Here is a 115,343-nt window from a genome sequence, read left to right as displayed (position 1 = left end):
AGCAGTTTCCTTCTTTATTTTCCATTTGATCAAAAAATAGCGGAGTTCAGGTTTTTTTATCGCCTGGGCTGCCGTTATTATTTAAATTTTAGCAAGTAAAAGTTAACCCCTAATAATCGGCTTATATTTCACCCGCGAAATGGTAGCTTTGCCGCCAGAGGATGGCGACTGCCTTTACGCTTGATACGCTGCTTAATTGTGACTGAGGAGAGAGTGAACAGGACGTTTTTTGTAGAGGGGGCAGGCAGCTGTTTAAGGGGGATTTTATGCATTTGTAAAAAATAATTCGTGTTCCTGAGCGTTTATGATATAATGTTAAACGTTATTGTGCCAATTAATAAAAGTGAACAATGCAAGCTAAGCTTACTATGCGGTTTTACTGCCGCAACATAAAGCGGATGCCTACGAAGCGGTTTTGCTACCGCAAACTAGGCAAATGCTTACGTAGCGGTTTTGCTACCGCAAAACTAGGTAGATGCTTACGAAGCGGTTTTGCTACCGCAAAACTTTAAGGAGTGAAAAATTCATGTTCAAATTGAGCGAGATTAAAGAATTGATCAAGCTGGTCGATCAAACCTCCGTTCATGAGCTGGAAATCGAAAACGAAGGGACTCGCCTGCTAATTCGCAAGCCCGGGAAAACGGAAGTCGTCAATGTGCAAGCAGCCCCGCTAACGCATACATATTCACAGCAGCCTGTTCCCGTTTACACACAGGCACCTGCTACTCAGCCAGCTTCGCAGTCTACAGCGTCTGAAACACCTGCAGCGCATGCTGCAAGTGAGAATTTGCACCAAATTACGTCCCCAATGGTTGGTACTTTTTACAGCTCGCCAAGCCCTGATGCTGCGGTATTCGTAAAACCAGGCGATCGCATATCCGAGAAAAGCGTCGTTTGCATTTTGGAAGCAATGAAGCTGATGAACGAGCTGGAAGCGGAAGTACGCGGTGAAATCGTCGAAGTACTTGTAACGAATGGCCAATTGGTGGAATACGGGCAGCCGCTATTTCTGGTTAAGCCGGAATAACAGCATTGCTCCTTCTGGGAGAACTAGCCATTTGAAAGGAGTAACAATGTGAATTTCCAAAAAATTCTTATTGCCAACCGCGGCGAAATCGCCGTGCGTATTATTCGCGCTTGCCGCGAACTAGGCATTACAAGCGTAGCCGTTTATTCGGAGGCGGATCGCGATTCGCTGCATGTGCGCCTAGCAGATGAAGCTTATTGCATCGGACCTACTTTGTCGAGGGACAGCTATTTGAATTTAACGAACCTGATGAGCGTAGCTACCATTACGGAATGTGATGCGATTCACCCAGGCTATGGTTTCCTTGCTGAAAATGCGAATTTCGCGGAAATCTGCGAATCCTGCAACATTACGTTTATCGGTCCTTCACCTGAAGCGATTAGCAGAATGGGCGACAAGGCGGTAGCCAAGCAAACGATGCAGCAGGCGAACGTTCCGGTTATTCCAGGCTCTGAGGGCTTGATTGAGACAATGGAAGAAGCGGTTGTAGTCGCACGTCAAATTGGCTATCCCGTTATCATTAAGGCAACTGCAGGCGGAGGCGGCAAAGGTATCCGTATTGCTGACAGCGAGGAAATGCTCGTTTCGCAAATTACGACGGCGCAGCAGGAAGCACAGAAAAATTTCGGCAATGCAGGCGTCTATTTAGAAAAATATTTGACAGGCATGAAGCATGTCGAAGTTCAAATTATGGCGGACAAGCATGGCAACGCTGTACATCTTTTTGAACGCGATTGCTCGGTTCAGCGACGTCGCCAGAAATTGGTAGAAGAGGCGCCGTGTCCAGTTCTGTCTCCCGAGCTTCGTGAAGCGATGGGACAAGCGGCTGTTCGCGCAGCGCTTTCCGTTCAATATTCAGGCGCAGGAACGCTTGAATTTTTGCTCGGGCCGGACGGCCAGTTTTATTTTATGGAAATGAATACTCGTATTCAGGTTGAGCATCCCGTTACAGAAATGATAACGAATGTCGATCTGATTAAAGAGATGATTTCCGTAGCGGAAGGCAATCCTCTTTCCTTTAAGCAAGAAGATCTTGCGATTAATGGCTGGTCGATCGAATGCCGGATTAACGCAGAGGATCCGGAGCGTAATTTTATGCCGTCTCCTGGACATATTCCGTTCTATCTAGCTCCAGGCGGCACAGGCGTGCGGGTCGACAGCGCGGTTTATCCGGGTTATACGATTTCGCCGCATTACGATTCCATGATCGCCAAGCTGATCGTTTGGGGAAGAACGCGTGAGGAAGCGATTGCCCGCATGAAGCGAGCTTTGTCAGAATTCGCGATTGAAGGCATAAAAACGACGATTCCTTTCCATCAAAAACTGCTGGAGCATCCAAAGTTTATTGAAGGGAATTTTGATATCAAGTTCCTCGAGGAATATGATGTTTACCATCCAGAGCAGGCTGAAGCAAAAGCTGCGGACAATCTGTAATGGTTTGTCATATTTCATGGCGAATGATATAGTATAGAAATAAGATGCGGAAGCTTTACCCGTTCGATGCAGGGCGGGACGCGCAACTTTAGGGAGGTGTAAAGCTATCATGAGTACAACAGCAACGGAGTATGAGAAAACGGACATTGGCGTTATTCAGATCGCACCCGAGGTTATTGAAGTCATTGCTGGACTGGCTACAGTTGAGGTGCCTGGTGTAGCTGGCATGAGCGGCGGTTTCGCAGGCGGAATCGCAGAGATGCTTGGACGTAAAAATTTGTCTAAAGGCGTTAAAGTTGATGTTGGACAGCGTGAGGCGGCGATTGATGTATCCATTATTGTGGAATACGGCAACCGCATTCCAGAAATCGCTTCGGAAATTCAGCGCAATGTGAAACGTTCGATTGAAACGATGACAGGTCTGCATGTTATTGAAGTGAACGTACATATCCACGATGTTCATTTCAAAGCTGCTGAGAAGCCGGTAGAGGAAGACCAACTGCTGCGCGTCAAGTAATAACTGCATGGAAGAGAATTGACTATAACCCCCTCGTGATCGGCATGCCGCTCGGCGCAAGGGGGTTTTCATTCGGTCTGCCCGGAGGAGGCATTTGCATTGTTTAGAATTGTGGACAAGTTGCTATTGTTTATTTATAGCATCGTAATCGGTGCCGCTTCCATTATGATCGCATGTGTTGGCTTTAATTGGATTTCGAAGCGAGCGCTTTTAACGGCTTTAGACCGTCTTTTTGAGCAACAATCGCTTCAAATTTCCGTTATTATTGTTGGGATTGTCTTGTTTTTGCTCAGCTTGAGATTTTTTATTGTTTCCTTGCATCGCGGCTCTGCCGCTCCGCCTTCAATTGATCAACGGACAGATTTTGGCGACATTCGCATTTCCATTGAAACGATTGAAAATCTAGCCCTTAAAGCAGCTTCCAAACGCCGTGGGGTTAAAGATTTGCGTGCGCGCATTCGTACTTCCGACTCTGGCCTTGACATTGTGCTTCGCGTGTTTGTTGATGGAGAAAGCTCTATCCCAACACTCACGGAAGAGATTCAGCTTGCTGTCAAAAGCCATATTGAGGATATTACAGGCATACCGGTTTCGAATGTGACGGTATTCGTGGCGAATGTCATTCAGACAGGCATGTACAAGAGTCGCGTGGAATAGAGGTGGGCTAGCGGATGTGGAGGGAATTTTGGGTTCATTACGGAAAGCGGACAATTGGCGCAGCAGCAGGTCTTTTTTTCGGCTTCGTGTATTTGTTTGCTGGTTTTTGGGATATGCTGGTTTTTATGCTGCTTATTTCAGTCGGTTATTGGATAGGCAAAAAGAAAGATTTGCGGCAGGATCCGGTCGCTCCATGGCAGCAAGTTTGGAGCGTACTAATGGAAAGATTTCGCCCGTTTAGATAATCCTGTGGTCTCCTCCGTTCTCCGGAAGCCGGATTGCCGGTTGTTCGAGGCAGGGAGGAGATCATAGGTTTTTTTGAAATTATAAGACTTTATAAGTGATGTGCTTATATTTGGCTTTGCCGCCAAAGAACGGCTTCAGCCGTTTACGCTAGCAATAATAAATTTCAGTAAGCAGTGCAACTGCTGTGGAGGTCCCATGAAACGTAGATTAGCGAGAGAAATTGCAGTATCAAGTTTGTACCAAATGGAAATGAATGAAGTCACTGCTGATGAAGCGGTGGACATGCTTCTTGAAGAGGCGCATTCCGCTAATGAGATCGGCGCAGAGCCAGGAGATATTGGCAATGCGGATGATGATTTTGTAAGACAGCTCGTCATGGGCGTCGCGGAGCGGAAAGCGGCGATTGACGACATGCTGCAGGATCATTTGACCGGTTGGCAGGTTGACAGGCTGTCTCGGGTAGACCGTCAGGTTTTGCGTCTGGCATGCTTTGAGATGGTATTCAGCGACGATGTGCCGCCGAAAGCGGTTATCAATGAGGCAATTGAACTAGCGAAGCATTTCGGCACGGAAGAGTCTGGCAAGTTCGTAAATGGCGTGTTAGGCAAGCTGATTAGCGGACTTGATCAACTGAAAGCCGAGCCTGATCATACAAACTAGGAAACCGCCGGCGCGAAAGGCCGGTTGGCAAGAAGGGGAGCGACACATTATGAGCGCACATATCATTTTAGGCAAACAGATTTCGGATCTTATTCGTGAGGAAATTGGGGCAGATACGGCTTCGCTTAAAGAAAAGGGTGTTGTTCCGGGTCTTGCAGTTGTATTGGTTGGTGAAGATCCCGCTTCTAAAGTATACGTCGGTTCCAAGGAAAAGGCCTGCCAGCAGCTTGGATTATATTCCGAGGTTCACCGTTTGGCCGAATCGGCAACGGAAGAGGAAGTTTTGGCGCTGATCGCCAAGCTTAATGAGCAGGATAGCATTAATGGTATTTTGGTGCAGCTGCCGCTGCCTAAGCATATTAACGAGAAGGCTGTTATTGATGCGATTCGTGTGGAAAAGGACGTCGACGGTTTCCATCCTGAAAGTGTGGGTAATCTGGTAATAGGCGATGATAGCTTGCTGCCATGTACGCCGGCGGGCGTTATTGAACTAATTAAACGCAGTGGCGTTGATATTGCAGGCAAGCATGCAGTTGTCATAGGACGAAGCAATATTGTCGGCAAGCCTGTCGCAATGCTGCTGCTTAGAGAGCATGCTACGGTGACGATCTGCCATTCCAAAACAGCGAATATGGAAGAGATCGCCAAGCAGGCGGATATTCTTGTCGTAGCCATCGGCAAAGCGAAAGCGATTGACAGCAAATTCGTGAAGCCAGGCGCAGTCGTTATTGATGTGGGCATTAACCGTCTGGCTGATGGCAAGCTGGCGGGCGATGTGGATTACGAGGATTGCCTGGAAACTGCTGGTTATATTACGCCTGTGCCAGGCGGCGTCGGTCCAATGACGATTACGATGCTGATCCAGAACACCATTAAGGCAGCTAAGCGCGCAAACGGAATCGGAGAGTAAGGCGATGAAAGAACAGCCGCGGGTTTATTCGATAAAGGACATTAACCGATATATCCGGATGAAAATGGACTCGGACGCTGTGCTTGGCGATGTGTGGCTGCGCGGAGAGATTTCTAATTTTACGCATCATTCCAGCGGTCATATGTATTTTACACTTAAGGATAAAGACAGTCGGTTGAAATGCGTCATGTTTGCTTCGCATAACCAGCGGCTGCCTTTTATTCCTCGTGAAGGCGCTAAAGTGATGGCGCGCGGAAACATTTCTGTCTATGAGCGGGATGGCAACTATCAGTTTTATGTGGCCGCCATGCAGCCAGATGGTATTGGAAGCTTGTATCTCGCTTTCGAGCAGCTCAAGAGCAAGCTGGAGGAAGAAGGGCTGTTTGCCGCTGAGCGTAAGCGCCCGATTCCACGCTTTCCTAGAGCGATCGGACTGATTACTTCGCCGACAGGGGCAGCGGTTCGCGATATGATGATTACGCTGCAGCGCCGCTATCCCGCTGCGCGTATTTATGTTTATCCGGTGCTGGTGCAAGGAGCGCAAGCAGCACCTTCCATTTCACATGCGATAGAAGCAATGAATCGTTTTGGCGAAATCGACGTATTAATTGTAGGACGCGGCGGCGGCTCGCTTGAAGAGCTTTGGGCGTTTAATGAAGAGCAGGTAGCGCGCAGCATCGCTGCATCCGCTATTCCAATCATCAGCGCAGTCGGCCATGAGACCGATTACACGATTGCTGACTTCGTTGCAGATTTGCGGGCAGCGACGCCTACTGCAGCAGCTGAACTGGCTGTACCGCATGCAGCCGAGCTGGAGAAGCATTTAAGCAGGCAGCGCCAGCAGCTGGAGCAATCGCTGCGCCAGCTTATACGCAGCCGCAAGGAGCAGCTTGCACGTGTGCGCCGTTCGCCTTTTTTCCTTTATCCTCGCAAATATTTGCTGGAGCAGGCGCAGCGCCTTGATTTGCTGGAGGAACGCTTGCGCCAGCGAACACTTAAAGCAGCGCAGCGCGGGCGAAGCAGGCTGGAGCGATTGCATGCGACGCTTGCCGGGCATCATACGGGGCAGCGCGTGCATTTTGCCGCAAGCAGGCTTAAAGGAACTTCGAAACGGCTGGAACAGATCATCCAGCAAACGCTGCAAGAGAAGCAGCTTAGGCTCCATAGCTCCATACGCCAGCTTGATGCGCTTAGTCCGCTTAAGGTGATGGCAAGGGGATACGGATTAGTTTATGAAGAGTCGGAGCAGCGCTTGGTCAAGTCAGTAGCAGATGTGAAGGTAGGGGATACCGTACAGGTGAAACTAGCCGATGGGCAGATGACCTGTGAGGTATCGTCGTTGGAGGGAGAGGGCAGCAGTGGCAAAGAAAGAAGCAACCGAGCTTAGCTTTGAGCAGGCGATGGAGCAGCTTGACACGATTGTAGAAAAGCTTGAAAACGGTGATGTTCCGCTGGAGACGGCGATTGATCTATTTCAAGAGGGCATGCGTCTGTCAAAGCTGTGCAGCGGCAAGCTGGAGCAGGTGGAGCAGAAGATCGAGACGCTCATTGAAACAGAGCAGGGCTTTCAGAAAAAAACGTTTGCTCCACCGAGCGAAGACAAAGGAGAATAACGCTTGAGCGACACGGTTTTGATAAAAACTTATTTGGCGCAATGCGCCGCCATCGTAGAGCAGGCGCTAACCGATGTGCTGCCTGCGCAGTGGGAGGTTCCGGATAAGCTCCGTGAATCCATGATGTATTCCCTGGAAGCGGGTGGAAAACGCTTGCGGCCGGCTCTTGTGCTCGCTGTAGCTGAGGCTATTAGCGGTGATGAAGATACGGTGAGCAAAGCCTTGCCTGTAGCTTGCGCGATTGAATGCATACACACGTATTCCTTAATTCATGATGATTTGCCAGCGATGGATAATGATGATTATCGCCGCGGCAAACTGACGAACCATAAGGTTTACGGAGAGGCTATGGCGATTTTGGCTGGTGACGCGCTGCTGACCCATGCGTTTCATTTAATTCCTAAAGCGGCTAAAGCTGGCGGTGTCAGTGCGCAGGTTGCACTCGATATTGTGGAAGATTTGGCGATGCTTGCCGGAGCCAGAGGCATGGTCGGTGGGCAAGTAGCAGATATGCTGGGTGAGCAGGGCATCACGTCGCTTGCAGAGCTTGAATATATTCATTTGCACAAAACCGGCGATCTGGTTGTGTTCTCTGTTACAGCTGGCGCACGAATTGGCGGTGCAACGGAAGAGCAGATCAAACTGCTGGAGCAGTATGGCCGCAATATTGGGCTAGCTTTTCAAATTCAAGATGACATTCTAGATTTGATCGGTGATGAGAGCAAGCTTGGCAAGAAGACGAACAGCGATGTCGAACAACAAAAAGTAACATATCCTTTTCTGATGGGGCTTGAAGATAGCAAGGCTCAAGTAGAGCGTTTGACGCAGGACGCGAAGTCAGCGGTGCTGAGTGCGGGACTTGCAGCACCTGACAGACTGCTGCAAATCGCTGATTATCTGGTGCAGAGGGATCATTAATCCGCTCTAATGTCTTAAGCATTGGGAAAAAAATAAAGCCTATGTTATAATAGTTTAAATATTTTGACGTCTATTGAACAGTGATGTCTGCTGTTCGCGAAAGCGAGGAAGTACTGTGCTGCTTGAACATATAAACGGTCCTCAGGATTTAAAAGGGTTTTCCAAGAAAGAACTGGAGCTGCTTGCAGGTGAAGTGCGCCAGTTTCTCATTGAGAAGCTTTCCGTTACGGGTGGTCACCTTGCTTCCAATCTAGGAGTTGTGGAGCTGACGCTCGTTCTTCATTATTTATTTGACAGCCCAAAGGATAAATTTGTATTTGATGTAGGTCATCAATCTTATGTGCATAAAATTTTAACAGGGCGCATGGATCGCTTCGATTCACTGCGTCAATATAAAGGCATGTGCGGGTTTGTGAAACGCGACGAAAGCGTGCATGATGTTTGGGAAGCCGGACATAGCAGCACATCACTGTCTGCAGCAATTGGTATGGCGATGGCGCGAGACTTTAAAGGCGAGGACAATCGGGTTGTTGCCGTCATTGGCGACGGTGCTTTGACTGGCGGGATGGCCTTTGAGGCGCTTAATCATATCGGTCATGAGAAGAAAAAAATGATTGTGGTACTGAACGACAATGAGATGTCCATTGCGCCGAATGTCGGTGCGATGCATCAATATCTAGGGAAAATCCGTTCTGATCGCCATTATCAGAAGGCGAAGGAAGAACTGCAGCATTTCTTGAATAAAATTCCTGCTGTCGGCGGCAAGCTGGCCAAGACGGCGGAAAAGTTTAAAGACAGCCTGAAATATTTGCTTGTAACCGGCATACTTTTTGAGCAATTTGGTCTCACTTATTTGGGACCAGTTGACGGACATGATATGGAGCAGCTTTTGGATATTTTCCGCCAGGCAGATTCCGTGCCAGGACCTGTTCTTGTGCATGTGGTGACGGTTAAAGGTAAAGGCTACTCTCCAGCGGAAGCAGATTCACACAAATGGCATGGCATCTCTCCTTACAAGATCGAGTCGGGTCAGGTTGTCAAGGCCGTCGGCTCGCCAATGTATACGCAGGTATTTGGCGATGTGCTGATTGAGTTGGCCGAGAAGGATGAGCGCATTATTGCCGTTACGCCTGCTATGCCGGGCGGATCAGGGCTAATGGAATTCGCAGCTCGTTTTCCAGGGCGCATGATCGATGTTGGCATTGCTGAGCAGCATGCGGCGACGATGTCTGCGGCACTGGCAATTGAAGGAATGAAGCCGGTATTTGCCGTTTATTCTACGTTTCTGCAAAGAGCGTATGATCAGGTTGTGCATGATATTTGCCGCCAAAACTTGAATGTTATTTTTGCTATCGACCGTGCTGGCTTTGTTGGTCCCGATGGGGAAACCCATCATGGCGTGTACGATATTCCATTTTTGCGTCATGTGCCAAATCTCGTCATTATGATGCCAAAGGATGAAAATGAGCTGCGCCGGATGATGAAGACGGCGGTTGATTATAATGAGGGTCCGATTGCGGTCCGTTATCCGCGGATCAACGGTCTTGGCGTAACCATTGATGCTGAGCTGCTGCCGCTGCCAATCGGTTCATGGGAAATTGTGCGTGAAGGTGATTCGGCAGTTATTATTGCTATCGGACCTATGCTGCAAGTGGCGGAAGAAGCAGCTGATCTGCTGAAGCGTGATGGCATGAATGTCCGTATTGTAAATGCTCGCTTTATTAAGCCTATGGATGAGCAAATGCTGTTGTCTCTTGCTAATGAAGGTAAAAACATCATTGTGCTGGAAGAAGGAGCAGAACTTGGCGGTCTAGGCAGTGCGATTCTTGAATTTTACTCACTCCGTGGTATTTATGGCCTGCCAATCCGCATTGTCGGTATTCCAGACCAATTTATTGAACATGGTTCCATTAAAGAGCAGCGCGCTGAAGTGGGCCTGACGGGCGAACGGATAGCGGCTGAGCTCAAAAACATGCATCCTCGCAGTAAAATGCGCATTACTGGACAGCATTAGAAGGCTAGGTAACAGAATGACGACACCTAAAGAACGAATAGATGTGCTGCTCGTCGAGCGTGGTTTTTATGAAAGCAGGGAGAAGGCGAAGAAAGCGCTAATGGCAGGCCTTGTTCTGGTGGACAACGAACCGATCGATAAGAGCGGAATGAAAATTGCTCGCACGGCGGATATTAAAGTAAAAGGCGCTATTCATGCCTATGTGAGTCGTGGGGGCCTAAAGCTGGAGAAGGCCATTCGCGCCTTTGAGCTGGATCTCGCTGGACGTACGATGCTGGATATTGGAGCTTCGACTGGGGGTTTTACGGATTGCGCTTTGCAAAATGGAGCGGAATACGTTTATGCCATTGACGTGGGCTACAATCAGCTGGATTGGTCGCTGCGCCAAGATCCACGTGTGAACGTCATGGAGCGCGTTAACTTCCGTTATATAAAGCCTGAAGAGCTGCTAGGGCCTAAGCCTACATTTGCCACTATTGATGTTTCTTTTATCTCATTGAAGCTCATTTTGCCTGCGCTGGCTGGATTAATTGATCCAGGCTCAGGCGTGATGGCGTTAATCAAGCCGCAATTTGAGGCAGGGCGAGATAAAGTAGGGAAATCTGGCGTGATAAGGGACTCTAAGGTACATGCAGAGGTACTGCGCAATGTAACGCAGGCTGCTGCTGAGATGGGTTATACGCTGCGTGATCTATCCTTTTCACCTATTACAGGCGGAGAGGGCAATATTGAATTTTTAGCTTACTGGATTTGGGATAACCAGCCTAATCAGCAGGTTCCCGATGATGCGGCAATTATGGAGCTCGTCAAGCAGGCGAGCGGTACCTTTTCCGCTGAAAAACAGTAACAAGCTGCGAGGGGAATGCCTGCATCGCTAAGGCGATCAGGCGTTCCCCTATTTTTTACTTTACAGAGTTGGGTCTTTTTTGATACACTGGACTCAACCAAACATGCGTTCGCTTTATAAACATTGACAGGAATATGCCTCGTCCATCACGAACCAATACATATAAGGATGTTTTGGATGGAGGGTTGCATATGGACAAATACGGTGACTGGTTAATTATGCTAGTTGCCTCCGCCTTGTTAATCCTGTGGTTGTTTCGATTGTTTCATCGCTGGCTGCATGAGCCAGCCTCCTTTAACCGCTTGAAGCTTGGTAAAGGTGTTCCGCTTGATCCGAATGATGAGAACGTTCTGTTTCTTGAGCAGAGTGGATATCACGTCGTTTCAGGCAAGCACCGGATCCCCATTCAGATTGACTTGGATGGCCAAGAGCTGGACAGCCGCTTGTATATAGATTATATTGCAGAACTTGACGGAGAGTTATACATCGTGAAGACTGCAAGGGATCGTATGCCGATGGATTGGACGGGAAGCGGAATAAGGGACAGGCTGCTTGTGTACGCGCTGTTGCTGCCGAAATGCCAGGGTATCCTGTTTATTAATGTGAAGGAACGCTCCATTAGAAAAGTTGTTTTTCAGTTGTAGAATAGCATGTTTGGGAGGCGCTTTATTTATGAAGGGAATACGTCAATTTAAAATTAAGGAAATTATTACGAATCAGGTTGTGGAGACGCAGGAGGAGCTAGTTGAAGCACTGCGCAATACCGGATTGCAGGTAACGCAAGCTACAGTATCACGTGATATTAAGGAGCTTATGCTCATTAAGGTTCCAGCAGAGGATGGCAGATACAGATATTCGTTGCCGCAGGAGAAACAACGGATCAATCCGATTCATAAGCTCAAGCGGGCACTGCTCGATCACTTCGTAAACATCGATTTCACAGACAATTTGGTCGTAATGAAATGTTTGCCGGGCACAGCCAATACGATTTGCGCGCTGCTGGACAATATGGAGTGGCAGGAAGTAATGGGAACCATTTGCGGAGACGATACGATTTTGATTATTTGCCGCACGAAAGCTCAGAGCAATGAGGTCGTAGAGAGGTTGCTGGAGCTATTGAACTAACACACCAATTTTAGGAGGCATCAGTTTATGTTGCGAGAGCTGTCCATTCGAAATTTAGCTGTAGTTGAGCAGGTGACGGTTTCGTTCCACCATGGCTTTCATGTTTTGACGGGGGAGACGGGAGCGGGTAAATCCATCATTATTGACGCGCTTAGCTTAATTGTTGGAGGACGGGGCTCCGCAGATATGGTCAGGTATGGCTGTCAGAAGGCGGAAATGGATGCGATGTTTGATTTGCCGCGGATGCATCCTGTATGGCATGTGCTGGAGAGACTAGGAGTAGAGGCATTACATGACGAGATGCTTGTCATTCGTCGTGAGCTCACCTCCCAAGGCAAAAGCAGCAGCCGAGTGAATGGACAGCTGGTCACCATGACGATGCTTCGTGAAATTGGAGAATGCTTAGTTAATATTCATGGTCAGCATGAGCATCAATCTTTGCTGCGAACAGAGAGGCATCTGGAGTGGCTTGACATGTTCGCAGGTGACTTATTGATTGAGCGCAAGCAGACTTATAAAGCGGTATACAAAGAGCTGCAGCAGGCAAGAGCGGCGCTGCGAGAGCTTGAAGATTCAGCACGCCATAATGTGCAAATGCTGGACTTGTACCGTTTTCAAATCGAAGAAATTTCAAATGCCCAGCTCAAAGTTGGAGAAGATGAAAGCTTGGCTGAAGAGAAACGCAAGCTGCAATACGCCAGCAAACGGATGGATAATGTAACAGAAGCTTATTCTTTATTGTATGGCGATGCTGGCTTGGATGCTTTGAATAAAGCGATTATTAAGCTATCGGATATTCAGACGTATGATCCAAATATTGTCGGGCCGTTGCTTGAACAGCTCCAATCGGCTTATTATCAAGCTGAGGATGCCGCTTTTCAACTTAGAGATTACAGAGATACCATTGAATCAGATCCGGAGCAGCTTTCGACTATCGAGGATCGTCTAGACCTCATTCATGGTTTGAAACGTAAATATGGCGAGAGCATTGAGGATATTCTCGTTTATTATAAAAGTATCGTCGTGGAGCGCGACAAGATCGAAAACCGCGATGACTATTTAGAAAAGCTGCGTAATAGCGAAGCAACGCTGTTTAAGTCGGCACTTGAACTTGCTGAGGAGCTGTCGAAGCTGCGCAATCATGCTTCAACACGTTTGGCGGAGTCCATTGAGCGTGAGCTGCGTCAATTACAAATGCCTAATACGATTTTTTCTGTTCAAATGGACAGAATAAAGCAGCATGATCAAAAGGAATCAGCTGTAGTGCTTAATAGCAATGGCTGTGACGAAGCAGTGTTTATGCTGGCTCCCAACCCTGGAGAGCCGCTTAAACCATTGAATAAAATTGCTTCAGGCGGCGAGATGTCGCGGGTTATGCTTGCCCTGAAAGCGATATTTGCTGAGCATGATCAAATACCAGTACTCATATTTGACGAAGTGGATACCGGTGTAAGCGGACGCGCGGCACAATCGATTGCAGAGAAGCTTTCCCAACTATCGCGTCGCTGCCAAATTTTCTCTATTACGCATTTACCGCAAGTAGCTTGTATGGCCGATCACCATTATGAGATCCGCAAGCAAGTCGTTAATCAGCGTACAGCGACCTCCATTAAAGAAATTATGAGCAGTACCCGGATAGAGGAGCTGGCGCGCATGCTGGGTGGTGTCGAAGTCACCGAGAAAACGAGACATCATGCACAAGAAATGCTTGATTTGGCATTGCGACAGAAAGGAGCCTAATGGAGGGCATTCAGGGAAGTTTTTTGTGGTCATAAAACGGTCGGGGCAGGGTAAGTTAAAGGTACGCCAATGGCGATTAAACCTTTATCGTCATGCGATGGAATTACAGGGAGCGTGAAATCATTGAACTCCAGCAAGAGGAAGAGATGGTTCGGTCTGGTTCTCGTGATTTTGATTTGCATGGTAGGCTTCTCCACACCGTTTCAGCACTTAGCCTCAATCCCGAATGAACTGCGATTGTTCACAGGCCAATCGAAACGATTACAATATGGAGTTCCTGTTCATGCTCAAGTTACGGTGGACCCGCGTATGCTTCAAGTGAATGGCTCATCGACCCGGTCTTTATCAGTCAATTTGAACGAACCGCTATCCTTGCATTCGCAGCAAAGCGGCGAGACGAGGATGAAAGTGAAATTATTCGGTAAAATTCCTTTCAAGACGGTGAAAGTCAATGTTGTGCCTGATTTAAAGGTCATTCCTGGTGGTCAAACCATTGGGGTTAAGGTGAAGTCAGCGGGGATTTTAGTCGTCGGTCATCATCAAGTGACTAGTCAGAATGGCAGCAAACAGTCTCCAGGTGAGCTTGCAGGATTGCGTCTTGGCGATTTGATTGTCAAGATCGATGGGCAGAAGGTTACCGAAGTGAGGAAAGTAGCAGAGCTCGTTGGTCAGGCAGGCAACAACAAGAAAGCGCTTGATATTGTATATAAGCGTAGCGGGCAATTAAGCAAAACCGTTTTGAATCCATCTTATGATGCTGAGGATCGAACGTGGCGGCTAGGGCTTTATATACGCGACTCTGCTGCTGGTGTAGGCACACTGACGTTTTATGCTCCTGATCAGGGCGTTTACGGAGCACTTGGACATGTTATTACTGATATGGACACGCAAACAGCTATCGAAGTTGGCGATGGTCAAATTCTTCAATCCAGTGTAACGTCGATTAACAAAAGCCAAAATGGCGAACCGGGCGAAAAAAGGGCCCATTTTGTGAAGGAAAGTAAAGTGTTAGGCAATGTAGAACGAAACACGCCATTTGGTATTTTCGGAAAAATGAATGAAAACCCTACCCATAGCTATAACAGCAGTGCTTTGCCGGTTGCTTTTGCTGAGGAGGTAGCTGAAGGTCCTGCTCAAATTTATACCGTAGTAAACGGGCAAAAGGTTGAGAAATTTGATATTGAAATTTCTCATGTTATGAAGCAGAACAGTCCGGCAACTAAAGGAATGGTTATCAAAATAACGGACAAGCGTTTGCTTGATAAAACGGGCGGCATAGTACAAGGTATGTCAGGCAGCCCAATTATTCAAAATGGCAAGCTGGTTGGTGCGGTGACCCATGTTTTTGTAAATGATCCCACATCGGGTTATGGATGTTTCATTGAATGGATGCTTCAAGATGCAGGGGTGTTATTGAAATCTACATTACAGCAGGACAGTCAAACAGCAGCATAAAAACAACCGCCAGCGGCAGTGTGCTTATAAGCTGCAGGCGGTTGTTTTATTTTTGTGGAAGGCCTTCTTTTGTCGAAACTCAGCGAAACGAAGCGCTAAATGTAAATAAATAATCAGTATAACGGTATTGAGAAAAAAAATAAAGAAAAATAATTTTCGACAGAAGGAATTTATATCGACGTGTCGAAAATGTTACTCAAGACAACTAGGGGAAGGTTCAAGAGTGAAAATTGGATTATCATTTGAGGGAGGATAATATCTTGCAAAAAATTGATGTATTATTGGCAGATGACAACAGAGAATTTACAAATTTGTTATCGGAATACATATCCGATCAAAGTGATATGAATGTGAGCGGCGTAGCGTATAACGGTGAAGAAGTGCTGAGGCACTTAGAAGAATCCCGTAAAATGCCGGATGTACTCATTCTTGATATTATTATGCCTCATTTGGACGGACTTGGCGTTTTGGAGCGCTTGCGGGAAATGAACATTTCTCCAATGCCTAAAATCATTATGTTGACCGCTTTCGGTCAAGAAAATATCACACAAAAAGCAGTTCAATTGGGTGCTTCTTATTATATTCTCAAGCCTTTCGATATGGATATTTTGGCTAACCGGATTCGCCAGCTGTTTGGAAATTCTTCATACTCGGCATCTTCTTCTTACAATTCGAATTCATCAACAGTGAAATCGAATGTCGTGCCGCTTGCTAAAGGCAAAAACCTAGATGCCAATATTACAAGCATTATTCATGAAATCGGTGTGCCTGCTCATATTAAAGGCTACCAGTATTTACGCGAAGCGATCACAATGGTGTATAACAATATCGAAATTTTGGGTGCGATTACAAAAACGTTATATCCAGCAATCGCGGAAAAATTCAAAACGACACCATCCCGCGTCGAACGAGCGATTCGCCATGCTATCGAAGTCGCTTGGACGCGCGGCAACATCGACAGCATCAGTCACCTATTTGGCTACACGATCAATATCAGCAAGTCCAAGCCTACGAACTCGGAGTTTATCGCGATGGTGGCGGATAAGCTGCGGATTGAGCATAAGGTTAGCTGAACGTAGGCTGGGTAAGGGTTTGCGCCATTTGTACGGCCACTGATTCGGTGAATTTGTGAACAAATCTGCGCCATCGTTCCAACAAACATTTTCGTAACCATTGCGGTAAACTCGCACAGTTCCGAAAAGTCGACGTATCATAGATTACACGATAAAATGCAATATAGATACTGACGTTAACAGCGGTCACTTACGGGACTTATCCCGTAATGTGGCCGTTTTCTTTTCATATTTCGTTACATATATCTACGATACACGTATTAGCTAAAAAGAAAGTCGTAGGGGGTTTAAGCAATCAAAAAGTTAAATATCGCTCTTCTAGGGTTCACTATAATTACGATGTTATCAACAGGATGCTCAAGCGAAAAAGACGTTCCGGTAGAAGGGAGTACCAGTTCTACGCCGGGATCAGACATGTTTCCGTCTTCTAGTCTGTCAGCAGAGGCGCCTCCGGAGCCGTCACCAAGCGCGGGTCCATCCGCTGCTCCATTTGATTGGGCGACCGCTGAAGTGTCAGAGGGAAATGTCAAACAGGCGCTAAAGAGCAACGTAGGAGCTGCGTTTGCTATTCCGGTAGAGGCCGAGACTTTCCGTAAATTCGTGTCTAGTTTCGATGATCAAGGAGAATACCTAGCGATTACGGTTAATCCGGGAATATTTGCGGATGAAAAAGATTTTGTCAAGAAAGCAGGTGGATCGTTAGTCGCGTACTCTAAGATTCTGTTTGAGAATCCGGAAGTATACGAGATAACCGTAAACGTGCTCATCAACGATGTGGCTGGCGGAGAAAATGAGGGTGTGTCCATTTCGTGGAGAAGAGAAGAAGCGGAACGCATCAATTATGACATAGTGTTGGAGAGCATGTTCGGGGATTACACGATACCGTATAAACTAGCACGTAAGTATTCGGTTCAAAAAGCGTTATACGAAGGGTTAACGAATTTTGAACTTCCGCAATATAACAATTTATAGATCGCACCAAATAGTGAGCTCATTGCGAGGGTAGCAGATAAGCTGCGAATGGAGCATGCCGATACCGTTTATTATTGGATTTTAAAATTCCAATAACAAACGGTATTATATTTTTCAAAACCATCTTGCTAGTGGTCGTACAATTCAACCATTGTTATAATGACATTGCGGTCATTTAGGCCAATTGTGCCTGCGAGAGGTTGTGCTGTAATGGGGAAGCCAAACGATTTGATAGATCATATAAAGACAAAAGAGGATTTTATCCAATTTGTTTCTTTACTCAGAGACAATCTCGCTCATAAACCGGAAGAGTGGGAGAATAGAGCATTAGCCGATTATTTTGATGCAATTGAAAGCTGGATGCAGGATATGGATGGGTTTTATCAAAATCAAAACAAAGAAACACCGGCAGATGCATCCTGGCAGCTTTTCGCTTCCATTCTAATGGCTGCTAAATACTACGAATGAACCAAAGGAGGGTATTCATGACTTGGACGCTGGACAGCATATATAATCGTAACAAAGAAGCACCTTACACTTTTTATTTGCCTAGCCCTCAAATGTTAAAGCTGCTGCAGGTTGGGGAATTTGTGAAGTTGATCTTTTTGTCCGATGAGGAGCACGAGCAATTTATTGGCGAAAGAATGTGGGTTGAAATTGTGGAGCGAAATGAGGACAACTTCAAGGGCTTGCTCAGAAATATACCTTCTTATATAGCTGAACTAAGCTATGGGCAAGAAATTCAATTTACTTATGAGCATATATGCGATACGAAGCTAGAAGACCCAGAAGCGAGCAAATGGAATTATTATATGGATACCAAAATCGTAATGACCCGAGATGCTCTAGAAAAGAGAAGCTTCAATCTCATGTTGAAAGATGAACCGAATGAAGAGAATCATTTAGGATGGATCTTTTTTAGCGGCTATGAGCCTGAAGGATACAATGGAAATCTGGAAAATTACCAAGTTGTATCTCTTGGAGCGGCGCTTAATATTGACGATTCTTTTTTAGCATTTGTAGATGCCGAACCGTTTTCTGCCTATGAAAGAGATAGTAAATCGGGAAAGTTTAATAAACTAATTGATTATGATTGGGGTTGATTCACAAATTGAATAATTATTGTTACAGAGTTTAATAGCGGAAAAAAAGCTCATGCAGGTTCGAATAGAACGCAAGTTGCCCTGCAACAAACAAGTATTAGTAGAACCCTGCATGAGCTGCTCCCATCTAAGTGAAATTCAATTTGTTTAACTAGTAAAACCCCGACTCCGCGTGCTTGTCACTTTCAAAGTTGGATTTTTTCACTTAGCATGATGATCCATCTTTTTCATAAAATCGTCTAAGGCGAGATGGAAGCGTTCAAACGGTAGTGATAAAAATTGGATCCGTTTTCTAATACGGGCTTGTTTTCCAGTATCATCATGATAAAACATGAATTGATCTATATTTTTATCCAGCTTCTCTCTAAGTGTTAATATAAAACCGATAGCGATATGAGTTTGGGCCAGTTCCTGCAAATCAGCAGCAAGTGCCTCGCTTATGCTGCGCATGTTTGGAAGATTTAAAGATTTTTGAATGAAAAACGAATCTGGCGTGAAATCTACGCGGAAGTCCTGTCCAGGCACTTGCTCCCAAAAATCGTTCCATTGCTGCAAATATCCCGTCTCATAAAGGACGTATTTAATAAACCCACATAACCATGCGGTACAGCTTGTATTGCGACGCTGGCATCCAACCCGATCTGAAAGATGGCTGCAGCCGCTGCAGCAGGAACCGCTATTTGAAATGCAAACTTTGCAAATATGCTCTGATCCTATAGATTGCAGAGAGGCCATTCCAAGGTCAATGACCACTTGCTTGCTAATTTCATGCGGTTTTTCATCAAAGATTAGCGAATTTTCTCTTGATGGGTGGTCAATTGTAAATCGGGGCATTCGCATCCTTACCTTTCCTGTGAATCAATTTAAAATCAAATATTCAAAAGTATGAATATAAGGAGTATTATACCCGTTAAGAAATTAATGGACAAGCGTACGGATCGTTTTCAATCATTTCTTGATATGTGCTATGATATTCATATATTTAAAAGTTTAATAGTAAGGAGAAGTTTATGAATCAGCACATTCAACAGTTTAAAGCCGATTTTTATAAAGCATTGGCTCATCCCATGCGGATTCGCATTCTTGAAGTATTAAGTGAAGGGGAAAGGAACGTAAATGAGCTGCAAAGCATTTTAGGATCGGAAGGTTCAGCCGTATCGCAGCAGTTGGCTGTTTTGCGCAATAAAAACGTTGTCCACAGTGTGAAAGAAGGCACCTCCGTCATTTACTCCTTGCGTGATCCATTAATTAAGGACTTATTGTCAGTAACGAAACAGATTTTTGACAATCATCTCGTTGATGCCATTACCCTACTGGAAGATATTCGTAAAGAGCCATAATTGAAAAAACAAGGGAATCCGTGAGCAAGATTTAGGAAAACCTTGTTTTTTTGCTTTTTATAAGGACTTATTCGAAAACTCGACTGAATATTGTGTTTGACATAAAGGAAGCGTAGGAGTATCTTTTCCTTATATTCAAATAATCAAATATATGAAGAAAAGAAGGTTGTGGCGAATGAAGGGAAGAGAGAGATTTGATGGATATCAATTATCTGCGCTTCGCAAGGATATGGTTTCGGGCCTCATTGTCGGTATTATCGCCATTCCACTCGGAATGGCGTTTGCTATTGCTTCAGGCGTCAGGCCTGAATACGGCCTCTATACGACCATAATAGCGGGCATTCTTATCTCGACTTTCGGAGGTTCAAAATTTCAGATTGGTGGCCCTACGGGTGCTTTTATTCCTATTCTTTTCGCTATTGTACTGCAATATGGCTATGAAAATTTATTGCTTGCTGGTTTCCTGGCGGGAATTATGCTTGTTGTGATGGGTCTTTTTAAGCTGGGCTCGTTGATTACATTTATACCTCGGCCTGTTACAATTGGGTTTACCGCAGGAATTGCCGTCATCATCTTCAGTGGGCAAATCGCTAACTTTTTAGGTTTGAAAGGGATCGAAAGGCATGAAGATTTTTTGTCTAATATGAAAGAGATTGGGTTTCATGCTACGACTTTAAATAGCTACAGTCTGCTGACGGCTGGTATTTGTTTGGTGATTATTCTGCTGGCACCGAAATTTATGCCTAAGCTGCCTGGGGCTTTGTTGGGGCTCGTTGTATCGAGCGTCGTCGCAGCTTTATTTTTTAACGGAGAGGTGGCAACTATTGGTTCTGCTTATGGAACGATTCCGAGCACACTGCCTGAATTTCGCATACCCGACATGACTTGGGATCGGATAGTGAATTTGCTTAAGCCTGCTTTTATTATTGCCATGTTGGGTGGGATTGAATCGCTGCTGTCCGCTGTAGTAGCTGACGGTATGACTGGCAATCGCCACAACAGCAACCGCGAGCTTATTGGACAGGGGATCGCCAATATGATCACTCCGCTGTTTGGTGGAATACCGGCAACGGGAGCGATTGCACGCACAGCTGCTAATATTAAGAGTGGAGCAGCCTCGCCGATTTCCGGCATCATTCACAGCCTCGTCGTCCTGCTGGTGCTTATACTGTTTGCGCCTTATGCGTCTCATATCCCACTTGCCAGCATGGCTCCCATCTTAATGGTAGTTGCATGGAATATGAGTGAACGAAGCGCATTTATCCATGTTTTAAAGACGAAAACGAGTGATTCCCTTTTACTTGTCATCACTTTTATTCTTACGGTATTTACGAATCTAACAACGGCAGTAGAAGTGGGATTATTAATGGCACTGCTTTTATTTGTGAAACGGATGAGCCAATCCTTAACGGTCGAGAAGATGCTGCCAGATCCAAATCATAAACATGAAAAAGTCAGAGCAAATATGGTATACGAGGGACATGATTGTCCTCAGATTAGTATATATACGATTGACGGGCCTCTGTTTTTTGGAGCGATGAATAAGTTTGAACAGGTTATGAAAGATACGGCTAAACAGAGGTCTGAAATTTTGCTGCTGCGCCTTGGGAAGGTGCCTTTTATGGATACGACAGGAGCAGCTAATTTGACTACTTTAGTCAAGGGATTCCAGAAATCCGGGGGAATCGTGCTGCTGTCAGGAGCCCAACCACAGCCGCTGCAGATGCTGAAAAAAACAGGTTTATTTGAGCGCATGGGTACTCATCACTTTTTTGATCATACTGGTGAAGCAGTTGGCTATGCTTTGCTCCATCTGGATACAAATAAATGTTTGGGATGCAAGCATTTTGTATTCCGTGAATGCACGGCGCTATCCAATGGAGAAACGCAAAGCGTTACAAATCGAGGGGGAAATGATCCTATCCAAAAAAACGCTCCTTTATTGGTTACAGTGAACCAATAAAGGAGCGGAATGATTCATTAACTTCTTTGACTTATAGGCCAGTCTATTGTTATATCCGAATGTCAATGGATTGCGCTGCTGCCGCTGACTGTACGTTCGGTTTCTGAACAGAAGCCTCAGGCTCTCCCTCTGTCTGCCTGTTGTTTCGTTCTCTTACCTTGTCACTAGTTGCGACTTCACTTGTGAGTACTTTGCCGCGAGCGGCTTTCTCATCACTTTCTGAAGAGCTGTCATCCGTAGTGTTGATGTCATTGACAAGCTCGCCCATTTTTTGATCGACCGCATGAATTTGGCTGGTTGTTTTCGCCATCATTTCACGCTTCAGCTTGAAGACGGTTTGCTCGGCATTTTCCAGCATAGCGTATTTTCCAGCGTCGGTGTGCGGGTTGGATTCAATGACCATGCGGTCAAAACGAATGCCGCTTTCCATTGTGACGTTGGAGCCTTGCAATTTCTCTCGAACGCCGGCGAGCTTGCCGAGATGGTCATAGGTCATACTGTTTTTGACAGCATGGTCCATATTTTTCTCGGGATTGTCCGAAGTGCTTTTTTTAGGCTGGTCATCCTGAGAGGCGCCAATTTTGGTTTTATCCTGAATTTCTTCTGAACGAATCTGTGCAATTTGCGCGTCAATTTGGGAAATAGTGGCGGTTAATGCTTTTACGCGTTCCATTTTCAGCTTCGTGTCGAGCTTTTCATTCGTTTTGACGGATTGCATTTCTTCGTTTAATCTAGCTTTTTGCTTCATGAGCGCCTGAATTTCTTTTTCGCGTGGCGAAGCGGATGCGGTGCCTTCCCTCGATGCAGAAGTAGACGTTGAGCGTGTTGCTGATGAGGCAGATAATATAGCTGAAATGGCAAGCTCCCCCTTTTATTCATTATGATGATTGACTAATGGTTATATCGGAAATAATGGAAACAAAAATAATATACGTTTCAGCAAAAAGAAAAATGTTTATAGATTTTTACAATCCAGATGCTTGTTTTATTCGAGTTTACATATTGTGGAATGGAAGCTCCCGATACTCTGAAAAAAAGAAAAAGCCCCCACGAGCCACTTATAATGAAGTGTGGCATTTCGGCAGGAGCTTGATGCAAGGCAGCGATCATGCGAGCGAATAAGTGACTAAGCGGTTGGCTTTGGCGGCTTGGGACGCTTCGGACGGAAACGGGGAGCGACATAATTGCGCTTGCGGTCGCGGAAAAAAGTCCAGCCGCCGATAAAGCCGACACCAATGGCAAACAGCAGCAGGCCCAGCAGGAAGGGCAGCCATTCAAAGTTAGGCTGCATGTCATCATAGCCGAAGGAGACAAAGTAGTTGTAGACAGCATTTTTCATTTTTAAAAATCCGATACAGGCAAGTATGCCTGGAATGACAAGCAGCAAAATAGCAATCAGCCTTGCTGTAACTAGCTTCATAATTGAGTAACTCCTTAATGATAGTGAGATGGGCTTGTGCTAATATGATACCCTTTTCAGCGAAAAGTGTCTATTTCAGAAAAGTTTACGATGAAAACCGCTGCTAAAAAGGTTACAATAATAATGATGCAAACAAAAGACGCTCATAAATATAGCATACATATGAAATACAGGCGGAGGTTAAAATAGATGGCGGTAGAAGTAGATGTAGCTGTGCTGGGCGGCGGCCCAGGAGGATATACGGCGGCAATCCGCGCGGCCCAAATGGGGAAAAGCGTAGCGATTGTCGAAGCGGACAACCTTGGCGGAACATGCCTGCATAAAGGTTGTATTCCTAGCAAATCGCTGCTTAGAAGCGCGGAAGTATACGCCACTTTGCTGGAGTCAGATGCCTATGGCATTGCAGTAGCTGAAGGAGCGATCTCGCTGCAATTTGATAAAGTGCAGAGCCGCAAGGAACAGACGGTGGAACAGCTTCATAAAGGGCTGCAATATTTGATGAAAAAGCATAACATTCAAGTCATAAAAGGCAGAGGGCGCGTCATTGGGCCATCGATTTTCTCGCCTCGCAGCGGATCGCTCGCTGTCGAGCTCGCCGATGGAGAAATGGAGCAAGTCGTTTCCAAAAACCTGATTATTGCAACAGGCTCTAGACCTCGTTCTTTGCCTGGCTTAACGCCAGATGGCGAGTATATTCTCACAAGCGATGATGCGCTTGTTTTAGAGGAGCTTCCGGCATCGATTCTGATCGTAGGCGGCGGCGTAATCGGTGTGGAATGGGCATCGATGCTGCAGGACTTTGGCGTACAGGTGACGCTTGTTGAAGCGGGAGCGAGGCTGCTTCCTGGCGAGGATGCTGAGGTGTCGGCTGAGCTTACACGGCTGCTTAAGCGCCGCGGCGTTCGTATACTAACAAGTATGCAATTGAACACGGCTGAGCTAAGCGTGGGAGATGGTGAAGTTTCCATACCTGCTGCGACTGCGGATGGCGATGTGCTGCTAAGTGCAAGCAAGCTGCTGCTGGCCGTTGGCCGTCAAGCAAATGTGGAAGCAATTGGGCTTGAAAATACCGATATTCGCACGAAGGACGGTTTTATTCAAATCAATGAATTTGGCCAGACGAGTGAGCCGCATATTTATGCAATTGGCGATTGTATCGGCGGAGTTCAGCTTGCGCATGCAGCAGCACATGAAGGAATTGCGGCGGTGGAGCATATTGGCGGCCAGGGTCATACAGCGATAGAGCCGCATCTCATAACCCGCTGCGTATACTCGCGTCCGGAAATTGCCTCGTACGGATTGACGGAGGATGGCGCGAGAACGAAAGGCCATGACATTAAGACGAGTAAAGTCCCATTTCAAGCGATTGCTAAAGCGCTCGTACTTGGAGATGCGGACGGCTTCGTGAAAGTGATAGCCGACCGGGCGACCGGCGATATTTTGGGTGTTCATATGATAGGCCCGCATGCGACTGATCTTATTTCGGAAGCTGCGCTTGCTGGTTTCCTCAATGCAACGCCTTGGGAAGTCGGGCAATTGATTCATCCGCATCCGACGCTGTCCGAAGCGCTCGGTGAGGCTATGCTGGCGATAGACGGAAAGGCGACTGCGATGTAGCAGCTGCCCATGCTTGCTTAAAGCATGGGTTTTCTTTTTCCGCAAAAAGAGGTTATAATGGGTAATATCAAGTATTAGTACCTGGTTTTAATTTTGGTTAGGCGTAAACGGTAGCCCTCGTACTTAGGCGGCAAAAGCACGTTTCGCAGTGAATTATAAGCCGAGTATAAGCGCGTAGCTTAAACACTCTTGCATTTTTAAAGGAGGCCGAATTCTCATGGGGAAATCCGGTTCAATTGAGCAGCAATCCCGTCATGCCGCAGTTGGCTTGTCGGATGAGCAAGCTATCGAAATGTATGCCATGATGCAGCTGGCGCGCAAGTTTGATGAGCGCAATTTGCTGCTGCAGCGGGCAGGAAAAATCAACTTCCACGTATCGGGTGTGGGTCAAGAGGTCGCACAGGTTGCTGCGGCATTTGCTCTTGATCGCTCAGTCGATTATTACTTGCCTTATTATCGGGATTACGGTTTTGTGTTGTCCGTCGGTATGACGGTGAAAGAGCTGATGCTGTCCGTTTTTGCGAAAGCGGAAGATCCAAATAGCGGCGGCAGGCAGATGCCCGGGCATTTTGGCAGCAAAAGACTGCGTATTGTCACAGGCTCAAGTCCTGTAACGACCCAGGTTCCGCATGCAGTAGGCATTGCACTCGCTGCGAAGATGAAGAAGCAGAAGCTGGTAAGCTTCGTAACCTTTGGAGAAGGCTCAAGCAATCAGGGCGATTTTCATGAAGGCTGCAATTTTGCTGGCGTTCATAAGCTTCCGGTCATTTTTATGTGTGAAAATAATCAATATGCGATTTCTGTTCCCGTTCACAAGCAGCTTGCAGGCCGCGTTGCGGATCGGGCGCTTGGCTATGGCTTCACAGGCGTGCAAATTGACGGCAATGATGCGTTGGAAGTGTTCCGCACTGTAAAGGAAGCGCGAGAGCGCGCGATTGCTGGCGAGGGGCCAACGCTTATTGAGGCGATGGTTTATCGCTTGTCTCCGCATTCGACGTCGGATAATGATCTGGCTTATCGGACAAAGGAAGAAGTCGATGAGAACCGTGCGAAGGATGGACTTCCGAAATACAGGCAGTATTTGATGGACTGTGGACTCCTTACGGAGGAGAAGGATGCCGAACTGCTTGCCGGCATTAAGAAGCAAATCGACGAAGCGACTGAATACGGCGACAAGGCGGCATTCCCATCGCCGGAATCGGTGCTTGACCATGTGTATGCAGGAGATGCTTGGCAAGGAGGGGACATCTAGTGGCAGTTATCGAATATATTGAAGCGATCAGACTTGGCATGAAGGAAGAGCTTGAGCGTGATGAAGACGTGTTCGTGCTTGGCGAGGACGTTGGCGTCAAGGGCGGCGTTTTTACAACGACAAAAGGTTTGATTGACCAGTTCGGAGAGCAGCGCGTCATGGATACGCCCCTTGCGGAATCGGCTATTGCTGGTGTAGCTATTGGTGCGGCCATGTACGGAATGAGGCCCATTGCAGAAATGCAATATTCGGATTTCATGTTTCCGGCAACGAATCAAATTATTAGCGAAGCGGCTAAAATTCGTTACCGCTCCAACAATGACTGGAGCTGTCCGATTGTCATTCGCGCCCCAATTGGCGGCGGGGTATTTGGCGGGCTGTATCACTCCCAGTGTCCAGAGTCGGTGTTTTTCGGAACGCCTGGCTTGAAAATTGTAGCGCCGTATCGGGCATACGATGCCAAAGGGCTGCTTAAGGCCGCTGTGCGCGACCCGGACCCGGTTCTCTTTTTTGAAAACAAAAAATGCTACAAGCTGATTACGGGCGAAGTACCGGATGACGACTATATTGTGCCGATTGGCAAAGCGAACGTATTGCGTGAAGGCGACGATATTACAGTCATCAGCTACAGCATGCCGCTTCTGTTCGTTGAACAGGCAGCGCAGGAGCTAGCTCAAGAAGGCATCAGCACTCATATTCTAGATTTGCGTACGCTGCAGCCGCTTGATCAAGAGGCTATTTTGGAGTCCGTTCGCAAGACGGGCAAGGTTTTAATTATTCACGAGGATAACAAGACGGGCGGCGTAGGCGCCGAAGTATCGGCGATTATTGCAGAACAGCTGCTGTATGAGCTGGACGCTCCTATTATGCGTTTGTGCGGCCCGGACGTTCCGGCGATGCCTATTAATCCGCCTGGCGAGAAGTTTTTCCTGCTGAATAAAGAAAAAGTGAAAGAGGCTATGCGCAATTTGGCTTTGTATTAAAGCTTGCCCGAAGGAGACATTTCGCCGCAATGCGTTAATTTGGACGAAAGCCAGTCCACGTAGCACAAGCCTTTAGGGAGATGGATAATTGATGAAATCGGTGACGGAGATTGTTATTCCGCAGCTGGCGGAATCGCTCGTATCGGCAACAATCGATAAGTGGCTTAAGCAGCCTGGTGACCACATTGACATGTATGAGCCTATTTGTGAGCTTATTACGGACAAGGTAAGCGCGGAGCTGCCTTCGACGGTATCGGGTACGATGGTTAAAATTTTGGTTGGCAACGGGGAAACCGTTCCTGTTGGGACGCCTGTTTGCCTAATCGAAACGGAAGGCGCAGTAGAAACGCAGGCTGCTGGCGGGACCCCATCGGGTTATAGCGCAGCAGGGCAAGGCGCGGGATCATCCACAGCCTCGCAAAGCGGTGCACAGGAGGCGGAAGGAGATATGTCGATGCGCAATCGCTTCTCTCCAGCTGTTCAGAAGCTGGCAGCCGAGCATAATATTCGTTTGAGCGACGTTCCAGGTACTGGTCTGGGTGGGCGTATTACCCGTAAAGACGTACTCACCTTCGCCCAGTCGGGCGGAGCGGCAGGCAATTCCGCTAATAAAGGAAATCCGCAAGCCGGGCGAGAGCCGATTAATGAGCAGGTTCGTTCGTCTGGCTTGCATTTGACAGAAACACCGCGCTTGCCAACGATTCAGCAATATAATTCCCCAGTTTCCGGGGTGCCTGGGCGGGGTGAAGATTATATTGAGGTTACGCCGATTCGCGGCGCAATTGCACGTAATATGAAACAGAGCGTCACCGAAATTCCGCATGGCTGGATGATGATTGAGGTTGATGTCACGAATCTCGTCGTGCTTCGCAACAAGGTGAAGGATGAATTTATGAAGCGCGAGGGCATTAATTTGACTTATCTTGCTTTCGTGTTGAAAGCAGTCGTTAATGCGATCAAGGAGTTCCCAATTATGAACTCCATGTGGGCGGTCGATAAAATCATCGTGAAGCGCGACATTAACATTTCGCTTGCAGTAGGTACCGAGGAATCGGTTGCAACCCCCGTCATCAAAAACGCCGATCACAAAACGATCGCCGGTCTGGCGAAAGAAATCGACGACTTGGCTCGCCGTGGACGCGAAGGGCGCCTAACGCTTGCTGACATGCAGGGCGGTACGTTTACCGTCAACAATACGGGTTCCTTCGGCTCGATTATTACGCATCCGATTATTAACTACCCTCAAGCGGCCATTATGACGTTTGAATCGATCGTGAAGCGTCCGGTTGTCATTAATGACATGCTCGCCATTCGATCGATGGCAAACCTCTGTTTGTCGCTGGATCACCGTATTTTGGATGGTATTATTTGCGGCCGATTTATGCAGAAGGTAAAGGAAAACTTGGAGAGCTTCAACAACGATACGAAATTGTATTAGAAATGAGGGACGCCGCTATGACTGACTCTACTCATGTATCTAATGGGAAGAAACCGCTAGAAGCCCGTTATATTTCCATGCTTGGCTATGCGGAGGCGTGGGAGCTGCAAAAATCAATGGTGAAGCAAGTTGACCAGGAGGAGCGTCCAGAGACGCTTCTCCTTCTTCAACATCCGCCGACCTACACGCTTGGCTCAGACCGTCATCCCGAGCATTTGCTGCTCGGTGAGGCGGAGCTTGCGGAGCGGGGCATTTCTGTATTTGAAATTGACCGTGGTGGGGATATTACCTATCATGGGCCCGGGCAGCTTGTCGGCTATCCGCTGCTATATCTCGATGCGGTGGGTCTCGATCTGCATGCTTATTTGCGCAACGTCGAGCAGGTCATCATCAATTGGCTGAAGGATTATGGTATCGAATCAGGCAGAAAGCCCGAATACACCGGAGTGTGGGTAGGGGATGAGAAAATTGCGGCTATCGGTGTGAAGTTTAATCGGGCGCGGAGGCGCGGCGGTTTTGTGACGAGTCATGGATTTGCGCTGAATATAGAAGCGGGCATAGCGGAGAGTGGCTTTAGCGGCATCGTGCCGTGTGGCATTGAACAGTTCGGGGTCACCTCATTTAATACGCTGACGGGCCGCGAGCTGTCGGTAAGCGAAGCGGCGCAGCAGCTGCTGCCGCATTTCTGCGATGTATTTGGTTTTGCGCCGGATGCTGTTCTAATAAGAGAACAGCATCCCGATGCCGGCTACCAAGCTGGATAACAGCATGGCGGCAATAACAACGATGGCAACAATTCGAACATACTTGGAAGGATTCACAAGGCAGATCTCCTTTCTAAACATTTCTATAAGCCCTATTATAGTCGAAAATGACGAACGGAGGAAACGTTAATGATTAATGAGCAACGGTTAGTAGATGAATTTGTACAATTGGTGAAAATTGATAGTGAAACGAAGCATGAGCAGCTCATAAGTGTGGAGTTAAAAAAGAAATTCGGGGAGCTGGGACTTTCGCTGGAAGAGGATGATGCGGCAGCCAAAACAGGTCATGGCGCGAATAATCTATTTGCCTTTCTTGAGGCATCCGGTGTGGAAAACGCTCCGACTATCTTTTTCACCTCCCATATGGATACGGTAACGCCTGGTAAAGGCATTAAGCCTCAACTGGATGCCGATGGGTACATACGCAGCGATGGTACTACGATTCTTGGAGCGGATGACAAAGCGGGTCTTGCGGCCATGTTTGAAGCGATTCGCGTGCTTAAGGAGCAATCGATTCCTCATGGCCCTATTCAATTTGTAATTACAGTAGGCGAGGAATCGGGACTGCTCGGAGCTCGCGCACTGGATGCGTCCAAGCTGAAGGCGAAATTCGGCTACGCGCTCGATTCCAATGGCTCGGTAGGTGAAATTGCGGTTGCTGCGCCAACACAAGCGAGAGTAACGATTGAGTTTCACGGCAAGTCGGCTCATGCTGGCGTTAACCCGGAGGCGGGAATCAGTGCGATCCAAGTGGCGGGAAAAGCGATTTCAAGAATGCCGCTCGGCCGCATCGACAAGGAAACGACAGCGAATATTGGCTCTTTTGAAGGCGGCGGCGCTACGAATATCGTAGTGGACTATGTGAAGCTGAATGCGGAAGCACGCAGTATTGTTCAGCATAAGCTGGATGCCCAGCTCGGCGCTATGCGCGAGGCAGTAGAAAGTGCGGCAGCGGAGTTTGGCGCCAAGGGCGTTTTCAACAGCGAGGTCATTTACCCGTCGTATTCGTACGATGAGAGCGATGCTGTAGTGCAGCTTGCACAAACGGCGATTAAGGCGATTGGATTGACGCCAAAAACCTTCCACTCAGGCGGGGGCAGCGATGCTAATGTATTCAACGGACTCGGCGTACCGACGGTTAACTTGGCTGTTGGTTACGAGCATATCCATACAACGCAGGAGCAAATTAAAGTAGCCGATCTGGTCAAAACGACGGAATTGGTCGTTGAGATTATGAAGCAGGCTGCAAAAGCTTAATAGGCACTGTGACATAATAGAGAACAGCAGAGAAACCAAACAAGCGATAGGTCAGGAAAAGAGCATTTTCCCGGGCGTATCGCTTGTTTTCCATTTAGTTAAGAGGGCAAGCTTCTGGCTATTGGCGTTCTTTTAAAAAGCTTGCTAATGGCTCAGAAGCTCCACTCGCTGCCTTGCAGGACATCATGCGCAGTTGATGGCGAATCTCCCATGCTTTGCCGACAAGGCGAAGATGGCTGACGCTTGTATAGGTTTTCATCGTTACCTAAGCTCCTTCCCTATTGAAAATATTTGGATAAGGATAGGTATGCGGATATCGGACAAGTTATGCATGTTACCATATTCTTACACGCAAAGGGGAATATTCATTCATGAATCAGGAAATTAATCGCTGGAAAGAAGAAACAACCCACACCGAATCGATTTTTTCTGGCAAAATCATTTCGCTGCAGGTAGACACGGTCGCCTTGCCGGATGGCAGTACGGCGACAAGGGAAATCGTCAAGCATCCGGGCGCTGCGGCCGTTATCGCTCTATTAAATGGCAAGCTGCTCGTCGTGGAGCAGTACCGCAAGCCTCTTGAGAAATTCCAGATCGAGCTTCCGGCTGGCAAGCTGGATGCTGGTGAAGATCCACTTGAGGCGGCGAAGCGCGAGCTGGAGGAGGAGACAGGCTACAAAGCGGATACGCTGCAGCTTGTGAGCGCTTTTTATACGTCGCCGGGTTTTGCGGATGAGAAGCTGTATGTTTATTTCACGGATCAGATCGTTTCCGGCAAGCAGCAGACGGATGAGGATGAGTTTCTGGAAGTGATGGCGATTACGCTTCCGGAAGCGGAAGCCTTCATCTCCGAAGGCCGCATCAGTGATGCCAAAACAATTATGGCTGTCTATGTATGGAAGCTTTATTTGCTAACGGGCAAACTGCCTGTTTAGAAAGAAGAACGAAATCAGCGCTTTCTCTTCCGTCATAGGTGTGCTTGAAGGAACATACACTTTAGCACATGGGACAAGAGGGGGAAGGCTATGCGTTCGCGAATGGGGAAGGGGCCCGCAGGGAGCCAGCTGACGCTGTATGTATTTGTAGGCGTGCTGTTTGTCGTGGGCGTTATTTTTGGCGCGTTGATGGTGAATGCACTGACCTTTGAGCAGCAGCAGGACTTGGCAACGGACATGGACCAATATGTGCAGCTCATGCATGGCGGGACGGCAGCGGGTAGTGAGGCTATGTTTTGGGAGCGCGTTTTTTTTCATGGAAAATGGCTGCTGGTGCTGTGGTTTCTTGGAATTACCGTTGTTGGAATACCGCTGGTGCTGGCTATGGATTTTCTAAAAGGCGTGCTCGTCGGTTTTGCGCTTGGAACGCTTATTACGCAATATTCATGGAAGGGCGTGCTGTTTTCGCTCGTCTCGATAGCGCCGCCTAATTTAATTATTGTGCCGGCCATTTTGATGGCGAGTGCTTCTGCGCTTTCTTTTTCGATTTATGTGGTGAAAAATAGGCTGCTGCGGCAAAATGGCACGCTTGCCCCGCAAATGCTCAGCTTTACGACGACAGCGCTGATGATGCTGATGGTTTTAATCGGTGCCGCTTTGCTTGAAGCTTACGTCTCTCCACTGTTAATGAGCTGGGCAGCGCCGATTTTAGACGCTTCTGCCGCGGCAATCTGATGCCCATTCTATGCCAAAATGTTTGACTTTCACAAGGGTTTGAATCTATAATGAAAGCAAACGTTTTCTGATGTTGGCGCAGACATGTGTGGTAGGGGGGAAATCATGGAAGCCCGGATTGATAAGATTAAACAACAGTTGCAGTCGCAGGGCTACAAATTAACCCCGCAGCGTGAAGCAACAGTACGTGTATTGCTTGAGAATGAGGAAGATCACTTGAGCGCTGAAGATGTGTTCATGCTTGTGAAGGACAAGGCACCCGAAATTGGCCTTGCAACCGTGTATCGGACACTTGAGTTATTAAGCGAAATGCATGTAGTGGAGAAGCTTAATTTTGGCGACGGGGTTGCCAGATACGATCTGAGAACGGACAGCAGCAAGCATCATCATCATCATCTTATTTGTGTGCAATGCGGATCGATGGATGAGATAAAGGACGATTGGCTGCTGCCACTTGAGGAGCGATTGGAAGAGGAATTTGGTTTTTCGGTTCTCGACCATCGTTTGGACTTCCAGGGCATTTGTCGTAAATGCAATGAGAAGAATGCGAATGCGAAAAAAGATGAATCATAAACGGCTTTGCTGCCCAGTGCTTCTGGACGGCGAAGCCGTTTTGGCGTTTCGTATGGCTAGACGGTTTGGGCTATATAGCGGATGCCCACTGCATCAGGATTTTAGATTGCCAATGCGTCCGAGCCGCAGCAAGCCGGAGCCCTGCGCAATGGGCAAATAACCATTTAGAGGTACGGACCATTTTCGGAAAACAGTTGTTACGCGGGCGGAGCTTAGCTTTGGCCTTACAGAGAGCAATAAAGCAGCGCCGCCAGCCACATGGGGAGAGGACATGCTCGTTCCTGACATGATGGCATATTTGCCATTCAGCCAAGTTGAGAGAATTTCTGTTCCCGGCGCGGCAACATCAATGCCCATTCCTCGATTGCTGTAATCGGCAATTTGATTAAGCCGATTGGTAGCAGCGACTGCGATCGTCTCCGGAAAGGAAGCTGGCTCGTCGATCGTCGTCGTATTTGGCCCCTCGTTGCCGGCTGAGGCTGATATGATGATTCCCTGCTTCGCTGCCCGCTTGATTGCCTGGCGCAGCAAATCGCTATGCTGGCCGCTGACGATGCCAAAGCTCATATTAATAACGTTCATTTTGTTGCGGATGCACCATTCAATGGCATCTACAATATCTGACACGTAGCCAGAACCGTAACGGTCGAGTGCCTTTACGGCATACAGCTTTACATTGGGAGCTACGCCGTACAAGCCTGTTAAGCCTCTGCCTGCGGCAATGCCAGCAACATGCGTACCATGGCCATTATCATCGTAATAGCTTAAGCCCCCCATCGTATTGACGCCGCCTGCTATGCGCAGATCGGGATGCTTGGCAATGCCGGTATCAATAATGGCAAGCTTGACAGGCCTGCCGAGTGTGCGCTTCCAAGCAAGCGGCGCCTGTACTCTTTTAATATTCCATGGCACCTTATTCGTGTCTATGGTCGTTTTTATAATGGGGAGATTTGGTTTTATAGTACGGGTTGTTATACGGGGAGTGGTATCATGCTTGCGGATCTTCACATCCCGCTCCATCACCTTGACATCAGGATGCCGAATAATATTTTTCCAAGAGCTGCGCCGATCCAGCAGAAAGCCAATCATTTTGCAGCCGGGCATCGTTTTGAATGGATGAATGCCGCGCGATTCAAGCAGGCGCAAGCAGCGTTTATAAGAGCTGTGCGTAGTAAAGCTGATGAGCTGGCGTTCTGTATGTTTAGATGGTTTATAGGCAGAACAGGAAGCGATCAGGTTATCCAAACGAGGCATGATGGGCTCCTCCTCCATGTTATAGGCAGACATGAGACTACTTGTGTAGTGTATGGAGGAGGGGCAGGTGTGGACTGGGTATTCGTCCCCATATACATATTTTTTGCAGCAGTTGGAAAATGTATCGCTTAGGACAATCAGTTGACGTACAATATGGCTATATCCCCATTATTTTCTTTAGGAGGTTTTTTCATGATCATTGGCGTTCCCAAAGAAATAAAAACGAGTGAATACCGGGTGGCATTGACGCCAGCAGGCGTCACCATGCTTAAGGCGGCCGGACATCAAGTGCTTGTACAGACAGGGGCAGGAGATGGCAGCGGCTTTCAGGACGGCGACTATGCAAGTGAGGGTGCCGTAATTGTAGACTCGGCTGCTCGAGTATGGGAACGCGCAGAAATGATTATGAAAGTAAAGGAGCCTCTCCCAGAGGAATATAGTTATTTCCGCAAAGGGCAGCTGTTGTTCACTTATTTGCATCTTGCGGCTGCGCCGGAGCTGGCGAAAGCTTTAATGGACAGCGAGGTAACCGCCATTGCCTATGAAACGATTCAGCTTCAGAATGGGAGCCTGCCGCTGCTGACGCCGATGAGCGAGGTTGCAGGGCGAATGGCCGTACAAGTTGGCGCACAGTTTTTAGAGGCGTTTAACGGGGGACGTGGCGTTCTGCTAGGCGGTGTGCCTGGGGTAGCGCCAGCCGAGGTCGTCATTATCGGGGGCGGCATCGTCGGAACGAATGCTGCGAAGGTTGCGCTCGGCATGGGAGCAACCGTCGTGCTGCTTGAGCGGAGTCTTGATCGAATGCGCTACCTCGATGATGTATTTGGCGGCCGTATTCAGACCGTGATGTCGAGTACGTATCATATTGCCGAGGCGGTGGCGAAGGCGGACCTGCTCATTGGTGCCGTACTGATTCCGGGGGCCAAAGCGCCTCATCTGGTGACGGAGGATATGGTCAAAACGATGAAAAAAGGCGCAGTCATCGTCGATGTCGCCGTAGACCAAGGCGGCTCCATAGCTACGGTTGACCGAGCCACTACGCATAAGGACCCGATTTACATCAAGCATGGCGTCATCCATTATGCGGTAGCGAATATTCCAGGTGCTGTACCGCGCACCTCGACCTTTGCGCTGACGAATGTTACGATGCCATATGCGCTGCTGCTCGCAAATGATGGGCTGGCAGCAATAAAGCTGAGCGAGCCTCTGCAGAAAGGCGTCAATACGCATAGCGGCAAATTAACTTATGAGCAGGTTGCTGCCGCACTGGACCTGCCATTTACACCGATCCAAACGCTGCTGTCGTGAGCAAATGATGCTAAGATGGTTAAGGATACCCGGCTGTTTTTGAATGGCTATAAACACCGCCGCGAGTCGGCGCACAAGACCCTTTCCTTCCGCATATAAGCCCCTCTCTCATCATATGGTAAAGTGGGCGGGACAAACCTGCCTGCATGTCTAGAGAGGGGCGAGGGCAAAATGGTATTCTCTGCACGCAAATGGTTCAGCCGCTTCGTATTTATGCTGCTGTTCATCAGCTTGTTCGTAGTTGCCACTGGCGGCTATGATTGGCTCGTTGATGTCGTGTCGCCAAGCAATCCTTATGAAGTTCCGCAGGGTGAGGCCGTAAAGGCTATTTGGCATAGTACATATGAGTGGGATAATGGTAATATAGCGGATAGGCTGCGTTTTTTCTATTGGTACGGCGAATAGCGGGGCGGGATAAAAAGCTTGCCAAGCAGGATTTATGATCCCGGGTGTGGAAATACCGAAGTACGCATGAATCGCGTGCAGAGGCTGGAAGCATGAAAGGAAACAGGATGAAATCTTTGGTGAACTCTTTTATTCGTTTTTTAAGCGTAGAACGCTCCTTGTCGAAAAATACATTGGAGTCGTACGGGCGGGATTTGCTGTATCTGCTGGATTATATGGAAAGCCAGAAAATCGAGGAAGCAGCGGCCGTTCAAAAGCATCATTTGGCGCATTATTTGCTGCAGTTGAAGGAGGAAGGGCGCAAGCCGTCCACTTTATCACGGCACATCGTGTCGATACGCGCCTTCTTTCATTACTTGCTCGTTGAAGGTTTCATCGATCGCGACCCTTCCATCTATATTGAATCGCCGAAGCAGGAAACGAAGCCGCCGCAAATTTTATCGATGGAGCATACAAGTCTGCTGCTGGACACGCCCCAATGCGTAACGACAGCAGGGAAGCGGGATAAGGCGATGCTGGAGCTGCTGTATGCGACAGGCATGCGCGTGTCAGAGCTCATTTCACTGGATGTGTCAAGCGTCAATCAGCAGCTCGGTTTTATCCAGTGTGTAGGCAGCAACCGCAAGGAGCGTATCGTTCCATTTGGGAGAAAAGCTGCAGAGGCGCTGAATGGCTATTTGGAGCATGGGCGAATCGGGCTGCTGCGGCACGGCAAGCAGGAGGATGCGCTGTTTTTAAATCATTTGGGAACTCGGATGACGCGGCAGGGCTTCTGGAAAACGGTCAAAAAGTATGCAAAAGAGGCGGGCATTGAAGCAGATATAACGCCGCATACGCTGCGCCATTCGTTTGCCGCTCATTTGCTGGAAAACGGCGCAGATGTGCGTACCGTACAAGCTTTGCTTGGCCACGCCGACGTTGCTACAACCCAGAAATACTCCAAGCTGACAAAGCTGAAAATGAAAGACGTATACAACAGCGCGCATCCACGCGCTTGAAAGATAGCGAGATCGCCGGTTGCTTAAGACTAGGTCAGGCAGAGCGGATGCGCACGGAATGCTGGTGGAAAGTCAAACCTTTCACATAAGCCTATTGTTTTTCACCAGATCTAACATTAGAAAGGTTGGGACTACATGAGTAAATTTGATCGTATTGCCGTTATTGTGCTTGACAGCGTTGGAATTGGCGAACAGCCGGATGCAGAGGCGTTCGGTGACCTCGGGTCGCACACGCTTGGTCATATCGTGGAAAGAGTGAAGGGGACAAGCCTGCCGAATTTGCGCCAGCTTGGTCTTGATCGTATTGCGCCACTGGGTGATTGGAAGCCCGCAGATGAGCCTTCTGGTGCCTACTATGGAAAAATGCAGGAGGTATCGGTCGGCAAGGATACGATGACTGGGCATTGGGAGCTGATGGGGCTGAAGCTGATGGTTCCATTTCAGACGTTTCCGGATGGCTTTCCGGATGAGCTGATCACTTTATTCGAAGAGCGCACCGGGCGCAAGGTCATTGGCAATAAGCCGGCAAGCGGTACGGAAATTTTGGACGAGCTGGGCGCTGAGCAAATGGAGACGGGGGCATGGATCGTCTACACTTCTGCTGACAGCGTTTTTCAAATTGCAGCGCATGAAGGCATCATCCCGCTAGACGAGCTGTACCGTGCTTGCGAAATTGCGCGCGAGCTGACGATGGATGAGCGTTATACAGTAGGCCGGGTCATTGCAAGACCGTATGAAGGGGAGCCAGGCGCGTTCAAGCGTACGCCTAACCGCCATGATTATGCAGTCAAGCCGCCAGAGCCTACGGTGCTAAATGCGCTTCAGGATGGGGGACTCGACACGATCTCCATCGGTAAAATCAATGATATTTTTGACGGAGAGGGCATTAATGCTTCTACGCCGACGAAGAGCAACGCCGATGGCATCGCCCGTACGATTGCAGCTTTGAAGGAGCCGTTCAAGGGATTGCTGTTTACGAATCTCGTTGATTTCGATTCCTTGTACGGGCATCGCAGAGATCCAGAAGGCTACGCCGCTGCACTTGAAGAGTTTGACCGCGCCTTGCCTGAGCTTGTCCAAACAATTGGACCGCGCGATTTGCTAGTCATTACTGCTGATCACGGCAATGATCCCGTTCATCCGGGTACGGACCACACGCGGGAGTATGTGCCGCTGCTGCTTTACAGCCCGGCTTTCAAGCAGCCAAGGCAGCTCGAAACAAGAGCAACCTTCTCCGATTTGGGAGCGACGATTGCTGACAACTTTAATGTACAAGCTCCGCCAAACGGCACAAGCTTTCTCGACTTGCTTGAAGCTTAATTAAATAAACGAATTAATGAACGAACTAACGAACTAACGAACTAACGAACTAACGAACTAACGACTTGGAGGATATCACTATGAGCGTAATTACAGCAGCACAAATTAAAGAAGCGGCAGCTTACATTGCCGGACGTACGAACTTGTTGCCAGAGGTCGGCCTTATTATGGGTTCTGGACTGGGCGTTCTCGGCGATCATTTGGAAAATCCAGTGACGATTGCGTACAACGATATTCCCCATTTCCCAGTGTCCACAGTGGAAGGCCATGCAGGCGAGCTGCTTATCGGTACCCTGTCAGGGCGGCCAGTGCTATTGATGCGGGGCCGCTTCCATATGTATGAGGGCTACGGCCCTGAGCTAACAGCATTTCCGGTGCGCGTAATGAAGGCGCTTGGCGTATCGACGCTGCTTGTGACCAATGCAGCTGGCGGCGTCAACCTTGCTTTTGAATCCGGCAATCTGATGCTGATTTCCGACCACCTGAACATGACAGGCAAAAACCCGCTAATTGGCCCTAATGATAACGAGCTGGGTGTTCGTTTTCCTGATATGTCGGAGGCTTACAGCAAGCGTCTGCGCGGTATTGCCCGTGAACTTGCGGCAAGCCAAGGGCTTGCACTTGCTGAAGGGGTATATGCCGGACTGCTCGGACCAACGTATGAAACACCAGCGGAAATTCGCATGCTGCGCGTTTTGGGGGCAGATGCTGTCGGAATGTCGACCGTTGCGGAAGTGATTACCGCAAGACATGCGGGAATTGAAGTTCTTGGCATTTCTTGTATTACGAATATGGCTGCGGGCATTCTGGATCAACCGCTTAATCACGAAGAGGTTATGGAGACGGCAGAGCGCGTGAAATCTGAGTTTTTAGACCTCGTAAAAGGTTTGGTCCCGCTCATTTAAAGAACAGTTTATTGCTAAAGTAGATAAAAAAAGCAAAATAGTCGTGTTATTTTGTCCGCATATTTGTAACACAATTGTAATATTTGGCTCGACTCATTGTGACAGTATTTTAAAACGCCATCGTCGTATAATGTCCGTAATTATAGAAAAATGGAGTGGAGTGAAATGGACAACCAATTGCTCTTGGAGATGGAGAAGTTGCGCGATAAAATGGTTGAAACGGCGCTCATCAAGCAAACTTTTCTGAACCGGGAGGTACTGCGGCTAAGCCAATCGCTAGACGTTTTAATCGTTCGTGCGCAGGAAGAGCGACGGACCGTTTCCAGCCATAAATAAACAGAGCAAATGGCATGAAACGTATGATAAGAACGGTCCTATGATGCTTGAGCGAGGGCGAGAGTCGCATTACAAAGGGGTAATTAGATTTATTAAGCAAGTGATGACGTGAAAAAATTCAAAAACCGTGCTTGCGGAAGCGAAAGCTTCTGCAAGGGCGGTTTTTTTTGTGAATATAGGAACTTTGGAATAATTTACATAAAAACAGGCGACACTGTGGAAGACAAGCGTAAACGGCTGAAGCCGTCCTTTGGCGGCAAAGCTGCCGTTTCGCAGGTGGAATATAAGCCCATTTATAAGTGTGAAACTTATAAATTCTTATATTTAAATATAGCCGAATTGCGGCGACTTCCCGTGAACCGAACTTTTTTGCGAAATCCGGGCTGCCGCAGCTTCATAGGAGGGAATCTGTTCTTGAAAAAATTACGGAATAAACTTTGCTTATGCATCCTTGCGCTCGCTGTCTCTTTGCCAACTGCTGTATTCGCCGAAGAAGCGGGTGAGATGCCCTCGCTTCCAGCAGCGGAGCAGTCCGGAAGCGTGGAGCCTCATCTGGCGCCATCGGCCCGGTCTGCCATTCTTATGGACGCGGACAGCGGAACGATTATTTATGAGAAAAACAGCCACGATCAGCTGCCTCCGGCAAGCATCACTAAAATTATGACCATGCTGCTTATTATGGAAGCACTGGCTGACGGCAAGCTCAAGCTGACCGACAAGGTACAGACGAGCGAATATGCTTCCTCCATGGGCGGCTCGCAAATTTTTCTGGAGCCTGGAGAGGAAATGAGCGTGGATGACATGATTAAAGGAATCGCTCTGGCTTCCGGCAATGACGCTTCTGTTGCGATGGCAGAAAAGCTCGGAGGCACCGAGGAGCAATTCGTAGCAATGATGAACGAGAAAGCGAAGCAGCTCGGGCTGAAGGAAACCCATTTTGCCAATTGCAATGGCTTGCCTTCAAAGGATCATTATTCGTCAGCCCATGACATTGCGGTTATGTCCCGTGAACTGCTGGGGCATACGGATATTACGAAGTATACCGGCATGTATCAGGATTATTTGCGCAAAACGTCAGAGAAGCCATTCTGGCTCGTCAACACGAATAAGCTTGTACGGTTCTATAGCGGGGCAGACGGCCTGAAAACCGGATTTACGAATGAAGCCAAGTTTTGTTTATCGGCAACGGCAAGACGGGATGGGCTTCGCGTTATTGCGGTCGTGATGGGGGAGCCGAATACGAAGACGCGCAACACGGAAGTGTCGCAAATGTTTGATTATGCGTTTGCCCAATATACGACGCATCCGATTTTTAAAGAGGGCGATGCCATGGGCAAGGTGCATGTAGAGAAGGGCGTTGTGTCCGAGCTTGAGCTGGTCGCTCCCCATGCTTACAGCATACTGCTCAAAAAAGGGGCAAACACAAGCGATATCCGCTACGAGCTGAAAATCGACGGCTCGATTAAAGCTCCTATTGCAATTGGTGCGCCGATCGGCAAGTTGCTCGTGTATCAGGGAGATAAACTGCTTAAGGAATTCCCAGTTGATGCGCCGCAGACGATTGAACGGGCTGGCTGGTGGAAAATGCTGAAGCGCTCGTTTGGCGGATTGTTCGCTTAAATCGGGTTATCGGAGCAAGGTTTTGCCGGAAAATAGCGAGCTTAGGCTGAATATTTTGTCACCTCTTAGGGCTCTGCTTCTAGTTTTGTCGCCGTGCAGGAAACGTGTGTCCCGCTGGAGAAATGCTAGTTCTATCCAAATGCACAGCTTAAAGGAGATGAACAGCAATTATGAATTTGCAAGCTGAACTGGAGCATTATCGCAATGTGCTTATTGTACGTCTGCGCGGAGAGCTGGATCATCATACAGCCGACGTCGTAAAGGTCAAGATGGAGGATGCGATTTTACGCGGAAGCAGCGACCACATCATTCTCAGCTTGAAGGATTTGCAATTCATGGACAGCTCGGGGCTTGGCGTCATTCTGGGCAGGTATAAGCAGGTTAAGGCAAGAGGCGGGAAAATGGTTGTATGTGCCGTTAGTCCAAGCGTTCACCGGCTTTTTGAAATGTCGGGCTTGTTCAAAATTTTGGAGATTCATGATAATGAACGGATGGCGATTTCAAGTCTGGAGGTGGTATCGTGAATGGACGCAATGAAATGATGTTAACCTTCAGCGCCCGCTCAGAGAACGAGGCTTTCGCCCGCGTAGCGGTGTCAGCCTTCGTCTCCCAGCTCGATCCGACCCTGGGGGAGCTGAATGATTTAAAGACAGCAATCTCGGAAGCGGTAACCAATGCGATTATTCACGGCTATGATAGCGACGCAGCCGGCAAAGTGACGATAGAGGGTTATATTGAAGGAGACGCGGTTTCCTTGACGGTTATTGACCATGGACGCGGTATTGAAGATTTGGACTTGGCTCGCCAGCCGCTTTACACTTCCAAGCCGGAGCTTGAGCGCTCGGGCATGGGCTTTACGATTATGGAAAATTTTATGGACCGATTCGAGGTTGTCAGCGAGCTTGGCGGCGGTACGCGCGTAAGCATGCTGAAACGAATTGAATCGAAAAAAGCGCTATACAACTAGCGCATAGGGGTTGAACCTCATGGATTCCGGGTTGAAACAAACGGCTCAGCCGTATTTGGATGATGCGGAAGTAAAGCGGCTTATTGCATTAAGCCAGTCTGGCGACACGTTGGCAAGGGACACGCTTGTAGGATGCAATATTCGTTTGGTATGGTCAGTCGTTCAACGTTTCATCAACCGCGGCTATGAGCCAGATGATCTGTTTCAGATCGGCTGTATCGGCCTGCTCAAGTCGGTTGACAAATTCGACCTTTCCTATGATGTGAAATTTTCCACCTATGCCGTGCCGATGATTATCGGTGAAATCCAGCGGTTTTTGCGCGATGACGGTACGCTTAAGGTTAGCCGCTCGCTCAAGGAAACGGCCAATAAGGTGCGCAAAATGAAAGACGAGCTATCCAAGGTGCTGGGAAGGCTGCCGACCATTAGCGAAGTGGCAGAACGACTGGGTATTACGCCAGAGGATGTCGTATTTGCGCAGGAAGCGAATAAGCCGCCAACCTCGATTCATGAGACGGTATTTGAAAATGACGGCGATCCCATTACGCTGATGGATCAAATTGCTGATGATTCCCAGGAGCGCTGGTTCGACAAGCTTGCGCTGACCGAGGCCATTGAAGGCCTCAGCGAGCGGGAGCGGCTCATCGTATATTTACGTTATTACCGGGATAAGACGCAGTCAGAAGTAGCGAGTCGTTTAGGCATTTCACAAGTACAGGTGTCGCGTCTGGAGAAAAAAATATTGCAGTCCATAAAAGATCAAATCGCCTTATAGGGCGGTTTGATCTTTTAGATTGTCGAGAAACCCTACGTCTTGTTCCAAGACGCTTGGGTTTCTCTTTGTTTTGGTTATCTAAACGACATGGGTTGAATCCGAAACTAGTACACGACCGCCGACCATTTTCTGTTAATCCCAGACCTAGAAACCAGCTGTCAACCTTGCGAAGCATATGATCAGCAGGCACTAAGCTTTCAATGGAAACAAACTCGTAACTTTGTTGTTTATCTCGATTAGAACGCAGCATAGGTCGACACCTTCCGTTCGTATAAGTCACCATTATTATATCATAGTAACGCGGTGACGTATTAAACCGAATGCTTATAAAGAGGGCTGTCGAGACTTTCTCAACAGCCTGAACATCCCCGTTCCTAACCGGAACGGGGATGTTTTTTTACGTGGTCTTTTGTAGCTGCGGGATGCATGGGGAGAGGATCTCCACGCCTACGTCGATGATCTTCTCGGCACCCATGAAGTTGAGGTGGATCTTCGCCCGCTTTTTGCGACGGTCTATTTTGGTGATGATGCCTTCCATGCCCTGCAGCGGGCCGGAGGTTACGGAGACACGTGAATTTTCTATGTAGATGCCCGAATAGCCAACGATCTCTCCGTCTCCAATCAGCTGCAAGATCAGCGACATCTCGCGTTCGTCAATTTTGGAGTAATAGGTTCCTTCATCTTTGGAGTAGAGTTTGCCTTGGCTAAGCAGCTTGTAGCACTTGGGGACTTTTTTCAAGGTGTGAAAAACTTCATCGGTCATGCGGGTCTTGATCAACACGTAGCCGGGGAATATTTTCTTCAGCACGTGCTTGACAGCGCCTGCCTTCTTCTCGGGGACTCTGCGTTTCGGTACGACAGAATGGAGGGAAGTTTCATCAAAGTACAGGTTCAGGAACTTTTGCACCACCTCTTCTTGACCGGTTTCTACGAATAGTACGTACCAATTCAAAATAGCCATCCCCCAACTTGTGTATTATGTTGAATAAATATCCAAGCAAAAAATAGTATATTTTACAACATTATACCATGTATTATTTTACCATACCATATCAAGACCTGGGGATAGAATAAATAGGTCTCTAGTAAGTAATCCTTGACGAACAAAGTTGAATGAGAGTAGTATTAAGCTGTATTCGTGTAATGGGTTATGTTGTTCAATTCGTAAGTTCGTTGGTCGGATATTTGGTTGAATCTAAGAAAATACCTAAGCTAATTTAATCGATGTTTAGGCACGTTGAAGGAACTTAGGGTATCATATTGAATCGCATTGAGAGGAAGAAGCATGGGGGAAGTGTGTCCTCTGGAGAGCTTCGTGCAGGGACTTGACGTGTGAGGGGGAGTGGACCCGTACAGCGCTTGGTTGAGCGTTTGCTGTGCGCTATCGGGGGATTCTTCACCAGCCGCTGATCGTACACCCTGCCGCTCTCAATCTGCAGGTTAGCATCTCTCATTGCGACGAGTTGGCGGCTTACTCTCATTTTCCGCAGTTCCGAGTTGCGGGCTGGGTAGTGGGGAGCGTGTCTTTGCGATTGCCTGTCCCAAGGACTGCCGTTTGAACTTGGAGGCTGTGCAGGATCTGTTGTGCAAGGTGGAAGAAGATATATATATAAATAGCCAAAGCAAGCACAAAAAAGTAGAGGAGATCATTCCTCTACTTTTTTGTGCTTGCTTTTTAGGACTTGAAGAGAGGGGAGGAAGGATGAGGCGGAGCTATGAGTTACACCCGTTAAAGGTTGAGTTTTTGTTCATGAAAAATTATGCGTACATACTCGTAGACAAAGCAACCCGGCAGGCGGCTGTGGTGGACCCGGCTTGGGACTTGGAGTTGCTCGACGGGATGCTTCGCTCATTGGAGGCGGAGTTGGCTTGCATCCTGCTGACACATTCGCATCACGATCATGTCAACAAGGTGGAGCCGCTGCTCAAGCTCCACCCGGCGGCGCGGGCGTACATGTCGGTCAAGGAGATCGATGCCTACGGGTTCGTATGTCGGAATCTGCATCCGTTTGAGGAGGGGGAGACGATCTGGCTGGGAGAGACGCCTATCACCTGCATGCTGACGCCAGGGCACACGGCCGGCGGGGCTTGTTTTCGGCTCGCAGACGATCTGATCACAGGGGATACGGTGTTTATTGAAGGCTGCGGCGTCTGTGATGGGGCCGGAGGTTCCCCGGAGCAGATGCATGACAGTTTTCAGAGGATTCGCAAGTCCACTCCCCCTCATGTGCGGGTGTATCCGGGTCATTCTTATGGCAAGGAGCCGGGCATGGCGTTTCGGGATGTGCTGGAGCACAATATCTATTTTCAGATTGAGAAAATAGAGCATTTTGTCCGGTTTCGGATGCGCAAGAATCAGGGACAATTGTTCAATTTTAAATAAATCAAGGCAGACTAGTCGCGTTCAGGAGGGACATGGATGGGCAATCCGGTAGTGTTTCTTTTCTCCGGGCAGGGTTCTCAGTTTTACCAGATGGGTCGAGGGCTCTATGAGGAGGTATCTGAGTTTCGCAAGTGGATGAACAAGTTGGACGAGATGGTGACGCCGCTCGTTGGGGAGTCGGTGCTGGCGCGTCTGTATGCGGAGGACAAGCGCCGAGACGAGCCGTTTGAACGGACGCTGCTGACCCACCCCGCGATCTTCATGGTGGAATATGCGCTGGCGCAGGCGCTGATGGCCCGCGGGGTCAAGCCAGATGCGGTCCTTGGCAGCAGCATGGGCGAGTTCGCGGCGGCGGCTGTGGCAGGTGTGCTCGATGTGGAGGTAGCGTTGGAGTTGGTGGTGGAGCAGGCCAAGGCGTTTGAGGCTACCTGTCTCCCCGGCGGGATGATCGGGATTCTGCAGGAGCCGAGCCTCTATGACAGGATGCTGCTCTTGCGTCAGAACACGGAGATGGCGTCGATCAATTCGGACGCGCATTTTGTGGTGGCCGGCCCGGCGGCGATGCTGCCGAGCATCGGGGAGGCGCTGCGGGAGAAAGGCATCACCTATCAGATTCTGCCGGCCTCCTTTGCGTACCATTCCTCATGGATTGATCCGGCTGCCGCTTCCTATGTGGCGCGGCTGCGCGGGCTCTCGTATCGCCAGCCTCGAGTGCGATTTTATTCCGGGGTGACCGGGCGGCGGGAGACGGCGCTGAGGAGCGAGTATTTCTGGGAGGTGGCGCGACAGCCGATTCGCTTTGCCGAAGCGGTGCAGGCGCTGGAGCAGGGAGACGATTGCCTGTACGTGGACTTGGGTCCTTCGGGAACGCTGGCTAATCTGGCCAAGCGGAATTTTAAACAGGATTCGCTCTCGCAAAGCTATGCGGTCCTCACGCCGTATCAGCAGGATCTCAAGAACTTCAACAAGGTTTGCGAGCAATTGGAGCAACTCATTTCATTGCGCATCAGAAAGGGAGGACAACCTATGAAAGCATACGTGTTTCCTGGACAAAGTTCTCAGCACAAAGGCATGGGAGGTACGCTGTTTGACGAGTTTGCAGAACTGATGGCACAAGCGGATGAGATCTTGGGCTATTCCATCAAAAGGCTATGCTTGGAGGACCCGGATAATCAGCTGGACCAGACGCAGTACACGCAGCCGGCTCTGTATGTGGTCAGCGCACTGAGTTTTCTCAAGAAGGTGCAGGAGACGGGAGGCAAGCCGGATTATGTGGCCGGGCACAGCTTGGGTGAGTACAATGCGCTGTTTGCAGCAGGGGCGTTTGATTTTGCTACCGGTCTGCGGATGGTCAAGAAGCGGGGCGAACTGATGAGCCTTGCGAGCGGTGGGGGCATGGCGGCGGTGATCGGGTTTACGGTGGAGCAGATCGACCGGGTGCTGATGGAGAACGGGCTGGACGGGATCGACATCGCCAACCACAATTCGCCGGGCCAGATCGTCATCGCTGGCTTGAATACGGACATCCTGCGCGCGCAGCCGTTTTTTGAGGAAGCGGGCGTGCGCATGTACATTCCGCTCAATGTGAGCGGTGCTTTCCATTCCCGGTATATGGCGGAGAGCAAGCGGAGTTTTGAAGCGTATCTGGAATCGTTTGAATTTTCAAAACTGGAGATTCCAGTCATCTCGAACATTTCTGCGCGTCCGTATAAGCAACGGCAGGTGAAGGATAATTTGGTGCAGCAGATCGTGTCTCCGGTCAAGTGGACGGACAGCGTGCGCTATCTGATGGGCCTTGGCGAGATCGAGATCGAAGAGGTTGGGCCGGGCAATGTCCTGACCAAGCTCGTCACCACGATCCGCCGCAAAGCGGAACCGCTCGTGATCGAGCCGGAAGCGGATGACGCGGAGGAGGCGGAAGAGGTGGTGCCGGTGGCTGTGGCGGTGTCTGTGACTGTGCCTGAGGTGACGAAAGCGTCGGTCGCGGAGGTGGCAGCCGCTGTTGAGGCGCCTGCTCTGGCTCCGGTGGAGGTCGTGCCGGTGAGGGAAGCTGTGAGCGGGCCGATCGTGCGTGTGTCGAGAAGGGTGAGCACGGCAGAATCGCTGGGGGATGAGGAGTTCAAGAAGGATTATAACTTGAAGTATGCCTATGTCACGGGCTCGATGTATCGCGGCGTGGCTTCTGAGCGCCTGGTCATTCAGGTCGGCAAGGCGGGCATGCTGGGTTTTTACGGGACCGGTGGCATGAAGCTGGAGCAGATCGAACAGGCGATCCGCACGATTCAGCAGGCGTTGACGCGCGGTGAGGCGTATGGTATGAACCTGCTGCATAACCAAGGCAGCCCATCGATGGAGGAGATGACGGTCGATCTCTTGCTACGCACCGGCGTGCGAAACGTGGAAGCAAGCGCTTACATGGCGGTGAACTCCGCATTGGTTCGCTACCGGGCGAAAGGGCTGAAACGCTCGGCAGAAGGCGGCGTGATCGTCGAAAACCGCATCCTCGCCAAAATCTCGCGCCCGGAAGTTGCTGAGGCGTTTCTGAGCCCGGCACCGGAGCGCATCGTCGACAAGCTGTTGCTGGAACAGCGGATCACGCGCGAGGAAGCAGATCTGCTTCGTGAAGTTCCGATGGCGGATGACATCACCGTCGAGGCCGATTCCGGCGGACATACCGATCAGGGAGTCTCTTCCGTGCTGCTTCCGTCGATCGTTCGCCTGCGCGAAGAGATGATGGTCAAATACGGATACAAGAAGAAGATTCGCATCGGAGCGGCCGGCGGCATCGGAACCCCGGAAGCGGCGGTGGCGGCGCTCGTGCTCGGGGCGGATTATCTCGTGACCGGCTCGATTAACCAATGCACGGTGGAAGCGCAGACGTCCGAGTCGGTGAAGGATCTGCTGCAGGAGATGAACGTGCAGGACACGGCCTATGCGCCCGCGGGCGACATGTTTGAGATCGGCGCTCGCGTGCAGGTTTTGAAAAAAGGCGTCTTTTTCCCGGCCCGTGCAAACAAGCTGTACGATCTCTACCGCCAGTTCAACTCGCTGGAGGAGATCGATGAGAAGACCCGCCGCATTTTGCAAGAGCGTTACTTCAAGCGCAGTTTCGACGAGGTCTACCGCGAAGTGCAAGCCTATGTGGCCCCGCAGGAGATCGAGAAGGCGGATCGCAATCCCAAGCACAAGATGGGGCTGATCTTCAAATGGTATTTTGGCTATTCGTCGCGCATGGCGCTCAGCGGGGACGCCGAGCACACGGTGGATTATCAGGTACATTGCGGCCCGGCCTTGGGGGCGTTCAACCGCTGGGTGAAAGGCACGTCGCTGGAAAGCTGGAGAGCACGCCATGTCGATGTGATCGGCGAAAAACTGATGCGCGAAACGGCAGACCTGCTGAGCCGGCGCATCTCTGAATTGGTCGGATTGTAAGCAAAAAGTCCAGCGGTATGATGTCAAGTCCCTGATTCGGTTGAACTGGAAATCTTCTTGGCTGTAACGGCTGGGAGTACAGAAAAATAGGCGCATCAAATTAGACCCAGTAGAAAATTAAATAATATTCCATATTTTAACTGGGAATTCGCAAAGGACTTTAGCAAAGGGTCGTTATTCCTTCGTCGTGTTTACCTTCCTTCGAGGCGTGTAGAGTTGGCCGTTGCACAGCAGCACATCGACCAGACACACAAGTTTCTTACGTTAAGACGAGGGCGCGTTTGTGTTGGTGCTCAAGGACTTCCATGTATTTCATTTCTTCAGGTAATGCTCGCCGAATTCTTCATCGCGGTTCTTCACTGAGTTGGCAGCTTCAACCAATTGTCCAGAGGCATGCCAGAAAGTCCAGTCCCTAATTCAGATTTCAAGGAGCAAATTTATTGGAAGGTTTGAAGGTCGCCACCAGCTCCCGAGGACGCTGGAAAATGACTGAGAAATAGATTCAAGAATACTATACGAGGAGCGGATCTGGATGACTCAAACGCCAAAGCGAGAAGTGGCCATCGTCGGAATCGCCGGTCGTTTTCCGGGGGCAAAGAACACACAGGAATTTTGGAACAACCTTAATGCAGGCCTCAACAGCATCTCTGTCATTCCGCAAGACCGCTGGAAGTGGGAGGATGTGTACGGCGACCCGCAAAAGGAAGAGAACAAGACGAACAGCAAGTGGGGCGGATTCATCGAGGAGGTCGATCGATTCGACCCGCTGTTTTTTGGCATCTCGCCCAAAGAGGCGAATTTTATCGACCCGCAGCACCGCCTGTTCCTAGAAACGGTCTGGCAGGTGATTGAAAACGCTGGCTACAGCCCGAAGAGTCTGTCGGGCCGGAAGATCGGCGTCTATGCGGGCGTTTCGAAAAACGACTATGCCGAGCTGCTGGGGGAGAACATCAGCGCCTTTGTTTCCACAGGAACGGTACACTCGATTCTCGCGAACCGCGTGTCGTATTTTTTCAACTTCAGAGGGCCGAGCGAAGCCGTGGACACCGCGTGCTCCAGTTCTCTGGTCGCCCTGCACAACGCGGTGCGCGATATTCGGGAAGGGGAATGCGAGGCGGCGATCGTCGGGGGCGTCAATGCGCTGCTCAGCCCGCGGATGTACATCTCCCATGCCAAGTCCGGCATGCTGTCAGTGGACGGGCAATGTAAATCGTTTGATGCGTCGGCGAACGGCTATGTGCGCGGTGAAGGCGTGGCGGCCCTGTTCCTCAAGCCGCTGGACAAGGCGGTGGAAGACCGTGACAACATCTTGGGCGTAATCAAGGCGACGGCGATCAATCATGGTGGGCGCTCGAATTTCCTGACGGCCCCCAACGTGACCGCTCAGTCTGAGGTGGTCTACACGGCGCTGCAGCGCTCCGAAGCGGACCCGCGCAACATCTCCTACATAGAAGCGCACGGCACAGGCACGCCGCTGGGCGACCCGATCGAGATCAATGCGCTGAAGAATGCATATGGGCAGTACTATGAGGAGCGGGGCCTGCAGCCGCGCGAGAACTCTTGCTTGCTCGGCTCGGTCAAGACGAACATCGGCCATCTGGAGAGCGCGGCCGGGATGGCTTCGATCATCAAGGTGCTGCTGGCGATGAAGCATGGCGTGCTGCCGGAGTTGCTCAATTTTACAGAGATTAATCCGTACATCTCGTTTGAGGGGTCGGCGTTTGGCCTCGTCACGGCTCCGACCGCGTGGAAGAAGCGGCGCATCGAAGGCAAGCTGCTGCCGAGACAGGCGGGGGTCAGCGGGTTTGGCATGGGCGGCGTCAATGCGCATGTAATCTTGGAAGAGCCGCCGCGCAGCAACAGACCTCGCGCCAAGAGCGCGTCGCAGAAGCGGTTGGTGCTTTTGTCTGCGAAAAAAGGGAAGTTGCGGGCATCGGCTGAGCGACTGCTCACATTTTTGCAAAGCGAAGCCGGACAGTCTGTGCATGTGGATGATCTCGCGTTCACGCTGATGTTCGGGCGCGAGGAGTTCGAGGAGCGTCTGGCGATGGTCGCTTCGTCGGTGGAGCAGGTGGTGGAGGAGCTGGAGCGGTATGTGAGCGAGCAGGCCTCGCTGTCGCTGTTCCAAGGCGTCGTGGTGACGAAGCCTGACGCGCCTGTGCAGGTCGCTACGTCGACGGACGATCTGTTCCTGCTCGCCGAGGCTTGGGTGAAGGGAGAGGGGATCGATTGGGAGCAGGCGAGCTTCCACGGTTCTCGCATCGAGGTGCCGGGGTATCCGTTTGAGCGGTTGCAATGCTGGTTTGAGCCGAAGACGCTGAAGGCGGATACGGCTTCCGGCGACAAGCAGATCCTGCTCCCTGCTACGGAGCGGATGGTGCAAGACCATCTCGTTCAGCGGCAGAAAGTGCTGCCGGGCGTGGGCTATCTGGACCTGATCGTCGGAGAGCTGAAGGAAGAGTGGACAGCCGGTGTAACGTTCCAAGATGTGTATTGGCTGAAGCCGCTGGCCGTTTTCGACGAGCCGCGCACCCTCCTCTTGAACGTGAAGGAGGAAGGAAGCGACCGGGCTGTGCGCATTCGTTCGGGGGCGGACCTGCACTGCCAAGGCCGCCTGCTCAAGCAGGTGGCGCGGATGGAAGAGCGCATCGAGGTGGAGGAGATTCGCAAGCGCTGCGAGACGAAGGAATCGAAGGCCGGGCTGTATGGTCTCTTTTCCGAAAACGGTCTGGTGTATGGGCCTTCGTTCCAGGTGATCGAGACGCTGCACTGCTCGGCTGATGAGGCGATTGCGGAGGTGGACGTCCGGAATCACTGGCGCATTGCAGCCGGCATTCTGGACGGGGCGCTGCAGACGGCGGTGTGCTTGAGCGTGCGAAACGGAACAGCGAGCGAATCGCAGTATGTGCCGTATTATGCGGAGAGCTTCACGGTTGCGGGAAGCTTGGAAGCTGTGCGCTATTACTATGTTAAGCAGCGTCAGGTGCAGCAGAGCGGTTCGATCCAGTTCGACCTGTATCTCTGCGACGGCGAAGGTCGCGTGCTGGCTTCGGTGAAGAATTTTACGAAGCGGGCGTTGGTGAGAAATGAAGAAGCAAGGAACGAAGAAACGAGAAAAGAAGCGGCGAGCGAACAGGGGCTGCTCTATTACACCTCGAAGTGGCGGGAGGAAGCCTGCGGTCCAGAAGCGGAGGCGAAGGGCTTGCTCCTCCTCAACGGTTCGGAGTCGCTGGCCGATTGGATGCACGGCGAACTGGGCGAGGAGGTGCCGTTCCGGCGCTTGACGATCGCCGAGCAGGACCCAGATCGCTATCTGGAAGCGCTGCAGGAGATCAAGGCAAGCGGATTTGCCGTGCGGCAGATTCTCGTGCCGGCCGCCCTTCCGGGGGTGGAAGACCTGCGGGGGCTGCTCGTGCTGGCAGGAGCTCTGATTAAGAGCCGGTTTAAAGAGCCGATCAAGATCCTCTACGCCGGCGAGAGCATGTCGTCCGAGGCGCTGCCCGCCCTGTATGCGGCCGGAGGGCTGGCTCGCACGCTGAAGTATGAGTACCCGCGCCTTCATCTGGAGGTGGCGGCGTTCACAGATCACTTTGAAAACTGCGGCCGGGCGCTTCTAGAGGAGCTGTTTGCGAGTGCTCCGGCCCCGCTGCATGAAGTGAGATATGTAGGCGGGACAAGGCAGCTGCGCGAGATGGTGACCGTGGCGGGCGGCTTGCAGAAGCAGGCTTATGCGCTGCGTCAAGGCGGGGTGTATCTGATTGCAGGCGGCACGGGCGGCCTGGGGCAGATTTTTTCCGACTATCTGGCCAAGGAATATAAGGCGAAGGTCGTGTTGCTCGGGCGAAGAGAGCAGGATGAGAGAATCGTGGCACAGCTTGACAGGCTGGCTAGTCTGGGCGGCTCCGGCCTGTACATTCGGGCGGGCCTCGGCGATGCCGAACAAGTGCGTGCGGCGGTGGAGCAAGCGCGTGCGACCTATGGCAGCATCCACGGCGTTTTGCAGGGAAGCGGGTTGATTGAAGACAGCTTCATCCTGCGCAAAACAACTGAGTCTTTTGAAAAAGTCCTGCAGCCCAAACTCGCGGGGACGCTCCATCTGGACGACGCGACGGCCGGCGACGAACTGGACTTTTTTGTCATGTTCTCGTCGATTGCAGCGCTGATGCCCAATCAAGGGCAGTGCGATTATTCTTCGGGCAACAGCTTCATGGATGCGTATGCGGCGCACCGGCAGCAGCTCGTCGCCGAGGGCAGGCGCAGCGGTCTGTCGCTGGCGATCAACTGGCCGCTCTGGGCGAACGGCGGGATGACCGTGGAGCCGGAGGAGAAGGAGCATCTCTGGAAGGTGTTCGGGATGCAGCCGCTGGAAACACCGCAGGGCTGGGTTCTGCTCAGGGAAGCGCTGCATCTGGCAAGTCAGGAAGGTTTCGCTCACATCGTAGGGATCGAAGGTGACCAGATGAAAATCAACCAGCACTTTGGCATCCGCAAAGCGGAGACTGTGCGAGAACTGGATGTGCCGACGATGATCCGTCGGGATCTCTACAGCATCCTCGCACAAGCGCTGCACCTGGCTCCGGCGGAGATCGGTGCCAGCCAGCCGCTGCAGCAGCTCGGGGTGGCGTCGCTGTCGCTGCTGCAGATTGCGAACCTGATCTCGCAGTATTTTGGCGTCGATTTCAAACCGCCGTTGCTGTTTGAACATGGAACCTCGCAACAGATTCTGGACTATCTGCTGCAAGACAAGCAGCGCGCGGTCATCGAGGCGCACTATGCCGAGCTGGGGGCTCTGGCTCCGCTGTATCGCAGCTCGGGGCTGATCGATCTGAACAAGGTCGCTGGCGAGCAGGGGCTGTACCAGCGACGTTATGACAACACGGAGTTCTATCAGGTCGATCATGTGGTGGACAACAAATACAATGTGCCAGGCGCGTGCTATGCCGAGATGGCCAGACAGGCCGGCGCACTCGCTCTTCCGGGCCAGCGGGTGAGCAAGCTGCTCAACTGCTACTGGGCGAAGCAACTGTCTTCGAGCGGAGAGCCGTTTGATGTGTTCATTCAACTGCTGCCAAAAGGGGAGCGCACCGACTACGAGATCTACAGAATGGAAGGGGCCGAACGCGTCGTGCATGCGACCGGGGCGCTACAATATGCTCCTTGGCAGCTGGCGCAGAGCGAGGTGGAAACGCTCGATCTCGCAGCGATTCGAGAGCGCTGCACGGCGAGCTGGACGCGGGAGCAGGTCTATCAGCAGATTCATGCGGAGGGCTTGATCGTCGGGGAGAGCTTCATGCCGATGCAGGTGATGGTGCTCAACGAGCAGGAAGCGCTGGCGACGCTGGAACTGCCGGAGATGATCGCAGACACATATGAGGAGTACCTGCTGCACCCTACGATGCTAACGGGCGTGTTCCAGACGGCGCTGATCAACAACCGCTTCCACGGCGATGACGAGCGCGATTTTATCCCGATTGCGATCGAAAGCTTGGAGATGTGGGGGAGCGTGCCGCGCAGATGCCACGTTTACAGTGAAGTCAGCCCGAAGACGAAGAACAACCCGGACATCAAGAAGTTTAACCTGACCGTTTGCGACGAGGAGGGGCGCGTGGTGGCGCGGCTCGTCAATTTCTTGATAAAGGCGACGAATTATGAAAAATCGTCCTTGGTGCAGGTGGCAGCCCCGGTGTCGACGGCCCAAACGCAGGCAGCTCGCGACCGTTGTATGGCGGTGCTGAGATCTCGCGCACAGGAATTCGTGCGGGGTCTGCTGTCTGAGGCGATCGGGCTGGAGCCGTCGATGATCCGGACGGAGGAAGCGTTCGAAGCGTATGGCATCAACTCGGTGATGATCTTGGAGCTGAACAAGCTATTCGAGGATGCGTTTGGGTCCGAGCTGTCCAAGACTCTGTTCTTTGAGTACCGCAACTTGGAAGATCTGACGGGTTATTTCCTAGAGGAGTATGAAGAGACGCTGCGTTCGCTGCTGCAATTGCCGGAAACGGTTGAAGTGGATGAGGTGGTAGAGGCGGCAGTTGAATCGACAGTAGCGGCTGTGGCAAGTGCTCAAGAAATCGCGCGTTCCGCAGATATGGTCGAGACGGTCGAGATGACACCGCACGCTCCGGCTGTGCGGGATATCGCGATCATCGGCCTTGCCGGGCGCTATCCGCAGGCCGGATCGCTGGCGGAATTCTGGGCGAACATCCAAGCGGGCAAGGACTGCATCGAAGAGATCCGACCGAATCGATTTGATTACGTGCGCTACTATGATCCGGACAAGCAAAACGACAAGCTGTACAGCAAATGGGGTAGTTTCCTCGATGATGTGGACAAGTTTGACCCGATGTTCTTCAACATCCCGCCGCGTGAAGCCGAGCTGATGGACCCACAGGAGCGTTTGTTCCTTGAGGTGGTCTGGCATGCGCTCGAAGATGCCGGCTATACGAGACAGAGCCTCAGCGATCAGTCGGTCGGCGTGTACGTCGGGGCGCTGTGGCAGCCGTATCAAGAGCTTGGTGTGCTCGCACAGGCGCAGGGCCATGTGCTCAGCCCAAGCACGCTGCTCTACAGCATCGCCAACCGCGTTTCGTATTTCTGCAACTTCAACGGGCCGAGCCTGACGGTGGATACCGCGTGCTCTTCGTCCCTGACCGCGCTGCATCTCGCCTGCCAGAGCCTTCTGAACGGGGAGAGCAGCGTCGCCATCGCCGGCGGTGTCAACCTGTCGATCGGCGCGGGGAAATATCTGTTCCTGAGCCAGTACAAGTTCCTGGCGACGGATGGCAGATGCAGAAGTTTTGGTGCGGATGGCGACGGGTATGTGCCGGGCGAAGGCATCGGCGCCGTGCTGCTCAAGCCACTTGACCAAGCGGTGAAGGACGGCGACCACATCTACGGCGTCATCAAGGCGACCGCTGTCAATCACGGAGGCAAGACCAACGGGTATACGGTGCCGAACCCGACGGCGCAGTCGGACATGATTCTGAAAGCGCTGGAGTGGGCGAAGATCAACCCGCGCGCGATCAGCTACATCGAGGCGCACGGCACCGGTACGGCTCTGGGCGACCCTATCGAGATCACCGGGCTCTCCCGCGCGTTTGGCAAGTACACGCGAGACAAGCAGTTCTGTGCGATCGGCTCTGTCAAGTCGAACATCGGGCATCTGGAAGCGAGCGCCGGCATCGCCGGCCTGACCAAAGTGCTGCTCCAGCTAAAGCATCGCAGAATCGCTCCGTCCTTGCACTCTCAACAGCTCAACGCAAACATCGACTTCCGGAACAGCCCGTTTGTCGTGCCGCAAGAGCTGATGGAATGGAAGCGCCCTCTGGTGGAGATCGACGGTCAGACAAGGGAGTTCCCGCGCCTTGCGGGTCTCTCGTCGTTCGGGGCCGGCGGTGCGAACGCGCATGTGATCATCGAGGAATACCAAGCAGTAGAGCAACAGCGTGACCATTTCGGAACGGCTCCGCACGTCATCGTGCTCTCGGCCAAGAACGCAGACCGTCTGCAAGAACAGGCACAGCGCTTGCTGCAGGCTGTCGAGAGCGGTGCATACAGCGAAGCGGACATGCCGGCGATCGCCTACACCTTGCAGCTGGGCCGCGAGACGATGGAGGAGCGTCTGGCCGTGCTGGCCTCGTCGCTCAAGGAACTCAGTGCCAAACTGCAAGATTTCCTGTCCGGCAAACGAGGCATCGACGGCCTGTTCCACGGACATATCAAGCACTACAAGGACACGCTGGCCCTCTTCGCGCAGGACGAGGACATGCAGGCGGTGATCGAGGCATGGCAGGCAAAAGGCAAGTTCAGCAAGCTGCTCGACCTGTGGGCTAAAGGGCTGTCGATCGATTGGAGCCGGCAATATGCAACAGGCAAGCCAGGTCGCATCTCGCTGCCGGGCTATCCGTTTGCCAAGGAGAGCTACTGGCTTCCGATCGACGGAGCTGTGCAGAGCGGGACGGGCGTAGGACGGGCCGTTCTGCTGCATCCGCTGGTGCACGAGAACACGTCCGACCTGACCGAAGTGCGGTTCCGTTCGACGCTGACGGGCCGCGAATTCTTCCTCCGCGATCACGTCGTCTATGGCAACCTGGTACTGCCGGGCGTCGCAGAGCTGGAGCTGGCGCGAGCGGCTGCTCTGCTGGCGATGGGTCTTGAAGCGAACGATCCGACATCCATGCGTTTGAAAGATGTCGTCTGGCCGCAACCGATCGTCGCAGCAGGCGAATCTATACGTCTGCATGTCGGACTCCATGCGCTGGAGGACGGCGAGATCGCCTATGAGATCAGCGGTGATATCCCACAAGGGGAGGAAGCTCCGACGCTGTATAGCTATGGCGAAGTCGAGATCTGCGCGTTCGATCCGGCACCGCCGCTCGATCTGCATGCCTTGCAGGTGCAGTCGGGACTCGGCGTTCTGACGGCTGAGCAATGCTATGATGTCTTCCGCGCGCTTGGGACGGCCTATGGGCCGAGCCTGCAAGGGATCGAGACGCTCTATCTGGGAGAGAGCCATGTGCTGGCCAAGCTCGCCCTGCCGTCAGCAGCTCTTGCCACGGAAGCGGACTATGTACTGCACCCGACCTTGCTGGAAGCTGCGGTTCAGGCCATGAACGCTTTTACGCTGAAACAGACCGACCGCAAGCCGACCCGGCCGGTCTCCCTGCAGTCGCTGGACATCCTTCGTCCGTGCCGGTCTGCGATGTGGGCGCTGATTCGAAGCGGTGAGGCCGGCTATGACCTCGACCTCTGCGACGAAACGGGCGAGGTCTGCGTGCAGATGCGCGGACTGGTGCTGGAGCCGGTCGAAGGCGAGTGGCAAGGAAACAGCACGGCGGCAGAGCGCAAGATGTATTTTCTGAAAAAAGTGTGGGAGCCATGTTCGGCAGCTCCAAGCCGCAGCGTCAACCTGGTGGTGGCGATCTTGACCACGCCGGAGACGCGCAGTTTGGCCACCGAGCTGGCGAAGAGACTGCCGCAAAGCCGCCTGTTTGATGTGGCGCAAGAGCGGCAAGAGCTGGATTGGCAGGCGTATGACGGCCTGATCGATCTGGTCGGCTGCGGTCAGGAGCGCAAGGAGTCGGCGGAATGGATGAGCTGGCTTCAGCTGCTGATCGAACACGGTCGCCGCGATGGGATGATGCTTTTGGGTGTCACCAAGGGGCTGGAAGGGTATCAGAATGCGACGGTCAACCTCGCAGGTGCCTCCCGTGCGGCGCTCTATACCATGCTGCAGAGTGAATATGGCTATGTGCAATCCCGCCATCTCGATCTGGAGCCGGTCACTGATGAGATGAGGCTGGCCGAGCAGATCGCCGCTGAGTTCCTTGTCGAAGATGAGGAGACGGAAGCGTGCTGGCGAAACGGGCTGCGTTATCGCGCGCGGCTCAAGGAATGGGAAAAAGGCGAGCAGCAAGCGCGAACGCCGTTCCCGGAAGATCAAGTTCTCTGGATCACTGGGGGCACGCGGGGCCTTGGGTATCTGTGCGCGCAGCATTTTGTCAAACACTATGGCGTCAAGCGCCTGGTGCTGACCGGACGGGAAACCTTGCCGCCGCGCGAGACGTGGGCGGCGCACCTTCGGGAGCAGACGTCTGTTTCCCGGAAGATTCAGGGCATCCAAGCTCTGGAGCGAGAAGGGGCGCAGGTGATGGCTCTGTCTGTGCCGCTGTCCGATGTTCAGGCGGTCGAAGAGAGCGTGCAGGCGGTTCGCCGCAGCCTCGGCCCGATCGGCGGGGTGCTGCATGCGGCGGGCCTGCTCGATGAAGAGAACTCGGCCTTCATTCGCAAGTCGGTCGAAGGCATCGAGAAGGTGCTGGAGCCGAAAGTGGCGGGACTTGACGCGTTGTACCGCAGTCTCCGCGCAGAGCCGCTGCAGTTCTTCGTCGCGTTCTCGTCTGTGTCTGCCACGATCCCGTCGCTCGCGGCGGGGTTGAGCGACTATGCGGTGGCCAATGCCTACATGGATTATCTGGCGGAAGCGAAGCGTCCGGAATGTCCGATCGTCAGCGTGCAATGGCCGAGCTGGAAAGAGGCGGGCATGGGCGAAGTCAAGAGCAGAGCCTACGAGCAGACAGGCCTTCTGACGATGAGCAACGCCGAGGGGCTGGAGTTCCTCGATTATGTGCTGGCGAGAAAAATCGGCCCGGTCGTCATGTCCGCCGTGGTCAACCCATCGCTCTGGAATCCGCAAACGCTGATGCAGCGCAAAAAGCAGACGGCGGCGCTCCCGACACCCCCTGTGGTTCCGGCACAGCGTCCGGCGGCCCCTGCGCAGAAAGCAAGCGTGGTGGCAGGCGGCCAAGGGCAGACAGCGGAGGCTTGGGTTCGGTCGATTTTTGCAAAAGAGTTGAAAATGGACCCGGCCAAGATCGAGGTCGATGCGCAGATTGCAGACTACGGGGTCGATTCCATTTTGCAAGTGCAATTGTTGCGTCAGATCGCGCAGGCGTTGCAAGTGAAGCTCGACCCGTCTCTCCTGCTGGAGTTCCCGACGATCGAATCACTGGCGAAGCATTTGGAGGCTCTGCATGGGCCCCCCCTCGCCAACGCGACGGGGGCCACGCAGGTTCAGCAAGAAGAGCTGGCGGCACCTTCTTATCGTGCGCCGAGTCGTCCTGCCAAGCAACGTGTCGAGAAGCAAGGACAAGCAGCCGTGCGCAAAGCGGCCCCGGCCTCTGGGGCCGCTGATCTGGCCGTCGTCGGCCTGTCTTGCCGACTGCCGGGGGCGGCTTCTCTGGAGCAGTATTGGCAGTTGCTGTCCGAGGGCCGTTCCGCCATTCGCAAGGTGCCGCAGGGGCGCTGGGGGTATTCGAGCGGCTTCGATGCCGGATTGCTCGACGACATCACGCAGTATGATCCGTCGTTCTTCCATCTCTCGGAGGAAGACGCCAAAGCGATGGACCCGCAAGCCCTTCTGGTGCTGGAAGAGAGCCTCAAGCTCTTGTGCCACGCCGGCTACACCCAGCAGGAGGTCAAAGGCCGCTCGGTCGGCGTTTACCTCGGGGCGCGCAGCAAGCACTCGCCGAGCACGGCGGATCTGAGCCAGACGCGCAACCCGATTTTGGCTGTCGGACAGAACTATCTGGCGGCGAACATCTCGCAGTATTTTGACTTGCGCGGCCCGTGTGTCGTAGTGGACACCGCTTGCTCCTCCGCTCTGGTGGGGATGAACATGGCAGCGCAGGCGCTTCAGAGCTTAGAGATCGAGTCGGCGATCGTCGGGGGGGTTTCTCTGCTGACCACCGATGAGACGCACCGCATCTTTGAACAGCGCAACATCCTGAACCGAAAAGGGGCGTTCCACCTCTTTGACCGTCGAGCGGACGGCATCGTGGTCGGGGAAGGCTGTGGTATGGTCTTGCTGAAGACGGTGGAGCAGGCTTTGCGCGATGGCGATACGATCTACGCCGTCATCAAAGCGGTCGCTGTCAACAACAACGGACGGACCGCCGGACCTGCCACCCCGAGCCTTGAGGCACAAAAACAAGTGCTGCAGGCGGCGCTCCGAAAAGGCGGGGTATCGCCTGCAGCGGTTCGCTATATCGAAACAAACGGTTCGGGCACGGAAGTGACCGACCTCTTGGAACTGAAGACGATCCAATCGGTGTATCGTGCTTCCTCGAACCTCCCGCTGGGATTGGGGTCGATGAAACCGAACATCGGGCATCCGTTGTGCGCGGAAGGGATCGCCGGATTTATCAAAGTCGTCTTGATGCTACAGCGCCGGCAGATGGTGCCGTTCCTGTCGGGCGAAGAGGCGATGACGCATTATGATCTGCAGGCGTCGCCGTTTGAGATGGCCCGTCAACTCATGCCTTGGACGGACACGGCTCGCATCGCGGCGATCAACTGCTTTGCCGACGGCGGCACCAACGCGCACGTGATCCTCGAAGGCTGGGAAGAGTCTGAGGAGCGTTCGATCCTTCGCAGGCCGCTTCCGCTTCCTGTCTTGCAGCGCTGCGATGTGAGCGGGCGCGGACAGGGCGAACGGGCAGAGAGCGCGATGAATATCTGGAAGAAAATTGGAGTTGAGGTGTAAAATGGAAGATCAAATTATAATCGGCAAGGATCATCCGGTCGTCAAGCATCACAAGGCCTACGGTCAAGAGCTGTTTCCGGGATTTGCGTACATCGATCTGCTCTATCAGCTGTTTCGAGAGCGGGGCTATGATTTCGCACGGCTGGAGCTTCTCAATCTTTCCATTTATAACCCGCTGGTCGTGGGGCAGGATCTGAACGTCCTGCTCCGCGTTCAGTGCGACGAGACGGAAGCCGGCCGCTGGCAGATTCGCGTGGAAGGGCAGGAGCAGCGTAAGGGGGTCTTGTCCCCGGAGCGCAAGTTGCACATCACGGCGGAGATGCATCTGTGCGATCCGCTGACGTTCGACGAGGTTCTTGATATCAGCCAGATTAAGCAGACGGCCGCGCGCTCGGTATCGCTTGATTCGTTTTATGCGCAGTGCCGCCACCAAGAGCTCATGCATACCGGGTTCATGCTGGCGGACGGCGTGGTCTATGAGGGCGAGAACGGGGCGTCTTACATCGAGATCGCGCTGGGGGACGAGGCGCGCCGCAGTGCGGAGGGCTTCATGTTCCACCCGACGCTGATCGATGGCAGCGGCGTTGGCACCGGTGTCTTGTTCGACAACACGAATCAGGAGGAGCAGCGGCTGTTCCTGCCGCTGTTTTATGAAAAATTCCGCGCCTCCGCGCTGCTCGGAACGGAGTGCTGGACGCGTATCGCCAAGCCGGTTGAGCGGAAGAAAGAGCTCAATTTTCTGACGATGGAGTTTTTTGACACGAACGGAAAGAAGATCGCGGAGCTGCTCAATTACAAGGGCAAGCTGGTGCGCGGGGCAGGGCTGATCAATCCGGCCCGCAAGGCGGAGGCCGCTGTGCAAGAAAAGCCAAAACCACAGCCCCGACCTTCCGCACCGATCGCACCTCCTGCGTATGCATCGGGAGGCGGTTCGGCGGTCGAGGAGGCGTCCTCTTTCCTGCGCCAGTTGATCGCCGAAAAGCTGGGCAAACCGGAAGATCAAGTGGCGACAGATGTCGGGTACTACGAGATCGGCCTTGACTCGTCGATGCTGCTGGAAGTCGTGACAGCGATCGGCAGCAAGCTCGAAACGCAGCTCATGCCGACGCTGTTGTTCGAGTACACGACGATCACGGAGCTGGCCGAGTACCTCGCTGAGCATCATGCGGACCGCTTCGGCGGTGGTGCAAGCGGAGCGAATCAGGCAGAGGCAGTGTGGAGCGAGCAGGCGGACGAGCTGTACGAAGCTGAGCACGAACTCCCGAAGATCAGCAGCTATGGCGTGCCGGATGCGGGGGAGGACATCGCGATCATCGGGATGTCCGGCAAGTATCCGCAATCGCGCGACCTTCACGAGTTCTGGGAGAATCTTCTGGCTGGCAAAGACTGCATCACGGAGGTTCCGGAGTCGCGCTGGGAGCGGGAGCGGCTGGAGGGCGTCAAGTCTCCGTCCGGCAAGCCGATGTCGCGGTGGGGCGGTTTTATCCATGATCCGGACCGCTTCGACCCGCAATTCTTCCGCATCTCGCCACGTGAGGCGGAGACGATCGACCCGCAGGAGCGCTTGTTCCTGGAGACCTGCTGGGAAGCGGTGGAAGACGCCGGCTACACCCCGAAGACGGTGGTGACGCCAAAAGGGCCGAACAAGCGCCGCAATGTCGGCGTGTTCGTCGGGGTGATGCACAAGGACTACACGCTGATTCAAGCCGAAGCGGTGCGCGACGGACAGCCGCAGCCTTTGTCGCTCAGCTATGCCTCGATCGCAAACCGCGTGTCGTATTTTTGCAATTTTCACGGACCGAGCATGGCGATCGACACCGTCTGCTCGTCTTCGCTGATCGCCGTGCATCTGGCGCTGGAGAGCATCAAGCGCGGCGAGTGTGAAGTGGCGCTGGCCGGCGGGGTGAACCTGTCGCTGCATCCGAATAAGTACATGACGTATGGCATGATGGACATGCATTCCAGCGACGGGTACTGCCACACGTTTGGCAAGGGCGGCGACGGGTATGTGTCGGGCGAAGGCATCGGCGCGGTGCTGCTCAAGCCGCTGAGCAAGGCGATTGCGGACAACGACCACATCTATGCGGTGGTCAAAGGAAGCACGACCAACCACGTGGGCGCGGTGAGCGGGATCACCGTCCCGAGCCAGGTGGCCCAAGCGGACATGATTCAGACATGTTTGGAAAAAACGGGTGTCGATCCGCGCACGATCTCGTATATGGAAGCGCACGGCACCGGGACGTCGCTCGGCGACCCGATCGAGATCCAAGGGCTGGTCAAGGCGTTCCGAAACTTCACGCCGGACAAGCAATACTGCTCGATCGGGTCGGTCAAGTCCAACATCGGCCACAGTGAATCGGCGGCCGGCATCAGCGGTATGCACAAAGTCGCCCTGCAGCTTCATCACAAAAAGCTCGTGCCGTCACTGCATTCGGCGGAACTCAACCATTATATCGATCTGGAAAATTCGCCTTTTTACGTCCAGCACAAGACCGAAGAGTGGCAGCGTCCGACGCTCATTGAAAACGGTGAGCGGGTGGAGTACCCGCGCCGTGCCGGGCTAAGCTCGTTCGGGGCGTACGGCTCGAACGCGCACGTGATCTTGGAGGAATACATCCCGCCGCAAGCGGTGACGAGCACGGAAGGGCAGGGTGCCGCGCTGGTTCCTCTGTCCGCGAAGAACAAAGAGCGCCTGGTCGCCTATGCGGACCGCTTGCTGGCGGCTCTGAACAAGAATGAGGAGGCGCAGCGTCAGAATCCGGTGCGGGTGGCTGTGCAAGCTGTGGAGCCTGTGCAAGCGCAAGGGATGGAACTGCGTTTGGAAGCGGTGATGCGGGAGATGCTCGCGGAGCTGATCCACGTGAAGGCAGACGCATTGGAAGCGGATGTCGAGTGGAGCGAATATGGCATCGAACCGATTCACCTCGCCCAACTGAGCGAGCGTCTGCAAGCGGAATTCCTACTGGAGGTCGATCCTAAAGAACTGCTGGAGCAAGAGTCGATCGCGGCGGCGGTGGCCCACGTGGCAGAGCTTGAGGGAACGGTGCGGGAAACGGTGGCGGCCAGCCTGCATCTAGAGTCTGTCACCCCGGCTGAGGAGGCTCTTCAACGCCTTAACCTGATCGACCTCGCGTACACGCTACAAGTCGGACGGGAGGCGATGGAGGAGCGCGTGGCCTTTGTCGTCCGAGACCTCTCGGAGCTGAAGCAAAAGCTCGAAGCGTATCTGGCAGACCCGGACGGGCAGGCGGGCGTGCCTCGCGGCTCCGTCAAACAGAACAAAGAGACGGTTGCGCTCTTCAGCGCAGACGAAGACTCGCGGGAACTCCTGAACCGATGGATCGCCAAAGGCAAGCATGACAAGCTGGCAGACCTCTGGGTCAAAGGCGTGGAGATCGACTGGAATCGCCTTTACCGTCAAGGGAGTCCGCAGCGCATCAGCCTGCCGACCTACCCGTTTGCCAAGGAGCGCTATTGGGTTCTCAAGGCTGCAAGCAGAGCGACGGAACAGGTCGCGGCCGAAACAGCGAGCGTGCAGAGCGTGCTTCATCCGCTGCTGCATCAGAACACGTCCGATTTTGCCGAACAGCGTTTCTCGTCGACCTTTACCGGCGAGGAGTTCTTCCTGAACGATCATCGGGTGCAAGGCAATCGCGTCCTGCCGGGCGTGGCTTATCTGGAGATGGCGCGGGCCGCAGTCGAGCATGCAGCCGGCGGGCTGGTCGAAGGGCCGAGCGAGGTGCAACTGCAGAATGTCGCATGGGTTCGCCCGATCACGTTAGGAGAGCAGCCTGTGCAGGTGCACATCGGACTGTTCCCGGAAGAGAACGGCGAGGTCGCGTATGAGATATACACCGTGGGGCAGGACTCCGAGCCGGTGGTGCATGGCGAAGGCCGCGCGCTTCTCGCTTCTGTCACGGCTCCTCCGACGGTCGATCTTGCCTCGTTCCAGAAGCAAGCGTCCTCGCAGGTGCTGACTTCGGCAGCCTGCTATGAAGCCTTCTCGTCGATGGGCATCGAGTACGGGGAAGGTCATCGCGGCATTCAAGAGCTCTACGTCGGCGAAGGTCTCGTGCTAGCTCGACTGTCTCTGCCGTCCGCGCTGTCAGCATCCGCCAGCCGGTATGTTCTGCATCCGAGCCTGATGGATTCTGCGCTGCAGGCGTCGGTTGGCTTCCTGCTCGGCGCGCGCGGAGACCTCTCGCCGAACCCGATTTTGCCGTTCGTGCTGCAAAAGCTGGAGGTCTACCAAGCCTGCACCTCTGAGATGTGGGCGGTGCTCCGCCACAGCGAAGGCAGCCAAGCAGGAGGCGCGGTGGAAAAGCTCGACATCGATCTGTGCGACGAGGCAGGCCGCGTTTCGGTTCGAATCAAAGGCTTCACGTACCGTACGTTGGATGCGAAAACGCCGTCCGGGCAGGAGGGTGAAAAAGACCCGCTGGTCGGCAACTTGACCTTGGCACCGGTATGGAATGTCGTCACGCCGGAACGCGTTCCGTCTTACCCGGCTTCTGCCGATCGCGTGCTGGTGGCCGGAGGCACTTCGGAGCAGCAGCGTTCCGTGTGCGTGCACCTTTCGAACGTGGAATCGCTCGACCTTCAGCCGAGCGATTCCATCGCAGAGATCGGGGACAAGCTGCAGCGTCTGGGCAGCTTCGACCACATTTTCTGGATCGCTCCGGAGCGCGCTCTCTCCTCGGTGATGAACGAGGCGCTGGTCCGCGAGCAGGAAGAAGGCGTGCTGCTGCTCTTCCGCACGATCAAAGCTCTTTTGCAAGCGGGATACGAATCCCGCCCGCTGGGCTGGACGGTACTCACGACGCAGGCCCAACCGTTGCACGCGCAGGAGCAGGTCAACCCGACCCACGCCAGCTTGCACGGATTGGTAGGCTCTCTGGCGAAGGAGTACCCGCGCTGGAAAATCCGCCTGGTCGATCTCGAAGCGGGCGCCTGGCCGCTGGTTGACTTGCTGCAGCTCCCGACGGATCGCCGTGGTCGTTCTTGGGTCTATCGAGGCGGCGAATGGCACCGCCAACAGCTCGTCTTGCTCCAAGCGGCGCGGGCTGACAGCACGCTGTACCGACAGGGCGGCGTGTATGTGGTGATCGGTGGGGCCGGACGGATCGGAGAAGCATGGACCGAGTACATGATCCGCCGCTACGAGGCGCAGGTCGTCTGGATCGGTCGCCGTCAACCGGATGCCTCCATTCGAGCCAAGCTCGCAGCCCTCGGACGGCATGGCAAGGCTCCGCACTATGTGGCCGCCGATGCGACCGATACCGCGTCGCTCCAGCGGGCGCATGACGAGATCAAGCAGCGGTATGGCCGAATTGACGGGATCATCCACTCGGCGATGGTGTTGCAGGACGCAGGATTGGATCACATGGAGGAGGCGCAATTCCGCACCGGATTCTCGGCAAAGGCGGACGTCTCTTTGCGCGTGGCCCAGGTGTTCCGCGACAAGTCGCTTGATTTTGTCCTGTTCTTCTCTTCAATCATCTCGTTCATCAAAAATGCGAACCAGAGCCACTATGCGGCTGGTTGCACGTTCATGGATGCTTTTGCCCATCAGATGGCGCACGAGATGTCTTGCCGCGTGAAGGTGATGAACTGGGGCTACTGGAACGCCGAGGAGATCGTGCATTCCAAAGAAGGGGAGCTGTTGTCACAGGTCGGCATCGGATTTGTCGAGCCGAAGGAAGCGATGGAAGCTCTGGAGACGCTGCTGACACGCCCGATCGTCCAATTAGGGCTGATGAAAACCACTAAGGCCGTGCAGGTCGAAGGGGTGAACGCGACCGAAACGATGCAGATCGGGACGGACGTTCTGCCTGCGCTTGCAGAGTCGCTGCAAAAGCGCCTGCCGGATCAGAACGGTCGCGTGGCGCGCATGAAGGCGGACGAGAGCTTGGACAAGACGGACATGGAGGAGTTGCTGGTTCGTCTGCTCGGCGCGCAGCTGCAAGCGCCGCAATTGCAGGACGGAAATGCGGTGCGCGGATTTTACCGCAAATGGCTGGCGGAGAGCGTCGCCGTTCTGGAGCGCGATCCTGCGCTCAAGTTCGATACGCCGGCACAGGTGCTCTGGCAGGAATGGGAAGCGAGCAAGCCGCACTGGCTCACCAACCCGAACCTGAAAGCCCAGGTGCAGCTCGTTGAGGCCACCTTGCACGCCTTGCCGGATATCCTTACCGGCCGAGTGCCGGCGACGGAGATCATGTTCCCGAACTCCTCGATGGCGCTGGTGGAGGGGATCTACAAGAACAACCAGATCTCCGACTACTTCAACGAGGTGCTCGCCAACACGGTGGTGACCTATCTGCAGGAACGGTTGGCGGACGATCCGGCCGTCTCCCTGCGCATTCTGGAGGTAGGTGCCGGCACAGGAGGCACGAGCGCGATGGTTTTCCGCAAGCTGCGGCCGTATCAGGATCGCATTGTGGAGTACTGCTACACCGACATCTCGCGTGCGTTTCTGCTGCATGCAGAGCGTGAGTACAGGGCTGACAATCCGTATCTCGCACCGAAGATCTTCAACGTCGAAGCACCGCTCGCCGGACAGGACATTGAAGCGGGGGCCTACGACCTTGTCATCGCGACCAACGTTCTGCATGCGACCAAGAACATCCGGCAGACGATTCGCAACGCCAAAGCCGTGCTTCGACCGAACGGCCTACTTTTGCTGAACGAGATCTCGCAAAATGCGCTGTTCACGCATCTGACGTTCGGCCTGCTCGAAGGCTGGTGGCTATACGAAGATGCAGAGTTGCGCATTCCGGGCAACCCGGGCCTGTTCCCGGAGGTCTGGGGTAAGGTGCTGGCGAGCGAAGGCTTCTCCGGCGTGTTCCATCCGGCAGAGCAGGCGCATGAGTTCGGCCAGCAGGTTGTCGTCGCCATGAGCGACGGCGTCGTTCGCCAGAAGCAGGCTGCGAAGAAAAGCAAGCCGGTGGCCAAGCAGGCGACCAAGCCACAAGCAGCAAAACCGCAAGCGGTATCGATCAAGCCGGCCTATGTGCAGGCGACAGTCGCCGCGCTTTCTCCTGAATCTCTGCGCGAGAAGAGCGTGACGTATCTGAAAGAGCTCGTCAGCGACACGCTGAAGATTCCGGTGAACAAGATCGACGAGACGGAAGCGTTGGAGGAGTACGGGATCGACTCGATCCTCGTCGTGCAGCTGACCAATGCTCTGCGCGAGGTGTTTGGGGAGATCAGCAGCACCTTGTTCTTCGAATATCAGACGCTCGGCGAGCTGGCCGACTATTTTGTCAAGGCACACAAGGACGCTTTGCAAAAGGCGATCGGCTTCGAGCCGGAACCGGTGAGAGCAGAACCGATTACGGTTGTGCAGCCGGCATCCGTCGCGCCTGTCGCGCAGGCTCCTGTTACGAAAGAACACCTACGTGAAAACGTCATCGCCTACCTTCAAAATGTGGTCGGTGACACGCTGAAGATTCCGAGTGACCAGATCGACCCGTCCGAATCGCTGGAGGAGTATGGCATCGATTCGATTCTCGTCGTCCAACTGACCAATGCATTGCGCGTAGGGATTGGGGAGGATCTCAACAGCACGCTGTTCTTTGAATACCAGACCCTAGACTCGCTGGCCGGTCATCTGGTCGACACGCAGCGCGAGGCGCTTGTCGCAAAGCTCGGGCTGGCCGGGCAGACGGAGGTGCAGCAGACGCCGCGCACGGAGGCTCCCATGCCTGCACAGGCTGCGCAAACACGCACGAGCCTGACCTTCCGCACATCCTCCAAGCGCTATCTGCAGCGGCAAGAAGAGGCACCAGTCGCCCGCGAAGTGAGAGCTGAAGAGCCTCCGATGCGCCTGCAGGACATCGCGATCGTCGGGCTGGCCGGGCGCTACCCGGGCGCTGACGATGTGAACAGCTTCTGGAACAATCTGAAGCAGGGTCGCAGCAGCGTGGGCGAGATTCCGCAAGAACGCTGGAACTGGCAGGACTATTTTGACCCGGAAAAAGGAAAAGCGGGGACGATGTACACCCGATGGGGAGCGTTCCTGAAGGACATCGACAAGTTCGATCCTTTGTTCTTTCAGATCTCCCCTGCCGAAGCGGAGAAGATGGACCCGCAGGAGCGGTTGTTCATGGAGACGGTATACACGAGCATCGAAGATGCGGGGTACACGCCGGGCACTCTCGCCGAGAGTGGCAAGGTCGGGGTGTTCGCCGGGATTATGAACGCTTTTTACCCGACGGGTGCGAACTTCTGGTCGCTGGCGAACCGCGTCTCGTATCTCTTTAACTTCCAAGGGCCGAGCATCAATGTAGATACGGCTTGCTCGTCGTCTTTGACGGCGATTCATCTCGCCTTGGAGAGCTTGTACAGCGGTACGAGCGATTGTGCGATCGCAGGCGGTGTTAACCTGATCTCTGATCCGGCGCACTATCTGCGGCTCTCGGCGATGACCATGCTCTCGGCGACCGATGCGTGCAAGGCGTTCGGCGATGGGGCCGACGGCTTTGTCGACGGAGAGGGCGTCGGCGCGATCCTCCTGAAGCCGCTGCACAAGGCGATCGCCGATGGCGACCACATCTATGGCGTCATCAAGGGCAGCATGGTAAACGCGGGCGGCAAAACCAACGGCTACACGGTGCCGAACCCGAACGCGCAGTCTCGCGTCATCGCAGACGCTCTGCAGCGGGCGGGCATTCGCCCGCGGACGGTCTCGTATCTCGAAGCGCATGGAACCGGCACGTCGCTGGGCGACCCGATCGAGATCACCGGCCTGACCAAAGCATTTGAAACAGGCACGGAGGACAAGCAGTTCTGTGCGATCGGCTCGGCCAAGTCGAACATCGGCCATTGCGAGAGCGCTTCAGGCATCGCGGGCGTGACCAAAGTGTTGCTGCAGATGTTGCATGGACAGATCGCTCCGACCCTGCACGCCAAGACGCTTAACCCGAACATCAACTTCGGCAAGACACCGTTTGTCGTGCAGCAGGAACTGGGAGAGTGGCCGCGTCCGGTTCTGGAACTGGATGGGGTTCGTCGAGTATATCCGCGCATCGCAGGGATCTCGTCGTTTGGCGCCGGCGGTTCGAACGCGCATCTGGTGATCGAGGAATATATCCCGAGCGGAGCAAGCCAGACCAAAGGCACCGCGCCGGAGCAGCCAGTGATCGTCGTGCTGTCGGCGAAGAATGAGGAGCGCCTGCAGGAAAAGAGCCGCCAACTGCTCGCCTTCGTGGCGGAAGGACGCCTCACGGATGCCGATCTAGTGGACGCGGCCTACACGTTGCAGGTGGGACGCGAAAAGATGGAAGAGCGGATGGCCCTCGTGGTACGTTCCTTGCAAGAGCTGACAGACCGTTTGGTAGCGTACGTGCAAGGGCAGGAAAACATCGCAGGGCTGTACCGTGGTCAGGTCAGACGCGGCAAGGACAAGCCGAGCCTTGGCCACCTCGCATCCGAGGCAAACGATTGGATGCAGAATCGTCAGCACGACAAGCTCGCCGAATTCTGGGTCCTTGGTGGCAGCATTGACTGGAACGAGCTGTATCAAACCCTACCGCAGCGCATCAGCCTGCCCACCTATCCGTTCGCCAAAGAGCGTTACTGGATGTCCAAGGAGGAGGGGACGGCGGGCAGTGGACTCCGTTCGTCGCACGCAATGAACACGGCGCTTCACCCGCTGCTTCATCGCAACACGTCCGACCTGACCGAGCAGCGATTTACCTCGACCTTCACAGGGGAGGAGTTCTTCTTGGCCGACCATGTCGTGCAAGGCCAGCGCATGCTGCCGGGCGTGGCGTATCTGGAGATGGCGCGCGAAGCTGTCGAACTGGCAGCCGCTTCTCTGAAAGATGGAAGAGACGGCCTGCGCCTGAAGCATGTCATCTGGGCAAGCCCGCTCCTCCTCGGGGAGCAGCCGCTGGATGTGCATCTGAGCCTGTTCCCGGAAGCGGATGACGAGATCGGGTTTGAGGTCTATCGCGAGGAGGAGACAGGTCAGGAACTGGTCATTCACTCGCAAGGGCGTGCGGTCTGGAAGTCGTTTGAAGCCATGCCAAGCCTTGACCTCAAGACTTTGCAGTCTCAGTGCTCCCTGAAGACGCTTGATGCCTCCGCGTTCTACTCGATGTTTGAGTCGCTTGGCATCGACCACGGGCCGGCACATCGCGGCGTCGAGCGCGTGCATCTGGGTACGGATCGAGCGCTCGCCCGCCTTGTGCTGCCGGCTTCCGTTGAGCAGGAAAGCTCGTTTATGCTGCATCCGAGCCTAATGGATTCGGCCTTGCAGGTCACGCTGGCCCTGTTGTCCGACGGTGCCGACATCAAGCATCCGGCTCTGCCGTTCGCGTTGGAGGAAGTAGACATCCTCGGTTCGTGCACGGACGAGATGTGGGTGCTCGTGCGCCGCAGCGCTGGCAGCCGTCCGGGGGACAAGGTGCAGAAGTTCGACCTTGACCTCTGCGCCGCAGAAGGCGATGTCCGCGTTCGCATCAAGGGCTATTCCGCACGACAACTGGACGATGGGCGCGGCCGAGAAGGAACGCTGATGCTGCTCCCGAACTGGACGGAGCAACCGGTCGGCGAGCCGGCACAACAGCCGAGCTACAGCCAGCGCTTGGTGCTCCTCTGCGACATGGAGGCAGACGTGAACGACGCTCGCTGCATAACTTTGCGCTCGGAGACATCCGATCCGGCAGCGCGTTATGAAGCGCACGCGACCCAAGCGTTCCGAGAGATCAAAGCTCTGCTCCAGCACAAGCCCAAAGGCCAAGTGCTCGTGCAGATCGCAGTCGGCACCGAGCCGGAGCATCGCTTGAGCGCAGGACTCTCCGCTCTGCTGCGAACGGCGTCGCAAGAGAATCCAAACCTGATCGGGCAACTGATCGAACTGGAGCGCACGTCCGCTGCGACGGAAGTGGCCGCTCGCCTGCAAGAGAATCTCGCCCGCTTGGAAGATCGGCACATTCGCTACCAAGATGGCAAGCGCTGGGTGGCAGGCTGGAGCGAAGCGGAGGTCTCCCGGCAGGAGGTGCACATCCCGTGGAAAGATGGCGGGACGTACCTGATCACGGGCGGCGCAGGCGGTCTCGGCCTGATCGTGGCTCGGGAGATCGTGCAGCAAGTCAGCGGCACGACCTTGTATCTCACCAGCCGCTCTGCTCTTGGAGCGGCACAGCAGACCGCGATTCAGGAGCTGCAAGCGACAGGTGCTCGCATCGAGTACAAGCGTGTAGATGTAACAGACAGAGCACAGGTCGAGCGCCTATTTGACGCCATCCGCGCCGACTCCGGCAAGCTGGACGGGCTCGTCCACAGCGCCGGCGTGATTCGCGACAACTTCATGCTGAAGAAAACGGAAGCGGAACTGGCCGAGGTGCTGGCTCCCAAAGTGGCGGGTCTGGTGAATCTGGATCAAGCGAGTGGCGACATGCCTCTCGACTTCTTCGTCACCTTCTCGTCAATCGCCGGTGTGCTCGGCAATCCGGGCCAAGCGGACTACAGCATGGCCAATGCCTTCTTGGATGCATATGCCCAGTATCGCAACGGGCAGGTGGCAGCCAAGCAGCGCCAAGGTCGCACGCTGTCGATTAACTGGCCGCTCTGGCAGGACGGCGGCATGCGCTTGGATGCCGAGACGGAGCGAGCCTTGCAAGAGCAGTTAGGCATGACCGCGATGCCGACCTTGAGCGGCGTACAGGCGCTGTATCAGAGCCTCGCGGTGGAACAGGATCAGGTTGTCGTGTTTCACGGCGACATGAGACAGCTGCGGGCTTCCTTGTTGGAGCAGCCGCAAGAGACGGCAGTTCCGACTGCATCGGCTTCTGTGCTGGACATGTCTTCGGTGTCGGAAGAGATCCTGCGTGACAAGTCGATTCTCTTTTTCAAAAAATTGCTCTCGACCGTCCTGAAGATGCCGACGGCCCGCATCGAAGCGGATGCGCCGCTTGAGGACTATGGCATCGATTCGATCATGGTCATGCAGATGACCAACCAGCTGGAAAAAACGTTTGGTTCGCTGCCGAAGACCTTGTTCTTCGAATATCAGAACATCGAAGATCTGACCGGGTACTTCATCGACTCCTATCCGGAGCCGATGAAAAAGCTGCTCGGGGTCGAGGTGCCGACAGATCAGCCGGCTGCGGCAGCCGCTGAGCCGGTCGCCGCAGCCGAGCCGATCGGAGAGCGGGAAGCGCCCGTGCTCAGCAAGCGAGGGAGAGGCCGCTTCGTACAAGCTCCTTCGAAGGTGGGTGCAAACGTGCCGACCGATGGAGCAACTTCTGATGCAAAACCGCTGGATATCGCGATCATCGGCGTATCCGGCCGCTACCCGGAGGCGCAGAACCTGCGCGAGTTTTGGAAAAACCTGCGCGATGGTCGGGACTCGATCACGGAGATTCCAGCTGACCGCTGGGATCACAGCCCGTATTACGACGCCGACAAGCGCAATCCGGGCAAAACGAACAGCAAGTGGGGTGGCTTCCTCCAAGATGTGGACAAGTTCGATCCGCTGTTCTTCAACATCTCCCCTCGCGATGCGGAGTTCATGGACCCGCAAGAGCGGCTGTTCCTGCAGACCGTCTGTGAAGCGATGGACGATGCGGGGTACACCCGCGATGCGCTCGCCAAGCACCGCGCCTATGGGCTCGACGGCAATGTCGGGGTGTTCGTCGGCGTAATGTATGAAGAGTATCAGCTGTACGGGGCGCAGCAGACGCTGCTCGGCAAGCCGATGGCGCTGGCCGGCAACCCGTCTTCGATCGCCAATCGCGTGTCCTATTTCCTGAACCTTCACGGGCCGAGCCTGGCGGTCGACACGATGTGCTCTTCGTCCTTGACCGCGATTCATCTGGCTTGTCAGAGCTTGCTGCATGGCGGGTGCGAGGTGGCGATTGCCGGCGGCGTCAACGTGTCGGTGCACCCGAACAAGTACCTGCTGCTCGGGCAGAACAACTTCGCGTCGAGCAAAGGGCGCTGCGAGAGCTTTGGCGAAGGCGGCGACGGATATGTGCCGGGCGAAGGCGTGGGCGCTGTGCTGCTCAAGCCGCTGGCCAAAGCGCTGGAAGACGGAGACCAGATCTACGGCGTGCTGAAAGCGACCGCCATCAACCACGGCGGCAAGACCAACGGCTATACCGTCCCGAACCCGAACGCGCAGGCGAGCGTGGTCGGCCGTGCCTTTAAAGAGGCCGGCATCGATCCGGGCACGCTCTCCTATGTGGAAGCGCACGGCACCGGAACGTCGCTGGGCGACCCGATTGAGATCGCCGGTCTCACCAAGGTCTTCCAAGAATCGCGTGTCGGCGGGCAGAAGTGCGCGATCGGTTCGGTCAAATCGAACATCGGGCACTCGGAGAGCGCCGCGGGCATCGCCGGTCTGACGAAGGTGCTGCTGCAAATGAAACATCGTCAGCTCGTGCCTTCTCTGCATTCAGCCGTGCTCAACCCGCACATCGACTTTGACCGTACGCCGTTCGTCGTCCAGCAGGAGCTGGCGGAATGGAAGCGGCCGGTGATCGACGGGCGGGAAGTGCCGAGGAGAGCAACTGTAAGCAGCTTTGGTGCGGGTGGTTCCAATGCCTGCCTCTTGCTGGAGGAATACGTTCCCGAAGCGGAGGTTCGCGTGCAGCGGAAGGTCACCGTAGAGAACCCGGCGGTCGTTGTGCTGTCGGCCAAAGAAGAGCCGCGCCTGATCGAGCAGGCAAGGCATCTTCTGATCGTTTTGCAAGAGGAAGCGTTCACCGAAGCCGACCTCGTCGATTTCGCCTACACCTTGCAGGTCGGACGAGAAGCGATGGAGGAGCGGTTGGCCCTGACGGCTTCGAGCGTCGGGGAGTTGGTGGAAAAGCTGGCGGGCTTCCTGAATGGGGAGGACGGTATCGACGGCTTGTACCGTGGTCAGCTCAAAGGCAACAAAGAGACCCTGTCATTGTTTGCGGCCGATGAAGACTTGCAGGCGGCGATCGAGGCGTGGGTGAGCAAGCGCAAATATGCGAAGCTGCTCGACCTGTGGGTCAAAGGATTGGCGTTTGACTGGAGCCGGCTCTACGAAGGAAACCGACCGCGACGCATCTCCCTGCCGAGCTACCCGTTCGCCAAGCAGCGCTGCTGGGTGGAGCCGCTGATGGAGAATCCGGGAGCGGCTTCCTTTGCACCGCAGACTTCAAGCGCAGAAGCGAACCTTCTGCACGATGAGCAAGGCGAGGTTGTGAGTCTGGTTCCTGTCTGGGATGCAGTTCCCTTGGAGCGAGGCCCCTTGCACCCATCCCCGCTCGATCAGATCGCCATCATAGGCGGCACGCCGGAGCAGCAGCAAGCGATCCGGCAGTATCTGCCGAACGCGCGCGAACTTGACATCAAGCCGGGAGAGAGCGTGGAGGCCATCGCCAGCAAGCTGAAGGCGCGCGGTGCGCTCGATCACATTTTCTGGATCGCGCCCGATCGTTCTTCTGACGGGCTGGAGCTGGGGGCGGTGATCACCGGGCAGCACGAAGGGGTTCTGCTCGCCTTCCGCCTGATCAAAGCGGTGCTCGATCTCGGGTACGGAGCTCGAAGCCTTGGCTGGACGGTGCTGACGACGCAGACGCAGGCTCTGCACCGCGAAGAGACGGTCAACCCGGTTCACGCCGGCTTGCATGGCCTGATCGGTTCAATGGCCAAGGAGTATCCGAACTGGAACATTCGCCTGGTCGATCTGGACGCAGAGGAGGCATGGCCGCTGCCCGACCTGTTTACGATCCCGGCAGACCCGCAAGGGGATGCATGGGTCTATCGAGGACGGCAATGGCATCGCCAGCAACTGGCGGAGCTGAGTTGTTCACAGCCGGATCAGACGATCTACAAGCCGGGCGGCGTATACGTGGTGATCGGCGGGGCTGGCGGCATCGGCGAAGTCTGGAGCGAGTACATGATCCGTACTTACGCGGCGCAGATCGTCTGGATCGGCCGCCGTTCGCAGGATGCCGCGATTGAAGCCAAGCGGATCGCCCTGTCCAAGCTGGGACCTGCACCTCACTACATCGCGGCGGATGCGACGGATCGACAGTCGCTGCAGCGCGCATATGAGGAGATCAAGGCTCGCTACGGACAGGTCGATGGGATCATACACTCCGCGATCGTGCTGGCGGACAGCAGCCTGGCCAACATGGAGGAGGAGCAGTTCCGTGCCTCGCTCGCAGCCAAGGTGGATGTCAGCGTCCGCATGGCGCAGGTGTTTGGCGAAGAACCGCTCGACTTCGTGTTGATCTTCTCCTCGGTGAACGTGTTTCTCAAAGCGGCAGGCCAGAGCAACTATGTGGCTGGCTGCACCTTTACCGACGCGTTTGCGCACCGGCTCGCACAGGAATGGCCTTGTGCCGTGAAAGTGATGAACTGGGGCTACTGGGGCTCGGTCGGGGTCGTCGCATCTCCGGCCTATCAGGAACGCATGACCCGGGCGGGGATCGGCTCGATCGAGCCGTCTGAGGGCATGCAGGCGCTGGAGACGCTGCTGGCAGGCCCGATGGATCAGATGGCACTGATGAAGATTTTGAACTAGATGAAAAGCGCTCCTCTTCCTGTCTGGGAAGGGGGCGCTTTTTATTATGCAAAAGATAGGAAAGCAAATCACCTGACTTGAGGGGGCAAGAACATGATTCGGTATCTAGGGACAAGAGCAGGAGACATCATCACCGTTTATCCGCATAAGCATCCCTCCATTGTAAAACAGATCCGAAAGGAGTTCGTGTCTGATGACGCCACCCTCCTTCGCGTCTGGGCGGAAGGCAGCCGTGAACGCGAGGAACTGGATGAACTCCTCTGTCGTCTGCTCGGGGCGCACCTGCGCGAACTGGGACTGCATCCGGTCAAGAACCCGGCTCGCGGGTTCTTGACCGACTTATATAACAAGTGGTACGAAGAAAGCCTCGCCCTATTGACCCGTTATGCGCATCTCAGCTTCGACGAATCGTCGGAAACGCTCTGGCAGGAGTGGGAGGCGAGAAAGTCTCGCTGGCTGGAAAAAGCGGAGCTCAAGGCGCAGGTCGTGCTGGTCGAGACGACGATGCGCGCACTGCCGGACATTCTGACGGGCAAGCGGGCGGCGACGGACATCCTGTTTCCTGATGCCTCGATGAAGCTGGTGGAAGGCGTGTATAAAATCAACGCGATCTCTGACGGCTACAACGAAGTGCTGGCCGACACCGTGGTCCTCTACCTGCAGGAGCGTTTGAAAAACGAGCCGGCGGCGCGCATTCGCATCTTGGAGATCGGAGCCGGAACCGGCGGGACGAGCGCGATGGTGTTTGATAAGCTGCAACCTTATCAGCAGCACGTCGAAGAATATTGCTACACGGACATCTCCAAGGCGTTTTTGCTCCATGCCGAACGGGAGTATGCTCCGAAGGCTCCGTATTTGACCTATCGAGTATTCAATGTGGAGGAGCCGATCGCCGGGCAGGGACTGGACGCGGGGGCGTATGACCTCGTGTTGGCGACCAACTGCCTACATGCCACCAAGAACATTCGCCAGACTTTGCGCAATGCCAAGGCTGTTTTAGCAAAAAACGGCCTGTTGCTGCTCAACGAGATGAGCCGCAATTCGGTGTTCACGCACCTGACCTTTGGCCTGCTCGATGGATGGTGGCGGTATGAGGATGCGGAGCTGCGCATGCCGGGTTGCCCGGGCTTGTCTCCGGAGACCTGGTCCTCGGTGCTGAAAACGGAAGGATTCCGCGCGGTCGATCATCCGGCGCAAAAGGCGCACGATCTCGGCCAGCAGATCATCGTGGCGGAAAGCGACGGGGTGGTGCGACAGAAACAGGGGCAAGGGCAGACGGTGGCCTCCACCGCAGCGAAGTCGCCCAAAACGGAGACCCCCGTCGTGTCGAGAGAAGCGGGCGAGGCTCCGGCATCCGAGGTGACGGAAGCGCTGATCGAGGAGCGGGTGAAGAAGGCGATCAAGGACCAGCTCTTCTCTTCTTTAAAAGTGGATCGGGAACGGATTGATTCTGACAAGTCGTTTGCCGATTACGGTCTGGACTCGATCACGGGTGTTCATCTGGTGCAGGCACTAAACGACAAGCTGCCGATCGGTTTGAAGACGACGAACCTGTTCGATTACAGCTCGGTCAACCAACTGGCTTCCTACATACTCCGGCAATACAAAGAAGCGCTTGCCACAGCGTTCGCTCCCGCCAAGCCTCAAACATCGGCGACGACCTCAGCGACTGCAATCGCAAATGACCCTGCAATTGCAAATACAATTGCATCGGCAGCAAAATTGGTGCAAACGGCAAGAGCTCAAGCTGACGTTCAGCAAGGCGCTCGAGAAAGTGCTCGAGAAGGCGGTCGTGTTGACGGTCGAGACGATGCGGGGAAAAAGATCTCCGAACAAGGCGGAGATTTTAATGCGATTGCGATCGTCGGCATGAGCGGGCGTTTTTCGAAGTCGGGGGACTTGGGCGAGCTGTGGGAGCATCTGGCGAACGGAGACGATCTCGTGGGACCGGTGACGCGATGGGATCTTCGCTCTTATCATGCGGAGGGAGCACGCTTTTGCAACGAAGGCGGCTTCCTCGATGACATCGACCGCTTCGATCCGCTGTTCTTCCACATCTCGGGCGTTGAAGCGACGTACATGGACCCACAGCAGCGCATTTTCCTCGAAGAGTCTTGGAAAGCGCTCGAACTGGCCGGTTATGCCGGCGACGCGGTCAAAGGAGCCTCCTGCGGGGTGTATGTCGGGATCAACGGAGGCGACTACCAGCAGTCGATGGTTGAACAGGCACCAGCACAATCGATGTGGGGCAACGCCGCCTCTGTGATTCCGGCGCGCATCTCGTATTTCCTAGACCTTCAAGGCCCGGCGGTCGCGGTCGATACGGCTTGTTCGAGCTCGCTCGTCTCCATCCACTTGGCTTGCCAAGGGTTGCGGTCGGGGGAGACGGACATGGCGCTGGCCGGCGGCGTTTTTATCCAGAGCACGCCTCGTTTCTACTTGACGGCAGAGCGTGCGAGCATGCTCTCGGCGACGGGGCGCTGTCACACGTTCGATGACCAGGCGAACGGATTCGTGCCGGGAGAAGGCGTGGGGGTCGTCGTCCTCAAACGACTGAAAGACGCGCTCGCTGACCGAGATCATATTTATGGCGTGATTCGAGGCTCAGCGCTCAACCAGGACGGCACGACAAACGGAATCACCGCTCCCAGCGCCAATTCGCAAGAGCGTCTAGAGCGCAAGGTCTATGAGACGCATGGGATCGATCCGGAGCAGATTCAACTGGTCGAAGCGCACGGCACCGGAACCAAGCTCGGCGATCCGATCGAGTTCGACGCCTTGACCCGCGCCTTCCGCGCCTACACGGATCGCAAGGAATACTGCGCGATCGGTTCGATCAAAACGAACATCGGACACGCAGCTGCGGCGGCCGGGGTCGCCGGGGTGCTCAAAATCCTGCTTGCGCTGGAACACAAACAACTGCCGCCCTCGCTTCATTTTGATGCGTGGAATGCAGACATCGAGCATCAAGGCAGCCCGTTCTATGTAAACACCAAGCTGCGGGACTGGAGCATCGAGCCGGGGAGCAAGCGCCGCGCGGCGATCAGCGCCTTCGGGTTCAGCGGCACCAACGCGCATATGGTGATCGAGGAACCGCCGCAGACCGTTCAGACGCCGATTGACAGAGCGGGGCATCTGATCGTGCTGTCCGCTCGCACCGCCGAACAGCTTCGCAAGCAGGTGCAGAATCTGATCGCCTTCTGCGAGCAGGAACCGAATGCGGACTGCGGCAACATCAGCTACACCTTGCTCGTCGGGCGCAAGCATCTGTCTCACCGCTTGGCCTGCGTGGTGCGCGATGTGCCGGAACTGGTCAAGTCACTGCAAAAATGGCGGGAGACGGGAAAAGTCGCTGGTGTGCATCACGGCGAATTGCTTGAGAACGAACTTCGGGAACAGCCGTCGCTCAAACGCTACGGCAACCAGTGCATCGAAAACTGTCGCCATGCTGCCCAAGGGGCAGACCTGCTCGAACAGCTCGCGGCCGTGGCCGATCTGTATGCACAAGGCTATGCGCTGGAGTACGGACGCCTGTTTGAAGGGCTTCCCTATGCACGCATCCCGCTGCCGACATATCCGTTTGCCAAGGAGCGGTATTGGAAGCCGGAAGGTTCGGCGCAGTCTGTCGCGAAGGCGGGCGGCACAAACTCCCGCATGCTCCATCCGTTGCTGCACGAAAACATTTCGGTGCTGGAAGAGCAGCGCTATGCGTCTGTTTTTACAGGAAAAGAGTTCTTCCTTGCCGATCATGTGATCAACGGACAGCGGATTCTGCCGGGCGTGGCCCATCTCGAAATGGTCCGCGCAGCTCTTGAGCTGGCGGCGGGAGCGAGCGAAGAAGGCAGCGCATGGCGCTTGCAGCATGTGGGCTTCGCAAGCCCGATCCTCGCAGGGAACTGGCCGGTCGAGGTTCAGGTCGGGCTGCGGGCGGAAGAGGGCGAGGAGATTTCCTTTGAAGTCAGAGACGGGCGGGGGGCTGTCGTACACAGCCAAGGCCGGGCGAGACGCTTGGGTAAGGCAGATGCTCCTGCCGTCGATCTCGCTACGCTGCAGACGGCCTGCTCGCAGAACCGAATCAGCGCTTCCGAGCTGTACGAGCTCTTCCGCCAAGCCGGGCTGGACTACGGGCCGGCACACCAAGGGATCGAGAGCCTGTCGATCGGAACGGGGCAGGTGCTGGCGAAGTTGTCGCTGCCCGATTGCGTGGCTGACATAGAGAGCCGCTACGTTCTGCACCCGAGCCTCATGGACGCGGCGCTGCAGGCCGCGATCGGCCTGATGCTCGGCACTGCGTCATTCAAGCCGCTTGTGCCCTTCGCGTTTGAGGAAGTCGAGATCTACGGTCCGTGCACGCCCTCGATGTGGGCCGTGGTGCGCCGCAGCGAAGGCAGCAGAGCGGAAGACAAGGTGCAAAAGTTCGACGTGGATGCGTGTGACGAAAATGGTCAGGTGCGCGTGCGCTTGAAAGGCTACACCTCGCGCGTTCTGGAAGAGGGAGCAGGGGGGCGCACGCAGGGAGCGCACTTGCTGCAGCCGAGCTGGAAGCAGCAGGGCATCGCGCAGAAGACGGCCCTTCCTGCCCTGTCGCAGCATCTGGTGCTGCTCTGCGAGCTGACGGCACCTCTCGTGCTCGGTGGACAGGTCGTGGCGCTGCAGTCGGATCGTCAGGACATCGCCGAGCGCTACCAAGCGTATGCGGTGCGCGTGTTCGAAGAGATTCAGACCCTTCTGCGCAGCAAGCCACAGGGCAAGGCGCTGGTGCAAGTCGTGGTGCCTGCCGACGGAGAAGGTCAGGTCTTCAGCGGCCTTGCCGGACTGCTTCGCAGCGCCCGCCGCGAGAACCCGAACCTGACCGCGCAGCTGATCGAGGTCGAGGACACGGCAGGATTGGAACTCAAGCTTTTGGAAAATCGCCATTCCCTGCAAGATGACCGCATCCGCTACCGATACGGGCAGCGCTGGGTCGCTTCTTGGGATGTGGCGGAAGTCTCGCAGCAGGCGTTACATATCCCGTGGCGCGATGGCGGCGTCTACCTTCTGACCGGCGGTGCGGGAGGACTCGGCCTGATTTTTGCCAAAGAGATCGCAAGCCAAGTCAAGGCTCCGCGACTGATCCTCACCGGCCGCTCCCCCTTGGGCCTGCAGCAGCAAGCGGCTCTGCGGGAGCTTAAGGATCTCGGCGCACACATCGAGTACCAACAGGTCGATGTGACGCGAGAAGAGGCGGTCGCAGGACTGTTTGAGGAGATCCGGGCGCACTATGGCACCCTCCAAGGCATCCTGCACGGAGCTGGCGTGATCCGCGACAACTTCATCATCCGCAAGACCGGGCAGGAGATGCAGGAGGTGCTGGCTCCCAAAGTGAGCGGTTTGGTCCACCTCGACCGTTCGAGCATTGGGCTGCCGCTGGACTTCTTCGTGCTGTTCTCCGCTGTGGCCGGCTGCCTCGGCAATCCGGGGCAGGCCGATTATGCGGCGGCCAATGGATTCTTGGATGCTTATGCTGCCGAGCGCAATCGTCTGGTCGCTCGCGGGCAACGCCAAGGCCGCACGCTTGCGATCGACTGGCCGCTCTGGCAAGACGGCGGAATGCAGGTGGATGCAGAGACGGAGCAATGGATGAGAGAGCATACGGGGATGATCCCGCTGGAGAGCCGGAACGGGATTCGGGCTCTCTATCAGGGCTTGGCCATCGGGTGCGATCAGTTGATGGTGGTGCAGGGCGACCTCGCCCGGATCACGGAGAAGCTGCACCCGCTGTTCCCTGCTCCTGCTGCCCGTCCGGTTCACAGCGTAGCTGGCCAAGTGCAAGCGAGAGTGCTGCAGCTCGCCTCGGACTTGCTGCAGGTCAGACCTGATGAACTGGATGCCGAGGCCGAGTGGTTGGACTACGGGATCGATGCGTTTCTGATGAATGAGCTGGCCGATCGTCTCAACGAGGAGTTCGGCCTGGATCTGACGCCGAGCACCTTCTCGGAACTGCCGACGATTCAGCAGGTGATCGACCTGCTGACAGGCGAGACCAACAAGCAGGTTCCCGCAGCTCCAATCCCGACTGCCAAGGAAGAGGCGGTTCTGGCGAGCGCAGCGGCCGATTTTTTCAAAAAGCAGCTGTCCTCCGTCCTGGGAGTTCCGGCTGAGAGCATCGAAGCGTCTAGGCCGCTGGAAGTGTACGGCATCGACTCGATCATGGTGATGCAGCTGACCCGTCAATTGGAAAAAACGTTCGGTGCGTTGCCGAAGACGCTGTTCTTCGAGTACCAGAACATTCGTGATCTGACCGGGTACTTTTTGAAAAATCACCGTGCCCATCTGATTGACCTGCTCGGGGTCGAGGAGCGACTAGCAGAGCCTGCATCGGTTTCGGTGGCAGCACCTGTGCGGAAGGTCGTCGCGCCGGTTCGCGCGGCGGTCAAGGAGCCGACCAAACAGAGCGGCGCGCTCGACATCGCGATCATCGGCCTGTCAGGGCGCTACCCGCAGGCGCATGATCTGGAGGCATTCTGGAACAACTTGCGCGAGGGTCGGGACTCGATCACCGAAATTCCAAAGGAGCGCTGGGATCACAGCCCGTATTATGACACGGATCGCAGCAAGCGTGGCAAGACGTACAGCAAGTGGGGCGGGTTCATGCGCGATGTCGACAAGTTCGACCCGCTGTTCTTCAACATTGCACCTCGGGAAGCTGAGATCATGGACCCGCAAGAGCGCCTGTTCCTGCAGTCCGTGTATGAGGCGATGGAAGATGCGGGCTACACTCGCGACACGCTTGTGTCAGGCGGGGAATCGGGCGAGGAGCGCAATGTCGGGGTCTATGTCGGGGTGATGTACTCGGAGTATCAGTTCTACGGAGCGGAGGAGACGTTGCGGGGCCGTCCGATGGCATTGTCGGGCAACCCGTCGTCGATCGCCAACCGCGTGTCCTATTTCTTCAACTTGCACGGCCCGAGCCTTGCGGTCGATACGATGTGCTCCTCGTCGCTCACGGCGATTCATCTGGCCTGCCAGAGTCTGGAGCAAGGCGACTGCGAGCTGGCCGTGGCCGGAGGGGTCAACCTGTCCTTGCATCCGAACAAGTACCTGATGCTCGGCCAAGGCAAGTTTGCGTCGAGCAAAGGGCGCTGTGAGAGCTTTGGTGAAGGGGGCGACGGGTACGTGCCGGGTGAAGGCGTCGGCGCTGTGCTGCTCAAACCGCTCGCCAGGGCGCTAGAGGACGGCGACCAGATCTACGGCGTGATCAAGGGGACGGCGGTCAATCACGGCGGCAAGACCAATGGCTACTCCGTCCCGAATCCGAATCTGCAAGCTCGCGTGATCGGACGCGCGTTCAAAAAGGCTGGCATTCACCCGCGCTCCCTCTCTTACTTGGAAGCGCACGGCACGGGAACGGCGCTCGGCGACCCGATCGAGATTGCCGGATTGATGAGAGTCTTCCAAGAAGACACGACAGACACGCAATTCTGCTCGATCGGATCAGTCAAATCGAATATAGGCCACTGCGAGAGTGCGGCTGGCATTGCGGGCCTGACCAAAGTGCTGCTGCAGATGAAGCATCGCCAGCTAGTGCCGTCTCTGCACGCAGACGTGCTTAACCCGAACATCGACTTTGGTCGGACGCCGTTCGTCGTGCAGCGGGAACTGGCGGAGTGGAAGCGGCCGCTGCTGGAGGTGGACGGCGAGCTTCGCGAGGTTCCGCGCATCGCTGGCATCTCCTCGTTCGGAGCGGGAGGTTCCAATGCGCATCTTGTGATCGAGGAGCATGTGCCGGAGGTAGCACCGCGAGCGGCTGCCCGTATCGCGCAGAACCGTCCGGCTCTGCTCGTGCTGTCCGCCAAAGACGAGCAGCGTCTGCACGAGCAGGTGCTGCGCCTGCAGGCGGCGATCAACAGACAGGTTGTGACGGATGAAACGCTCGCCGATGCGGTCTATACCTTGCAGGTGGGGCGCGAAGTGATGGAAGAGCGGCTTGCCGTGGTGGCAACCTCCGCACAGGACCTGCAGCAGAAGCTGTCCGCTTATCTGCAAGGCCATCCGGCGCTTGGCGCGGTCTTCCGCGGTCAGGTCAAAGGCGCGACGGACAGCTCGCTGTCGTTCGCGGCGGATCAAGATATGCAGGAGCTCGTGACGAAATGGTGGGAGAGCGGCCAGCTTGCCAAGCTGGCCGACCTCTGGGTCAAGGGCCTGCGTGTGGAGTACGGTTCTTTGTATGGTACGGAGAGACCGCGCCGCCTCTCGCTACCGACCTATCCGTTTGCCCGTGAGAGATGCTGGGCGGTGGAGGGGCCGAATTTTGACGAAGGGTTCTATGAGCAGATTCTGGACGAGATGGTGGACGAAGAGATCACCCTCGAAGAAGCCCTTCTGAAAATCAGCAGCGCCCTGATCCCGAATTGATCTCTTGACTAAATGAATGTTGCGAGATTAGTATTAGGTAGAAGATGGTAAATGATAGCATATTTGAAACAAACTCCTTATTTGCTTTCCAATCGATGTTGCGGCGCGTTGGCGGGTGTAAGGGGCACATCCAGTTGCATTGTGTCGTGTGCATGTGGGCAGATGACATGGGAAGAGTATGTCCGCATGACATATTTTCATAGCAGAACCTAAGAAAAGGGAGGAGCGATCCTCCCTTTTTTTCTATTTTATGAGAGAAATTCAAAAAGGAACGCCGAAGCGCGAGGAGGCACATATGAAAGATTTCCTGCAGCAACTATTGTCTGAAGTGAAACACAATCGTTTGTCCAAATCCGAAGCGATAGATATGATTCGAAATGCACATGCGGCAAGCAGAAATGAGTCCGTTTCTGAGCCGACTTCTAAATTGTTGACCTATGAAGAAGTCTGGAAGGAGGAAAAGGCGGCCGAGGGAACGCCGCTTCGTACGAGCAAGCTGATCTGCTTCCTGACAGAGCCGGAACATCAGCAAGCGGTCGTTGAAGCGGTGCAGGCTGTCGATCATCGCGCACAGGTTGCGTTCGTCACCAGCGGGGAGAGCCTTCAGGACGTGCTCGGCGACGGGCGGCAGGACTGGCAAGTGGTGGACGCCGTGCTGTACCTTTGTCCGCTGGAGGATGCGAGCTGCCGTCAGGACCCGGCTGCGCTCGTTCCTCTTGTTCAAGATCTGGCGAAGTCGAACGTGCAGGCCAAGCGACTGCTGCTCCTCGGTTCTTATGCCAACGAATTGGAGCGTTGTCATCTGGAGTCGTGGATCGCGCTGACCCGCTCGCTACGGCTCGTGCTGCCACAGACGCAGGCGGCCATGTTCATTCAAGAGGGAGAGGTCTCGTTCGCTGCGTGCCTGCCGAAGATTTTGACGGAACTGCAAGCGCCATCGCTCTCCAGCGTTCTCTACCGATCCGGCAAGCGCTATGTCTGCTCCGTGCAGCCGACCGACTTGCAAGCAGGCGGCTTGAAGGTGAGAGCAGGGGGCACTTATCTGATCACCGGAGGATGCGGCGGGCTTGGGTATTTATTTTCGGAATATTTTGCGAAAAAAGGTCCGGTCAAGCTGATTCTAACTGGTCGCTCTGCGCTTGACGATGAGAAGCTAACCAAGCTCCGTGCTCTGGAAAAGTTGGGCAGCCAAGTCCTGTATGTGAAAGCGGATGTCTGCGATGCGGATGCGATGCGGGAAGGGCTTGCTCAAGCGCGTGAGCAGTTTGGCGCGATTCATGGCGTTGTGCATACGGCGGGTGTCACAAGCGACCGAAGCATCCTTGAGAAAGATGAGGAGAGTTTCAAGCGCATCCTCGACCCGAAAATCAGGGGCACTCAAGTGCTTGACGAGCTGCTCGCAGACGAAGAGGCGTTGGAGTTCGTCTGCTATTTCTCGTCGTCTTCGGCGGTCCTCGGTGACTTTGGTTCGGGTGACTATGCGCTGGCGAATCGGTTCCAGATGGCCTATGCAGCCATGCGAAACGAACAGGGGCTTCCCGGTAAGGCGCTGGTGATCAACTGGCCGCTCTGGAGAGACGGAGGTATGGGGCTTGAAGATGAGGAGAGCGCCAAGATCTACCTGAAAACGAGCGGTCAGCGCTTCTTGGAAGTGGAAGAAGGGCTGGCGATGTTTGACCTCCTTCTCTCGCAGGAGCGGACGCAGCATCTGGTCATGGCCGGAGAGCGCCGTCGAGTCGAGCACTTCCTCGGCCAGTCACAGCCTGAGCCTTCGAAGGCTCCGACCTCGCAAGCGGTCCTCTCTTCCGGTTCCGGAAGATGTCCGGAGATGAAGGGATTCACGGTGGCACAATGCTTGACGTGGGAGTTGCAAGAACTGATCGGCGTAATTCTAAAGGTCTCGCGGGACAAGTTGGACGTGGGGACGAACCTGGCCGATTTTGGATTTGAGTCGGTCAGCTTGGTCGAGCTGGCCACTGCGATGACGAAGCATTTTGGCGTGGAGATCTCCCCAGCGGTGTTTTTCGGGCATTCGACGATTCAGGCGCTGGTCTCGCATCTGGAGAGTGAGCATGGAGAAGTCGTGCGCGCCTTCTACGCGACGGAACGAGTGCAGCCTGAGCGTGTGGATAAACAGCCGGAAGCGTCTCTTGAGGACACTATTGCGGAAACGGCGGCGACCGAGACCTCGGGAGCGGGGCCGGAGCCGATTGCGATCATCGGGATGAGCGGGCGCTTCCCGCAGGCGCGCAACATCGAAGAATTGTGGGACATTCTCGCCGAAGGACGGGATGCGGTCACCGAGATTCCGGAAGACCGATATGACTGGCGGGAGTATTATGGCGACCGCAGTCGCAGCAAATGGCTGGGTGCGATCCCGGGCGTGCGGGAGTTCGATCCGCTGTTCTTTGAGATCTCGCCGATGGAAGCCGAAGCGATGGACCCGAAACAGCGCCTGCTCCTGCAAGAGGCGTGGCGGGCGCTGGAAGATGCGGGATTGGGCAAGCGACATCTGAACGAGAGCAAGATCGGCATGTTCGTCGGCGTGGAAGAAGGCGACTATCAGATGCTGTCTCAAGGCGAGGACACCAGCATCACGTCGAACCATAACGCGATTCTTGCGGCGCGCCTGCCGTATTTCCTGAACTTTAGCGGCCCGGTGATGGCGATTAATACCGCCTGCTCCTCCGGGTTGGTGGTAGCCCATCAGGCCTGCTTGAGCCTGCGAAATGGGGAGTGTGACGCGGCGGTGGTCGCCGGCGTGAACTTGCTGCTGACGCCGGCCGCTTACCTAGGAATGACAGAGGCCGGCATGCTGTCGGAGGATGGCAAATGCAAGGCGTTTGACAACGGGGCGAACGGTTTGGTGCCGGGGGAAGCCGTGGCGGTGGTCGTGCTCAAGCGGCTCTCGCAAGCACTGGCGGACGGCGACCCGGTCTACGCGGTCATCCAAGGCAGCGGCGTGAACTATGACGGCAAGACGAACGGCATCACGGCGCCAAGCACCGTCGCACAGGCGAATCTCTTACAGGATGTGTACGAGCAGTACGAGGTAGACCCGGAAGAGATCGACTACATCGTGACGCACGGCACCGGGACGAAGCTCGGGGACCCGGTCGAGGTTCATGCGCTGCAGGACGTCTTCAAGCGCCGCACGCAAAAGCGCGGGTATTGTGCGCTGACTTCGACCAAGACCAATCTGGGCCACACGTTTGCGGCGTCAGGTTTGGTCAACCTGATCAGCTTGGTTCAGGCGATGCGGCATGAGACCATCCCGGCCAGTCTGCATTGCGAGACGGAGAACGAGTACATCCGTTGGGAGAACAGTGCCTTTTATGTGAACAAGACGAGCAAGCCGTGGGGGAAGCGGGAAGGCGCAGGCCGTGTGGGAGCGTTGAGTTCGTTCGGCATGAGCGGCACCAACGCGCACATGGTCGTCCGCAGTTTTGAAAAGGGTGGGAATACCGGTCCCCAGGACTCGCATTACCTGCTCCCATTTTCGGCGAAAACGGACGAGGCGCTGCAAGAGAAGCTGCAAGACATGATCGCGATGCTGGAGACCGATTCGGGCGCTGCAGGCAGTCTCGCGCAGATCAGCTACACGTTGCTGGAGGGACGTCAGCATTTTGCCCATCGTCTGGCGTTCGTGGTGCAGGATGCGCAGGAGATGCTGCGCGTTCTGAAACAGGCGCGGGAAGGTGTGCAAGATGCCAACGTGTTCCGCGGCAAGGTGACGCGCGAGAAGGCCGGAGAGTCGGCCCTGCAGGAGCAGGCGTTGGAGCTGGCAGGGAAGAGCCGCGAATTGGCGACGAACACTGCTGCCTATCAGGAGCACCTTCGTACACTTGCCGGTCTGTATTGCCAAGGCGGCGAGATCGCGGGAGACGCGCTGTTCGGCGCAGAAAGACCTACGCGCACGAACCTGCCGACCTATCCGTTCACACGGGAAGAATACTGGGTTGCACAGAAGGCGGAGGTCAGCGCTCTTCCGACGGCGTCGCAGTTGCATCCGCTGGTTCATCGGAACACGTCTGATTTTGCGGAACAGCGCTTTTCCTCGACGTTCACGGGAGCGGAGTTCTTCTTGGCCGATCATGTGGTTAAGGGGCAGAAGGTGCTGCCAGGCGTGGCCTATCTGGAGATGGCCCGCAAGGCGGTCGAGCAGGCGGCTGGCCTGAAGGATGTTCGCCTGCGCAATGTGGTCTGGGCGCGGCCGATCCTCGTCGGCGAAGAACCTGTCGAGGTGCACATCGCCCTCTTCCCGGAGGCGGGCGGAGAGGTTGGATATGAGGTCTACACCCTGCAAGACGGGGAGGAGATCGTGCACAGCCAAGGACGCGCCGTGCGGAATACGCCGGCGGAAGAGGCGCCGAAGCGGGACCTGAAGGAGCTGCAAGCATCCTTCGTGCAGGGACAGTACGGGGCAGCGGAGTGCTATGAATTTTTCCGTGCGATGGGCATGGAGTACGGGCCGGCCTATCAAGGCATCGAGCAGGTGCAGGTGGGCGAAGGGCAAGTGCTGGCCGAATTGAGGCTGCCGTCCGTCGTCTCTGACTCTCTGGCCGACTACCTTCTGCATCCGAGCCTTGCAGATGCGGCCTTGCAATCGGCCATCGGGTTACTGATCGGGCAAGAGATCTTCAAGCCGGCACTGCCGTTTGCGCTGCAGGAGCTAGATGTCTTTGGGCCGTGTGAAGCCGAGATGTGGGCGCTCGTTCGATACAGCGCGGGCAGCCGGCCGGAAGACAAGGTGCAAAAGCTCGATGTCGACCTCTGCGACAAGGAAGGAAGCGTTCGCATCCGTTTCAAAGGGTGTACCTCCCGCGTGCTGCAAGCTGGAGCGGTTGCGGAAGACGAGCAGGCTGCTGTGCCGGAGAAGCTCGTGGAAACGAGCCGGGAAGAGGTAGCTGCTGCGAGCACGGACCCTTTGCAGGAGAGAGCGATCGCGTATCTCAAAGAGCAGGTGTCCACCGTTTTGAAATGGCCGGTGAGCCGTCTTGATGCGGATGCGTCGCTTGAACAGTACGGGATTGATTCCATGCTGGTGATGAGGCTGACCAACCAGTTGGAAAAAACTTTTGGCTCCCTGCCCAAGACGCTCTTTTTTGAGTATCAGAACCTGAGAGACCTGGCTGGGTACTTCCTCGACTCGCATCGAGCGCAATTGGTGCGGCTGACAGGGGACAAGGAACTGGCGCAAGACGCCGCACCGGCCCGCAAGCCTGCGGTCAAGGAAAAGCCGGAACGGACGGTACTCGTCAGCCGTCGACGCCAGCGGTTCGCTTCGACGGCGCATGCACAAGAAGAGGTAGCGAACGGCAGGATGGACGTCGCGATCATCGGCGTCTCCGGCCGCTATCCGGGGGCGCACAACCTTCAGGAATTCTGGGGCAATCTGCGGAACGGCGAGGATTCGATCACGGAGATTCCTCAAGAACGCTGGGATCATAGCCTCTATTTTGACCCGGACAAAAGCAAGCCAGGCAAGACGAACAGCAAATGGGGCGGATTTATTGATGGCGTGGATCAATTCGACCCGCTGTTCTTCAACATCTCCCCGCGCGAGGCGGAAATCATGGACCCGCAGGAGCGATTGTTCCTGCAGACCGTCTACGAGGCGATGGAAGATGCGGGTTATACCCGCGAGACGCTCGCCAAGCAGCGCGGACGAGGGCTTGACGGCAACGTTGGGGTTTATGTCGGCGTGATGTACGAAGAGTATCAGCTGTACGGCGCACAGGAGACGCTGCTTGGCCGCCCAATCGCGCTGGCGGGAAGTCCGGCTTCGATCGCCAACCGGGTGTCGTACTTCTTCAACCTGCACGGGCCGAGCCTTGCCGTCGATACGATGTGTTCGTCTTCGCTGACGTCGATTCATCTGGCTTGCCAGAGCTTGCAGCAAGGCGGCTGTGAACTGGCAATCGCCGGCGGTGTCAACGTCTCGATTCACCCGAATAAGTACATTTTGCTCGGCCAAGGCAAGTTCGCGTCGAGCAATGGGCGATGCGAGAGTTTTGGCGAAGGGGGCGACGGGTACGTGCCGGGCGAAGGCGTGGGCGCGGTGCTGCTCAAGCCTTTGTCCAAAGCGATTGAAGACGGAGATCAGATCCACGGCGTGATCAAGGCCACCGCGATCAACCACGGAGGCAAAACCAACGGGTACACCGTCCCGAACCCGAATGCGCAGGCGAATGTGATCGAGCAGGCGCTGCGGCAGGCGGGACTTGACCCGAGCATGGTCTCCTACATCGAAGCGCATGGAACCGGCACCTCGCTTGGCGATCCGATCGAAATCGCAGGCTTGACCAAGGCCTTCCAGGCCACGGCAAACGCCAAACTGCAATCCTGTGCCATCGGCTCGGCCAAGTCGAACATCGGTCACTGCGAGAGCGCAGCGGGCATCGCCGGCGTTACGAAGGTGTTGCTGCAGATGAAGCATCGCCAACTCGCGCCTTCGCTGCACGCCAAGGTGCTCAACCCGAACATCGACTTTGGCGCGACCCCGTTCGTCGTGCAGCAGGAGCTGGCGGAGTGGAAGCGTCCACTGGTGGAGATCGGCGGTCAGGTTCGAGAAGTGCCGCGCATCGCCGGCATCTCGTCATTCGGGGCGGGCGGTTCCAACGCGCATGTGATCATAGAGGAGTACGTTTCGGTAGAGCCGCTGCGCACGCCTGTCGAGGTGTCCCCGCAGAATCCGGTGCTGCTCGTGCTGTCGGCCAAAAATGAACAGCGCCTGCGTCAACAGGCGGAGAACCTGCTCGCGGAACTGCAGGAGGGACGATTCGCCGACGAAGATCTCGCGGACATGGCCTATACCTTGCAGGTGGGACGAGAAGCGATGGAAGAGCGTCTCGCCGTAGTTGCAGGTTCGGTGCAGCAGCTGGTTCGCAAGCTGGAGGCGTTTATCAGCGGACAGGAAGAGATCAGTAAACTGTTCCGAGGGCAGGTCAAAGGCAACCGAGACACCTTCTCGCTCTTCGCCGCAGATGAAGAGCTACAGGAAGCGATTGAAAAATGGATTCAGCGCCGTAAGCTGTCTAAGCTGGCCGACCTGTGGGTCAAGGGCCTGGCGCTCGATTGGAGCAAACTGTGGGGCGAGGAATTGCCGCGCCGCATCAGCCTGCCGACCTATCCATTTGCCAAACAGCGTTGCTGGGCACCGCAGCTTGAGCGTCCGTCCGTCGTTCAAGCAAGCTTGACGACGGATGCGCTTCATCCGCTTTTGCATCGGAACACGTCCGATTTTTCCGAACAGAGATACAGCACGAGCTTGACGGGGCAGGAGTTTTTCCTCGCCGATCATGTTGTGAAGGGACAGCGCGTTCTGCCGGGCGTCGCCTATCTGGAGATGGCGCGCGCCGCCGTCGAACTGGCGGCCGGAGTTCTCGACGAGGACACACAATTCCTTCGTCTGCAAAATGTGGTCTGGACGCACCCTGTCACTGTTTGCGAGCGGCCTGTTGAGGTACACATCGGACTGTGCGAAGAGGAAGATGGCACGATCTCCTACGAGATCTTCAGCGGCGTTGACGCGAACATACACAGCCAAGGGCGTGCTGTCGTGATGGGCAAGAAACAGGTGGAGCAGTTGCCTGTTGAGGAGTTGAAGGCAGCTTGCAGCACACGTGAGATCAGCGTGTCGGAGTGCTATGAAAGCTTTGCCGCGATGGGCTTGGAGTATGGTCCGGCGCAGCGTGCGCTCGATCTATTGCAGGTCGGCGACGGGCAGATTCTGGCTCGTTTGACATTGCCGCCTTGCGTGACGGGAACCGATTCGCAATACGTCCTGCACCCAAGCCTGATGGACGCGGCCTTGCAGGCGGCGATCGGGTTCCAACTCGGCGTGGCACCGCTGAAGCCGGCGCTTCCGTTTGCGTTGCAGGAGCTTGACATCTATGCTCCTTGCACGTCTTCGATGTGGGCACAGGTTCGCTACAGCGAGGGGTGCAAGCCGGGGGATAGCGTGCAGAAGCTCGATATTCGCCTTTGTGACGAGCAAGGCAATGTGTGTGCGCACATGAAGGGCTTTTCCTCTCGCGTGCTGGAAAATCAGGCCGACTCGGAGGCGTTCGAAACGCTCATGCTGGCACTGCATTGGACGGAACAGGCGCACGAACAGCAAGAGGCGACGGCCTATGCGGATCATCTCGTGCTGTCCTGCGAGTTCGAAGCTGACGTGCAAGGAGCGCGCTGCCTGACGTTGCAAGCGGATGAGAGAGACATCGAGGTGCGTTTTGAAGCGTATGCGATGCAGGCGTTGGAGGAGATTCAGCGCATCTTGCAAGGCAAGCCCAAGGGCAAGGTGCTGGTGCAGATCGTCGTGCCGGACCATGCGGAACAACTTCTGTTCGCCGGGCTGTCAGGGCTGCTGAAAACCGCCCAGATGGAAAATCCGAACTTGATCGGGCAGCTGATCGAAGTCGATGAGTTCGAAGCGGTTGAGAAGAAGCTGCTGGCAGATCGCAACAGCGGTAAGGAAGACCGCATTCGATATCAGGGAAGCTCGCGACAAGTGGCGGGCTGGCGCGAAGTTCGCGCATCCGCAGATGCGGATGCCCTTTTGACACCGTGGAAAGAGGGCGGCATCTATCTCCTCACCGGCGGTGCGGGCGGTCTTGGACTGGTGTTTGCCAAGGAGATCGCCACACAGGCGCCGGGTGTAACGCTGGTGCTCACAGGTCGATCCGTGCTGGGCGAGCCTCAACGAGAGGCGCTGTTCGAACTGGAGTCTCTGGGGGCGCGCGTGGTGTACAAGCAGGTGGATGTGACCGATCGAGCGGCAGTCGAGAAGCTGTTTGCAGAGCTGCGGGCGGATCATGGTACCCTGAACGGCATCCTGCACAGCGCCGGGGTGATTCGAGACAGCTTCATCATCAAGAAAACAGCAGCGGAACTGACTCAAGTGCTGGCACCGAAGGTGCGCGGGCTTGTGAATCTTGATGTCGCCAGCCAAGACATGGCCTTGGACTTCTTTGTCTTGTTCTCTTCGCTGTCCAGCGGCCTTGGCAATCCGGGGCAGGCCGACTATGCGGCGGCTAATGCGTTCATGGATCAGTACGCGGCGCATCGCAACAGACGGGTGGCCGCCGGGGATCGCCTTGGCCGGACGCTGTCGATCAACTGGCCGCTCTGGAAAGAGGGCGGCATGCGTGTCGATCCAGAAACCGAGAAGATGATGATGCAGAGCCTCGGCATGATCCCGCTGCGCACCAAGAGCGGACTTCGTGCCTTCTATGAAGGCTTGAGATCGGGTCAGGACCAAGTGCTGGTGATCGAAGGAAAAGCGGAGCGCATCAAGAAGAAACTGCTGCCGGCATCTGTCACTGTCTCGCCGTCCTCTGTCGCTGTTGCTGTCGATGACAAGGGGGACAGCATGAATCTGCGAAAGCGCGTGCTGGACCTGCTGACTCAGACGGTTTCCCGTCTGCTCAAGGTCGATGCAGAAGAGCTGGATGCGGATGCAGAGCTGAGCGAGTACGGTTTTGATTCGATCACGCTGACCGAGTTTGCCAACGATTTAAACGAGGCGTATAAGCTGGACCTGATGCCGACGATCTTCTTCGAGCATCCGACGCTGCATGAGTTTGCCGGTTATTTGTCCGACGAATTCCGAGATGTGTTCGCCTCGCGCTTGACGGCTCCTTCCTCCCCGGCTGCCCCCGTGCAAGCGGAAACGGCACGGGCGGAAGTCGCAGCGGCCCTGCTGCAAGAAGAAGCTACTTCGACCCGAGCGACGAGACAAAAGCGCCGCCCGCGTACCGCTGTGGTGCAACAGGCACAATCGGCGGTGACCGAGCCGATCGCCATCGTGGGGATGAGCGGGGCCTTCCCGCAATCCCGCGACATGCAGGAGTTCTGGCACAACCTCGTGGAAGGCATCGACTGTATCTCCGAGATTCCTCCGGAACGCTGGAATTGGAGAGCCTATTTTGGCGACCCGAAGACGGAAGCCAACAAAACGAACATCAAGTGGGGCGGCTTCCTCGACGAGACCGACAAGTTCGATTCGCTCTTCTTCGGCATCTCGCCGCTTGAAGCCAAGCTGATGGACCCTCAGCAGCGCCTTTTGATGACCTATGTCTGGAAGGCGATCGAGGATGCGGGCTATTCGGCACAGAGCCTGTCGGGCAGCAAGACGGGGATTTTCGTCGGAACGGGAAGCAGCGGGTATAGCGGACTGATCACGCAGGCGCACTTCCCGATTGAAGGGTACTCGTCCACGGGCGTCGTGCCGTCGGTCGGACCGAACCGAATGAGCTATGCCCTGAACCTTCATGGCCCGAGTGAGCCGGTGGAGACCGCTTGTTCAAGTTCGCTGGTCGCCATCCACCGCGCCGTCAGCGCGATGCAAAACGGCGACTGCGATATGGCGGTCGTCGGCGGTGTGAACACGATCGTAACCCCGGAGGCGCACATCAGCTTCAATAAGGCCGGCATGCTATCTGAAGACGGGCGCTGCAAGACGTTCTCGGACGGAGCGAACGGCTATGTACGCGGCGAAGGGGTCGGCATGCTCGTTTTGAAAAAGCTGTCGGTTGCCGAGCGCGACGGAGATCATATCTACGGCTTGATTCGCTCGACGGCGGTCAACCACGGGGGACGCGCGAACTCTCTGACGGCTCCCAACCCGAAGGCCCAAGCGGACCTGTTGATCAACGCGTACGACAAAGCCGGCATCGACCCGCGGACCGTCACCTACATCGAGGCGCACGGAACGGGCACCGAATTGGGTGACCCGATTGAGATCAACGGATTGAAGAGCGCATTCCAAGAGTTGTACAGAAGAACAGGTACGCAAGAGGTCGAGAGCGTTCACTGCGGGCTGGGTTCGGTGAAAACGAACATCGGCCACCTTGAACTAGCGGCCGGCATAGCAGGCGTGATCAAAGTGCTGCTGCAGCTCCGTCACCGGACGCTGGCACCTACGCTGCATTGCGAAACGGTCAATCCCTACATCCAATTGGAGGGCAGCCCGTTCTATCTCGTGCGGGAGGCGAAGCGATGGGAGGCTCTGCAAGACGCAGCCGGCCAAGACCTGCCGCGCCGTGCGGGCGTCAGTTCCTTCGGGTTCGGCGGCGTCAACGCGCATGTCATGATCGAGGAGTATCTGCCGAAGGAGCAGCCGAGATCGAAGACGGAGAACTCCACCGAGAACCTGGTCGTCATCGCGCTGTCAGCCAAGAATGAACAGCGCCTCCAGGAGCAGGTGCGGCAACTGTGCAACGTCCTCGTCGCGCAGGAGTTTGCCGACGAAGACCTCGCATCCATCGCTTACACGCTGCAAGTTGGGCGCGATGCGATGGAAGAGCGCCTGGCGCTGGTAGTCACGTCGGTTGAAGAGATCGAGCGCAGATTGCAGGCGTTCTTGCAAGGGCAGACCGGGTTGAACGGTGTCTGGCGAGGACAGGTCAAGCGCGGCAAGGCGAGCTCGGGCGAAGCGGCCGCTCATCCGGAATCGCGAGGGGCGGAGCAGATCGCCGAACTCTGGGTGAAGGGCCAGTTTTCTGACTGGAACCAACTCTACGGCGAGAACCGACCGCGCCGTCTCAGCCTGCCGACCTATCCGTTCGCGAAGGAGCGCCACTGGATTTCGCAAGCGCAGGATGTCTATGAAGCGCTGCTGTTTGAACCGATCTGGACCGGGCAGGCGGTGGTCCCGCAATCTTCACCACCGTCTCTCGCGCTGCATCTTGTGCTGCTCTGCGAGGTCGAGGCGAAGCTCGATTCGTTGCAGTATCGCATCCTGCAAGCCGGCTCCGCCGCGCTTGCAGAACGCTTCCAAGCGTATGCGGCACAGGTGTTCACGGAGATTCAGACCCTTCTGCACAACAAGCCGAAGGGCAAGGTGCTGATGCAGATCGCCGTGCTGTCACAGGCGGATTCGCAGCTGTTCACCGCGCTGTCCGGCATGTTGCGAACGGCGCAGTTGGAGAACCCGAACTTCATCGGGCAAGTGATTGAAGTGGAGTCGGGCGTAGGGCTTGAAGCGAGACTGCAAGAGAACCTGCATGCCCTGAAAGACGACCATGTCCGCTATCAAAACGGCAAGCGTCTTGTTGCTGGGTGGCGCGAAGTTGAGATCGACCAAGAGCGCGCCCCGGTTCCGTGGCGTTCAGGAGGTATCTACCTGCTTACGGGCGGCGCCGGCGGGATCGGGATGATCGTCGCCGAGGAGATCGCACGGCAGGCCGCCAACCCGACACTGATTCTCGCGGGCCGATCCCCGCTGTCGGACGCTGGTCAGGCCTGTCTGCGGAAACTGCGGGGCATGGGCGCATGCGTAGAATATCGACAAGTCGACGTGAGCTCTGCTCTTGAGGTTACACGCCTGATCGAAGGCATCTGTGAAAAATTCGGCACCCTGCACGGAATCTTGCATGGTGCGGGCGTCAACCGGGATCAGTTCATTTTCAAGAAAACGCAAGAGGAGCTGGCCGAGGTGCTGGCTCCCAAGGTTGCAGGTCTGGTGCATCTGGATGCGGCCAGCAAAGGCCTGAACCTCGACTTCTTCGTGCTCTTCTCCTCCGTCGCAGCCGTCCTCGGCAATCTCGGACAGGCCGACTACGCGACGGCGAACGCATTTCTGGATGCCTTTGCGAACTCTCGCGGCGGACGCATCTTGTCCATCAACTGGCCGCTCTGGCAAGAGGGCGGAATGCGCGTTGACAAAGAGACGGAAAAGCTGCTGCTACAACGCATTGGGATGATCCCTCTGCGAACTCAAACCGGGTTGCAGGCCTTGTATCGCGGTCTGGCAACCGGCAAAGATCAGGTGATGGTGTTGGAAGGCAAACGTGCACAAATCAAGCAGACCTTGCACTCAGAACCGGTTCACGCAACGTCCGCTTCCTCGACGGCGGTCCTGCCGCCGCTGGAAGCAGCCCTGCTGCACATGGTTTCCGAGTTGCTCAACGTGAAGGGAAACGAGATCGATCCGGAAGCGCAACTGACGGAATACGGCTTCGATCCGTACCTGCTCAGCGAACTGGCGCAGAAGATCAACCGTCAATACGGGCTGGAACTCACGCCGGCTTCGCTCTATGAGACCACGCTTCGTCAAGTGTTAGAACGCATCGAGGTACGCGCAGCCAAAGCCGAAGAGGGTGTCACGCCTGCCAAGGAGCAAGACGACGCACTGCGCGCCAAGACCTTGCATGCGCTAAAAGTTCTCTTCAGCGAGACCACTGACATCCGCGCGAACCAGTTGGATGCCGAAGAGCCGCTGGAGAGCTACGGGATCGATTCGCTGATGATCTCCAAGCTCAACCAGAAGCTCGCAGAGATTTTTGGTGATCTGTCCAAGACGCTCTTCTTTGTATACCGCACGCTGGGCGCGTTGGCCGACTATTTTGTCGAGGAAGAACGGACGGCCTGCCAGCGGTGGACGGGGTATGAAGCACCCGTCGCAGCGGATGCAACTGTTGCACAGCCGCCGGCAAGACCTTTCGAACGGATCGCGCCTGTAGCGCCATTGCCGACAAAACCGAACAAGCGCGAACCGATTGCGATCATCGGAATCTCCGGCCGCTATCCCAAGTCGCCTTCGCTACAGCACTATTGGGAGAATCTAAAAGCGGGCCGAGACTGCGTCTCCGAGGTTCCGAGCGAACGCTGGTCGCTGGATGATTTTTACCATCCGAATCAAGACGAAGCGATGAGACAAGGCAAAAGCTACAGCAAATGGGGCGGTTTTGTAGACGGATTCGCAGACTTCGATCCGCAGTTCTTCAACCTGTCGCCCCGAGAGATGATCAACATCGACCCGCAGGAGCGCCTCTTCTTGGAAGAGAGCTGGAAGGCGCTGGAGGATGCCGGATATACCAAGGAGAGCATCGCGGACCAGCACGAAGGCCGCGTCGGGGTGTTTGTCGGCGTGACCAAAACCGGCTTTGAGCTGTATGGGCCGGATCTGTGGAAGCAAGGGGAGAAGATCTTCCCGCGCACGTCTTTTGCTTCCGTTGCGAACCGCGTGTCGTATTTCCTCAACCTCAACGGGCCGAGCATGCCGGTGGATACGATGTGCTCCTCTTCGCTGAGCGCGATTCATGAGGCTTGCGAGCACTTGTATCGCGGGGACTGCGAGATGGCGATTGCGGGCGGGGTGAACCTGTACCTGCATCCTTCCACCTACGTTTTCCTCAGTGCGCAGCGCATGCTCTCGACGGACGGGCAGTGCAAGAGCTTCGGGCTGAACGGCAACGGATTCGTGCCGGGCGAAGGTGTGGGCGCAGTATTGCTCAAGCCGTTGTCGCAAGCGCTCACGGACGGCGACCAGATTCATGCGCTGATCCGAGCCTCCCGCGTGAACCACGGCGGCAAGACCAACGGGTACACCGTGCCCAACCCGACTGCGCAAGGCGACCTGATCTTCGAGACCTTGGAGCGGGCCGGACTCAACGCGCGCCAAGTCAGCTACATCGAAGCGCACGGCACGGGCACAGAGCTCGGCGATCCGATCGAGATCACCGGGCTGACACAAGCTTTCCGACGCCATACGAAGGACACCGAATTCTGCGCAATCGGCTCGGTGAAGTCGAACATCGGACATCTGGAAGCGGCAGCCGGCATCGCGGGACTTGCGAAGATCGTCATGCAGATGAAGCATGGCCAACTTGCGTCGAGCCTGCATGCGCAAGAGTTGAACCCGAATATTCAGTTTGGAAAAACGCCGTTTGTGGTGCAGCAGGAGTTGACCGACTGGAAGCGTCCAGTGGTAGAGATCGACGGCAAAGAACAGGAAGGTTCGCGCATCGCAGGTCTGTCCTCGTTTGGTGCAGGGGGTGCCAATGCGCACATCCTCATCGAAGAGTATAGACCTGAGCAAGCATCTGGGACGCAGGCGCGGGTCACGCCGCAGAACCCGGCTGTGATCGTGCTGTCGGCTCGCCAGGAAGAGCAGCTTCGCCAACAGGCTCTGCAGCTGCTGGTAGCCATCGAGGACGGGCGAATCACGGAGGCCAATCTGTCTGATGCGGCCTACACGCTGCAGGTGGGACGCGAGCCGATGGAAGAGCGGCTGGCGCTGGTCGTTGGCTCTCTGCAAGAGATGACTGACAAGCTGAAGCGCTATGCAGCTGGCGAGACGGGCGTAGAAGACCTATATCGTGGGCAATTCAGACGCAACAATGAGGATCTGATGCTGTTTGCCGCCGATGAAGATATGGCGCTGACGATTGAAGCGTGGATTGCAAAGCGCAAGTTCGGCAAACTCCTTTCCTTGTGGGTCAAGGGATTGACCTTAGATTGGAAAAAGCTGCACGGTGCACACCAGCCCCGCCTGATCAGTCTCCCGTCGTACCCGTTCGCCAAACAACGCCTCTGGCTCCCGGCGATCCGTGTAGCACCGGTAGCACCGGCAGCACCAGTCGCACCGGAGGGCGAACTCAAGCCGATCGGACCGGCCAAAGCGTCGTCGAACCGTTCCGTCCGAACGAACGGGATCGCGCTGCAGCCGCTGTCGGCTGTCCGCGAGCCGTCCTTGGAACGGTCAGCACCACGTCGACCGATCCAACTGTCACCTGTAGGTCAAGCGACGACGGCCCCGGCCCCTGTGGAGATCAAAGTGGCGATGCCTGCACCGTCTGTTCCGGCCTCCATCCCGGCGGAGTCTTTGCAAAAAGAGCTGCAAGCGACCCTGGCCGAAGCGCTGTTTTTGCAGCCGAGCGATGTCGACGTGAACAAGGCATTCGTGGACATGGGGCTGGACTCCATCGTCGGTGTGGAATGGGTTCGCGTGATCAATCAACAGTACGGCACGGACATCTCGGCGACCAAAGTCTATGACTACCCGACCATCCGCGAGTTTGCCAGCTACATCGCAAACGTGTTGAGCAAAAACGCACCAAGAGCGGCACTGACACCAGCACCTGCACGAACATCAGCGCCGACGCCTGCACCGCAAATCGAAGCTCCCAAGGCGGTTCCTTCCGTCTCGGCGGCCACCCTGCACGAAGAATTGCGCGCAAGTCTCGCAGACGCGTTGTTCCTGCAAGCGGCTGACATCGACCTCGACAAAAAGTTCGTCGACATGGGGCTGGATTCCATCGTCGGAGTGGAGTGGATTCGCGTAATCAACCAGCAACATGGCACCGACATCCCGGCGACCAAAGTCTACGACTACCCGACCCTTCGCGAATTCGCCGCCTATTTGAGCAAGCAGTTGCACAAGCATCCGATAGCGGAACAGCCGGCAACGGAGCTCTCCGTAGACGATCTGCTCTTGCAGGTGTATGAAGGGAATCTCGACAGCGAACAAGCCGATCAATTGCTTCAGCAGTTCAAAATCAAGGAGGAAGTAAAATGACCAAACAAGAGATCTTTGAAGTCGTCGTCCGCAATACCCGTGAAGTGCTCCCGGAGCTGGAAGGTCACACCTTCCAGCCGACTGACCAACTGGCCAATCTTGGCGCGAATTCGGTGGATCGCGCGGAGATCGTCATGATCATCATCGAAGAGCTGGACCTGAAGATCCCGCTTGTCGAGCTGTCCACAGCGAAAAACATCGGTGAACTGGTCGAGGTCCTCTATGGCAAGCTCCGGACCGCCTGAGTTGCTCATCACGGGCCTTGGCGTCACCTCGGCCATCGGGCAGGGCAAGTTGGATTTTACCTCCGCTCTGCTGGCAGGCCGCCATGCGTTCGGCGTGATGCAACGCCCAGGCAGACAAAAAGGAACCTCCTTTCTCGGAGCGGAGGTTCCTTCTTTGTCTCTTCCGGAGCGTTTTACCAAACGGCTGTTGCGTACGCTCTCTTTTTCCGGGCAAGTGGCGCTGGCCACCTTGCAAGAGGCTTGGGACGAAGCGCAGCTCAGTACGGTCGACCCGTCCCGAATCGGCCTTGTGGTAGGCGGCTCCAACCTACAGCAGCGCGAACTGCTGCAAGCGCATGAATCCTACCGGGACCAGCTCGACTTTCTGCGTCCGACCTACGGACTCTCTTTTCTGGACAGCGACCTGAGCGGCCTGTGTACCGAACAGTTTGGCATACGCGGGTTCGGCTACACGATCGGCGGGGCTTCGGCCAGCGGACAGTTGGCGGTCTTACAGGCCGCTGAAGCGGTTCGTTCGGGACAAGTTGATGTCTGCCTCGCGATGGGAGGCTTGATGGATCTGTCCTACATGGAGCTTCAGGGATTACGAGCACTCGGCGCGATGGGAAGCGACCGCTATGCGGACGACCCAGCTCGGGCATGCCGTCCGTTTGACAAGGGACGCGACGGGTTCATTTACGGGGAAGGATGCGGCGTCATCGTGATCGAACGGGCCGAACATGCGATCCAACGGCAGGTACGACCCTACGCGAGCGTGGTCGGATGGGGCCTGGCGATGGATGCCAACCGCAACCCGAACCCCTCGTGCGAGGGGGAGGTTCGAGTGATTCGACTAGCGCTGGAACGAGCGGGCCTGTCACCCGAGGAGATCGACTACATCAACCCGCATGGAACGGGATCGGGGATCGGCGATGAGACCGAATTGCAGGCTCTGCGCGAATGCGGGCTGCTTGCGGCGCGCATCAACGCCACCAAGTCGATCACGGGCCACGGGCTGACGGCGGCCGGCGCTGTGGAGATCGTCACAACGCTGCTGCAGATGAGAGCGTCTCAGCTGCATCCGACCCGCAACTTGGAGGACCCGATGGACGTCGAGTTCAACTGGGTGCGTGGAGAAGCGGAGCCGCATGACATGTACAGAGCCCTGAACCTGAGCATGGGATTTGGCGGCGTTAACACCGCCATTTGTTTACAACGAGTATGAGGAGGACGACTATGGTTGCCGTCGGTATCGAAGCGATGAATGTGTTCGGGGGGACCGCGTATCTCGATGTCATGGATCTGGCCAGACATCGAAACCTGGACATCCCCAGATTTGAAAATTTGCTGATGAAGCAAAAGGCGGTCGCCTTGCCGTTTGAAGACCCGGTGACATTTGCAGTCAACGCGGCTAAGCCGGTGGTCGATGCGCTGTCCGAGGAAGAAAAAAACCGCATCGAACTGCTGATTACCTGCACGGAATCCGGGATCGATTTCGGCAAGTCGCTCAGCACCTACGTGCATCATCAACTGGGACTGAGCCGTACCTGCCGCCTGTTCGAGATCAAGCAAGCCTGCTATTCAGGCACCGCCGGATTCCAGATGGCGATCAACTTCATTCTCTCCCAAGTCTCGCCCGGAGCAAAAGCGCTCGTCGTCGCCACGGACATCTCCCGGTTCCTGGCCGTCGAAGGCGGAGATGCGCTCAGCGAAGACTGGTCGTTCGCCGAACCGAGCGGCGGCGCAGGCGCGGTGGCGCTTCTGGTCAGCGACAAGCCGCACGTGTTCCAAGTCGATGTCGGAGCCAACGGATATTACGGCTACGAGGTGATGGACACCTGCCGCCCGGTGGCCGACAGCGAAGCGGGCGACGCGGACCTCTCCCTGCTCTCGTATCTGGATTGCTGCGAGAATGCGTTCCTGGAATACCAGCACCGCGTCGCCGATGTCGATTACCGCGTCACGTTCCAGTACCTGTCCTTCCACACGCCGTTTGGCGGCATGGTCAAAGGCGCGCACCGCACGATGATGCGCAAGATCGCCAAGGTCAAAGGCCCGGAGATCGAAGCCGATTTCCAACAGCGCGTGGTGCCGGGTCTGACCTACTGCCAGCGGGTGGGCAACATCATGGGGGCCACCGTTCTGCTCTCCTTGGCGAGCACGATCGACAACGGGCAGTTTGAAGGGAACAAGCGCATCGGGATCTTCTCCTATGGCTCGGGCTGCTGCTCCGAATTTTACAGCGGCGTCGTCACTCCTCGCAGTCAAGAAGTGCTGCGCGGCTTCAAGCTTCAAGAGCAACTGAACAACCGCTACCGACTGTCGATGGACGAATATGAGAAGGTTCTCCACAGCAGCAGCACCGTTAAATTTGGCACCCGCAATGTCAAGCTGGACTTGAACCTGATCCCGGGCGCCCTCGCTTCCGGGCAAGCCGGACAGCGCCTGTATCTGGAAGAGATCTCAGAATTCCATCGAGAATACCGGTGGTGCTGATGAACACAGCCGCCTACGAGACGATCCGGGTGCGGATGCAAGGCCCGGTGTGCTTTTTGCAGTTCAACCGTCCCGAGGCGAAGAACACGATCAACGAGCGCTTGGTGTACGAGTGTCGCCAGGTGATCGATCACTGCCGGGAACAGGCTTCGATCCTCGTGCTGGAGGGGTTGCCGGACGTGTTCTGCTTCGGGGCCGATTTTCAAGAGCTGCATGAGAAAAAGGCGAGCGGGCAGAGCCTCGATCCGTCACCGGAGCCGCTGTACGACCTATGGCTCGATCTGGCGACTGGCCCGTTTATCACCATCTCGCACGTTCGCGGCAAGGTCAACGCAGGCGGCGTCGGGTTTGTCGCCGCCTGCGATATCGTGCTGGCGGATGAAACGGCGGAGTTCTCCTTGTCCGAATTGCTCTTCGGACTTCTGCCGGCATGCGTGCTGCCGTTTTTGATCCGGCGGATCGGTTTTCAGAAGGCGAACTATCTGACGCTGATGACGCAGCCGATCAACGTCAGACAAGCCGTGGAGTGGGGGCTTGTCGATGCCTGTGATGCAGAGAGCGAGACCTTGCTTCGCAAGCATCTCATGCGGCTGCGCTATGTGCCGAGGCGCGGCATCGAGCGATACAAGCGCTTGATGAACAGCTTGCAGGATGGTCTGCACCGCGCCAAGCCGTTGGCGCTCGAAGCGAACCGGGAAGTGTTTGCAGATCCGCGCAACCAAGAGCTGATTTTCCGTTATATCGAAACGGGGCAATTCCCGTGGGAGAGCTGATCCACGGAGAGTGGAGGAGAACATGACGAATCCAGTGGTGGAATGCAGAGAGATCGAGAAGGGGATCGTGCAAGTGACCTTGCAGGATCGGGAACAGAAGAACACCTTTACCGAAGGGCTAGTGAGCGGCCTGATCGAAGCGTTCGAGAAGATCGCCGCGAATGAACGCTGCAAGGCGGTCATCCTCACTGGCTATGGCAATTATTTTTGCTCCGGCGGCACGATGGAAGGGCTGCTGGCGATTCATGAAGGAAGAGGCCGATTCACCGATGCGAACGTCTACGCGCTCGCCTTGGAGTGCAAGGTTCCGGTGATCGCCGCGATGCAAGGGCACGCGATCGGCGGCGGGTTTGTCGTCGGGCTGTTTGCCGACTTTGTGATCTTGAGCCGTGAGAGCGTGTACACGACCAATTTTATGCGATTTGGATTCACACCCGGTATGGGAGCTACTTACATCGTGCCGAAGAAGTTAGGCTTCTCCCTCGGAGAAGAGATGCTAATGAGCGCCAACAATTACAGAGGCGCCGATTTGGAAAAAAGGGGCGTGCCGTTCCCCGTCGTTCCGCGTGAAGACGTGATAAACCGGGCGCTGCAGCTGGCGCGCCAACTGGCAGAAAAACCGAGAGTGTCGCTGATCACCTTAAAGGACCATCTGGTCCGGCCGATTCGGGAGGAACTGCCTCGCGTGATCGAGCAAGAGATGGCCATGCATGACAAGACATTCCATGAACCGGAAGTGAAAGACAGAATCATCTCCCTGTTCGGAAATTAACAAGCATTCGCCGTGCTTGCGACCATACATTTTGCTGTAAAAGAGGGGTTCAGATGAAGATACAAGAGATCTTACGTACGCTTGAAGCCAAAGAGATCAGCCCTGAAGAGGCCAAACAGGCCCTTGCACGGGCTCGATCCCACGAGTTGCAAATGTCCGTCCCCCTTGCGAATGCTGTGCGCGAACTGTTCGTCGATCCGGCGGTTCGGCTGCAGCCGGAATCGCTAGGCCAGCCGCTGTTCCAAACGAGATACCGCACCATTTGGAGTTACTTTGCCGGCTCGATGTATCGAGGGATCGCATCTGAGGAGATGGTGGTGCGCATGGGGCAGGCCGGTCTGCTGGCCTTTTTTGGCAGCGCCGGTTTTCAGGTGCATGAACTGGAGCCTGTCCTGCAGCGCGTTCAGGCGCGGCTGGGTTCGGACAAGCCGTATGGCATGTGCTTGATCGCCAACCTGAACGACCCGGACGAAGAGCGGCGCACAGCGGAACTGTACGTCGAGTACGGCGTGAAGGCGATCGAAGTGTCCGCCTTCTCCGCTCCGACGCTCCCGCTGGTCTATCTGCGCCTCAAGGGCCTGTCCCGTCAAAACGGCCGTCTGATCTTCCCGCGCCGTCTGATCGCCAAATGCTCGCATCTGGACACGGCGCGCGTGTTTCTTTCGCCGCCGCCGGAGCCGCTCGTCCAGCAGCTGCTGCGCTACGGCCTGATCAGCGAGGAGGAGGCCGCCCTGTCGCAAACGATTCCGCTGGTCGACGACCTCGCGATCGAAGCGGACTCGGGCGGTCACACGAACCAAGGTGTATCGTTCTCCCTCCTGCCCGCCATCCGCGCGCTAAAAGACCAGCTCCAGCGGCAGTACCGCTACCAAGAGGAGATTCTCATCGGCTGCGGCGGAGGGATCGGCACGCCGGAAGCGGTCGCGTCGGCCTTCATGCTCGGGGCTGATTTTATTTTCACAGGATCGATCAATCAATGCACGGTAGAGAGCGGGGCCCATCCGGTCGTCAAGGACCTGCTGCAGTCCGTTTCGATCCACGACATGGCGATCACGGTTGCAGGCGATATGTTTGAGATCGGCGCGAAGGTGCAGGTGGTGAAAAAACACACCTGGTTCGCCGCCCGCGCCAACAAGCTGCACCAGTTGTTCCACCAATACAACTCGATCGACGAGATTCCGCTGTCGATCCGGCATGAGATCGAAACGAAATATTTTAAGAAGACGTTTGAGGAAGTCTGGGATCTCGTCTGCGCCTACAAGCGCGCCAAACATCCGGAGCAGCTCGAAGAGGCGGCCGAGAACCCGCGTTTCAAGATGGGGCTGATCTTCAAGTGGTATTTTGCCCATTCCGCACAGGCGACTCTGCGAGGGGATGAGCAAGAGCGGGATAATTTTCAGATCTTCTGCGGCCCGGCGATGGGGGCGTTCAACAGGTGGGTACAAGGCACGCCGTATGAGTCTTGGCAGCAGCGCCATGTGAACACGGTGGCAGAACTGCTAATGCGCAAGGCGTGTGAACATCTGGAATCCCGTCAGTCCACGTCCGTTTCGGCAGCCGGCGCAGAAGCGGTGCCGAGTTTTGAAGGGGCGGCGATCGCGATCATCGGGCTGAGCGGTCAATTCCCGATGTCCAAGAATGCAGACGAGTTCTGGAACAACCTCGAACAAGGGCGCGACTGCATTTCCGAGATTCCGGCGACGCGCTGGTCGCTCGACGAGCACTATTCGCCGGACCCGAGTGCGCCGGGCAAAACCTACTCCAAGTGGATGGGCGTGCTGGAGGATGCGGACAAGTTCGACCCGCTGTTCTTCAATATCTCGCCTGCCGAAGCGGAGTTGATGGACCCGCAGCAGCGGCTGTTCTTGGAGAGCGCATGGCAGGCCATCGAAGACGCCGGCATCGCGCCGTCCTCTATGTCCGGCAGCCGAACCGGCGTATTCGTCGGCTGCGGCACGAACGACTACGGGCAGGCGCTGAACCATCAAGGCTTGAACGCACAAGGCCTGGTGGGGGCGGCTTCCTCGATCCTCAGCGCTCGCATCTCGTATCTGCTCAACCTCAAAGGCCCGTGCCTTGCGATCGACACCGCCTGCTCCTCCTCGCTGGTGGCGATGGCCGAAGCCTGCAACAGCCTGCTGCTTGGAACGAGCGACTTGGCATTGAGCGGCGGGGTGTACGCGGCGGCCGGGCCTTCCTTGCACATCATGACGAGCAAGGCGGGCATGTTGTCGCACGACGGACGCTGCTATTCGTTTGATACGCGCGCCAACGGCTTTGTGCCGGGTGAGGGCGTGGGCGTCTTGGTGCTCAAGCGCTTTGAAGATGCTGTGCGGGACGAAGACCCGATCTATGGCGTGATTCGCGGCTGGGGTGTCAATCAGGACGGCAAGACGAACGGGATCACCGCGCCGAGCGTCAATTCGCAGATCCAGCTGGAGCAGGACGTGTATGAACGATTTGGCATCGATCCGGAGACGATCTCCCTGATCGAAGCGCATGGGACGGGCACGAAGCTGGGCGACCCGATTGAAGTCGAGGCGCTGACCGAGTCCTTCCGGCACTTCACGGAGAAAACCGGCTATTGCGCTCTCGGTTCGGTGAAAAGCAACATCGGACACCTGTTGACGGCAGCCGGAGTGGCGGGAGTGATCAAGGTGCTGCTGGCCATAAAGCATCGACAGGTGCCGCCGACGGTACATTTTAACCAATTGAACGAGCACATTCGGCTCGCGAAGAGTCCTTTTTACATTAATACCGACCTGATTCCATGGAAGGTGCCAGCCGGGATGCCGCGCCGTGCCGGGGTGAGCTCCTTCGGATTCAGCGGGACGAACGCGCATGTCGTCATCGAAGAGCATTTGGAAAAAGAGAGTCTGGCTTCGGCAGCAAGAGAAGCGGATGCGCCGTTGCTCTTTGTGTTGTCTGCCATGACCGAGGAACAGCTGCGGACGTATGCAGCCTCGATGGCGGGCTTCCTCGAACGGGAGCGCGACCTGAGCCTTGCGAGCATCGCGTACACCCTGCAGACGGGACGCGATGCAAGAGAGGTGCGGCTGGCGTTTGTAGCCCATTCGAGAGACGAAGCCCGTCATAATTTTGAAACCTATGCAGAGGGGCGGAAACTCCCCGGTTTCTTGACAGCGCAGTCGGGAACGGGGCAGGAGGAGGCGCAGGGCATTGCAAACAAGCCTCTGCAAGAAATAGCCGAACTTTGGGTGAAGGGCGTCCGGCTCGACTGGTCGGAACTCTATGCCGATTCGAGACCGCGCCGCGCTCATCTTCCGACCTATCCGTTTGCCAGAGAGCGCTTCTGGGTGCCGGTGCCGGAGATGGAGGAAGGGGAGGCTTCGACGCTGACAGCCGCCCTGCACCCGCTGCTGCACAGAAATACCTCCAAACTGACAGAGCAATGCTTCTCTTCGACGTTTACCGGGCGAGAATTTTTCCTATCCGATCATCGGGTGCAAGGGCGGAAGGTGCTGCCGGGTGTCGCCTATCTGGAAATAGCGCGCGCCGCGCTGGAGCAGGCCGCCGACATGCCGTCGATCTCTTTGAAAAATGTGGTCTGGGCGCGTCCGATCATCGCAGAAGAAGACGCGGTGTCGGTGCAGATTGGGCTGTTCCCGGAAGAGAACGGCGAGATCGGATTTGAAGTGTACAGCGGCTTGGACGGCGAGATCGTACACAGCCAAGGGCGCGCGGTACCAGCTTTGTCGGACGTCGAGGCTCCCGTACTCGACCTTGCTTCTTTGCAGGCGCAGTGCGGGCAGCGCGAACGAGGCGCGGCGGAATGCTATGACTTGTACCGCCGAGCGGGCTTCGAGTACGGGCCGGCTTTCCAAGGGATGGAGCACATCTATGTTGGGCAGGAGATGATCTTGGCCCGCTTGTCGCTGCCAGCCACCGTCGCGAGCACCGCGCGTCAGTTCATCCTGCACCCGAGCCTGCTGGACTCGGCTTTGCAGACGGCCATCGGCTTCCTGACTGACGAAACGACGCTCCAGCCGGCCCTGCCGTTCGCGCTGGAGGAGCTGAAGATCTTCGGGCCTTGCACCACTTCGATGTGGGCCTTCGTGCGCCGCAGTAAAGGTAACAAGCCAGGAGACAAGGTACACAAGCTCGATTTCGACCTGTGCGACGAGAGCGGAAGCGTCCGCGTGCGGATGAAGGGCTATTCCTCCCGCATACTCGACCGCGAGCGAGGAGTCGAGGTGGGGACGCTGATGCTCAGACCGGACTGGACAGAGCGTCCGGTCAATCTACAGGCTGTGCAGACGTTGTATGCGGACCATCTGGTGATGCTCTGCGAAGTGGACGCTGAGATCGAACAGAGCGGGATGCGGAGTCTGATCTTGCAGACAGAGGGAAAAGGGCTTGCCCAACGCTTCGAGGCCTATTCAGCACATGCGTTTGAGGCGATCAAGTCGATTTTGCAAGAAAGACGCAAAGGGAAGGCGCTCGTGCAGATCGTCGTTCCGGCGCAAGGGGACGGGCAGGTCTTCGCCGGCCTCTCTACACTGCTGAAGACCGCTCAGCTGGAGAATCCGAACCTTGTCGGGCAGCTGATCGAAGTTGAAGATGCGAGCAACCTTACGGAGACCTTGCGAGAAAATGCTCGCTGTGCAGGCGACGCACACGTCCGTTACCAAGGCGGCAAACGCTGGGGAACAGGATGGAGCGAAGTCAAGCCGGGCGAAGAGGTGTTGCGCATTCCGTGGAAGGACCAAGGCGTCTACCTGCTCACAGGCGGCGCCGGGGGCCTAGGCCGCATTTTTGCTGGCGAAATCGCACGGCAAGTGAAGGGGGCGACGCTCGTCCTGACGGGACGGGGGCCGCTGAGCGCTGAGAAACAGGCAGAACTTCAGTTCTTGGACGCAAATGTTGTGTACAGGCAAGTGGACGTGACCGACTTCGCGGGGGTCATGCAGCTGATCGAGAGCATTCAAGCTGAGCATGGCGCTCTGCACGGCATCCTGCACAGCGCAGGCGTGATTCGCGACAACTTGATCCTCAAGAAGACGACAGCGGAGTTGCAGGACGTGCTGGCTCCCAAAGTGGCCGGTGCCGTGCATCTCGATGATGCGACGCAACATCTGCCGCTCGACTTCTTCGTGACGTTCTCCTCGGTGGCCGGAGCCATCGGCAACCCTGGGCAAGCGGACTATGCGACGGCCAATGCCTTCCTCGATGCTTTTGCGGGGTATCGAAACGAACGGGTCGCAAACGGCAAACGCTCCGGCCGGACGCTGTCGATCAACTGGCCGCTCTGGCAAGACGGCGGGATGCAGGTGGAGCAGGAGACGGAGCAGACGTTGCGAGAGACCCTCGGCATGATCCCGATGCAGACGGCAACCGGAATTCGCGCTTTGTATCAGGGCATGGCTTCCGAGCAAGGCCAGATTCTTGTCGTCGAAGGCGATCTGGATCGCATCCGCGCCGTTTTTTCAAAAACAGCACCGACAGCCGCAGTTGGGCCAGTGTCTAGGCTGGAAGAAGAGCCGACTCTCATTTCGAGCGAGTTTGAAGTGAGAGCGATCGAGTATTTCAAAACGTTGCTCTCTTCCGTCCTGAAGATGCCAGCCAGCCGGCTTGAGGCCAATGCGCCCTTTGAGAAATACGGCATCGATTCGATTCTGATCATGCAGCTGACCAACCAACTGGAAAAGACGTTTGGCTCCTTGCCGAAAACGCTGTTCTTTGAATATCAAAACCTCCGCGAGCTGACCGGATACTTCTTGGACGCCTATCGTGTTCTCTTGCAGCAGCTCTTGGGCATCGGGGAGCAGGAGCGGGTTTCGGAATCTGCTTCGGTGGTGGCCGCGTCCACTCCTGAACCGTCGGCTGTCAGCAGCCGCAGACGTTCGAGGCTGGCCGCGAGTTCGACGGCTGTGCATGCAGCGCCGATCACGCAACCTGCGAAGGTGGCCAAGGAAGAACAGGACATCGCGATCATCGGCGTCTCCGGCCGCTATCCGGGGGCGCGCAACCTTCAGGAATTCTGGGGCAATCTGCGGAACGGCGAGGATTCGATCACGGAGATTCCTCAAGAACGCTGGGATCATAGCCTCTATTTTGACCCGGACAAAAGCAAGCCAGGCAAGACGAACAGTAAATGGGGCGGATTTATTGACGGCGTGGATCAATTCGACCCGCTGTTCTTCAACATCTCCCCGCGCGAGGCGGAGATCATGGACCCGCAGGAGCGATTGTTCCTGCAGACCGTCTACGAGGCGATGGAAGATGCGGGGTATACACGCGAGATGCTCTCCAAACATCACGGGCTGGGGCTTGACGGCAACGTCGGGGTCTATGTCGGCGTGATGTACGAAGAGTATCAGCTGTACGGCGCACAGGAGACGAGCCTTGGCCGACCGCTTGCCCTATCTGGCAACCCCTCGTCAATCGCCAACCGGGTGTCATACTTCTTCAACCTGCACGGGCCGAGCCTTGCCGTCGATACGATGTGCTCGTCTTCACTGACGTCGATTCATCTGGCTTGCCAGAGCTTGCAGCAAGGCGGCTGTGAACTGGCGATCGCCGGCGGTGTCAACGTCTCGATTCACCCGAACAAGTACCTGCTGCTCGGCCAAGGCAAGTTCGCGTCGAGCAAGGGCAGGTGCGAGAGCTTTGGCGAAGGGGGCGACGGGTACGTGCCGGGCGAAGGCGTGGGCGCTGTACTGCTCAAGCCTCTGTCCAAGGCGATTGAAGACGGAGATCAGATCCACGGCGTGATCAAGGCCACCGCGATCAACCACGGGGGCAAAACCAACGGGTACACCGTTCCGAACCCGAATGCGCAGGCGAATGTGATCGAGCAGGCGCTGCGGCAGGCAGGGCTTGACCCGAGCATGGTCTCTTACATCGAAGCGCACGGAACCGGCACCTCGCTTGGCGACCCGATTGAGATCGCCGGCTTGACCAAGGCTTTCCAAGCAGGGAAAAACGTTAAACTGCAATCCTGTGCCATTGGCTCAGCCAAGTCGAACATCGGGCACTGCGAGAGCGCAGCGGGCATCGCCGGCGTTACGAAGGTGCTGCTGCAGATGAAGCATCGTCAACTCGCACCATCGTTGCATGCCAAGGTGCTCAACCCAAACATCGATTTTGACGCGACCCCATTCGTCGTGCAGCAGGAGCTTGCGGAGTGGAAGCGCCCGCTGGTGGAGATCGGCGGTCAGGTTCGCGAAGTGCCGCGCATCGCGGGCATCTCATCGTTTGGAGCGGGCGGTTCCAACGCGTACGTGATCATCGAAGAGTACGTACCGGCAGAGTCGCTGCGCACGCCTGTCGAGGTGACGCCGCAGAATCCGGCCGTGATCGTGTTGTCGGCCAAGAACGAAGAACGGTTGCAGGAGCTGGCCGCTCGCCTGCTTCACGCGATCGAGACGCAGCCGTTCACAGATGCGGACCTCGCTGACATCGCCTACACCTTGCAGATCGGTCGAGAAGCGCATGATGCGCGCATGGCGCTGCTCGTCGACTCGCTTCAAGACCTCACGACCAAGTTGCGCACCTGCGTGTCCGGTCAAGAGGATGTCCCAACCCTCTATCGCGGCCATGTCAAAGCCAACCGAGACACCCTCTCGCTCTTCCTCGCCGATGAAGAGCTGCAGGAAGCGATTGAAAAATGGATTCAGCGCCGCAAGCACGTCAAGCTCGTCGACCTGTGGGTCAAAGGATTGGAGCTTGACTGGAACAAGCTCTACGGCGAACACAAGCCGCGCCGCATCAGCCTGCCGACCTATCCGTTTGCCAAACAGCGCTACTGGGTGCCGGAAGGAATGGCGGGAGCGGCACGCACCCTGATGTCTTCGAGCGTCGTGGAAAACCTTGAAGTGCTCGCCCCGGTCTCGACGAACCTGCAAGCAAGGGTGCAAGAGGGAAGCGATGGCACGCTCAACATCGAACTGTGCGACGCCCAAGGGAACATCTGCGTTCGCCTGACTGGACTGCAGGCTGAACCTGCACAAGCGAAACCTGCACAAACCAAGAAGCAGCCGGAATCCCTCGAGTTGATGACATTCCGAGAAATCTGGCAAGAGCAATCCCTGCCTTCTGTCACAGCCCGGAACGCTGGAACGCTCGTCTGTTTCCTGTCCGATCCGGTACTGCAGCAAACGGTGCGGGAGGCGCTCAAGTTCCTGAGCCCGAGCCTGCAAGTCGAGTTCATCGCACAGGGAAGCTCGATTCCAGAGTCCTTCCAACGCATGCAGGAGGAGCGTCGAGACGTCTTCGGGATGCTGTATCTGTGGCCGCTTGAAGACAAGTCTCTGATTCGAGAGTACTCCAGTATCGTGAACATCCTGAAGTTCCTCGACGCTTCAGGTCTGAAGCCCGAACGCCTGCTGCTGGCTGGGCAATTCGAGAACGGAGTGGAGCGAAGCTACTTCGAATCGTGGATCGGCTTTGAAAGATCTTTGGGCCTAGTGCTGCCTAACACGAAGGTGACGGCGGTCTTGCAGGCGGGCTCTTCCTCGCTTCAAGACTGGATGCCGCTGCTCTGGCGTGAACTCCATGCCCCGCAAGCGCAAAGCGTCCTGTACGAAGCAGGCAAGCGCCACCTCTGCACCGTCCAGCCGACCCGCCTTGAAGCGGGCCAACGCACGGTGCGGGCAGGCGGCACCTACCTGATCACCGGCGGTCTCGGTGCGCTCGGCTACTTGTTCGCGGAGCATCTGGCCCAAAAACAGCCTGTGAACCTCATCCTCATCGGCCGCTCCGAGCTCGACGAAGTGAAGCGCAGCAAGCTGAGCGATCTGGAGATGCTGGGCAGCCAAGTCTTCTACCTGCAAGCGGACGTATGTGACGAAGAGCAGATGCGAGCCGGGCTGGTTCGTGCACGCGATCGCTTCGGACCTCTGCACGGCGTGCTGCACGCAGCAGGATTGTCCGGGGATGAGAGCCTTTTTGCCAAGGACATCAAGGCGTTTGAACGGGTTCTGAGCCCGAAAATCGCAGGAACCCTGCTGCTCGACGAATTGCTGGCTGAGGAGACCGACCTTGATTTTGTCTGCTACTTCTCCTCGTCATCCGCCGTGTTGGGCGATTTCGGTTCCTGTGACTACGCGATCGGCAACCGCTTCCAGATGGCCTACGCGCAACACCGTCACGAACAGCAGTTGCCGGGCCAGACGCTGGTGATCAACTGGCCGCTCTGGAAAGAAGGCGGAATGGGTCTTGATGAAGGAGAGATCACGGCGAACTACCTGAAGTCGAGCGGACAGCGCTTCTTGGAAGCGGAAGAGGGAGTGGAGCTCTTTGACCTGATCCTCTCGCAGAACGACGTGCAGCATCTGGTCCTCGTCGGGCAGCCAAGCCGCGTCAAACGCTTCCTCGGAATGGCTGCACAAGCTCCGACAGCGGTTCAAACCACTACGCCGCCGACTGTCAGCGTCTCGTCGGGTGCAGCGATGCGTCCGGAGTTGCAAGGATTCTCGCTTGAGCAATGCATCGAGTGGGATCTCAAAGAACAGGTCAGCCAGATCCTGAAAATCTCCCGCGACGAACTCGATGTCGAGGAAAATCTGGTCGACTTCGGGTTTGACTCGATCAGCTTGGCCGAGCTTGGCAACCGTCTTTCCAAAAACTACGGCCTCGAAGTGACGCCGGCCTTGTTCTTCAGCCACTCCACGATGGAAAAATTGACCCTGCACTTCCTGCGCGAACACGAGGCGTTGATGACGCAGTACTACCTTGAACCGACTGCCGAACCAGCCCCTGAACCGACACCTGTTCCGGTTGTCGCTCCGGACCGGCAAGAAGTCGCGGTGACAAAAGAGACTCTCGTGCCGCCGCCGACGTCCAGCGTTCACGAACCGATCGCCGTGATCGGGATGAGCGGACGCTTCCCGCAAGCGGACAGTGTGCAGGACTTCTGGCAGAATCTCAAAACGGGCAAGAACGCGATCACCGTGATTCCTTTGGATCGCTGGGACTGGCAAAGTGACTATGAAAAAGGCAAAATCACGTCCAAATGGGGCGGATTCGTAAAAGACGTCGACTGCTTCGATCCGCTGTTCTTCGAGATCTCGCCGAGAGAAGCAGAGTACATGGACCCGAAACAACGCCTGTTCTTGGAGGAAGCATGGCATGCGCTCGAAGATGCCGGCTACATGGGCGATCAGATTCGCGGCAAGTTGTGCGGCGTCTACGTCGGTGTCGAAGAGGGTGAATACGGGTTCCTGACAGGGGATGGCGGCCCGCTCAACGGCAATCAAAATGCGACGTTGGCCGCCCGCATCGCCTACGCCCTCGACTTGAAGGGGCCGAATATGGCGTTGACCGCCGCTTGCTCCTCCGGGCTGGTTGCGCTCCATCAAGCCTGCCAAGCCTTGCGCGCAGGGGACTGCGACGTGGCGCTGGCCGGCGGGGTCAATCTTTTGATCTCCCCGATGATCTACCAAGGGATGAGCAAGATCGACATGCTGTCCCCGGACGGACACTCGTATGTGTTTGATTCGCGTGCGAACGGGTTGGTGCCGAGCGAAGCCGTTGCCGTCGTCGTGCTCAAGCCTCTGTCCAAAGCGATCGCCGATC

General features: G+C 55.3%; 61 protein-coding genes (2 of these 61 running past the window's edge). 54 read left to right on the top strand and 7 right to left on the bottom strand.

Annotated elements, in window-relative coordinates:
- The 21 genes from MHB80_RS17985 to MHB80_RS17885 all read left to right on the top strand — a co-directional run.
- Positions 1-29, top strand: the end of a protein-coding gene (locus tag MHB80_RS17985) for an acetylglutamate kinase (RefSeq protein ID WP_341278263.1). The gene continues 577 nt to the left of window position 1, outside the view; 29 of the gene's 606 nt are visible here — the last part of the coding sequence; the start codon falls outside the window, past its left edge; its stop codon occupies positions 27-29.
- Between the two features lie 497 nt (positions 30-526).
- Positions 527-1,027: an acetyl-CoA carboxylase biotin carboxyl carrier protein gene (gene accB / locus MHB80_RS17980; RefSeq protein ID WP_341278262.1), complete on the top strand. Its 501-nt coding sequence runs from the start codon at positions 527-529 to the stop codon at positions 1,025-1,027.
- A 48-nt stretch (positions 1,028-1,075) separates the two neighbouring features.
- Positions 1,076-2,461 (top strand): acetyl-CoA carboxylase biotin carboxylase subunit, encoded by a 1,386-nt coding sequence (gene accC, locus MHB80_RS17975; RefSeq protein WP_341278261.1) that lies wholly within the window; start codon positions 1,076-1,078, stop codon positions 2,459-2,461.
- Between the two features lie 109 nt (positions 2,462-2,570).
- Positions 2,571-2,978, top strand: a complete 408-nt coding sequence (locus MHB80_RS17970) for an Asp23/Gls24 family envelope stress response protein (RefSeq protein WP_046231945.1) — start codon at positions 2,571-2,573, stop codon at positions 2,976-2,978.
- A 99-nt stretch (positions 2,979-3,077) separates the two neighbouring features.
- Entirely contained in the window at positions 3,078-3,635 is a 558-nt protein-coding gene (gene amaP, locus MHB80_RS17965) for an alkaline shock response membrane anchor protein AmaP (protein ID WP_341278260.1), read from the top strand.
- Positions 3,636-3,649: 14 nt separating this feature from the next.
- Entirely contained in the window at positions 3,650-3,880 is a 231-nt protein-coding gene (locus MHB80_RS17960) for a DUF2273 domain-containing protein (RefSeq protein WP_338551834.1), read from the top strand.
- Between the two features lie 196 nt (positions 3,881-4,076).
- Positions 4,077-4,541, top strand: a complete 465-nt coding sequence (gene nusB / locus MHB80_RS17955; protein WP_341278259.1) for a transcription antitermination factor NusB — start codon at positions 4,077-4,079, stop codon at positions 4,539-4,541.
- A 49-nt stretch (positions 4,542-4,590) separates the two neighbouring features.
- Positions 4,591-5,451 carry a bifunctional methylenetetrahydrofolate dehydrogenase/methenyltetrahydrofolate cyclohydrolase FolD gene (folD, locus tag MHB80_RS17950; RefSeq protein WP_341278258.1) on the top strand — a complete coding sequence of 287 codons (861 nt, stop codon included), beginning with the start codon at positions 4,591-4,593 and terminating at the stop codon, positions 5,449-5,451.
- Between the two features lie 4 nt (positions 5,452-5,455).
- A complete protein-coding gene (gene xseA, locus MHB80_RS17945; protein WP_341278257.1) occupies positions 5,456-6,838 on the top strand; it encodes an exodeoxyribonuclease VII large subunit in 1,383 nt (460 codons plus the stop codon).
- Complete coding sequence (gene xseB, locus MHB80_RS17940; protein ID WP_074904853.1) at positions 6,810-7,064, top strand: exodeoxyribonuclease VII small subunit; 255 nt, start codon at positions 6,810-6,812, stop codon at positions 7,062-7,064. Before xseA ends, xseB begins: the two co-directional genes overlap by 29 nt.
- 3 nt (positions 7,065-7,067) lie before the next feature.
- Complete coding sequence (locus MHB80_RS17935) at positions 7,068-7,982, top strand: polyprenyl synthetase family protein (protein ID WP_341278256.1); 915 nt, start codon at positions 7,068-7,070, stop codon at positions 7,980-7,982.
- A gap of 115 nt (positions 7,983-8,097) precedes the next feature.
- Positions 8,098-9,996 carry a 1-deoxy-D-xylulose-5-phosphate synthase gene (gene dxs / locus MHB80_RS17930; protein WP_341278255.1) on the top strand — a complete coding sequence of 633 codons (1,899 nt, stop codon included), beginning with the start codon at positions 8,098-8,100 and terminating at the stop codon, positions 9,994-9,996.
- A gap of 16 nt (positions 9,997-10,012) precedes the next feature.
- The gene (locus MHB80_RS17925) at positions 10,013-10,843 is read left to right on the top strand and encodes a TlyA family RNA methyltransferase (protein WP_341278254.1); all 831 of its coding nucleotides are present in this window, start codon (positions 10,013-10,015) and stop codon (positions 10,841-10,843) included.
- A gap of 191 nt (positions 10,844-11,034) precedes the next feature.
- A complete protein-coding gene (locus MHB80_RS17920; protein WP_341278253.1) occupies positions 11,035-11,487 on the top strand; it encodes a hypothetical protein in 453 nt (150 codons plus the stop codon).
- 28 nt (positions 11,488-11,515) lie between these two features.
- Positions 11,516-11,968, top strand: a complete 453-nt coding sequence (argR, locus tag MHB80_RS17915) for a transcriptional regulator ArgR (protein ID WP_046231955.1) — start codon at positions 11,516-11,518, stop codon at positions 11,966-11,968.
- Between the two features lie 27 nt (positions 11,969-11,995).
- A complete protein-coding gene (recN, locus tag MHB80_RS17910; RefSeq protein WP_341278252.1) occupies positions 11,996-13,708 on the top strand; it encodes a DNA repair protein RecN in 1,713 nt (570 codons plus the stop codon).
- A gap of 123 nt (positions 13,709-13,831) precedes the next feature.
- On the top strand, positions 13,832-15,163 hold the full coding sequence (gene spoIVB, locus MHB80_RS17905) for a SpoIVB peptidase (protein ID WP_341278251.1): 1,332 nt from the start codon (positions 13,832-13,834) through the stop codon (positions 15,161-15,163).
- A 260-nt stretch (positions 15,164-15,423) separates the two neighbouring features.
- The gene (spo0A, locus tag MHB80_RS17900; RefSeq protein ID WP_341278250.1) at positions 15,424-16,236 is read left to right on the top strand and encodes a sporulation transcription factor Spo0A; all 813 of its coding nucleotides are present in this window, start codon (positions 15,424-15,426) and stop codon (positions 16,234-16,236) included.
- A gap of 510 nt (positions 16,237-16,746) precedes the next feature.
- Positions 16,747-17,208: a hypothetical protein gene (locus MHB80_RS17895; protein WP_341278249.1), complete on the top strand. Its 462-nt coding sequence runs from the start codon at positions 16,747-16,749 to the stop codon at positions 17,206-17,208.
- Positions 17,209-17,418: 210 nt separating this feature from the next.
- On the top strand, positions 17,419-17,676 hold the full coding sequence (locus MHB80_RS17890) for a hypothetical protein (RefSeq protein ID WP_341278248.1): 258 nt from the start codon (positions 17,419-17,421) through the stop codon (positions 17,674-17,676).
- 17 nt (positions 17,677-17,693) lie between these two features.
- Entirely contained in the window at positions 17,694-18,311 is a 618-nt protein-coding gene (locus tag MHB80_RS17885) for a DUF2185 domain-containing protein (protein WP_341278247.1), read from the top strand.
- Between the two features lie 201 nt (positions 18,312-18,512).
- Here the strand turns inward: MHB80_RS17885 and MHB80_RS17880 are convergent, their stop codons facing one another.
- Positions 18,513-19,145 (bottom strand): hypothetical protein, encoded by a 633-nt coding sequence (locus MHB80_RS17880; RefSeq protein ID WP_341278246.1) that lies wholly within the window; start codon positions 19,143-19,145, stop codon positions 18,513-18,515.
- Positions 19,146-19,321: 176 nt separating this feature from the next.
- Between MHB80_RS17880 and MHB80_RS17875 the strand changes: the two genes are divergently transcribed.
- Both MHB80_RS17875 and sulP read left to right on the top strand, forming a co-directional pair.
- Complete coding sequence (locus MHB80_RS17875) at positions 19,322-19,651, top strand: metalloregulator ArsR/SmtB family transcription factor (protein WP_341278245.1); 330 nt, start codon at positions 19,322-19,324, stop codon at positions 19,649-19,651.
- A gap of 175 nt (positions 19,652-19,826) precedes the next feature.
- Entirely contained in the window at positions 19,827-21,614 is a 1,788-nt protein-coding gene (sulP, locus tag MHB80_RS17870; RefSeq protein ID WP_341278244.1) for a sulfate permease, read from the top strand.
- A 49-nt stretch (positions 21,615-21,663) separates the two neighbouring features.
- Here sulP and MHB80_RS17865 read toward each other — a convergent pair whose 3' ends face one another.
- Positions 21,664-22,461 (bottom strand): FlxA-like family protein, encoded by a 798-nt coding sequence (locus tag MHB80_RS17865; RefSeq protein WP_341283020.1) that lies wholly within the window; start codon positions 22,459-22,461, stop codon positions 21,664-21,666.
- Positions 22,462-22,740: 279 nt separating this feature from the next.
- A complete protein-coding gene (locus MHB80_RS17860; protein WP_338551817.1) occupies positions 22,741-23,034 on the bottom strand; it encodes a DUF2627 family protein in 294 nt (97 codons plus the stop codon).
- 189 nt (positions 23,035-23,223) lie between these two features.
- On the opposite strand from MHB80_RS17860, the gene lpdA reads away from it, so the two are divergent.
- The 5 genes from lpdA (at position 23,224) to lipB (ending at position 29,088) form a co-directional block, all read left to right on the top strand.
- Positions 23,224-24,651 carry a dihydrolipoyl dehydrogenase gene (gene lpdA / locus MHB80_RS17855; RefSeq protein ID WP_341278243.1) on the top strand — a complete coding sequence of 476 codons (1,428 nt, stop codon included), beginning with the start codon at positions 23,224-23,226 and terminating at the stop codon, positions 24,649-24,651.
- Between the two features lie 217 nt (positions 24,652-24,868).
- Positions 24,869-25,903, top strand: coding sequence for a thiamine pyrophosphate-dependent dehydrogenase E1 component subunit alpha (locus MHB80_RS17850; RefSeq protein WP_341278242.1), 1,035 nt, complete (start codon positions 24,869-24,871; stop codon positions 25,901-25,903).
- Entirely contained in the window at positions 25,903-26,886 is a 984-nt protein-coding gene (locus tag MHB80_RS17845; RefSeq protein ID WP_341278241.1) for an alpha-ketoacid dehydrogenase subunit beta, read from the top strand. The genes MHB80_RS17850 and MHB80_RS17845 overlap by 1 nt, the downstream gene beginning before the upstream one ends.
- A gap of 91 nt (positions 26,887-26,977) precedes the next feature.
- The gene (locus MHB80_RS17840) at positions 26,978-28,324 is read left to right on the top strand and encodes a dihydrolipoamide acetyltransferase family protein (RefSeq protein WP_341278240.1); all 1,347 of its coding nucleotides are present in this window, start codon (positions 26,978-26,980) and stop codon (positions 28,322-28,324) included.
- Positions 28,325-28,341: 17 nt separating this feature from the next.
- Positions 28,342-29,088, top strand: coding sequence for a lipoyl(octanoyl) transferase LipB (gene lipB, locus MHB80_RS17835; RefSeq protein ID WP_341278239.1), 747 nt, complete (start codon positions 28,342-28,344; stop codon positions 29,086-29,088).
- Here lipB and prli42 read toward each other — a convergent pair.
- Positions 29,044-29,169, bottom strand: a complete 126-nt coding sequence (prli42, locus tag MHB80_RS17830) for a stressosome-associated protein Prli42 (RefSeq protein ID WP_150131586.1) — start codon at positions 29,167-29,169, stop codon at positions 29,044-29,046. The genes lipB and prli42 overlap by 45 nt on opposite strands.
- Before the next feature lie 48 nt (positions 29,170-29,217).
- Between prli42 and MHB80_RS17825 the strand changes: the two genes are divergently transcribed.
- Positions 29,218-30,345, top strand: a complete 1,128-nt coding sequence (locus MHB80_RS17825) for a M20/M25/M40 family metallo-hydrolase (protein ID WP_341278238.1) — start codon at positions 29,218-29,220, stop codon at positions 30,343-30,345.
- Positions 30,346-30,463: 118 nt separating this feature from the next.
- Here MHB80_RS17825 and mciZ read toward each other — a convergent pair whose 3' ends face one another.
- On the bottom strand, positions 30,464-30,604 hold the full coding sequence (mciZ, locus tag MHB80_RS17820) for a Z-ring formation inhibitor MciZ (RefSeq protein ID WP_341278237.1): 141 nt from the start codon (positions 30,602-30,604) through the stop codon (positions 30,464-30,466).
- Positions 30,605-30,716: 112 nt separating this feature from the next.
- Here mciZ and MHB80_RS17815 point away from each other — a divergent pair, with 112 nt between their 5' ends.
- From MHB80_RS17815 to MHB80_RS17805, 3 genes are all read left to right on the top strand, one after another.
- Positions 30,717-31,280, top strand: a complete 564-nt coding sequence (locus tag MHB80_RS17815; RefSeq protein ID WP_341278236.1) for an NUDIX hydrolase — start codon at positions 30,717-30,719, stop codon at positions 31,278-31,280.
- A 90-nt stretch (positions 31,281-31,370) separates the two neighbouring features.
- Positions 31,371-32,015, top strand: a complete 645-nt coding sequence (spoIIM, locus tag MHB80_RS17810; RefSeq protein WP_341278235.1) for a stage II sporulation protein M — start codon at positions 31,371-31,373, stop codon at positions 32,013-32,015.
- A 105-nt stretch (positions 32,016-32,120) separates the two neighbouring features.
- Positions 32,121-32,588, top strand: a complete 468-nt coding sequence (locus MHB80_RS17805) for a Fur family transcriptional regulator (RefSeq protein WP_046231973.1) — start codon at positions 32,121-32,123, stop codon at positions 32,586-32,588.
- Positions 32,589-32,681: 93 nt separating this feature from the next.
- Here MHB80_RS17805 and MHB80_RS17800 read toward each other — a convergent pair whose 3' ends face one another.
- Positions 32,682-33,842, bottom strand: coding sequence for a S8 family peptidase (locus MHB80_RS17800; RefSeq protein ID WP_341278234.1), 1,161 nt, complete (start codon positions 33,840-33,842; stop codon positions 32,682-32,684).
- 192 nt (positions 33,843-34,034) lie between these two features.
- On the opposite strand from MHB80_RS17800, the gene ald reads away from it, so the two are divergent.
- The 10 genes from ald to sigF all read left to right on the top strand — a co-directional run bounded on the left by ald (position 34,035) and on the right by sigF (position 42,476).
- Positions 34,035-35,150 carry an alanine dehydrogenase gene (gene ald / locus MHB80_RS17795; protein WP_341278233.1) on the top strand — a complete coding sequence of 372 codons (1,116 nt, stop codon included), beginning with the start codon at positions 34,035-34,037 and terminating at the stop codon, positions 35,148-35,150.
- A 171-nt stretch (positions 35,151-35,321) separates the two neighbouring features.
- Positions 35,322-35,555 (top strand): DUF4227 family protein, encoded by a 234-nt coding sequence (locus MHB80_RS17790; RefSeq protein ID WP_341278232.1) that lies wholly within the window; start codon positions 35,322-35,324, stop codon positions 35,553-35,555.
- A 107-nt stretch (positions 35,556-35,662) separates the two neighbouring features.
- Positions 35,663-36,553 carry a site-specific tyrosine recombinase XerD gene (xerD, locus tag MHB80_RS17785; protein ID WP_341283019.1) on the top strand — a complete coding sequence of 297 codons (891 nt, stop codon included), beginning with the start codon at positions 35,663-35,665 and terminating at the stop codon, positions 36,551-36,553.
- A gap of 135 nt (positions 36,554-36,688) precedes the next feature.
- Positions 36,689-37,873 carry a phosphopentomutase gene (deoB, locus tag MHB80_RS17780; RefSeq protein ID WP_341278231.1) on the top strand — a complete coding sequence of 395 codons (1,185 nt, stop codon included), beginning with the start codon at positions 36,689-36,691 and terminating at the stop codon, positions 37,871-37,873.
- Between the two features lie 80 nt (positions 37,874-37,953).
- Positions 37,954-38,778 carry a purine-nucleoside phosphorylase gene (locus MHB80_RS17775; protein ID WP_341278230.1) on the top strand — a complete coding sequence of 275 codons (825 nt, stop codon included), beginning with the start codon at positions 37,954-37,956 and terminating at the stop codon, positions 38,776-38,778.
- A 165-nt stretch (positions 38,779-38,943) separates the two neighbouring features.
- Positions 38,944-39,114 carry an aspartyl-phosphate phosphatase Spo0E family protein gene (locus tag MHB80_RS17770; protein ID WP_338551801.1) on the top strand — a complete coding sequence of 57 codons (171 nt, stop codon included), beginning with the start codon at positions 38,944-38,946 and terminating at the stop codon, positions 39,112-39,114.
- Between the two features lie 504 nt (positions 39,115-39,618).
- Positions 39,619-40,734 (top strand): D-alanyl-D-alanine carboxypeptidase family protein, encoded by a 1,116-nt coding sequence (locus tag MHB80_RS17765; RefSeq protein ID WP_341283018.1) that lies wholly within the window; start codon positions 39,619-39,621, stop codon positions 40,732-40,734.
- A gap of 170 nt (positions 40,735-40,904) precedes the next feature.
- The gene (gene spoIIAA / locus MHB80_RS17760; RefSeq protein WP_056028909.1) at positions 40,905-41,258 is read left to right on the top strand and encodes an anti-sigma F factor antagonist; all 354 of its coding nucleotides are present in this window, start codon (positions 40,905-40,907) and stop codon (positions 41,256-41,258) included.
- A gap of 14 nt (positions 41,259-41,272) precedes the next feature.
- The gene (gene spoIIAB / locus MHB80_RS17755; RefSeq protein ID WP_341283017.1) at positions 41,273-41,701 is read left to right on the top strand and encodes an anti-sigma F factor; all 429 of its coding nucleotides are present in this window, start codon (positions 41,273-41,275) and stop codon (positions 41,699-41,701) included.
- 19 nt (positions 41,702-41,720) lie between these two features.
- Positions 41,721-42,476 (top strand): RNA polymerase sporulation sigma factor SigF, encoded by a 756-nt coding sequence (gene sigF / locus MHB80_RS17750; protein WP_046231980.1) that lies wholly within the window; start codon positions 41,721-41,723, stop codon positions 42,474-42,476.
- 397 nt (positions 42,477-42,873) lie between these two features.
- Here sigF and loaP read toward each other — a convergent pair whose 3' ends face one another.
- The gene (gene loaP / locus MHB80_RS17745) at positions 42,874-43,428 is read right to left on the bottom strand and encodes an antiterminator LoaP (RefSeq protein ID WP_341278229.1); all 555 of its coding nucleotides are present in this window, start codon (positions 43,426-43,428) and stop codon (positions 42,874-42,876) included.
- 750 nt (positions 43,429-44,178) lie between these two features.
- On the opposite strand from loaP, the gene MHB80_RS17740 reads away from it, so the two are divergent.
- The 12 genes from MHB80_RS17740 to MHB80_RS17685 form a co-directional block, all read left to right on the top strand.
- The gene (locus MHB80_RS17740; RefSeq protein WP_341278228.1) at positions 44,179-44,859 is read left to right on the top strand and encodes an MBL fold metallo-hydrolase; all 681 of its coding nucleotides are present in this window, start codon (positions 44,179-44,181) and stop codon (positions 44,857-44,859) included.
- A gap of 36 nt (positions 44,860-44,895) precedes the next feature.
- Positions 44,896-48,291, top strand: coding sequence for an ACP S-malonyltransferase (fabD, locus tag MHB80_RS17735; protein ID WP_341278227.1), 3,396 nt, complete (start codon positions 44,896-44,898; stop codon positions 48,289-48,291).
- Between the two features lie 532 nt (positions 48,292-48,823).
- Positions 48,824-60,331 carry an SDR family NAD(P)-dependent oxidoreductase gene (locus tag MHB80_RS17730; RefSeq protein WP_341278226.1) on the top strand — a complete coding sequence of 3,836 codons (11,508 nt, stop codon included), beginning with the start codon at positions 48,824-48,826 and terminating at the stop codon, positions 60,329-60,331.
- A gap of 1 nt (position 60,332) precedes the next feature.
- The gene (locus MHB80_RS17725; RefSeq protein WP_341278225.1) at positions 60,333-75,842 is read left to right on the top strand and encodes an SDR family NAD(P)-dependent oxidoreductase; all 15,510 of its coding nucleotides are present in this window, start codon (positions 60,333-60,335) and stop codon (positions 75,840-75,842) included.
- A gap of 93 nt (positions 75,843-75,935) precedes the next feature.
- Positions 75,936-84,236: an SDR family NAD(P)-dependent oxidoreductase gene (locus MHB80_RS17720; RefSeq protein ID WP_341278224.1), complete on the top strand. Its 8,301-nt coding sequence runs from the start codon at positions 75,936-75,938 to the stop codon at positions 84,234-84,236.
- 295 nt (positions 84,237-84,531) lie between these two features.
- Complete coding sequence (locus MHB80_RS17715; protein ID WP_341278223.1) at positions 84,532-100,539, top strand: SDR family NAD(P)-dependent oxidoreductase; 16,008 nt, start codon at positions 84,532-84,534, stop codon at positions 100,537-100,539.
- Positions 100,536-100,784, top strand: coding sequence for an acyl carrier protein (locus MHB80_RS17710; protein WP_341278222.1), 249 nt, complete (start codon positions 100,536-100,538; stop codon positions 100,782-100,784). The genes MHB80_RS17715 and MHB80_RS17710 overlap by 4 nt, the downstream gene beginning before the upstream one ends.
- Complete coding sequence (locus tag MHB80_RS17705) at positions 100,762-101,988, top strand: beta-ketoacyl synthase N-terminal-like domain-containing protein (protein WP_341278221.1); 1,227 nt, start codon at positions 100,762-100,764, stop codon at positions 101,986-101,988. The genes MHB80_RS17710 and MHB80_RS17705 overlap by 23 nt, the downstream gene beginning before the upstream one ends.
- A gap of 11 nt (positions 101,989-101,999) precedes the next feature.
- Positions 102,000-103,259, top strand: coding sequence for a hydroxymethylglutaryl-CoA synthase family protein (locus tag MHB80_RS17700; protein WP_341278220.1), 1,260 nt, complete (start codon positions 102,000-102,002; stop codon positions 103,257-103,259).
- Positions 103,259-104,032 carry an enoyl-CoA hydratase/isomerase gene (locus MHB80_RS17695; protein ID WP_341278219.1) on the top strand — a complete coding sequence of 258 codons (774 nt, stop codon included), beginning with the start codon at positions 103,259-103,261 and terminating at the stop codon, positions 104,030-104,032. Before MHB80_RS17700 ends, MHB80_RS17695 begins: the two co-directional genes overlap by 1 nt.
- 22 nt (positions 104,033-104,054) lie before the next feature.
- Entirely contained in the window at positions 104,055-104,804 is a 750-nt protein-coding gene (locus MHB80_RS17690; RefSeq protein WP_341278218.1) for a polyketide synthase, read from the top strand.
- A 53-nt stretch (positions 104,805-104,857) separates the two neighbouring features.
- Positions 104,858-115,343: the 5' portion of a PfaD family polyunsaturated fatty acid/polyketide biosynthesis protein gene (locus MHB80_RS17685; RefSeq protein ID WP_341278217.1), read on the top strand. Its footprint extends 1,949 nt past the window's final position; 10,486 of the gene's 12,435 nt are visible here — the first part of the coding sequence; its start codon is at positions 104,858-104,860; its stop codon lies off the right edge, out of view.

The sequence above is a fragment of the Paenibacillus sp. FSL H8-0537 genome (assembly GCF_038051995.1).
Classification (GTDB): domain Bacteria; phylum Bacillota; class Bacilli; order Paenibacillales; family Paenibacillaceae; genus Pristimantibacillus.
This window is presented reverse-complemented; position numbering and strand designations above follow the sequence as displayed.

Excerpts from the sequence above, each read along its gene's own strand:
- MHB80_RS17705 (WP_341278221.1), top strand. The coding sequence starts at position 100,762 with ATGGCAAGCTCCGGACCGCCTGAGTTGCTCATCACGGGCCTTGGCGTC.
- MHB80_RS17715 (WP_341278223.1), top strand. The coding sequence starts at position 84,532 with ATGAAAGATTTCCTGCAGCAACTATTGTCTGAAGTGAAACACAATCGT.
- prli42 (WP_150131586.1), bottom strand. The coding sequence starts at position 29,169 with ATGTTTAGAAAGGAGATCTGCCTTGTGAATCCTTCCAAGTATGTTCGA.
- sulP (WP_341278244.1), top strand. The coding sequence starts at position 19,827 with ATGAAGGGAAGAGAGAGATTTGATGGATATCAATTATCTGCGCTTCGC.
- folD (WP_341278258.1), top strand. The coding sequence starts at position 4,591 with ATGAGCGCACATATCATTTTAGGCAAACAGATTTCGGATCTTATTCGT.
- accB (WP_341278262.1), top strand. The coding sequence starts at position 527 with ATGTTCAAATTGAGCGAGATTAAAGAATTGATCAAGCTGGTCGATCAA.
- MHB80_RS17860 (WP_338551817.1), bottom strand. The coding sequence starts at position 23,034 with ATGAAGCTAGTTACAGCAAGGCTGATTGCTATTTTGCTGCTTGTCATT.
- mciZ (WP_341278237.1), bottom strand. The coding sequence starts at position 30,604 with ATGAAAACCTATACAAGCGTCAGCCATCTTCGCCTTGTCGGCAAAGCA.
- MHB80_RS17825 (WP_341278238.1), top strand. The coding sequence starts at position 29,218 with ATGATTAATGAGCAACGGTTAGTAGATGAATTTGTACAATTGGTGAAA.
- xerD (WP_341283019.1), top strand. The coding sequence starts at position 35,663 with ATGAAATCTTTGGTGAACTCTTTTATTCGTTTTTTAAGCGTAGAACGC.
- argR (WP_046231955.1), top strand. The coding sequence starts at position 11,516 with ATGAAGGGAATACGTCAATTTAAAATTAAGGAAATTATTACGAATCAG.
- MHB80_RS17925 (WP_341278254.1), top strand. The coding sequence starts at position 10,013 with ATGACGACACCTAAAGAACGAATAGATGTGCTGCTCGTCGAGCGTGGT.
- lipB (WP_341278239.1), top strand. The coding sequence starts at position 28,342 with ATGACTGACTCTACTCATGTATCTAATGGGAAGAAACCGCTAGAAGCC.
- MHB80_RS17805 (WP_046231973.1), top strand. The coding sequence starts at position 32,121 with ATGGAAGCCCGGATTGATAAGATTAAACAACAGTTGCAGTCGCAGGGC.
- MHB80_RS17880 (WP_341278246.1), bottom strand. The coding sequence starts at position 19,145 with ATGCCCCGATTTACAATTGACCACCCATCAAGAGAAAATTCGCTAATC.
- ald (WP_341278233.1), top strand. The coding sequence starts at position 34,035 with ATGATCATTGGCGTTCCCAAAGAAATAAAAACGAGTGAATACCGGGTG.
- MHB80_RS17770 (WP_338551801.1), top strand. The coding sequence starts at position 38,944 with ATGGACAACCAATTGCTCTTGGAGATGGAGAAGTTGCGCGATAAAATG.
- MHB80_RS17710 (WP_341278222.1), top strand. The coding sequence starts at position 100,536 with ATGACCAAACAAGAGATCTTTGAAGTCGTCGTCCGCAATACCCGTGAA.
- xseA (WP_341278257.1), top strand. The coding sequence starts at position 5,456 with ATGAAAGAACAGCCGCGGGTTTATTCGATAAAGGACATTAACCGATAT.
- MHB80_RS17850 (WP_341278242.1), top strand. The coding sequence starts at position 24,869 with ATGGGGAAATCCGGTTCAATTGAGCAGCAATCCCGTCATGCCGCAGTT.
- lpdA (WP_341278243.1), top strand. The coding sequence starts at position 23,224 with ATGGCGGTAGAAGTAGATGTAGCTGTGCTGGGCGGCGGCCCAGGAGGA.
- MHB80_RS17875 (WP_341278245.1), top strand. The coding sequence starts at position 19,322 with ATGAATCAGCACATTCAACAGTTTAAAGCCGATTTTTATAAAGCATTG.
- sigF (WP_046231980.1), top strand. The coding sequence starts at position 41,721 with ATGGATTCCGGGTTGAAACAAACGGCTCAGCCGTATTTGGATGATGCG.
- spoIIM (WP_341278235.1), top strand. The coding sequence starts at position 31,371 with ATGCGTTCGCGAATGGGGAAGGGGCCCGCAGGGAGCCAGCTGACGCTG.
- MHB80_RS17740 (WP_341278228.1), top strand. The coding sequence starts at position 44,179 with ATGAGGCGGAGCTATGAGTTACACCCGTTAAAGGTTGAGTTTTTGTTC.
- MHB80_RS17890 (WP_341278248.1), top strand. The coding sequence starts at position 17,419 with ATGGGGAAGCCAAACGATTTGATAGATCATATAAAGACAAAAGAGGAT.
- MHB80_RS17960 (WP_338551834.1), top strand. The coding sequence starts at position 3,650 with ATGTGGAGGGAATTTTGGGTTCATTACGGAAAGCGGACAATTGGCGCA.
- MHB80_RS17920 (WP_341278253.1), top strand. The coding sequence starts at position 11,035 with ATGGACAAATACGGTGACTGGTTAATTATGCTAGTTGCCTCCGCCTTG.
- fabD (WP_341278227.1), top strand. The coding sequence starts at position 44,896 with ATGGGCAATCCGGTAGTGTTTCTTTTCTCCGGGCAGGGTTCTCAGTTT.
- deoB (WP_341278231.1), top strand. The coding sequence starts at position 36,689 with ATGAGTAAATTTGATCGTATTGCCGTTATTGTGCTTGACAGCGTTGGA.
- MHB80_RS17970 (WP_046231945.1), top strand. The coding sequence starts at position 2,571 with ATGAGTACAACAGCAACGGAGTATGAGAAAACGGACATTGGCGTTATT.
- MHB80_RS17775 (WP_341278230.1), top strand. The coding sequence starts at position 37,954 with ATGAGCGTAATTACAGCAGCACAAATTAAAGAAGCGGCAGCTTACATT.
- spoIIAB (WP_341283017.1), top strand. The coding sequence starts at position 41,273 with ATGATGTTAACCTTCAGCGCCCGCTCAGAGAACGAGGCTTTCGCCCGC.
- MHB80_RS17815 (WP_341278236.1), top strand. The coding sequence starts at position 30,717 with ATGAATCAGGAAATTAATCGCTGGAAAGAAGAAACAACCCACACCGAA.
- recN (WP_341278252.1), top strand. The coding sequence starts at position 11,996 with ATGTTGCGAGAGCTGTCCATTCGAAATTTAGCTGTAGTTGAGCAGGTG.
- nusB (WP_341278259.1), top strand. The coding sequence starts at position 4,077 with ATGAAACGTAGATTAGCGAGAGAAATTGCAGTATCAAGTTTGTACCAA.
- MHB80_RS17765 (WP_341283018.1), top strand. The coding sequence starts at position 39,619 with ATGCCCTCGCTTCCAGCAGCGGAGCAGTCCGGAAGCGTGGAGCCTCAT.
- MHB80_RS17695 (WP_341278219.1), top strand. The coding sequence starts at position 103,259 with ATGAACACAGCCGCCTACGAGACGATCCGGGTGCGGATGCAAGGCCCG.
- spoIIAA (WP_056028909.1), top strand. The coding sequence starts at position 40,905 with ATGAATTTGCAAGCTGAACTGGAGCATTATCGCAATGTGCTTATTGTA.
- MHB80_RS17730 (WP_341278226.1), top strand. The coding sequence starts at position 48,824 with ATGACTCAAACGCCAAAGCGAGAAGTGGCCATCGTCGGAATCGCCGGT.
- MHB80_RS17720 (WP_341278224.1), top strand. The coding sequence starts at position 75,936 with ATGATTCGGTATCTAGGGACAAGAGCAGGAGACATCATCACCGTTTAT.
- MHB80_RS17800 (WP_341278234.1), bottom strand. The coding sequence starts at position 33,842 with ATGCCTCGTTTGGATAACCTGATCGCTTCCTGTTCTGCCTATAAACCA.
- MHB80_RS17790 (WP_341278232.1), top strand. The coding sequence starts at position 35,322 with ATGGTATTCTCTGCACGCAAATGGTTCAGCCGCTTCGTATTTATGCTG.
- MHB80_RS17700 (WP_341278220.1), top strand. The coding sequence starts at position 102,000 with ATGGTTGCCGTCGGTATCGAAGCGATGAATGTGTTCGGGGGGACCGCG.
- MHB80_RS17840 (WP_341278240.1), top strand. The coding sequence starts at position 26,978 with ATGAAATCGGTGACGGAGATTGTTATTCCGCAGCTGGCGGAATCGCTC.
- MHB80_RS17885 (WP_341278247.1), top strand. The coding sequence starts at position 17,694 with ATGACTTGGACGCTGGACAGCATATATAATCGTAACAAAGAAGCACCT.
- MHB80_RS17690 (WP_341278218.1), top strand. The coding sequence starts at position 104,055 with ATGACGAATCCAGTGGTGGAATGCAGAGAGATCGAGAAGGGGATCGTG.
- MHB80_RS17725 (WP_341278225.1), top strand. The coding sequence starts at position 60,333 with ATGGAAGATCAAATTATAATCGGCAAGGATCATCCGGTCGTCAAGCAT.